Origin of the sequence: Pseudomonas sp., from assembly GCF_046581935.1 — a bacterium.
Classification (GTDB): domain Bacteria; phylum Pseudomonadota; class Gammaproteobacteria; order Pseudomonadales; family Pseudomonadaceae; genus Aquipseudomonas.
On record NZ_JAYGFK010000021.1, the window covers coordinates 57,672 to 169,292 of the forward strand.

The following is a 111,621-nucleotide window of genomic DNA, read 5'->3' on the forward strand; positions in this document are numbered from 1 at the left end:
GCTGCGTTGGTATTGCTTGCGGGTGTGCTGTTGGCGCAATTGGTCAGCGGCTTGGTGCGCGGCGCAGCAGAAGGTGTTGGACTGGATTACGCCAACGGCCTGGGGCGCATTGCCCAAGGTTTGGTAATCATTATTAGTATTTCGGTGGCTATCGGTCAGCTGGAGGTCAAGACCGACCTGCTGAATAACGTGATTGCCATTGTGCTGATTTCTGTCGGTTTGGCTGTCGCGTTGGCGCTAGGCCTGGGTAGTCGGGAAATTGCCAGTCAGATTCTGGCTGGTATTTATGTGCGCGAGTTGTATCAAGTTGGGCAACAAGTCCAGGTTGGTGCGGTCGAAGGGCAGATCGAGGAGATCGGTACGGTCAAAACCACGCTGCTGACGGAAGCTGGCGAGCTGGTTTCAGTGGCCAACCGTACCTTGCTTGAGCAGCAGGTAAGCAGCCGCTAAGGCCAATCCCTGTTATTGTATGCGGCCAATCGCAGCCCGGTTTAAGGGCTGCGCTGGCTTTTGTCCTGACTGTCGGCCCGACTCGTTTTGAATAAAGCCCATTCTGCGTCTCTCCGCTACGACCCGCGCGAACTCTCGGATGAAGAGTTGGTGGCGCGTGCGCATGACGAGTTATTCCACATAACCCGTGCTTACGAAGAGTTAATGCGTCGTTATCAGCGCACGTTGTTCAACGTTTGTGCGCGTTACTTGGGTAACGAGCGTGATGCTGATGATGTCTGTCAGGAGGTCATGCTCAAGGTCTTATATGGCCTTAAGAACTTTGAGGGTAAATCGAAGTTCAAAACTTGGCTCTATAGCATTACTTATAACGAGTGTATTACTCAGTATCGAAAAGAGCGGCGTAAGCGTCGCCTTATTGACGCGTTGAGCTTGGACCCGCTTGAGGAGGCTTCCGAGGAAAAGGCCCCGAAACCTGAAGATAAGGGGGGGCTCGATCGCTGGTTGGTCCATGTCAACCCCATCGATCGGGAAATCTTGGTGCTACGTTTTGTCGCAGAGCTAGAGTTTCAAGAGATTGCCGACATCATGCATATGGGCTTGAGTGCCACGAAAATGCGTTACAAACGGGCGCTTGACCGCCTGCGCGATAAATTTGCTGATAATAGTGAAACTTACTTGGAATAAAGCCGTCATAGATAACGGTTAATTCTGGTAGAATTGCCGGCTGAGTTGTCTTGTGTCTGTCAGACAACTTACTGACCACCAAGATAGGGATTCTCGTAATGAAATTGAAAAACACTTTAGGCGCTGTTATTGGCTCGTTGTTGGCCGCATCCTCCCTGAGCGTTCTGGCTCAGGGCCAAGGCGCTGTAGAAGTGGAGGGTTTTGCCAAGAAGGAAAACTTCGACAGCGCCCGTGACTTTAAAAACAACGGCAACCTGTTCGGCGGTAGCATTGGCTACTACCTGACTGATGACGTTGAGCTGCGTCTGGGCTACGACGAAGTACATAACGCTCGTGGTGAAGATGGCCGCAACATCAAGGGCTCCAATACTGCTCTGGATGCGCTGTACCACTTCAATAACGCTGGTGACGCTCTGCGTCCTTACGTTTCTGCAGGTGTTTCCGATCAGAGCATTGGTCAGTCCGGTCGTGGCGGTCGTAACGGCTCAACCTTCGCCAACATCGGTGGTGGTGCTAAGTACTACTTCACTGACAACTTCTACGCCCGTGCTGGCGTTGAAGCTCAATACAACATCGACCAAGGCGACACCGAGTGGGCGCCAAGCGTCGGTATCGGTATGAACTTTGGTGGTGGCAGCAAGCCTGCTCCAGTCGTGGCTGCTGTAGAGCCAATGCCTGAGCCTGTAGCTGCAGCTGAAGAGCCGCTGGAGTTGGTTCGTGTTGAGCTGGATGTTAAGTTCGATTTCGACAAGTCCAGTGTTAAAGAAGAAAGCTACGGCGATATCAAGAACCTGGCTGACTTCATGAAGCAGTACCCGCAGACCACTACTGTGGTTGAGGGTCACACTGACTCCAAAGGCAGCGACGCCTACAACCAGAAACTGTCCGAAAGCCGTGCTAACGCCGTTCGTAATGTTCTGGTCAATCAGTATGGTGTAGACGCTAACCGCGTTAACGCGGCTGGTTACGGTGAGACTCGTCCGGTTGCTGATAACGCTACCGATGCTGGTCGCGCTGTTAACCGTCGCGTAGAAGCTGAAGTAGAAGCTCAGATCAAGCAATAAGCGATCTGGTTGCATAAAAAAACCCGGCTTCGGCCGGGTTTTTCTTTGTCTGCTACATGTGGGCTTGGCGCTTTTTGCTTGTTTATTGGTGTTCGGTTTTTAGGTATGGAGATGTTCGGCTGCGTGCAAGGTGTTTTCTAGCAAGCAGGCGCGTGTCATTGGGCCGACGCCGCCCGGGACTGGGGTAATCCAGCTGGCGCGGGGTAGGGCGGTTTCATATACCACGTCGCCGATTAGTTTGCCGTCGTTCTGGCGGTTAATGCCGACGTCGATGACTATTGCGCCCGGCTTGATCCATTCGCCTTGTACTAGACCTGGCTTGCCGGCGGCGACTACGACAATGTCGGCTTGCCCGACATGTGTAGGTAGATCTTTGGTGAATCTGTGGGTGACGGTAACCGTGCATCCGGCTAGCAGCAGTTCCATTGCCATTGGGCGGCCGACAATGTTCGACGCTCCAACAACGACGGCGTGCATTCCGTATAGGTCGACGCCGGTGCTTTGAAGGAGGGTCATGATGCCTTTGGGGGTGCAGGGGCGCAGTAAAGGCATGCGTTGGGCCAGGCGGCCGATATTGTACGGATGGAAGCCGTCAACGTCTTTGTCTGGGCGGATGCGCTCCAGTAATAAGGATGCGTCAAGGTGTTCGGGTAGTGGTAGTTGCACGAGGATGCCGTCTATGCTCGGGTCGCCATTGAGGCGATCAATCAATGCGGTGAGATCATCTTGACTGGTGGTGGCTGGCAAATCGTAGGCTTGGGATAGGAAGCCGACCTCTTCGCAATCTTTACGTTTATGTGAAACATAGACTTGGGACGCAGGGTCACTGCCGACGAGGATTACCGCAAGTCCGGGTGCGCGAAGGCCTTGCTGGTGTCTCTCTGCGACACGTTTGGCGATTTGCTGGCGCAGGCTGGCGGCAATTGCTTTGCCATCGATCAGTTGTGCGGTCATTGCGCTTGGTTAACCATAAAGAAGGGGTGGAAAAAGGATGTCTATTCTCGCATGGCCGTGCACTGGGGCAAAGGCGGCTGCCGGGCTTTTCGCGTAACTCCTTTAAATAGCTGAATTTTTTTGACTTTTCCTGTTGACGGCCTGTAGCTACCTCTATAACATTCGCCCCGCTTGTCGAGTACAGCCAGTCGCTGGGTAAGACGGCAAAGGCAGAAGCTGAAAAGTTTTTACCGAAGCCGAAGCTTTAAAGTCTGCATTTGCAGATGGATAGGCGCCCGTAGCTCAGCTGGATAGAGCATCCGCCTTCTAAGCGGATGGTCGCAGGTTCGAGTCCTGCCGGGCGTGCCATTTGGCGGTCTTGGCTCAAGTAAAGTGCAATATGGTGGGCGTAGCTCAGTTGGTAGAGCACAGGATTGTGACTCCTGTTGTCGTGGGTTCGATCCCCATCGTCCACCCCATATTTCAAGAAGGCGCCAGGTCAAGTCCTGGCGTTTTTTGTAAAGCTTTACCATGCGGATGTGGTGGAATTGGTAGACACACTGGATTTAGGTTCCAGCGCCGAAAGGTGTGAGAGTTCGAGTCTCTCCGTCCGCACCATCTTTTAGATCTCCCTCCCGTTTGCCGCCTGTATCTAGGGTGACTTCTGCAAATTGACCCTCTAGAATGCATGCCCTTGATTAGGGCCCGGTAAACGGCCGGTTTATGTGTGCAACGAGGATTATCCATGCAAGTTTCTGTTGAAAATACTTCTGCTCTCGAGCGTCGCATGACCGTTGGCGTTTCTGTTGAACGCATCGAGACTGAAGTCAACAAGCGTCTGCAGCAGACTGCCCGTCGCGCCAAGGTTCCTGGCTTCCGTCCCGGCAAAGTGCCAATGAGCGTGATCCGCCAGCGTTATGAAGACTCTGCGCGGCAAGAAGCGCTGGGCGATCTGATCCAATCCACTTTCTACGAAGCTGTTGTTGAGCAGAAGCTCAATCCAGCTGGTGCACCGGCGGTTGAGCCGAAGCCCTTCGAGAAGGGTAAGGATCTAGAGTACGTTGCAACCTTCGAAGTCTTCCCTGAGTTCACCGTTGCTGGCTTCGACGACATCGCGATCGAGCGCCTGCAGGCTGACGTAGCGGACGCTGATGTCGACAACATGCTGGAAATCCTGCGCAAGCAGAACACCCGTTTCGAAGTTGCCGATCGCGCTGCCGAGAATGGCGATCAGTTGAACATCGACTTCGTTGGCAAGATCGATGGCGAAGCCTTTGCGGGCGGTTCAGCTAAGGGTACTCAGCTGGTTCTCGGCTCTGGCCGCATGATCCCAGGCTTTGAAGATGCACTGGTTGGTGCCAAAGCTGGCGAAGAGCGCCTAATCACCCCGACTTTCCCTGCTGATTACCAGAATTTGGATCTGGCAGGCAAAACAGCCGAGTTCACCGTCACGATCAATAGCATTGCGGCACCTCAGCTGCCTGAGCTGAATGATGACTTCTTCGCTCTGTTTGGCGTGAAAGAAGGTGGTCTGGAAGGTTTCCGCGCTGAAGTGCGCAAGAACATGGAGCGCGAGCTGCGCCAAGCCATCAAATCCAAGGTTAAAAACCAGGTAATGGACGGTTTGCTAGCGGCCAACCCGATCGAAGTGCCGAAGGCTCTGATCGGCAACGAGGTGGATCGTCTGCGCGTGCAGGCCGTTCAGCAGTTCGGTGGCAATCTCAAGCCGGATCAGCTGCCAGCTGAGCTGTTCGAAGAGCAAGCCAAACGCCGCGTCGTGCTGGGTCTGGTTGTCGCTGAAGTGGTTAAGCAGTGCGAGCTGAAGCCAGATGATGCTCGTGTGCGTGAAATGATTCAGGAAATGGCTTCGGCTTATCAAGAACCAGAGCAGGTTGTGGCTTGGTACTACAAAAACGACCAGCAAATGAACGAAGTGCGTTCGGTTGTGCTGGAAGAGCAAGTTGTAGATACTGTTTTGCAGAAGGCCAACGTGACCGATAAATCGGTCTCTTACGAAGAAGCTGTCAAGCCGGTAGAAGCACCACAAGCCGCTTGATTGCTTTACCTCGTTCGAACACGCCATAAGCCAGCCGTCGTGCTGGCTTATGCGTATTTGTGATATGACTATTTAGGGAGCGAGTGCGCACATGTCCCGCAATCCTTTTATGCAGCAAATGTCTGATATTCAAGCCGCTGGCGGCCTAGTCCCCATGGTTGTCGAGCAGTCGGCTCGTGGAGAGCGCGCCTACGACATCTATTCGCGCCTACTCAAAGAGCGAGTGATCTTTCTTGTCGGTCCTGTAGAGGACTACATGGCCAACCTGATCTGTGCGCAACTGCTGTTCCTTGAAGCGGAAAATCCGGACAAGGACATCCATCTTTACATTAATTCCCCAGGCGGTTCGGTGACTGCGGGTATGTCGATCTACGACACCATGCAGTTCATCAAACCCAACGTGTCCACCACCTGTATTGGTCAGGCATGCAGCATGGGCGCATTCCTGCTGACCGCTGGTGCCGAGGGCAAGCGTTACTGTCTGCCTAACTCGCGCGTGATGATTCACCAGCCATTGGGTGGTTTCCAGGGCCAGGCATCGGATATCGAAATCCACGCCAAGGAAATCCTCTTTATTCGCGAGCGCCTCAACACGCTGATGGCCAAGCACAGCGGGCACACCTTGGAAGAAATCGAGCGTGATACCAATCGTGATAACTTCATGAGCGCCGAAGCCGCTCGTGAGTACGGGTTGATCGACGCAGTGATTGAAAAGCGCCCCGCTTAATATAAGCAGCTCAAAATAGGGTGGGTCGGTGTATCTGGCCACCTGCGGGCTTGAAAAAGCCCGCATAAGCCTTCATCTTGTGTTGCAAGCCTATCGGATTTGGATCGAACGAATGACTGACACCCGCAACGGCGAGGACAACGGCAAGTTGCTTTATTGCTCCTTCTGCGGCAAAAGCCAGCATGAAGTGCGCAAATTAATTGCCGGCCCCTCGGTCTTCATCTGCGACGAGTGCGTAGACCTGTGCAACGACATCATCCGCGAGGAGGTGCAGGAAGCTCAGGCCGAGAGTAGTGCGCATAAACTGCCTGCACCCAAGGAAATCAGCGGCATCCTTGATCAGTATGTTATTGGTCAGGAGCGCGCGAAGAAAATCTTGGCTGTAGCGGTCTATAACCACTATAAGCGTCTCAATCAGCGCGACAAGAAAGATGACATTGAGTTAGGTAAAAGCAATATCTTGCTCATAGGTCCGACGGGGTCGGGGAAAACCCTGTTGGCTGAAACCCTGGCGCGCTTGCTCAACGTACCTTTCACTATCGCTGACGCCACCACCCTGACCGAGGCTGGTTATGTGGGGGAGGACGTCGAGAATATCATTCAAAAACTGTTGCAGAAGTGCGACTACGATGTAGATAAAGCTCAGATGGGCATTGTCTACATCGATGAAATCGACAAGATTTCGCGCAAGTCTGACAACCCATCCATCACCCGTGATGTCTCTGGTGAAGGTGTGCAGCAAGCATTGCTAAAACTGATTGAGGGGACTGTTGCTTCGGTTCCACCGCAAGGTGGTCGAAAACATCCTCAGCAGGAGTTTTTGCAGGTTGATACACGTAACATTCTGTTTATCTGTGGTGGCGCCTTCTCCGGTCTAGAGAAGGTTATTCAGGGGCGCTCGACCAAGGGCGGCATCGGTTTCAGTGCCGAGGTTCGCAGCAAGGAAGAAGGCAAAAAAGTCGGAGAGTCATTGCGCGCTGTTGAGCCTGATGATCTGGTCAAATTTGGTCTGATCCCTGAGTTTGTTGGTCGTTTGCCGGTTATCGCTACTTTGGATGAGTTGGACGAGGCTGCTCTCGTGCAGATTCTGACTGAGCCCAAGAATGCGCTGACTAAGCAGTATGGCAAGCTGTTCGAAATGGAAGGGGTTGAGCTGGAGTTTCGTCCGGATGCGCTGAAGTCTGTTGCACGTAAAGCGCTGGAGCGTAAAACCGGTGCGCGTGGGCTGCGTTCGATTCTTGAGGGTGTCTTGCTTGATACCATGTATGAGATCCCTTCTCAGTCGGATGTCAGCAAGGTTGTTATCGATGAAAGCGTGATCGAGGGCACCTCTAAACCGCTGCTTATTTATGAGAATAGTGAGCTGCCAGCCAAGGCTGCGCCTGACGCGTAAGCGCGTTGTAACATGTTGAAAGCAAGGGGCCTGCGGGCCCCTTTTGTTTTACTACTGCAATGCTTGTTTTTTATTTGGGCTGCCCCCATCTTAACGGTAAGGGTCATCCCATCTGTTTACGGCCGTATGGTCGCTGTAGAGCCGAAATCATGAAGACAACCATCGAATTGCCTCTCCTGCCGTTGCGCGATGTTGTGGTCTATCCGCACATGGTCATCCCGTTGTTCGTCGGGCGTGAAAAATCCATTGAGGCCCTTGAGGCCGCGATGACCGGTGAGAAGCAGATTCTTTTGCTGGCTCAGAAGAATCCTGCTGACGATGATCCGGGTGAGCGGGATCTATATCGTGTCGGTACTGTGGCCACGGTGCTGCAATTGCTGAAGTTGCCGGATGGCACTGTCAAAGTGCTGGTTGAGGGCGAGCAGCGTGGTCAAGTCGAAAGCTTTATCGCGATAGACGGTCATTGCCGTGCCGAAGTACAGCTGATCGATGAGGTAGATGCCGCGGAGCGTGAGTCTGAAGTCTTCACTCGCAGTCTGCTCAGTCAGTTTGAGCAATACGTACAACTTGGTAAGAAGGTGCCAGCAGAGGTATTGGCATCGCTAAACGGTATCGATGAACCGAACCGCTTAGTCGACACCATGGCCGCGCACATGGTGTTGAAGATCGAACAAAAGCAGGAAATTCTGGAAATTACTGATCTGGCTGCGCGTGTTGAGCATGTGCTCGCGCTGCTCGATGCAGAAATCGACTTGTTACAGGTCGAGAAGCGCATTCGTGGTCGGGTCAAGAAACAAATGGAGCGCAGTCAGCGTGAGTACTATCTGAATGAGCAGATGAAGGCCATTCAGAAAGAACTTGGTGACAGCGAAGAGGGTCATAACGAGCTCGATGAGCTGAAAAAGCGCATCGAAAATGCCGGGTTGACGGCAGAGGCGCACACCAAAGCTAACGCTGAGTTGAATAAGCTTAAGCAGATGTCGCCGATGTCGGCTGAAGCCACTGTAGTGCGCTCTTACATCGACTGGTTGGTCAACGTGCCGTGGAAAGCGCAGAGCAAGGTTCGCCTAGATCTGGCAAGGGCTGAAAGTATTCTTGATGCTGATCACTACGGCCTGGACGAGGTTAAGGAGCGCATTCTTGAATACCTCGCTGTGCAAAAACGTGTGAAAAAGATTAAAGGCCCGGTGCTCTGCTTGGTCGGTCCGCCTGGTGTGGGTAAAACCTCGCTTGCCGAGTCGATTGCCAGCGCGACTAACCGCAAGTTTGTGCGTATGGCACTCGGTGGGGTGCGTGACGAAGCCGAGATTCGTGGTCATCGACGTACCTATATCGGCTCTATGCCAGGCCGGCTGATCCAGAAAATGACCAAGGTTGGCGTGCGCAATCCGCTGTTCTTGCTCGATGAAATCGACAAGATGGGCCAGGACATGCGTGGTGATCCTGCATCGGCGCTATTGGAGGTGCTAGACCCAGAGCAGAATCACAACTTCAACGATCACTACCTGGAGGTCGATTATGACCTGTCTGATGTGATGTTCCTGTGCACGGCCAACTCGATGAACATTCCGGGGCCGTTGCTGGATCGTATGGAGGTGATTCGCCTGCCGGGTTACACCGAGGCGGAGAAAATTAATATCGCGATCAAATACCTGGCGCCAAAGCAGGTTCAGGCTAATGGTCTGAAGAAGTCCGAGTTGGTTTTTGAGGATGCTGCGATTCGCGACATAATTCGCTACTACACCCGCGAAGCGGGTGTGCGTGGATTGGAGCGGCAAATTGCCAAGGTCTGCCGCAAAGTGGTCAAGGAGCACTCCACCGAGAAGCGCTTCCAAGTCACAGTTACGGCTGATTCGCTCGAACATTTCCTGGGCGTGCGCAAGCATCGCTACGGTTTAGCTGAGCAGCAGGATCAAATCGGCCAGGTTACCGGGCTTGCCTGGACCCAGGTGGGTGGTGAGCTGTTGACCATCGAAGCGGTTGTGGTACCCGGTAAGGGCCAACTGATCAAAACCGGTTCTCTCGGTGATGTGATGCTGGAGTCGATCACGGCGGCGCAGACGGTTGTGCGTAGTCGGGCTAAGAGTCTAGGCGTGCCTGTGGACTTCTATGAGAAGCAGGATATCCATATCCATATGCCGGAGGGGGCGACGCCGAAAGACGGCCCTAGCGCAGGCGTTGGCATGTGTACGGCGTTGGTTTCAGCCCTGACACAGATTCCTGTGCGGGCGGATGTGGCAATGACCGGTGAAATCACCCTGCGGGGGCAGGTATTGGCTATCGGTGGTTTGAAGGAAAAACTGCTGGCTGCTCATCGTGGTGGCATCAAGACCGTGATCATTCCGGAGGAGAATGTGCGTGATCTGAAAGAGATTCCGGAGAATATTAAGCAAGACCTGCAGATTAAACCGGTTAAATGGATTGACGAGGTCCTGCAAATTGCGCTGCAATACGCCCCGGAGCCCTTGCCTGATGCGGCTCCCATGGTTGCAAAGGATGAAAAGCGCGAGACTGATTCCAAGGAGCGAATTAGCACGCATTAGCAGGAGGGCTTTCTTGACACATTTTTAGAGCCCTTGTTATAAAGCGGCTCTTATCGTGTCGGCAGGCTCTTCAGCACCAGCTTCGCTTACATTTAAAAGCAAGAAATAAACTCAACAGAAATTAAGGGGACTTAAGAGTGAACAAGTCGGAACTGATCGATGCCATCGCTGCATCTGCTGATATCCCAAAAGCTGTTGCTGGCCGCGCGCTGGACGCAGTAATTGAATCCGTTACTGGCGCTCTGAAGGCTGGTGATTCTGTAGTACTGGTTGGTTTTGGTACCTTTGCTGTTAAAGAGCGTGCTGCTCGTACTGGCCGTAACCCACAGACTGGCAATCCGATCAGCATTGCTGCTGCTAAGATCCCAGGCTTCAAGGCTGGTAAAGCTCTGAAAGACGCTGTCAACTAAGCCTATTTCGGTTTTGCCAACAGGCCGGCTGAACAGCTGACCTGAGGCGAGCGGGATGTTTAGCTAGCTTGGCTGGCTGAACACGACGAATCAGCTGCTTGAGTTCGATCCGCTTCGCTAGTTACGAGAAGGCGCATCCACTGATGCGCCTTTCTTCTATCCGGATTTTACCCACGCTGCGCGGCTGCTTTTTTTGTACAGCCGTTCTGGGGGAAGCATGCTGCAGAACATCAGGGACAATTCACAAGGTTGGATTGCCAAAACCATTATCGGCATCATCGTCGCGCTGTTGGCGTTGACTGGCGTCGATGCCATTTTTACCAGCACCAGTAACAGCCAGAATGCGGCTGAAGTGAATGGCGAGAAGATCACTTCAGTCGAGCTCAACCAGGCTGTAGAAATGCAGCGTCGGCAGTTGCTGCAGCAATTAGGGCGTGATTTCGACGCATCCCTACTGGATGAAAAACTGCTGCGTGAGGCTGCCCTGAATGGTCTTATTGAGCGCACCTTACTGCTCAATAGCGCAAAAAACGCCAAGTTCGCCTTTTCTTCGCAGGCTCTTGATCAGGTGATCCTAAAAACGCCAGAGTTCCTGGTTGACGGTCAGTTTAGCGCTGAGCGTTTCGATCAGGTTATCCGTCAGTTGGGCTACAGCCGTTTGCAGTTCCGCCAGATGCTTGAGCAGGAAATGCTGATCGGTCAGTTGCGTGCGGGTCTGGCTAACAGTGGTTTTGTTACCGATGCTCAGGTGCAGGCATTTGCTGCACTGGAAAAGCAGACACGTGACTTCGCCTCTCTGACTCTCAAAGCAGATTTGGGGGCGGTTAACCTCAGTGATGACGACATCAAGGCCTACTACAACGCCCAGGCTAGTGAGTTCATGAGTCCTGAGCAGGTTGTGCTGGAATATGTCGAACTGAAGAAAGATGCTTTTTTCGATCAAGTCGAAGTCAGTGACGAGGAGTTGCAGAGCGCCTATCAGAATGAGATTGCCAATCTTGCTGAGCAGCGCCGTGCTGCGCACATTTTGATCGAAGTTAACGATAAGCAAAACGACGAGCAGGCCAAGGCTAAGTTGCTTGAAGTGCAAAAGCGTCTGCAGCAGGGCGAAGATTTTGCGGCTTTGGCCAAAGAATTTTCCGATGACTCCGGTTCGGCCAGTGAAGGCGGTGACTTAGGCTTTGCCGGTCCTGGTGTTTACGACCCGGCTTTTGAACAAGCCCTGAATGGGTTGAGCGAAAATGCAGTATCGGCGCCTGTTCGCAGCGAATTTGGTTGGCATTTGATCAAGTTGCTGGGTGTTCAGGCTCCTGAGGTCCCGAGCTTTGCCAGCCTGAAAGAGAAGCTGCAGAACGATCTCAAGGCGCGTCAGGTCGAGCAGCGTTTTGTTGAGGTGTCTAAAGATCTTGAAAGTGCCTCATTCGAAGCCTCTGACCTCAGCCAGCCAGCGCAGGAGCTGGGTTTGCAGGTGAAGACCACTGAACCGTTTGGTCGCCAAGGCGGCGCTGAGGGCGTGACTGCCAACCGTCAGGTGATTCAAGCTGCATTCAGCGATGAAGTGCTGGAAGACGGCGCTAATAGCAGTGTGATCGAGCTTGATCCGAATACTGCGGTAGTGGTGCGTGTTAAAGAGCACAACAAGCCCGAGCAACTGCCACTTGAGCAGGTCGCTGATAGCATTCGTGCTCAGTTGACCAAGGTTCGTGCAACCGAAGCCGTCAAGGCCAAGGCTGAAGAGCAGCTGGCCGCTTTACGTGACGGCCAAACGCCAATCGCACAAGCGGATGCCAAGCAAGGCTGGAGCGTTGTTGAAGCGGCTACTCGTAGCCAGGAAGGCATTGATCCTGTGGTATTACAGACTCTGTTCCGTATGCCCAAGCCCGAGGCTGCAGATAAGCCAAGCTTTGCTGGCGTCAGTTTGAGTAACGGTGACTTTGTGATCATCCGCCTCAACGGTGTGAGCCAACCAGAGCAGGAGCTGTCGGATGAGGATAAGGCCATGTACAGCCGCTTCCTGGCTTCTCGTGAGGGTCAGCAGGATTTCGCTGCGTTCCGTAAGCACTTGCAAGAGAAGGCTGATATCGAGCGTTTCTGATCGATAGCGCTGAATGAAATGGCAGGGAGCCATGTTAATCGTCGCGCAGCGACGGCCTTAGGGTAAATGCCAAGGATGGCAACGCATAAAAAAGGCCGCTTAGTTAAGCGGCCTTTTTCTTGTTGCGATTTAACGGCTTACTCTTCCATAGCACCCATGGCGGTGGTGTTGAAGCCGCCATCGACGTACATGATCTCGCCGCTGACGCCAGAAGCCAGGTCTGAGCAGAGGAAGGCACCAGCGTTGCCAACTTCGTCGATGGTCACGTTGCGGCGCAGTGGGGTCTGCTTCTCATTGGCAGCGAGCATCTTGCGGAAGCTCTTGATGCCAGAGGCTGCCAGGGTGCGAATCGGGCCAGCGGAGATCGCATTCACACGTGTGCCTTCTGGGCCCAGGCTACCAGCAAGATAGCGTACACCGGCTTCCAGGCTGGCTTTAGCCATGCCCATGACGTTGTAGTTAGGCATGGTGCGCTCGGCGCCCAGGTAAGAGAGGGTGAGTAGGCTGCCATTGCGGCCTTTCATCATCTCGCGACCGGCTTTGGCCAGAGCAACAAAGCTGTAGGCACTGATGTCGTGAGCGATACGGAAGCCTTCACGGGTGGTGACGTCGGTGAAGTCGCCATCCAGTTGGTCGCCAGGGGCGAAACCCACAGAGTGAACGATGCAATCCAGGCCATCCCACTTTTTGCTCAGGGCTTCGAATACCGAGGCGATTTCTTCATCGTTGGCCACGTCGCAAGGGAAGCACAGGTCAGCGCTTGAGCCCCAATCAGCAGCAAAGCCTTCAACGCGGCCTTTGAGCTTTTCGTTCTGGTAGGTGAAGGCCAGTTCGGCGCCTTCACGGTGCATGGCTGCCGCGATGCCGGAGGCGATGGACAGTTTGCTGGCGACGCCAACGATCAGTACGCGCTTGCCGCTTAGAAAACCCATGGGTGTTGTTCCTCTTCCTGTCTACAAGGATTGGCAGGCAGTTGAAAGCTACCTGCGTTGCCATCACTGCGTTAAAAACAGGCGGAAAATGCTTAATTACAGCACGTAAACGCTGTGTTCCGCCTGTTTTTGCTTTGCGCTGGCGGCCTCGCCAGCGCTTCCAATAGTTCGGTTAATCAGCTGGGACCATAAAGGCCGCTTCCAGCAACTGCTGTGTATAGATGTCCTGTGGCGCGGCAAAGACACGTGCCGCCGGGCCTTGCTCCACCACTTTGCCCTGTTTTACCACCATAACCTGATGGCTCAGGGCTCTGACCACCGCCAGATCGTGGCTGATGAATAGGTAAGTCAGATTGTATTTGGCCTGCAGCGAGCGTAGCAGCTCAACCACTTGACGTTGCACCGTACGGTCGAGGGCCGAGGTTGGCTCATCGAGCAGAATCAGTGCGGGTTTCAGCACCAGGGCGCGAGCAATGGCAATACGTTGGCGCTGGCCGCCGGAAAACTCGTGGGGATAGCGATGCCGGGTCTCCGGATCGAGTCCAACCTCAACCAGAGCGTCGATGATGGCCTGTTCTTGCTCGGCGGCATTGCCCATTTTATGAATCTGCAGGCCCTCACCAATAATCTGACTGACTGACATACGCGGGCTGAGGCTGCCAAAGGGGTCCTGGAAGACCACCTGCATTTGCCGGCGTAATGGCCGCACTTCTTCTTGCGACAGGTTATCGATCGTCTGGCCTTGGAAGCGGATGCCACCCTCACTGCCAAGCAGGCGAAGAATTGCCAGGCCGAGGGTAGATTTGCCCGAGCCACTTTCCCCGACTATGCCGAGGGTGTGGCCCTGCGGCACGCTGAAGTTGATGCCGTCCACCGCTTTAACATGATCGACCGTACGCCGCAGCAGGCCCTTTTTGATTGGAAACCAGACGCGCAGGTTGTCGATTTCCAGCATGGGTTTGCCGGCTGGTTGATCGACCGGCCCACCGCTAGGTTCGGCACCCAGCAATTCACGGGTGTAGGGGTGTTGTGGGGCGTTAAACAAGGCTTCGCAGTCGGCTTGCTCAACGATATGCCCGTGCTGCATCACGCAAACGCGGTGGGCAATGCGCCGCACCAGGTTGAGGTCGTGGCTGATCAGCAGAATCGCCATGCCTAGGCGTGCTTGCAGGTCCTTGAGCAGCTCAAGGATTTTTAGCTGTACGGTAACGTCCAGTGCGGTAGTGGGCTCATCGGCAATCAGCAGCTCCGGCTCATTGGCCAGAGCCATGGCGATCACCACGCGTTGGCGTTGGCCGCCTGACAGCTCATGCGGGTAGGCCTTCAGGCGCTTATGCGGTTCAGGAATGCCAACCAGCTCTAGTAGTTCCAGGGTGCGTGCAGTGGCTGCTTTGCCACGCAGGCCCTTGTGCAGGGCCAGTACTTCGTTGATCTGCTTTTCGATGCTGTGCAGCGGGTTAAGCGAGGTCATGGGCTCCTGGAAGACCATGGCGATGCGGTTACCGCGTATGCCACGCAGTTTCTTCTCGTTGAGCTTGAGCAGGTCTTGGCCAGCGTAGTGAATACTGCCGCTGGGGTGCTGGGCCAGCGGGTAGGGCAGCAGGCGCAGGATCGAGTGGGCGGTAACCGATTTGCCCGAGCCGCTTTCGCCGACCATGGCCAGGGTTTCGCCGCGTTTGATGTCGAAGCTGGCGCCTTCCACCACGCGTTGTTTACGGCTGCCGGTGACAAATTCGACGGCCAGGTCGCGGACTTCGATGAGAGTGTTGGAGTCGGTCATGTCATTTCCTCGGATCGAAGGCATCGCGTGCGGCTTCGCCGATAAACACCAGCAAGCTCAGCATCAGGGCAAGAACGGTAAAGGCGCTAATACCTAGCCAGGGTGCTTGCAGGTTGGATTTGCCTTGTGCCACCAGTTCGCCCAGCGACGGCGCGCCAGGCGGCAGGCCGAAGCCGAGGAAGTCCAGTGCGGTGAGGGTACCAATCGCGCCGGTGAGGATGAACGGCATAAAGGTCATGGTGGAAATCATCGCGTTGGGCAGGATGTGGCGGAACATGATCGAAGCGTTCTGCATACCCAGAGCGCGGGCCGCACGCACGTACTCCAGATTGCGCCCACGGAGGAACTCGGCACGCACCACATCCACCAGGCTCATCCAGGAGAACAGCAGCATGATGCCCAGTAGCCACCAGAAGTTCGGCTGGACGAAGCTGGCCAGGATGATCAGCAGATACAGCACTGGCAGGCCTGACCAGATTTCCAGAAAACGCTGACCAACCAAGTCAACCCAGCCGCCATAGAAGCCTTGTAGCGCGCCGGCAAATACGCCGATGACCGAGCTGGCGAGAGTCAGGATCAGGGCAAACAACACGGAGATACGGAAGCCGTAGATCACCCGCGCCAGTACATCGCGGCCTTGATCATCGGTGCCGAGCAGATTCTCCGTCGAGGGCGGAGCCGGGGCAGGTACTTGCAGGTCGTAGTTGATGCTGGAGTAGCTGTAGCGGATTGGTGGCCAGATCATCCAGCCGTCCTTCTCCTTGATCAGCTCTTGGATGTACGGGCTCTTGTAGTTGGCTTGCAGCGGGAACTCGCCGCCGAAAGTGGTTTCTGGGTAGCGCTTGAATACCGGGAAATACAACTCGCTGTCGTAGCTCACCACCAAGGGTTTGTCATTGGCGATCAGCTCGGCTCCCAAGGTGACGAAGAACAGTACGAGAAATATCCACAGCGACCACCAGCCGCGTTTGTGGGCCTTAAATAGCTGGAAGCGTCGTTGATTGATCGGGGACAGTTTCATCTCAACCCTCCCGGCTTTCGAAGTCGATACGCGGGTCGACTAGGGTGTAGGTAATGTCGCCGATCAATTTCACCACCAAGCCGAGCAACGTGAAGATAAACAAGGTGCCGAACACCACCGGGTAGTCGCGGTTGATCGCAGCCTCGAAGCTCATCAGGCCGAGGCCGTCGAGGGAGAAGATCACCTCAATCAGTAAGGACCCGGTAAAGAAGATGCCGATAAACGCCGCCGGGAAGCCGGCGATGATGATCAGCATGGCGTTGCGGAATACATGGCCATACAGCACACGGGTATTGCTCAGGCCCTTGGCCCTGGCGGTAACCACGTACTGCTTGTTGATTTCATCGAGAAAGCTGTTCTTGGTCAGCAGCGTCAGGGTGGCGAAGTTACCGATCACGAGGGCGGTGACGGGCAGCGCCAGGTGCCAAAAGTAGTCGAGCAGCTTGCCGGTAAAGCTCAGTTCGTCGAAGTTGTTCGAGGTCAGCCCGCGCAGCGGGAACCAGTCCCAGTAGCTGCCGCCGGCAAACAATACGATCAGCAGAATCGCAAAGAGGAAGGCCGGAATAGCGTAACCAACGATGATCATCGAACTGGTCCAAACGTCAAAGGCGCTGCCATGACGGGTGGCCTTGGCGATACCCAGTGGAATAGACACTAGGTACATGATCAGCGTGCTCCACAAGCCTAGGGAAATCGACACGGGCATCTTCTCGATGACTAGGTCGATAACCTCGGCATCGCGGAAGAAGCTGGAGCCAAAGTCTAGTTTTGCGTAGCTCTTGAGCATTAGCCAGAAGCGCTCCGGAGCGGACTTGTCGAAGCCGTACATGCGTTCGATCTCAGCTACTAGCTCCGGGTCTAGGCCCTGGGCACCACGGTAATTGGAGCCGGCTACCGAGACTTCGGCACCGCCGCCGGCAATCCGACTGGTGGCCCCATCAAAGCCTTCCAGCTTGGCAATCATCTGTTCGACCGGGCCGCCGGGAGCTGCCTGGATGATGATGAAATTGATCAGCAGAATGCCGAATAGTGTGGGGATGATCAGCAGCAGCCGACGAAAGATATACGCCAGCATCTTATTGCTCCGGGGTTGTTACAGCCGACGCGGCGGCTGCTTCTGGTGATGTCTTGCGGGCCCACCAAGTGTGCAGGCCTATGTCGTATTTCGGGGTGACTTTGGGGTGCTCAAAACGGTTCCAGTAGGCAATTCGCCAGGTCTTGATATGCCAGTTTGGCACCACGTATTGGCCCCACAACAGTACGCGGTCGAGGGCGCGAGTGTGAGCAATCAGGCTTTGGCGTGAGTCGGCATTGATCAGGCCATCGACCAGGCTGTCTATTGCCGGGTCTTTCAAACCAATAAAGTTACGGCTGCCGGGGTTGTCGGCGCTGCTGGAGTGCCAGTATTCGCGCTGCTCGTTACCAGGGGAGTTAGATTGACCAAAACCGCCGACAATCATGTCGTAATCGCGGGAGCGTAGGCGGTTGATGTATTGGGATACGTCAACACGGCGGATCACTAGTTCAATCCCTAAATCGGCCAAGTTGCGTTTGTACGGCAATAGAACGCGTTCAAATTCGGTTTGCGCCAAGAGAAATTCGAAACTCACCGGTTTGCCGGTGTTGTCGAGCATCTTATCGCCATCGACGCGCCAGCCAGCCTCCTGCAACAGTTGGTAGGCGCGGCGTTGCTGTTCACGAATGATGCCGCTGCCATCGGTAACCGGGGGCTGATACTCATCGGTAAAGACTTGTGGCGGGATCTGCGCACGTAACGGCTCAAGCAGTTTCAGTTCGTCAGCAGAGGGCAGGCCGACGGAGGCCAGTTCGGAATTGTCAAAGTAGCTGCGTGTGCGCGTATAGGCACCATTGAATAGCTGGCGGTTGGCCCATTCGAAGTCAAACAAGAGGCCCAGTGCTTCGCGCACGCGGCGATCATTGAACAGTGGACGCCGAGTGTTGAAGACAAAGCCCTGCATGCCGGTGGGGTTGTGGTTGGCGATTTCTTCTTTGATTAGTTGGCCGTTTGCTACGGCTTCGGTGTTGTAGGCGGTGGCCCAGTTCTTTGCGCTCATCTCCAGCCAGAAATCAAATTGGCCAGCTTTGAGCGCTTCCAGGGCGACGGTATTGTCGCGGTAGTAGTCGGTCTGCAGGGTGTCGAAATTGTAGAAGCCACGGTTGACTGGCAGGTCCTTACCCCACCAATCCTTGACTCGCTCGTAGCGGATTGAGCGGCCTGCCTGTACGTCGGCCACTTTGTACGGGCCACTGCCAAGCGGTATGTCCAGATTGCCTTTGCTGAAATCGCGCTCGGCCCACCAGTGCTTTGGCAGCACGGGGAGTTGGCCGACGATCAGTGGTAGCTCTCGGTTACCGGCCTGCTTGAAGACAAAGCGCACGCGTGTAGGGCTTTCGACCTCTACTTTTTCAACGTCCGCGTAATAGCCGCGGTACATCGGTGCGCCTTTGCTCATCAGGGTGTCGAAGGTGAACTTGACGTCCTCGGCGGTTACCGGTTGGCCGTCATGGAAGCGTGCTTCTGGGCGTAGATAAAAACGCACCCAGGAGTTGTCGGGGGCTTTTTCGATTTTTTCAGCGAGTAGGCCGTACTCGGTAAAGGGTTCATCCATGCCGTGGCGAGTCAGAGTGTCGTAGATGATGCTTATGTCGTCGGCAGGAACACCCTTGTTGATAAAGGGATTGAGGCTGTCAAAACCGCCAAAACCTGCCTGACGCAAGGTGCCGCCTTTGGGTGCGTCTGGGTTGACGTAGTCGAAGTGTTTGAAGTTGGCCGGATACTTAGGTGGCTCGTCATACAGCGTCTGTGCATGTTTGGGGCTGGCCAGGGCCAAGCTCGCAACACCCAGCAAAGCAATGCTGCTGAAGCGGATTAACAAGGCGCGCACTGCATGGGTCATTTAGCTTTCTCCATGGATTTCAGCCACCAGGTCCGTAGGCCCAGGGTGTAGGGCGGCGTGGTGACGAAGGCAAATCGGTTGCGGTAAGCCAGGCGGTGGTAATCGATATACCAGTTTGGAATGCTGTAGTGCTGCCATAAGAGCACCCGGTCAAGGGCGCGGGTGGCGGTAACTTGCTCATCACGCGTTTGTGCAGACAGCAGTTTTTCAATCATGGCATCGACTACCGGGTCGTTGACCCCGGCGTAGTTTCTGCCGCCTTTGACTGTGGCTTGTGATGAGTGGAAGTACAGCGACTGCTCCAAGCCTGGGGTAAGGGTTTGCGGCAGGGTGAGCGAAATCATGTCGAAGTCGTATTGGTCGAGGCGCTGTTTGTACTGGGCGCGGTCAACGGTACGCAGTGTGGCTTGAATGCCGATGCTGGCGAGGTTCTCGGTAAAGGGCTGGAGAATGCGCTCAAGGTTTGGGTTAACCAGCAATAGCTCGAAACTCAGTGGCTTGCCCTGGCTGTTGAGCAGGCGCTGGCCGGATGGCTTCCAGCCGGCCTCGGCCAGTAGGCCGAGTGCCCTACGCAAGGTGGCCCGAGGGATGCCGCGGCCATCGGTCTGCGGCACGCTGAACGGCTCAGTGAATAACTGTGCCGGGAGCTGCTTGCGGTAAGGCGACAGCAGCAGCCACTCGGCGCCTTCAGGCTTGCCGGTGGCCGAGAACTCGCTGTTGGGGTAATAACTTTTGGCCCGAGTGTATGAACTGTTGAACAGGGCGCGGTTAGTCCATTCAAAGTCGAACATCAGGCCTATGGCCTCACGCACTTTACGATCGGCGAAGACCTCGTGCCGAGTATTCATGAACAGCGCTTGGGTCTGGGTGGGGATTTTGTGTGGGATTTCCGCTTTGATGACTTCGCCACGCGTCATGGCCGGGAAGCGGTAGCTATTTGCCCAATTCTTCGCCTGTTGTTCGATATAAATATCGAATTCGCCGGCTTTGAACGCTTCGAAGGCCACATTGCTGTCGCGGTAGAACTCCACTTCAACGCGGTTGAAGTTGTACTTGCCGCGGTTGACCGGCAGTGTGGCGCCCCACCAGTCTTTGACCCGCTCGAATCTTAAGCTGCGACCAGGGCTGACCTGGGTGATGCGATAAGGCCCGCTGCCCAATGGCGGTTCATAGGTAGTGGCCTTGAAGTCGCGGTCTTTCCAATAGTGCTGCGGCAGCACCGGTAATTCACCTAGGCGCAGGATTAGCAGGGAATTGCCGCCGCGCTTGAGGACAAAGCGGATGCTGTGACGATTGAGAATATCGACCCGTTGCACTTCCTGCAGATTTGCTCGGTATTGCGGATGACCTTCCTTGAGCAGTAGGCGGTAAGAAAAGGCCACGTCGTAGGCCGTGATCGGCTTACCGTCATGAAAGCGCGCTTCGGGCCGCAGGTTGAATACCACCCAGCTGCGATCATCACTGTATTCAACCGACTCAGCGATCAGCCCGTAACTCGACGCAGGTTCATCGCCGGATGGGTCGTAGGCTCCGGTGCCGACCATCAATGGGGCATTTAGCTCATTGACGCCGTACTGCAAAAAGTTAGCCGTAGTGATCGGGCTGCTGCCCTTGAGGGTGTAAGGGTTGAGCGTGTCGAAGGTGCCTGCTGCCATCATGCGCAGCGTGCCGCCCTTCGGGGCTTCCGGGTTAACCCAGGCGAAATGAGTGAAGCTGGCAGGGTACTTCAGCTCGCCAAACTGGGCGTAGCCGTGGCTTTTATATAGCGTTGCCCAGGCACTTGAACTGATGGCTAGGTAGAGGAACAGCGAGAGGAGGGGACGTATCAAGTGAAATATCCGATCCGTGACGTCGTTTGGCTGCTGGTCAGGCACATTAACAGCTTGTATCGACTGGAAAAAGGGTAGGCTCGCCGGCAAGCTATAGTGGCGCTCTGACTACACTGAAACTATCCACCACGAGGTAATCATTTTGGTAACAGCTTGCCATGGTTTGCAGTCATGGATTGATCGCTTCAACCAAGCCGAATTACCTGCCCTGGCCACAGTTGTCCAGGACTTACATCGTTTAACCCTCGGCCATACATCGTCGGTACAGCAACTGGCCGATGTGCTGCTGCGTGATGCAGCGCTGACCACCAAGGTCCTACGCATCGGCAATAGCGTGCATTACAACCCTTCCCAGGAATCCATCCGCACCATCTCCCGTGCGATTGTGTTGATCGGCTTCGATAACGTGCGCCAGATTGGCTTATCGGTCAGCCTGATCGACGGCTTGCTAGCACGTAGCTCCCGCGAGCAATTAGCCGAGTTGTTGGCGCGCTCGTTTCACGCCGCCGTGCAAGCGCGCAATATCGCTGGCTACGTTTTAACGAGGGGTGATGAGGAGGTATTTATTGCGGCACTGCTGCATAACGTCGGGGAGCTGGCGTTTTGGGGCTGTGCCGGGGATTCGGCTGATGAGCTGGCCAGTGCTTTAGCGCAGCCGGGAGTGGATGCCGATGAAGTGGTGATGGATTTGCTCGGGACTAGTTTCCGGCAAATGAGCCAGGCGCTGGTGAAGAGCTGGAACTTGGGGGATACGGTCAACCTGGCTCTGCAATCCGGCAGTCAGAATGATCCGGCGGTAAAGGCTGTTACCTTGGGCGTAAAGATCAGTCAGGCGGCACTCGATGGTTGGCATACTCCTGTAATGGAGCAATTGGTAGGGCAGCTCGCCAGCTTTATCGGGGTTACCCCGCAGGAAGCCATGCAGCAGGTGCTCGATAGTGCTGAAGAAACGGTAAAAATGGCCGCCATCTTCGGTGCCAGTCAGCTGTGTAAATTGATCCCCAATACCGACCCCGAACAAATCCGCTTGCAACAAGAGCAGCGCAAAGCACGGTTGTTACAACCCAACTTATTGATTCTGCAGCAATCCTTGCAGGATCTAGGCTTGCTGGTGTCGCGTCGTGGTGATCTCGGGTTGGTGCTCGATACCCTGTTTAAGGGATTGCATCAGGGGGCAGGGCTTGAGCGCGTCATGCTGGTGGTATTGGCTGACGGGCAGAGTTGCTTCCGCTCAAAACGGGTGATTGGCGATGGTACGGAAGGCTGGGCGAAGGACTTTATCCTGCCGGTGGAGCAAACGGAGCAGCCGCATATTTTTAGCTATGCGTTGCGCAACAAAGAGGCGCTGTGGATGGGCGTGCCGGCCAGCTACAACCTTAATGAGCTGGTTACTCAGCCAATTCGCCAGCGTCTGGGGCAGGGCATGTTCTTTATCGCGCCACTGCTGGCTGGTACGCGCGAGATTGGTTTGCTGTATGCCGACAGTCGGGTATCCGGGCGCGCGTTAAAGCATGAGCAGTTTGTTGCCTTTCAGCGCTTTACGCAGTTGACCGGGCGTTGCCTGGAGGCGATGAGCAAGAAAGCCTGATCAGTTAGCGCTGTATAGCGTCAGTGTCTGGCCGGGCTTGAGGGCTTTGCCAATCTTTGGGTTCCAGGTTTGCAGGCTTTTCATCGGCACCTTGAAGCGCTTGGCAATCAGGTAAAGTGAGTCGCCCTGACGCACTCTGTAGTAGGTCGCGCTTTGCTGCGCGGTTTTGCCGCTGCCGGGCTTGCCTGTGCGCACTGTTAGTACTTGGCCAATCTGCAGGCTGTTGTCCGAGAGTTTGTTCCAGCTGCGCATGTCTTTAACCGAGACATCGTGATTCTTGGCAATTTGCCAGAGACTATCGCCATTTTTTACCCGATATGACTTGACCGGCTGGCTCTGAGCTACCGAGCGCTGAAATACGGGCTCACGTTCCTGTCCGCCCGGTTGGGCTGGAATGCTGAGTATTTGGCCGATGCTTAGGCGATTGCTGGAAAGTCTGTTGATGTCCTTGAGCGTCGCAACGGTCAATTGGTGGCGACTGGCAATGCCGTGCAGGCTGTCGCCTGAGCGCACGCGGTATTGCTGCCAGTCGACCAAGTCCTGAGGTTTCATCAGGGCTAAGTTGGCGGTCAATAATTCGGCCTTCTCGGTAGGCACCAGTAAGCGCTGAGGGCCGTCGAGGGTAATGCCTTTTTTGAACGCGGGGTTGAGCAGGTACAACTCGTCTTCATCCAAGTCTGCCATGGCGGCTACGCGTGCCAGATCCATGCGCTGCTTGAACTCGATTTGTTCGAAGTAAGGCTCGTTGGGGATCGCGTTGAGGCTGACGCCATAGGCCTGTGGCGTCATGACTACCTGCGACAGGGCCAGCAACTTGGGTACGTAATTCTGGGTTTCGGTCGGTAGCGAGAGGTTCCAGTAATCGGTAGGTAGGCCAAGCTTTTGGTTGCGTTCAATGGCGCGACTGACCCGACCTTCGCCCGCGTTGTACGCAGCCAGGGCGAGCAGCCAGTCGCCGTTGAACATTTCTTTAAGGCGCAATAGGTAGCTGATCGCTGCATCGGTCGAGGCCATCACGTCGCGGCGGCCGTCGTACCAATTGGTTTGGCGTAGGTTGAAATTACGTCCGGTGGACGGAATGAACTGCCACAGCCCTACGGCATTGGCTGGCGAATAAGCGAGCGGGTTGTAAGAACTTTCGATCATTGGCAACAGCGCCAGCTCCATTGGCATGTCGTGCTGTTCCAGGCGTTCGACGATGAAGTGAATATAAGGGCTGCTGCGCTCGCCGGCTTTTTCGACAAAAGAGGGGTTGCTGACAAACCACAGGCGCTGCTGTTCGATGCGCGGGTTGAGGGTGATGGTTTCCTGCAACTTATAGCCGTTGCGCAGTCGCTCCCAGATGTCTTTCGGCTCTTCGGCGGCGGCTGCGACGTGGCCATTGAGCCACTCGGGCTCCTGCTCAAGGCCAACGGCTAGGTCGGTATCGCGTCCGCTGTCGGGGCGGTACTGGCTAGTGCCCTGGCAGCCGGCCAAAGTTACGCACATGATCACCAAAAGCGTTTTAGCGCTTTGAGCCAATGCCTTTAAATTCAAGGTCTTGCGTGGTGATAAATGCATTGGCGGCGGTGTACTTCCCGGCGAAAAGGTCGGGCGATTCTAGAAACCAGCATGCCTCTGGTCAAGTTTTAACCAGTCTTTTGTGTGGTTGTCGTGGTTTAGAAATGGTCCTTCCAGCTGCGCAGGGCCGCAAAGACTTGCGCTGGTGAGCGCTGCGCAGGGCCCTCGCGCTCGGCGATACACGCGCTGACTGATGGCTGTTCGCTGCGTAGAAATGGATTGGTTGCCTGCTCCAGGCCAATTGATGAAGGCAGGCTGATTTGCCCGGCTTCACGCCATTGTCCAACTTGCTCCAGGCGTTGCTGAATACTTGTATTAGCCGGCTCAACAGCTGCTGCGAAACGAAGGTTGCTCAGGGTGTATTCGTGGGTGCAGAACACTTGGGTCTGTTCCGGCAGAACAGCGAGGCGGCTGAGTGAGGCGTGCATCTGCTCAGCGGTGCCTTCGAATAAACGGCCACAACCTCCGGCAAACAATGTGTCGCCGCAGAATAGCCAGTGCTGCTCAGGCTGGTAGTAGGCGATATGCCCGAGAGTATGTCCGGGTACTTCATATACAACGAAGCGATGGCCGAGGACCTCAATCTGCTCGCCCTCGTGAAGGGCTGAGTCCCGCCCCGGGATGTTCTCGTTGGCCGGCCCCGACACGCGTGCGCCAGTACTCGCCTTTAATTGTTCAATGCCGCCAACGTGATCAAAGTGGTGATGGGTGATCAGGATGTCACTCAAGCGCCAGTCGGGGTTTGCCGCTAGCCAAGCCTGTACAGGCGCTGCATCGCCGGGGTCGACAACCGCGCAGCGGCGTTGCTCAAGGTCTTGTAACAGCCATATATAGTTGTCGGAGAAGGCCGGTAGGGCGTCTATTTTTATCATCAGTCGCTCGCAAAGCAGGGTGCGTGGGTGCATGTTAGGCTGCTAGAGCATTGCCTGGCTACGCAGGGACTTTTTATGACAGATCATCCGTTTGCCCATGCTGATAGTGAATGGCTTGACCTGATAGGGGCTGCGCGCACTTGGCTGGGTGGTCCGCTCGGACAATTATTGTTAGGGCAGGAACAGCCGCTGCTAGAGGAGGAGCTGGCGCGCTTCTTTGGCGGATACCTGGTGCATTACGGTCCCGCAGCGGACGCGCCGCCGGATGCCCAGCAAATTCAGCGCAGTGTGCGCCTGGGCGCTCCGTTCAAGGGTGTGGAAATCGTTTGCGAGGAGCAGTCCTGGCCATTGACCGAGCATGCCGCTGACGTTGTGGTGTTGCAGCATGGTCTGGATTTCAGTTTGTCGCCCCATGGTTTGTTACGTGAGGCCGCGCGCAGTGTGCGGCCGGGCGGTCACCTGCTGATCGTGGGTATCAATCCGCTCAGCAGTTGGGGCGCGCGTCATCTGTTTGCTCGTGATGCGCTGCGTCAGGCGCGCTGTATTGCGCCTAATCGGGTGTGTGACTGGTTGGGGCTGCTGGGCTTCGCGCTGGAGAAACGCCGCTTCGGGTGCTATCGTCCGCCGCTTTCTGCGCCAGCCTGGCAGGCGCGACTAGCACCTTTGGAGCGACTGGGCGCTGCTTGGCAGCTACCAGGTGGCGGTTTTTATGTGCTGGTGGCGCGCAAGCTGGTGGTGGGGCTGCGGCCATTGCGCCAGCCCAGTAGGCAGCCGGTGGGCAAACTGCTGCCAATGCCCGTAGCCAAAGTCAGCAGGCGCGAAACGCCACAGAAATAGCATCGGCCGATAAATTGAGCGAGAGATTGCAGATACATGAGTGAACAGGTCGAGATCTACACCGACGGTGCCTGCAAGGGCAATCCTGGCGTAGGTGGTTGGGGCGCGTTGATGATCTTCAAAGGCGTGGAGAAAGAGTTGTGGGGCGGAGAGGCCGATACAACCAATAACCGCATGGAAATGACTGCCGCTATCCGCGCCCTGGCAGAGTTAAAACGCGCGTGCGATGTACGCCTGGTTACCGACTCGCAGTATGTGATGCAGGGCATTCAGGACTGGATGCCAAACTGGAAGAAGCGTGGCTGGAAAACCGCCGCCAAGCAGCCAGTGAAGAATGCCGACCTTTGGCAGCAGCTCGATGAGCAGGTCAATCGGCATAACGTCACCTGGCAGTGGGTGCGGGGCCACACCGGCCATCCGGGCAACGAGCGCGCGGACCAACTGGCCAATCGCGGTGTTGATGAAGTGAGAGGGCTGAAGCATGCGTAGTGTGGTGCTGGATACTGAGACTACGGGTATGCCGGTGGCTGACGGCCATCGGATCATCGAAATCGGTTGTGTTGAGCTGATTGGTCGGCGCCTGACGGGCCGGCATTTTCATGTTTACCTGCAGCCGGATCGTGAGATCGACGAAGGCGCAATCGCCGTCCACGGTATTACCGATGAGTACCTGAAGGATAAGCCGCGTTTCAAGGATGTTGCTGATGAGTTCTTCGAGTTCATCAAGGGCGCGCAGCTGATCATCCACAACGCAGCGTTCGATATCGGCTTTATTGCCAACGAATTTGCCCTGTTAAAGCAAAATGATCGGGCAGAAGTCAGCGACTACTGCTCGGTCCTCGACACCCTGATGATGGCTCGCGAGCGCCATCCAGGGCAGCGCAACAGCCTCGATGCGCTGTGCAAGCGTTATGGCGTCGACAACTCCGGTCGTGATCTGCACGGCGCGTTGCTCGATGCTGAGATTCTCGCTGACGTCTACCTGACCATGACCGGTGGGCAGACCAACCTGTCCCTGGCCGGCGACGGTTCCGAAGGCGATAGCAATGGTCGCCAGCAACCGAGCGCAATTCGCCGCTTGCCCGCCGATCGCACGCCTACGCGAGTGATCCGTGCCAGCAATGAGGAGCTGGATGCTCATCTGGTGCGCTTGGCCATTATCGAGAAGTCCGCCGGCGCGCCACCACTTTGGGTCCAGCTAGAGCAGCCCAAAGCCGACGCGTGATAACGGCTTGGCTGTTGCCGCTTGCCTGCGGGCGGCAACAGCCATCCATGAATTATCCACTCGCGACCTTTTCGTACAGCGTCACGCAGAGGGGGTTACGCCCAGCAGGGCGAGCCTCTACCCTGAGGCGATAGGCAGGCTCGGGCTTGCCACTCTTCAGGGGCGTCACAATGTATAAAGACCTCAAGTTTCCCGTTCTGATCGTGCACCGCGATATCAAGGCCGATACCGTGGCGGGTGATAGGGTGCGTGCCATCGCACAAGAGCTGGAGCAGGACGGTTTTAGCATTCTGTCGACGGCCAGTTCCGCCGAGGGGCGTATTGTCGCCTCCACTCATCACGGCCTAGCTTGCATTCTGGTTGCCGCCGAGGGGGCTGGGGAGGACAAGACCCTGCTGCAGGATATGCTCGAGTTGATCCGTATTGCCCGCCGTCGTGCGCCGCAATTGCCGATCTTTGCTATCGGCGAGCAGGTAACCATCGAGAATGCACCGGCTGAGGCCATGATCGACCTCAATCAACTGCGTGGCATCCTCTACCTATTTGAAGACACCGTGCCGTTCCTTGCTCGCCAGGTTGCGCGTGCCGCGCGCAATTATCTGGATTGCCTGCTGCCGCCGTTCTTCAAGGCACTGGTGCAACACACCGCGCAGTCCAACTACTCTTGGCACACTCCGGGTCATGGCGGCGGTGTCGCTTACCGTAAAAGCCCGGTGGGTCAGGCGTTTCACCAGTTTTTCGGTGAGAACACCCTGCGTTCAGACCTTTCGGTATCGGTGCCGGAACTGGGCTCGTTGCTCGATCACACTGGCCCGCTGGCCGAGGCGGAAGCCCGTGCGGCGCGTAACTTTGGTGCCGATCACACGTATTTCGTGATCAACGGTACTTCAACTGCGAACAAGATCGTCTGGCACAGCATGGTCGGTCGTGATGACCTGGTGTTGGTGGATCGCAACTGCCACAAGTCGATCCTGCATTCGATCATCATGACCGGAGCGATCCCGCTCTACCTGTGCCCGGAACGCAACGAGTTGGGGATTATCGGGCCTATTCCGCTGAGCGAATTCAGCCGTGAGTCGATCCAGGCGAAGATCGATGCTAGTCCTCTGGCGCGCGGTCGTGTGCCGAGCAGCAGCGGGGCGATGGTCAAACTGGTGGTGGTGACCAACTCGACCTACGACGGCCTGTGCTACAACGCCGAATTGATCAAGCAAACCCTGGGCAACAGCGTCGAGGTGCTGCACTTCGACGAGGCCTGGTACGCCTATGCGGCATTCCATGAGTTCTATGCCGGGCGTTATGGCATGGGCACTGCGCGCACCGAAGCCGCGCCGTTGGTATTTACCACGCACTCTACGCACAAGCTGCTGGCGGCATTCAGCCAGGCTTCGATGATTCACGTGCAGGATGGCGGCGTGCGCCAACTGGACCGGGATCGTTTCAACGAAGCGTTCATGATGCACATCTCCACTTCGCCTCAGTACGGCATCATTGCCTCCCTCGATGTGGCTTCGGCGATGATGGAGGGTCCTGCCGGGCGCTCGCTGATTCAGGAAACCTTTGATGAAGCGCTGAGCTTCCGTCGTGCGCTGGCTAACCTGCGGCAGAATCTCGGCGCTGATGATTGGTGGTTCAGTATCTGGCAGCCGGCTAAGGCCGAAGGTGCCGATGATGTGGTGACCGCTGATTGGCTGCTACAACCGCAAGCTGATTGGCATGGCTTTGGTGATGTCGCCGAAGATTACGTACTGCTTGATCCGATTAAGGTGACCCTGGTGACGCCAGGGCTGACCGCCGATGGCAAGCTTGACGAGCGCGGTATTCCGGCGGCGGTGGTCAGCAAGTTCCTCTGGGAGCGCGGATTGGTGGTGGAGAAAACCGGGCTTTACTCCTTCTTGGTGCTGTTCTCCATGGGCATTACCAAGGGCAAGTGGAGCACGCTGCTCACTGAACTACTGGAGTTCAAGCGCAGCTATGACGCTAACCTGCCGTTGAGCGATGTATTGCCCTCGATTGCTCAGGCAGGCAAAGCGTTTTACCAAGGCATGGGGCTGCGTGATCTGTGCGACGCTTTGCATGCCTGCTACCGCGAAAACGCCACGGCTAAAGCCCTCAAACGTATGTACACGGTCTTGCCTGAAGTGGCGATTAAACCTGCTGATGCTTACAACCAACTGGTCCGTGGCGAGGTAGAGGCCGTGCCGATTGAGCAATTGGAAGGCCGTATCGCCGCGGTGATGCTGGTGCCTTACCCGCCAGGTATTCCGTTGATCATGCCCGGCGAGCGGTTTACCGCGCAGACGCGTTCGATCATCGATTACCTGGCTTTTGCTCGTGCTTTTGATCGCAGCTTTCCGGGGTTTGATGCTGATGTACACGGCCTGCAGCGCGAGGATGGTCTCTACACGGTTGACTGTCTCAAGCTCTGATGCTCGATATAGACGGCTATTAGGGGTTACCTCAGTAGATCAAGCGCTTATCGCGGATAGATAAAAGTTGAGCTTAACTTTGATGGCGTGTTGTGCGTCACAGTGGCCAGCATCGACATTTGTCGGTTGGTTGTTATAGTTGCTCGATTTTTAGCATAAGAAAATCTACATCTGCGCTTGCGCCCTTGCCTGAGGATGGCTGCCGTGTCCGACTACAAAGCCTTTAATGTCGCGTTGGCAGATAAGATCGCCCATGTGGTGATCAATCGCCCGGAAAAAGTTAATGCGATGAACGCGGACTTTTGGCGCGAGATCATTGATATCTTCCGCTGGATCGACAACACCGATGAAGTGCGGGCGGTGGTGATCTCGGGTGCGGGCAAGCATTTTTCTTCAGGCATCGATTTGATGATGCTGGCGTCAGTCGGTAGCCAGCTAGGCCCAGATGTCGGCCGTAATGCCGAAAAACTGCGACGCAAGATTCTCGAGCTACAAGCCTCTTTCAACGCCGTGGACAACTGCCGCAAGCCGGTACTGGCGGCCATTCAGGGCTATTGCCTGGGCGGTGCTATTGATTTGATCTCGGCTTGCGATATGCGTTATTCGACAGTCGATGCACAATTCTCAATCAAGGAAATCGACATCGGCATGGCCGCCGACGTTGGCACTCTGCAGCGTCTGCCGCGCATCATCGGTGACGGCATGATGCGCGAGTTGGCTTTTACTGGCCGCGCCATTGATGGTGAGGAGGCGCGCAGCATTGGCTTGGTCAACCGCACCTATGCTGATGCCGATGCCTTGCTCGATGGGGTAATGGTCATTGCGCGTGAGATCGTCAGCAAATCTCCGGTAGCCATCCGTGGCACCAAGGAAATGATCCGTTATATGCGTGATCATCGTGTCGACGATGGCTTGGAGTACATCGCCACCTGGAACGCCGCCATGCTGCAATCTGCGGATTTGCGTGTGGCCATGGCCGCACACATGAGCAAGCAAAAGCCGGAGTTTGCCGACTGATGCAGTCCTTCCACTTGTTTTCACCACCCATGCGGGAGGCGCAATAGCTCATGGTTTCTGGAGCCACGTCGCTTAATCTGGTGCGCGATGAACTGTTCACTACCATGGAAGAGGCGGAGTCGAGCCTTGAACAGTTTATTGCTGAGCGCAATAACGGCAGCTTGCTACAGCAGGCAGTAGAAAGCCTGCATCAGGTGCGCGGCACGCTGAATCTGATCGAGCTGGCTGGTGCTGAGTTACTGGCACAGGAAGTGCTGGATCAAGCCACCGATATTCCTGCAGGTGCTGGCGAAGAGCGTGATGTGCAGCTTTCTGCCCTAAGCAATGCCTTGCATGTGCTACGTCGTTACTTGGAAAGCGTTGAAGCCCATCGTCAGGAAATGCCGGAGTTACTGCTGCCGGCGATCAACGACTTACGTCAGGCAGGCGGCCAGCCTGCGTTACCAGAAAGTTTCTTTTTTAGCGTGCGTCTTGACCATGCACGCCCTCGCTCGGCGCCTGCTGCGATTGATGGTGCCGTGCGGGAAAGTGAATCCCGCCGCTTACGCCATATGTATCAGGTCGGTCTGCTGGGCTTTATTCGAGAGCAGAACCCGCAAGCCAGCCTCAAGTTGATGGGGCGTGCGCTGGCGCGCCTTGACGGTTTGTTTGCCAATGAACCGCGCGGTCGGCTGTGCTGGGTTGGCGCAGCGGCGGCTGAGGCGCAGGTGGATGGTCAGTTGCTGGCGCGCAAGTCGCGTAAGCAGCTGTTCTCGCGGATTGATCGCGAGATCAAGCAGATGCTCGCCAACGGTCAATACGAAGCGCCGCGCAACTTGCTTAAGGAATTGCTCTATCTGGTTGCGCTGGCTGACACTCGCGGACCACTGGCGACGGCCTTGAGTGAGGTGTTCGGCTTGATGCCGCTGCCGTTTACCGATCATCTGCTGGAAGAGGAATACCAGCGTTTGGCCGGGCCAGGGCAGGCGGTTATGCGCTCACTGAGTTCGGCAATTCGTGAAGAACTGAACAGCGTGAAGGACATGCTTGACCTGATCGAGCGTGGCACCCTGCAGAGCGATAGTCTCAATAGCCTGCATGCCGTGCTTGGCAAACTCAGTAAAACCCTCGGCATGGTGGGCCTGAGCTCGGCTGGCAACTCGCTGGCTGCCCAGCTGCAAACGGTTTCCAGTTGGAGTGAAGAAAGCGCTCCGCAGCCTCAGGAATTGCACAAACTGGCGGATGCGGTGCTGTACGTTGAAGGCATGGTAGCTAGCTTGGAACGTGGTGAAAGGCGCGAGGCCCGATCTGCGCCGGTGTCGCCAGGTAATGAGGCTGAGTCCTTTGCTCTGCACCAGCTCAACGAGGCACGTATTGTCGTGGTGGATGAGGCCCAGGCTGGTCTGGCGCTGGCCAAGCGGGCAATTACCGCCTATCTGGAGTCTGCAGGTGATCGCATGCACCTCTCCAATGTGCCGTTCAGCTTGCAGGCTGTGCGCGGCGGATTGTGGTTCCTTGATCAGGAGCGCGCGGCGTTGTTGGTCGGCGCTTGTGCCGATTACATCCAGCAGCAGATGTTCGACGCTCCCCAGATGCCGTCTGAGCAGATGCTGGAAACTCTCGCCGATGCCCTGAGTAGCCTTGAGTACTACCTGGAAGCGGGCGCAGTAATGCGACCGGAAACTAAACCCAGCGTACTTGATCTCGCTGCAGAGAGCGTGCGGGCGTTGGGCATGCCGCTGGAGGTTTGAACATGCAGCGTTGGCAACCGCTCGTACTCGATACTCAGCAGCCTGGCGGCTGGGTTGTCGCACACTGCAAGCAGCACTTTCTGGCGGACAGCAACGGTGTGCTGTTTCCCCGTGAATGGTTGAAGAAGCAGGATCTGCTTATCGTCGCAGAACATGGCTTAGGTCATTTTGACGGTGATGCGGTTTACCTGCTGGAGTTGGCGCAGCCGTTCGATATGCCAGGATGCAGTTGGCAGAGTCTGCGTCAGTTCATGCTGCAAGGCGACGCTGACACCTTCAATATGCTTAGCAATGCCGCGCAGATCGGTACCTGGGCCAGTCAACATCGGTTCTGCGGTAGTTGCGGTGGGGCGATGCAGCATGTCGCCGGTGAGCGAGCGATGCATTGTTTGCGCTGCGAGCTGCAGCACTATCCACGTCTATCGCCGAGCATGATTGTGTTGGTTACGCGCGGCGATGAGATTCTCTTGGCGCGCTCGCCGCGTTTCGTCTCCGGGGTGTACAGCACCTTGGCTGGTTTTGTCGAAGTGGGTGAGTCGCTTGAGCATTGCGTGGCGCGCGAAGTGCGCGAAGAGGTCGGGGTTGAGATTAAGAACCTGCAGTATTTGGGCAGCCAAGGTTGGCCATTTCCGCACTCGTTAATGCTGGGCTTTCATGCGCAATACGCGTCGGGCGATATCGTCATGCAGGTCGACGAAATTGAAGATGCCCAGTGGTTCAGCGTGCATGATTTGCCACCCTTGCCGGCTGCACGCTCGATTGCTCGTTACCTGATTGATGTCTACGTCGCGCGCCGCCTAGGTCAGCCCGAACCAGTGCTGCCAGGCTAGGCGTACAGTCAAGGCTAGAACCACCAGGATGAATACCGGGCGGATAAATTTCGAGCCACCCTTGATCGCGGTGCGTGCGCCGAGAAACGCGCCGATCATCAGTGCCAATCCCATGCACAGGCCTAGCAACCAGGCCACTTGCCCGCTGAAAATAAACACGCTGAGAGCGCAAGCGTTGCTGACGAAGTTCATGCTGCGCGCCACGCCGCTGGCCTTAACCAGATCCAGCGGATAGAGCAGCAGGCTGCTGACCGTCCAGAAGGCTCCGGTGCCAGGGCCTGCGACGCCATCATAGAAGCCTAAACTCAAGCTTTGTGGCCACTGCCTGCCCTTGGCGATTGGGGCGTCGACGAGCAGAGGTGCTGCTGGGGTTTTACCAAGCAGTAGGTAGAGACCGCAGGCAAATACCACAGCAGGAAGCAGCTGGTTCAACCATTCCGACGGTAGCCATTGCGCCATGGCCGCGCCGAGTAGGGCACCTACTGCTGTGCCGATCAGGGCATTGCGCCATTGGCTGGGATCAAACAGTTTGCGCCGATAAAAGGTGTAACTGGCGGCAGCCGAACCGAATGTCGAACTGAGTTTATTGGTGCCTAGCGCTAGATGGGGTGGCAGGCCGGCGGTGAGCAGTGCGGGGATGGTCAGCAAGCCGCCGCCGCCGGCAATGGCATCGATAAAACCAGCAATGAAGGCAACTAGAGCCAGAATCGCCAGGGTTGATAGTTCGATGCCAATTTCAAACGGGAAAGCCATGAAAATTTCCGGGAGAAGGTTAAGCGTTGCTGAACGCGGCTCTGATGGGCGATCGCCACGATTGGCTGTCCATAAAAACACGCGCTGCGTCTAATTGTGCGGTACTCCGGCTGTTCGTAAGCCAGGTAGCTGCGCATAATGCCGGCAATTCACTGCATAAGGAATGCAAGGCGATGCAATATGGCGGATTGGCATGGGCAACAGCATTGCTGGCATTACTGACGGCTTTTGTTGCGGCGCGCATCCTGTTCAATCGGCAGTGGTTTCTCGGTTGGTTGCGCGGTACCTGTGGGCTGGCATTTCTCGCCTTGGCGACGCTGGTTGGAGTGGTGGCATATGACCTGCACAGCTACACACCGATCACTGTAGGTAAGCCACTGGCTACCTTGAGCTTCAAGGCTGACGGTCCGCTCTATCGTGTGACTGTGCTTGAGGGGGGGCGAGAGCGTACGCTGACCATGGAAGGTGATCTCTGGCAACTGGATGCGCGCTTTCTGCAATGGAAGGGGTTAGCCGAGTTGATTGGCCTGCAATCAGGTTATCGCCTGGAAAAACTGTCAGGGCGCTTCCTCTCCATCGAACAGCAGAGCCTGGCTCAGCACACCCGTGTCGAGTTGGCGAGCAGCCCTTATGGCATTGATTTGTGGCGCTGGCTTCGGCTCGGGCAGCATGACTTGTTCATCTTCGACCCGCTGGCTCGTCGCGTGAATTACCTACCGCTTGCTGATGAGGCGGTCTACAGCATTAGCTTAACGTCAGCAGGCTTGCTGGCCGAACCGATGAACCAGGCGGCCAAGCAGGCACTGAAAGATTGGCAATAAATCAGCACTTAGAAAAAAGGCCACCTAAGTAGGTGGCCTTTTTTGTACTGCAAACACGCTCTCGGTTACTTCTCCGACCAGCGCTTGAGTACCAATGTCGCATTGGTGCCGCCGAAACCGAAGCTATTGCTCATCACGGTGTCGAGCTTGGCGTTTTCAACTGTGGTGCGCTGGATCGGCATGTCTGCGACTTCCGGGTCCAGTTCGTCGATGTTTGCTGAACCAGCAATGAAGTTGCCTTCCATCATCAACAAGCAGTAGATCGCTTCTTGTACGCCTGCAGCACCCAAGGAGTGACCAGACAGGCTCTTGGTGGAGCTGATGGCTGGTGCCTTGCTGCCGAATACTTCACGTACACCACGCATTTCTGCAACATCGCCAACCGGTGTCGAGGTGCCGTGGGTGTTCAGGTAATCGATCGGTGTATCAACGGTGGCTAGTGCTTGTTGCATGCAGCGCACTGCACCTTCACCGCTTGGGGCGACCATGTCGTAACCGTCACTGGTAGCGCCATAGCCGACGATTTCGGCATAAATCTTGGCACCACGCGCGAGGGCGTGCTCCAGTTCTTCAACCACTACCATGCCGCCGCCGCCGGCGATAACGAAACCGTCACGCTTGGCGTCGTATGCGCGGGAGGCTTTCTCTGGGGTTTCGTTGTACTGGGTGGAGAGGGCGCCCATCGCGTCGAACAAGCAGCTCTGGCTCCAGTGCTCTTCCTCACCGCCACCGGCAAAGACGATATCTTGTTTGCCCAGCTGGATCTGTTCCATCGCCTGGCCAATGCAATGTGCGCTGGTGGCGCAGGCCGAGGAAATGGAGAAGTTCACGCCTTTGATCTGGAACGGCGTGGCCAGGCAAGCCGATACAGTGCTCCCCATGGTGCGGGTTACGCGGTACGGGCCAATGCGCTTGACGCCTTTCTCACGAAGCGTGTCGATGGCTTCCATCTGGTTCAGCGTGGACGCGCCGCCGGAGCCTGCAATCAGGCCAGTGCGCGGATTGGAAACCTGCTCATGCGTCAGGCCGGAGTCGACGATTGCTTTCTCCATCGACAAGTAGGCAAAAGCTGCTGCGTCGCCCATGAAGCGGAAGATCTTACGATCAATCAGCTCTTCCAGGTTTAGATCAATCGAGCCGGAGACCTGGCTGCGCAGGCCATGCTCGGCATAGGCTGGATTGAAACGGATGCCAGCCTTGCTATTACGCAGGCTGGCAGAGACGGTTTCTTTGTCATTGCCCAGGCAAGAAACAATGCCCAGACCAGTAATCACGACGCGACGCATACAGAAAGTCCTTTAGAAACTGTCGGTAGAAGTAAACAGGCCAACACGCAGGCCTTCGGCGCTATAAATCTCACGGCCATCAACGCTGACGGTGCCATCAGCAATAGCCAGGACCAGGGAGCGGGCGATGGTGCGTTTGATCTGAATGTTGTAGGTGACTTTCTTGGCGGTCGGTAGGACCTGGCCGAAGAACTTAACGTCACCAGAGCCCAGGGCGCGGCCTCGGCCAGGGTTGCCCTGCCAGCCGAGGTGAAAACCCACCAACTGCCACATAGCATCAAGGCCCAGGCAGCCAGGCATTACTGGGTCGCCTTCGAAATGGCAGGCGAAGAACCACAGGTCTGGAGTGATATCGAGCTCGGCGACTATTTCGCCCTTGCCGTACTTGCCGCCGGTTTCGCTGATGTGCGTGATGCGATCGATCATCAGCATGTTCGGCGCGGGCAGTTGCGCATTACCTGGGCCGAATAGTTCGCCGCGACCGCAAGCGAGCAGTTCTTCCCGGGTGAAGGCGTTTTGTTTGGTCATGCGAGCTCCTCAATATGTCCCATGCGCCAAGGCTGGGCGAATCGTCCTGGCTGGCGGCGCAGCTTCTGCGCCTGCCAACAGCCTAGTCATAGACTGTTGCGTTGTGGTGAAAGTCACAGCCTTGTGAGTACAGTTGTACTCCGCTCTTGCTGGCCTGTCATAGCGCCCATACGAATAGCCTGCAGCAGTTCACGCGTCTTGACTACCCGTAGAAGGTTTAGGGGCTAGCCAGCGTTGCAATATGCGCTGCAAATCGGCCCGTTTGAAGGGCTTAGCTAAATAGTCATTCATGCCTGCTTCCAGGCAAGCTTCGCGGTCGCCCTGCAGGGCGTTGGCGGTTAAGGCAATGATCGGTAGATCGGCGTAATTCGGCAGTTGGCGGATCTGCCGGGTGGCCTCGTAGCCATCCATGATCGGTAGGCGGCAGTCCATCAGAATAGCGGCGTAAGGTTGCTGAGTAACCTGATGCACGGCTTGCGCTCCGTCGCCGACCAGGCTGACCCGATAGCCCAGGCTACGCAGCATGGCTTCAATTACCGTTTGGTTGACCGGATTATCTTCGACCAGCAAAACTAGCTGGCCATCGCCGTTATCGGTTGGTGTCAGGGAGTTGCTAGCAAACTCTGGGGGTTGCTGGGAAAACGGTAGTGGTATTCCCAGAGTGAAAATTGATCCCTGTCCCTCTTGGCTGACTGCGCGCAGAGTGCCGCCCATGCGCTCAGCCAGAGTGCGCGCGATGGGAAGACCTAGCCCGGTACCGCCGTAACGTCTTGAAATAGAAGTGTCGGCCTGTTGGAAAGCATCGAACATGTGCTCTAGGCGTTCCTGTGAAATGCCAATACCGCTGTCGTGCACCGCACAACTAAACCACAGCACTTGATTGTCCAGTGCTTGCCAGGTGCTGTGTACGCGGATGCTGCCGTTTTCGGTAAACTTCAGGGCGTTGCCGATCAGGTTGACCAGAATTTGTCGGATACGTGTCGGGTCGCCTTGTACCTGCAACTGCTCCAGGCCGTCCTGGGTCTCCAGTTCGAGTTGCAGGCCACGTTGCTGGGCGCTGTGCTGGAATACCTGCAGCGAACTTTGCAGCAAATCCAGAAGGTTGAACGGAATGCGTTCCAGCTCCAGTGCACCGCGCTCGATACGCGAGAAGTCGAGAATATCGTTGATCACCTTGAGCAAGTGCTCGGTGGATTCGGCGGCCAACGCGGCATATTCCGCCTGTTCAGGCGTCATCTCTGTCGTTTCCAGTAACTGCAACATGCCCAGTACACCGTTCATCGGTGTACGCAGTTCGTGGCTCATCATGGCAAGGAAGTCCGACTTGGCACGGTTGGCCAGCTCAGACTGTTCTCTGGCTTGAATTAGCAGTTTCATGGCCCGCTGCTGCTCGTCACTGGCGCTGGCCAGGCCTTTGGCCAAGTTGTTGATGTGCCGCGCCAAGGCTTGCAGCTCACCGTCGCCGACTTCGGGCAGCGTGGTCCGGTAATTCCCGGCCTGAATAGCGCTAACCGCCTGGCCCATGGCGCTCAGCGGTTGGGACAGATGGCTGGCCAGGCGGCGAGCGACAAAAAAGGTCAGGCCTAGCGCGAATAGGGCGAGCAGGGCCGCTTTGAAGAGGATTTCCTGCTGGCGAGTATTAAAGGCATCGTTGGACATGCCGACTACGACATAACCCAGGTACTCACCTGCTTTGGGCATTTCTATCGGGAGGGGCAGGGTAATGTTAGGGCGCTGGATCGGTGCCTGAAATACCTCAACTTGGCTGCTGGCATGGCTGTTTCCGGGTGTTTGCTCGACATAGACGAGTATCTTGCCGGCATGGTCGCGTACTTCCAGAAAGCGCACATGCGGGGTTTCCAGTGTGGCCTGTAACAGCGCGTCGAGGACCCCGAGATTACCGGAAATCACCCCGTAGGTACTGGCTGGCGCTAGCTGATTGGCGATCAGTTGGCCGTAGTGGTTGAGTTCTTGACGCAGATCCTGCAAACGCGCAAAGGTGAAAAAGCCGGTAAGCAGTAGGGTCAGCAACAGGGCAGGGCCGACACTGATCAACTGGGTGCGGGTATGGATATTCCAGCCACGGCGCAGGATCATCGGTGCGCACCGCCACAGCGTGTGGGCTGAGCTGTTTGCCTGAGGCAGTAACGCATCAGGTTAGCTGGGTGAGGCATGGCTTTGGGGCTGTCGATCACAGCACAACCTTGTTTGCATAAGAAAACCAGCATGTTAACCGAGCTGCCGGGCTTTGCCATCGCCAGTAAGCCTGCTAAAACTGGCTGCGCGGTGGTAGCGCCGTATAATGCGAGCGATTCGCCACTTTCAATGGTTTACCACGGATGCTTTATGACTGATCAGCACCCTATTGCTGTGCTTGGCGGCGGTAGCTTCGGCACTGCGATTGCCAATTTGCTGGCCGAGAATGGCCAGCGTGTCCTGCACTGGATGCGCGACCCGGAGCAGGCTCAGGCTATTCGGCTGACACGTGAGAACCCGCGTTATCTGAAAGGCATCAAGATCCACCTAGGTGTTGAGCCTATTACTGACTTGGCCGCGACCTTAAACGCCTGTCAGCTGATTTTCGTCGCACTGCCCTCCAGTGCGCTGCGCCAAGTCTTGCAACCGGTAGCACAGCAGCTCAGTGGCAAATTGCTGGTGAGCACGACCAAGGGCATTGAGGCGAAAAGCTTTCTGTTAATGAGCCAGATTCTTGAGGACATTGCTCCACAGGCGCGCATCGGTGTGTTATCTGGGCCTAACCTGGCGCGTGAAGTGGCCGAGCATGCCTTGACCGCTTCGGTGGTCGCCAGTGAGGACGAAGACCTCTGCGAGCAGGTGCAGGCCGCATTGCATGGCCGTACCTTCCGCGTTTATGCCAGCGGCGACCGTTTTGGTGTCGAACTGGGCGGGGCGCTGAAAAATGTGTACGCCATCATCGCCGGCATGGCTGCGGCGATGGGCATGGGCGAAAACACCAAGAGCATGCTGATTACCCGTGCTCTCGCGGAAATGACCCGATTTGCTGTGAAGCTGGGTGCCAACCCCATGACGTTTCTCGGCCTTGCCGGGGTTGGTGACCTCATCGTCACCTGCTCATCCGCGAAAAGCCGTAACTACCAGGTTGGTTTTGCCTTGGGTGAAGGCTTGGGTTTAGAGGCTGCAGTTGAGCGCTTAGGTGAGGTGGCCGAAGGGGTCAACACGATTAAAGTGTTAAAAGCTAAAGCTGAAGAGCTAGAGGTCTACATGCCGCTGGTGGCGGGCTTGCATGCGATCGTCTTTGAGGGGCGTACGCTGGATCAGGTGATAGGTCTCCTGATGAATGCAGAGCCAAAGACGGACGTCGACTTTATCCCGACTACGGGTTTCTGAGTTTGCCTTTAAGACCTGCAAGGAGATCAACATGAGTGATGGTAAGCAAACGCTTGAGCGTGAATCGATTCTGCTGCGCATTCTCTGGATGGTGATTTTCACCATTGTTTGGCAGTTGGCGGAAATACTCCTAGGTGCAGTAGTACTGCTGCAACTGGGTTATCGCTTGTTTTACGGTGAACCGAATGCGGGGTTGCTGAGTTTTGGCGATAGCCTGAGCCAGTTTTTGGCGCAGATCGGTCGGTTTGGCACCTTCAATACAGATGAAAAACCCTGGCCGTTCGCTGACTGGCCAACGCCACAAGCCCCACAGGGCGAAACCCCGCATAGCATTCCGCCGGCCGCTCATCCGGTGCGTGACGAAGAGCCTAAATTGTGACGTGTCGAGTTGAGGCAGCAAGGTGGTGAAACTGTGGCTGTTGCGTCATGGCGAAGCTGAACCGAACGCGCGCAGCGACGCTCAGCGCAACCTGACTGAACATGGCCGGCGGCAAGTCCGCGAAGCCGCTGCGCACCTGCAAGGGCAAGCGTTGCAAACAGTGTTGGTCAGCCCCTATGTGCGTGCCCAGCAAACCGCTGACCTGCTTTGTAAGGAACTGGCGTTTAGCGGTAGCCGCGTAACCGTATCTTGGCTGACACCGGAAAGTGATCTGCGCCATACGCTGCGCGAGTTGGCGGCCTACTCGGTTGATGACCTGCTGCTGGTGACCCATCAGCCGCTAGTGGGAAACTTGGCGGGCCTGTTACTGTATGGTCATCGGCAACAGCCACTGCCAATGAATACCGCCAGCCTGGCGCTACTGGAGGGGGATGACCTACTTGCCGGCCTGATGGAGTTGTCGGTGTATGAGCATCCAACACGTTTTTAATTGCTTTATCAGGCTCTCTACACCGTCGTGATGTAGCTGCTGCGCATGGGCTACGCGCGCCTTACCGGCAGCGTAAGACCGTGCGCAGCGATGGTGAGGCAATGCTAGAGGTAGAGCGGTGTGGAGTCACTTGGCCAGCTGCTTACGAATTCTCTTCAGCTCTTGCCGGCGTGCGGCGCTGACTTCTGGGTAGCTCAGTTGCATCCCTTCCAGTGCGTTGAGCACGATTTGCGAGACGATTGGCTAAACAGCTTGGCCATGCCTGACAAGTTGGCGGTGGGCTGCTGCCAGCACATGAGCGACGTCGAAGCCGAAATGCGCTTGCACCGCCTGCCCGGAGCCGATAGGCCGAAGCTGCGCATGACGATTATCTCGCCGTGGCGACCGACATAGCGCTCCCAATCCAACGCCGCTTCAGGCAGCACCTGCTCGTGGTAGAGCTCTTTTTGCAGCTCGAACAGCTCCCACAACGGCATGTAGACCACGCGCACCTTAAGGTCTCCTGCGTCAGTTGCTCATAGGCGACGATACACAAAGCCACTTCGCTGTCGCCGGCTATTAGCAACAGATCGAGGTGACCATCGCCGGCGAAGCTGTCGAGGCGGAAACGACAGGATGCGCGGTTTGTTCAATTCAGGGCCTTTATACGCCGCGACTATGGCTTCTCTTTAAAAGGAGTTGGTCGATGAAACGATGGTGGTTGTGGGTATATGCACCGGTATTCCTGCTCGGGTTCGTGAGCGTGGCGGCTTGGTGGGTGGGGTATCGTCAGGGATCGGCGTTGTGGTTGTTGCTTGGACTGGTGCTAGCGATTGCCATGTCGTTCGTAATGGAGCAGCTTTGGCCGTACGACGAGGCGTTCAATCAAGGTCAGGACGATGCTGGACGCGATGGTGTGCATGTCCTGGTCAATGAAACGCTTAATTTGCTGGCAATTGGCGTTATTCCGCTGCTCGCAGCCTGGGTGCCATGGCAACTGTGGCCGCAACAGTGGGGGGTTGGCTGGCAGCTATTGCTGGCTATTGTTGCTGCGGACCTCGGTATTACCTTGGTGCACTATGCCAGTCATCGTTGGTCATGGTTATGGCGGCTACATGCGGTGCATCACAGTGTGACCCGCATGTATGGTTTGAACGGATTGATGAAGCATCCTCTGCATCAGACCTTGGAGGCGATGGGCGGTGTGCTGCCGCTGTTGCTATTGGGCATGCCGTATCCAGTGGCTGCAGTGCTGGCATTCGCCATCGCGATCCAACTATTGCTACAGCACTCCAACGTCGATATGCGGTTGGGCTGGCTGGGTAAACTGATGGCATGGGCACCGCGGCATCGTTTCCACCATATGCGCTACGGCCAGGCAGGTGACGTCAACTTCGGGCTGTTTCTAACTGTCTGGGATCATCTGCTTGGTACGGCGTTCGATGCACCGAGTTACCGCATGCGGGTGCAGGACCTGGGCATTGGCAGTCAGCCGGACTATCCGGTGGATTACGTGGGGCAATTGCTAGCGCCATTCTGTGACTTGCCGCATGGCGAGGCTCCGCCATTGCCGCCAGGGCTGCGTCAACCTTCGACGTAGTGCTGCAGTTGCAGCCCGGACAGATGTTCGGCACGCACGCCAAACATGCGCCGCAGGCTGCGCGAGAAGTGCGCCAAGTCGGCGAAGCCAGCGCTGTGTGCGCTGGCCGTTAGCGTATGGCCATCGATGACCAGAACCAAGGCTTCACGCAGTCGACGCCATAACACCAAACCGCGCAGTGAGACCGACAGATCCTGCCTGAAGCGGCGGTGCATTTGGCTTTCGGAAAAGTGTGCAGCACCGGCGATACCCGCCGCTGTTATGCGCTCTGGTAGACGTGCATCCAGTTCGGCGAGTGCGGCCTGTAGGCGGCGGTCGAGTGGCGCGCTGGCGATCAAATGGTACAGGCTTGATGGCAGGGCCTGTGGGTCGATTGGCAGATCAGGCAACCGAGTCTGCAACTGCTGCACGCTTATGTGGCTGGGCTCCAGCCACAAGGTGCAGCCTTGGTCGGGAGCAGCCAATACCGCATGCTGCTGGAATGACGGCAGTAGTAGTCGTGGGCCACGCTGGATGCCTGACTCGACTTCAATCACCCAGTCGCCTTCGCTGGCTAACAGAACCTGGTGAGCATAATGGGCATGCACTGTGGTGGCAGCGGCATGACCCTGCAGCAACGCAAAGTGTGCCCCCAGCACCAGTGTGCCGTTCCACTTGTCCGAGTTGTACACGGTTCCTCCTGCGGTCTTGCGTTTAGTTGCTAGCTGGCTTGAGGCTGTACGCGTGAGCAAAACCAGCGGTTGACGACGAATTTAATATCGAGGTCACGCTGGCTGTAATGCCGCAGCGCTTCGTAGGCCATCACCGGGCCAAGGTCGGAACCGCCGATGCCGATGTTGATCACGTGGCGGATCGGCTTGCCGCTATGGCCACGCCACGTGCCGCTGCGCACCTGCTCGCTGAAGCTGGCCATCCGCGCCAGCACTGCCTGCACCTGGGCGATGACCTCGACGCCCTCCAGCCACAGGTGTTCGCTAGCCGGTGCGCGCAGGGCGGTATGCAGCACAGCGCGCTGTTCGCTGGTGTTGATCAGCTCACCGCGGAACATCGCCGCGCGGCGCTCCAGCAGGCCGCAGTCGCGGGCTAGCGCCGTTAGTAACGTCAAGGTCTGCTGGTTGATGCGGTTCTTCGAGTAGTCAAGGTAGAGCCCGGCGGCGCTGACCGTGCAGCGCGTACCGCGTTCGGGGTCGGCAGCGAACAGCTCGCGCAGGTGCGTGTTGCCTATTTGCGCATGGTGGCTGAGCAACGCTTGCCAGGCAGGCCGCGTGCTGCAAACGCTGGTCGCGCTCATGGGTGAGCGAGTGCCAGTGTGCGCGTGATGTCGCCCAGCCAGAGGCCCTGGTCGAGTTGCTGAAGGGGTTGCGCAGCATTCATGCGGACACCTTTTTATCCACTTTTTGAGTGGGTTGCAGCATCACCAGCGCCTGCCAAAGGCAGGCGCTTGATCGTCGAGACTGTCAACCAAAGAGCTGGCGTTTCGCGTTATGGGTTTAGCTCAACTAGCGCGTCATACGCCGGCGCTGCCTTTACCGCCTCACGGCTTAGGTCAACGGTCACGGTACGGTCTGGCCAGTGCACGCCGCTGATTTGTTCCGGGGTGATCAGCACTTGATGGCCGATCCACCAGTTGCTGGTATTGACCACGAGGTAGCGGATGGCCCAGCTCTGGTCATCAATCAGAAAACCGTCAACATGGCCCACTTCACCATCGCTGGCACGGATGTGGTAACCGATGACGGCCTTGCAGCTGCGCAGATGCGGGTCGTCGTCGTGATGACTTGCCTGCTCCGCTCTGGCGTTTTGTTCGATGTTCTCGTCTCGTGCGGCGTTACCACCTGGGAGCTCGGCGTAGCCAGGGTACAGACCCATTGGCAGCATGCCATTGCCCCACATGCCGATGCCGTCCCAGTACGTGGGGTAGCCGTAATAACCCAGGTAGAGCATTTCGTGCTGGCGCGACACGGGTTTGTCGGTGTCGATGATGGGGCTGTGTTCAACTTGCTCTTGGGTAATCGCGACCTGCAGTTTGTGCGCGGACCAATCAAGGCGTTCGATGGCGATGGGCGAGATCAACACTTTACGGCCTGACAGCCAGGTTCCGGTGTCGACGATGAAGTAGCGAATGGCCCAGGCGTGATCGTCGAAGTAGAGGTCTTTCACCTGGCCAATATCACCGTCGGTCGCGCCGATAGCGCATTTCTCGATGTCTTTCTGGCTGTGCAGCATGGCGAGTCGTCCTTGCGGGATGGCGTCCACCGTGCATCAACAGGATGCCGTGGGCCGTGGATGGAAGCAGCGGTGGGCGACGTGCAGCCACCGGCAATGAGCAAACAATGTGCTGGCCGGCAGGCGCTGACGTCTGTTCGTTGCCGCACACACTGCGATTGCCCAGGCCGGCACGACAGCACCGAGCGGCTGACAACTGTGCGCTGAATGCCGCCAACTTGAGCCTGTTGTGGTGCACTAGGTGCGGTCTTAGATGTGCGTTGGCGAACAGACATGGGCGTTACTTGAGTCCAGTGTTAGCCGATGACTAATGAACGCTATAACGACCCGCTGCAACGCCTGGACGCCTATTGGCGCGCTGCCAACTACCTATCGGTAGGGCAGATTTTCCTGTGGGACAACCCGCTGCTCAAACGTGCGCTGACCCTGGCCGACGTCAAACCCATGCTGCTTGGGCACTGGGGTACGACGCCGGGGCAGAACTTTATCTACGCGCACTTGAACCGCGTGATCAAGGCCCATGATCTGGACATGATCTACGTCTCAGGCCCCGGCCATGGTGGCCCGGCGGTGGTCGGCAACACCTACCTTGAGGGCACTTACAGCGAGGTCTATCCCGACATCAGCCGTGACGAAGCCGGGCTGAAGAAGCTGTTTCGGCAGTTCTCGTTCCCCGGCGGCATTCCCAGCCATGCCTCGCCCGAATGCCCAGGTTCGATCCACGAAGGCGGTGAGCTGGGTTATTCGCTCAGCCATTCATTCGGCGCGGTGTTTGATAACCCCGAGCTGATCGTCGCTTGCGTCATCGGCGATGGCGAGGCAGAGACCGGGCCGCTGGCCACCGCCTGGCATTCCAACAAGTTTTTGGACCCGGCCACCGACGGCGCGGTGCTGCCGATCCTGCACCTTAACGGCTACAAAATCGCCAACCCGACAGTGCTGGCGCGCATCAGCCACGAGGAGCTGGAGCCGTTTCTGCACGGCTGCGGCTGGACGCCGATCTTCGTTGAAGGCCACGAACCTGAGGCTATGCATGTATTGATGGCGGCTGCGCTGGAGCGGGCGGTGCAGGCGATCAAGGGCTTTCAGCGCCAGGCGCGTGAGCATGGCCAAAGCGAACGCCCGCGCTGGCCGATGATCGTGCTCAATTCGCCCAAAGGCTGGACCGGGCCGAAGGAGGTGGACGGGCAACCCTGCGAAGGTAACTTTCGCTCGCACCAGGTGCCCCTGCATCCCGCCGAGCATCCGGGCCACTTGCAACTGCTGGAGGACTGGCTGCGCAGCTATCGACCTGAAGAGCTGTTTGATGACAACGGCGCACTGCGCGCCGAGTTGGCGGCGCTGGCACCAAGCGGGCAGCGGCGTATGGGGGCTAACCCGCACGCCAACGGCGGCTTGTTACTGCAAGACTTGCGCATGCCCGACTACCGTGAGTACGCCACGCAGGTGCCTGTACCGGGCACGCCGGGGATCGGTGACACGCGGGTGCTCGGGCCTTTCCTGCGCGATGTGGCCCTGCTCAACGAGCCTGAGCGCAACTTCCGTATCTTTGGCCCAGACGAGACCGTTTCCAACGGCCTGGCGGCGGTGTTTGAAGTAACCAACCGCCAGTGGCAAGCCGCCACCGCACCCGGCGACCAGTGGCTGGCTGCGCAGGGCCGAGTGCTGGAAATGCTTAGCGAGCACCAGTGCGAGGGCTGGCTGGAGGGTTATTTGCTCACGGGTCGCCACGGCCTGTTCAATTGCTATGAAGCGTTCATCCACATCGTCGACTCGATGTTCAACCAGCATGCCAAATGGCTGAAGGTCAGCGCCGAGCTGCCCTGGCGACCGAAGATTGCTTCGCTGAACTACCTGCTGGCCTCGCATGTTTGGCGTCAGGACCACAACGGCTTCACCCATCAAGACCCTGGCTTTATCGACCATGTGGTCAATAAGAAAGCCTCGGTTGTGCGCGTTTACCTGCCGCCTGACGCCAATTGCCTGCTGTCGGTGATGGATCACTGCTTGCGCAGCCGGCATTACGTCAACGTGGTGGTGGCCGGTAAGCATCCGGCCCCGCAATGGCTGACGATGGAAGCTGCCGTGGCCCATTGCGCCGCCGGCATCGGCAGTTGGAGCTGGGCCGGCAATGTGCAGGCTGACGAAGAGCCTGATCTGGTGATGGCCTGCTGCGGCGACGTGCCGACACTGGAGGCCATGGCTGCCGTTGCAATCCTGCGCGAAGAGCTGCCGGCGCTGCGCATCCGCGTGGTCAACGTCGTCGACCTGATGCGGCTGCAGCCACCCAGCGAGCACCCGCATGGCCTGGCGGATGCCGACTTCGACGCGCTGTTCAGCCGTGACAAACCAGTGATCTTTGCCTTTCACGCCTACCCCTGGCTGATTCACCGGCTGACCTACCGGCGCACAAACCACGGCAACTTCCATGTGCGTGGTTACAAGGAGGAGGGCACGATCACCACACCCTTCGACATGACCGTGCTAAATGAGCTGGACCGCTTTCATCTGGTGATGGACAGCATCGACCGCCTGCCACAAACCGGCGCGGCAGGCGTTGCTTTGCAGGCAAAGCTCGCGGCCAAGCTGGTTGAACACAGCCGTTACATCCGTGAACACGGCCAAGACATGCCGGAAATTCGCAACTGGCGCTGGAAAACCGGAGATAGCCATGTCGCAACTTGAACAGCTGGAGCTGCAAGCCCACCGTGAACAACTGGACGCTGATGTGCAGCAGTTGGTGGATAAGTACCTGGCCATCGCCGAATGGGATGTACCGGAGATCAACGAGCCACTGGCCGTCGCGCTGATCATCACGGCTATCCGCCAGGCGCTGGATCGCGTTGAACAAGCGTCGCCTACGGCTGCGCCAATATGAATCCCCTGATTGCCACTGCCCAGGCGCTAATGGCGCCGGGCAAGGGCTTACTGGCGATGGATGAAAGCATCGGCACCTGCAATCGACGTTTTGCCGAGTTGGCGATTGCCCCGACCGAGGAGGCCCGGCGGCGCTACCGGCAACTGCTGGTGACGGCACCGGGGCTGGCCGAGTTTGTCAGCGGTGCGATCCTGTTCGACGAAACCTTGCAACAGAACAGCGACGACGGCAGGTCGTTTATCGAAGTGCTGAGTACGGCAGGCATCCTCGTCGGGATCAAGCTGGACCGCGGCGCCAAGGCGCTCGCGGGGCATCCTGACGAACGGGTTACTGAAGGGCTGGACGGCTTGCGCGAACGTCTGCAGCGCTATGCCGCGCAGGGCGTCCGCTTCGCCAAATGGCGAGCAGTGCTGAGCATCGACAGCGGCTTGCCCAGCCGTGCCTGCATTCAGGTCAATGCACACGCCTTGGCCCGCTATGCCGCGTTATGTCAGGAAGCTGGGCTGGTGCCCATCGTCGAGCCCGAAGTGCTGATGGCGGGTGGGCATGCGTTGGCGCGCTGCAGCGAGGTCACGGCCGAGGTGCTGCACCAGGTCTTCGAGCAGCTTCACCAGCAAGGCGTTGTGCTGGAGAGCATGATTCTCAAGCCGAATATGCTGCTGTCCGGCGAGGATTGCGCCACGCCTGTGTCTCTCGACGAGGTGGCCGAGGCCACGCTGAGTTGCTTGCGGCGTAGCGTACCGGCCGCCGTGGCGGGTATCGCGTTTCTGTCTGGTGGTCAGCCAGCAGAGCTGGCAACGGCGCGGCTGAATGCCATGCACCTGCACAAGAGTGCGCTGGTAGCACCCGCAGCGGCCTTGCCCTGGCCGCTGACTTTCTCGTTCGGGCGCGCGCTGCAACAGCCTGCTTTAGCGGCGTGGGCGGGTGATGATGGCAACCGCGTTATCGCCCAAACCGCGTTGTTGCACCGCGCGCGCTGCAATGCCGCTGCGCTGCGCGGTACATATCGCCCCGCGCTGGAAACTGCAGGCGCTTTGGCATGAATGTCTGCTTGATTCGCCACGGTGAAACCGCCTGGTCACTGACGGGTCAGCACACCGGCGTGACCGACCTCGCGCTGACCGCCCACGGCGAAGATCAAGCACGTGCACTGGCTCCGCGCTTGCAAGCGTTGGCCTTCTCGCAGGTGTTGGTCAGCCCACGCCTGCGCGCACAACAGACCTGCTCACTCGCCGGCAGTTATGGCGGGAGCGTGATCGAACTCGACCTGGCGGAATGGGATTACGGTGACTACGAAGGCCGGCTTACCATGGATATTCGCCGAGATAATCCGGGCTGGGACATTTGGCGCGACGGCTGCCCCGGTGGTGAATCGCCAAGTGTGGTCAGTGCGCGAGCCGACCGACTTATCGCCCGTCTGTGCAGGATGCAAGGCACGGTAGCGCTGTTCTCCCACGGCCAATTCAGCGCCGCACTGGCCGCTCGCTGGATCGGCCTGGACCTTGTCGAAGGCCAGCACTTTGCCCTGAACCCGGCCTCGCTGAGCCAGCTCGGTATCGACGCCACGCATGGCGACAGGCGCATGATTGAGCTGTGGAACCAGAACTGACAGGGTGATCAACCCCGCCTGATGACGCTGTCAGGGTTTTCGTGTGTCGCTAATCCTGGTTATCGGGCTGCCTTATGGCGCGCCGCAGCAGCGGCACATCCATCGGTCTGAGATTCCCTCATCCATGGCTTAAAAGTCCCTTAGTAGTGGTGGCAATGGCTGAAGTCTGCCGCTAGAATTGCGCACTTTTTGATCAGAGGCGCAGCAAGCGCCCAGCATCCGTCCGTACACGCCTGAGGCTCACACCATGTCCACTCCCGCCACGCCGAAAGTCGGCTTTGTATCACTCGGTTGCCCCAAGGCGCTGGTGGACTCCGAACGCATCCTGACTCAGTTGCGTATGGAAGGTTATGAAGTCGTGCCGACCTATCAGGATGCTGATGTGGTGGTGGTCAATACCTGTGGTTTTATCGACAGCGCCAAGGCTGAATCGCTGGAAGTGATCGGTGAAGCGATCAAGGAAAACGGCAAGGTGATCGTCACCGGCTGCATGGGTGTGGAGGAGGGCAGCATCCGCGACGTGCACCCCAGCGTACTTTCGGTTACCGGCCCGCAGCAGTACGAGCAGGTGGTCAACGCTGTGCATGCCGTCGTGCCGCCGCGTCAGGACCATAACCCGCTGATCGACCTGGTGCCGCCGCAGGGCATCAAGCTCACCCCGCGCCACTATGCCTACCTGAAGATTTCTGAAGGCTGCAACCACAGCTGCAGCTTCTGCATTATCCCGTCGATGCGCGGCAAACTGGTCAGCCGCCCGGTGGGTGAAGTGCTCAGCGAAGCCGAGCGTTTGGTCAAGGCAGGCGTCAAAGAGCTACTGGTGATCAGCCAGGACACCAGCGCCTACGGCGTCGATGTGAAGTACAAGACCGACTTCTGGAACGGTCAGCCGGTGAAAACCCGCATGACCGAAATGTGCGAGGCTTTGTCGAGCATGGGCGTGTGGGTGCGCCTGCACTATGTGTATCCCTATCCGCACGTTGACGAACTGATCCCGCTGATGGCTGCCGGGAAAATTCTGCCGTACTTGGATATTCCCTTCCAGCACGCCAGCCCGAAAGTGCTCAAGGCGATGAAACGCCCGGCCTTTGAAGACAAGACCCTGGCGCGGATCAAGAGCTGGCGGGAAATCTGCCCGGAACTGACCATTCGCTCGACCTTTATTGTCGGCTTCCCCGGTGAGACCGAAGAAGACTTCCAATACCTGCTCGACTGGCTGACCGAAGCCCAGCTCGACCGCGTTGGCTGCTTCCAGTACTCGCCAGTAGAAGGTGCGTCGGCCAACCTGCTGGAAAACCCAGTGCCGGATGACATCAAGCAGGATCGCTGGGACCGTTTTATGGCTCATCAGCAAGCGATCAGCACCGCGCGCCTGCAACTGAAAGTCGGCAAGGAAATGGACGTACTGATCGATGAGGTCGACGACCAGGGCGCCGTCGCGCGCTGCTACGCCGACGCACCGGAAATCGACGGCAGCGTGTTTATCGCCAGCACCGAGGTCAAGCCAGGCGACAAGGTGCGCGTGCGCATAGTCGATGCCGATGAATACGACATGTGGGCAGAGCTGATCTGAACCCTGCAGTAGCCACTAAAAAGCCTCGCACATGCGGGGCTTCTTAATGCTTGGGTACTCGTTTACTTGCTCAGTGTCGTGCTCAAGGCTAGGTCGGGCGGGCAAAAATCCTTTATTTCCTACCATTTATGTCCGCGTCTTTAGTGTTGTCGCAGTACGCTGCTGAAATGGCTGTAGGTATTTTTTGAGCAATTAAATTGTATAAAATTTAATTGCTCACTATCTTGTGTTCACTTTCACTCACAAGGATCACCAGCATGAGCAACGCACTCTTCGAGATTCCCGTCACCACCATCAAGGGCGAGCAGAAGACCCTGGCCGATTTCGGTGGTAAGGCTGTGCTGGTGGTCAATACCGCCAGTAAGTGTGGCTTCACTCCGCAGTACAAAGGGTTGGAAAACGTTTGGCAGCAATACAAGGATCAAGGCTTGGTTGTGCTGGGCTTCCCGTGCAATCAGTTCGGCAAGCAGGAGCCAGGTGATGAAGGGGCGATTTCCGAGTTCTGCGAGCTGAACTTCGGTGTGAGCTTCCCGCTGTTCAAGAAGGTCGATGTGAATGGCAGTGATGCCCACCCGCTGTTCGTAAAACTGAAAAAGAGCGCGCCAGGCCTGCTCGGCAGCCAGGGCATCAAGTGGAATTTCACCAAATTTCTCCTGAATGCTGATGGCACGGTGATCAAGCGTTTCGCTCCGACCACCAAGCCTGAAGACCTGACCGCTGAGATCGAAGCGCTGCTGCAATGACCCAGGCTAGTTTGTACGCGGATGAAGAGCTGCAGCTGGATAACCAGCTGTGCTTCAAGCTCTACGCTGCTTCACGGGCGGTCATTCGAGCCTACAAGCCAATGCTCGACCAGCTTGGCCTGACTTACCCGCAGTATCTGGCCATGCTGGTGCTGTGGGAGTGGCGGCAGCAGCCACCAACATTGCCAACGGTTAAAGCGTTGGGCGAGCGTTTGCTGCTGGATTCCGGCACGCTGACGCCGCTGCTCAAACGCCTGGAGTTGCAAGGCTTGTTGCAGCGCAAACGTTCGACCAGTGATGAGCGTGAAGTGCACTTGGCCTTGACGCCTGCCGGCTGTGCTTTGCGTGAGCAGGTATTACCGCTGAAAAGCCAACTGCTGTGTGAGAGCGGCATTGACCTTGACGCGCTCTCGGCGTTGCGTGGCCAGGTGGGGTCATTGTTGGATCAATTTATGCCGCTTAACCACTGATCGAGCAGGGCGGCTAATTCGTCCTTGCGAAAGGGCTTGGCCAGGTAGTCATTCATTCCCGCGACCCGGCAGCGCTCACGTTCATCTGCCATGGCGTTGGCGGTTAGCGCGATGATGGGCAACCCGGCGAATTCGGCTTTTTGGCGAATTCGCCGGGTGGTTTCATAGCCATCCATGACCGGCATGTTGCAGTCCATCAGGATCAGGTCGACCGCCTCGGTCTCTAGTAGGCTAAGGGCTTCTGCGCCGTGATTAGCCAATAGCACCGCGTAGCCGAGCTTTCCCAGCATGCCTTTGGCCACCAACTGATTGACCGGATTATCTTCTACCAGCAATACGCTAGCTTTGCTGCAGCGTTGCGGTTCGCTGTGCTGTGAGGTGATATGGGCCTCAGCCTGATCGAGGATGCGCCGTAACGCCTGCAGTAGCGTTTGCCGTGACAGCGGCCTGGCGAGTTGTTCAATGGGGGCGAGGTTTTCCACCTGCTTGCTGCTGAGGAAGTTGTCGTAGGCGCTGACGAGCAGAATGGGCAGGCGAGATAGCTCGCGTAGTTCACTGAGGCGTTGTGGGTAATCGCTGATCAGCAAGTCGGCATCAAGATCGGTCAGCGGCTTATCGACATCCAGTGGCTGATAGTCTAACCCCCAGCTTGGCAACAGACTTGCCAGCTGTGCGCTGAGCCCTGAACTGGCTGGGCTGAGGCTGAGAACACGGCCACGTAATTGCGGCAGTTGCGCGGTACTGGTTGTGCTGGGCAGTGGCAGGTCGACGTAGAAGGTGCTACCAAAACCTTCACGCGTTTCCAGGCTGAGCTGGCCGTGCATCGCCTCGCAGAGCCTGCGAGTCAGGGCCAGGCCGAGGCCGGTGCCGCCAAACTGCCGGGTAATGCCGACGCCGGCCTGGGCGAAGGGCTGGAATATGCGCATTTGCGCGTCCTCGGCAATGCCGATGCCAGTGTCGCGCACGATGATTTTGATGCCGCCAGGTTGCGCGTTGACGCCGATGTCGATACGCCCGAAGCGGGTAAATTTCAACGCATTGGACAGTAGGTTGCTGACGATTTGTCTGACTCGGGTTGGGTCGCCCAGCAGTTGCGGGGGGAGCATCGGGTCGATCAAGCAGGTCAGCTCGACGCCAGGCACGGCGTTCTGCGAGAGCAGGCTGGCGGTTTCTTCAACCAGGCTGCCGAGGTCAAAAGGAATGTTCTCCAGCTCAAGTTGGCCGGCTTCGAATTTTGACAGATCGAGGATGTCATTGAGCAGCTTGACCAGTACCTTGCCGGAGTCGTGGGCAATCGACAGCTGCTGGTGTTGTTGGCTGTTCAGCGGTCCGTCTAGGGACAGTTCGAGCATGCCGAGCAGGCCGTTGAGTGGCGTACGGATCTCGTGGCTCATGTTGGCGAGAAAGGCTGATCGCGCTTGGGCCATGTCCAGCGCTGTTTGCTTGGCTTGTTCCAGCGCGTTGTTGGTGTCGAGCAGGCGGCTATTGGCTGCTTCTAACTGCTCGGTGCGTGCCGAGATCATGTCTTCCAGTTCGGCGAGGTAGCGTGTCAGGCGATCTTCGGCTTGCTGGCGCTGGGTAATTTCGCTGGCGATGCTGGTCAGCTGGCGGTTGGTAACATCGACCAGTACGCCGATTTCGTCGTGTTCATGGCCTGGCGGGTAGGGCAGCTTGCTGTTGTTGGCGCTACGCAGGTCACGCTCGCTGAGGGCGCGAATAAAGCCCGTTAACGGCTTGGTTAGCATGAAGTAGAACAGCACCAGCAGGATCAGCGACAGCAGCAGGCTGCGGGTGAAGCCGGTGAGTAGGGTCAGCAGCGAGCGTCGCAGAAAGTGGCTGCCAAATGCGTAGGTGTCCACTTCAAGGCTGAGTTTGCCAAGCTCCTCCGTGGGCGCGTGGCTGACGAATAGCGTTGTCTCAAAGTGACGGCGTGAACCGAAGATGAAGTCGCTGATTGGACGGAAGCGGCTTTCCATGGCGGGCCGGCTAACCCTGGCCAGGGTTAGCAAGTTGTTGTCGATGATCTGTGCGCTGATCACAGCAGGTGAGCGCAGCAAGCCCAGCGCGAGCTCTTGCGCCAGTTCGGCATCGATGTTGTAGGCGATTCGCGCCGCCGGGTTATGGCTGATTTGCATCAGCGCATTGATCTCGCGGTTGATGGAGGCATCTTCGCTGGCATAATCGATGCCCACTTGAATCAAGCTAAGTGCCGTGCCGAGAATAAAGGCTACTAACACGGTCAGACCTGCCTGTTTGAATGACAGGCGTTGGGTTAGCGCTATATCCATATGGGCCGGTACTTCTCGTGTTGAATCGCCAACCAAGCATAGCCCAACTGTTTTGCGGCACGGCAGTGGCTGAGCTATCTGAAAACTCTGGAGTGTGTCGTGGATTCGCGTTTAGCTGATTTTTTATTACGCGCCGAAGCTGTGCTGGCGCGGTTGGAGCCGTTGTTACCTGTTCTGCGGCCGCAGATCGACTGGCAGCAGAGCCTGGCGGCGCGCTGGCAGCATGATGGGCGCAGCGGCTTTTTGACGCCGGTCAAGGTCAGCCTGGATATGCGCTTGAGTGATCTGATCGGAGTGGATCGCCAGTGTGCTCAGCTGGCACGCAATACCCAGCAGTTCATCCAAGGGTTACCTGCCAACCACGCCTTGCTGTGGGGCTCGCGTGGTACCGGGAAATCATCGTTGGTACGCGCGCTGCTGGCGGAGCATGCCGCTGCCGGGCTGCGGTTGATCGAGATTGAACGTGACCATCTGGCTGATCTACCGCGGGTGGTTGAGCTGCTGAGTGGTTTGTCGCAGCGTTTTGTACTGTTCTGTGACGACCTCTCGTTCGAAGCCGGTGAGGGGGATTATCGCGTGCTGAAAACCGTACTTGATGGTTCTTTGGAGCGTGCGCCGGACAATGTGCTGCTTTACGCGACGTCCAATCGTCGCCATCTGGTGCCCGAAAAACAGAGCGACAACGAGAACTGGCAGCATGTGGATGGTGAACTGCACCCCAATGAAGCAGTGGAAGACAAGATTGCGCTGTCTGATCGCTTCGGTCTGTGGTTGTCGTTTTACCCGTTTACCCAAGAGCACTTTCTCGATGTTGTGCGGCACTGGGTGCAGGTGCACGCTGAGAAGGCTGGCCTGGTCTGGGAGTGGGATGAAACGCTGGAAAAGGCAGCGATCCGCTGGGCCTTGGGGCGCGGCAATCGCAATGGTCGTTGCGCCTACCAGTTCGCCCGTGACTGGGTGGGGCTACAGCTACTGAGCAAAGCTGATGATTGATCTACAACAAAGCGGGACGGGGCTCGACGGCTACCCGTTGTTAGTGGCGCAGCTACGGGCGCTGCTATCGGGCGAGCGCGACTTTATTGCCAATGCGGCGCAATTTTCTGCGTTTGTGTTTCAAGAGCTGAGTGATCTGAATTGGGCGGGGTTTTACTTGGCGCGTGGTGCGGAGCTGGTGCTCGGGCCTTTTCAGGGCAAAGTGGCTTGTGTGCGGATTGCCTTCGGTCGCGGTGTATGTGGCGCTGCTGCTGCCACTGGGCAAACCCAACGAATCGAAAATGTGCATGAGTTTACCGGGCATATCGCCTGTGACAGTGAGTCTAATAGCGAGCTGGTGGTGCCGCTATTCAAAGATGGCTGTTTGCTTGGCGTGTTTGATCTCGATAGCCCGTCACTGGGACGCTTTAGCGCGGCGGATCAAGCCGGTATCGAGCAATTGGTCGCTGTGTTTGTTGAACTTACCGATTGCTGAGTTGGCATATACACCAGAGCCCGGATCAAGCCGGGCTCTTTGCTATCCGGGGTATGTCTGCTCAGGTTGTTGCGGCCATCTTGGCGAGTATCTTCTGCTCGCCCGGTAGTACACCTTGCACGGAGGCGCGTGCTTTGATTCGCGCGTAGTGTGCGCTTAGGTTGGGCCAGCGCTGGGTGTCGAGGGTTTCATTGCCGTGTTGCATATTGATCAGTTGGCAGGCGAGGGCGAGGTCGGCCAGCGTCAAGCTGTCACCTACTAGGTATTCGGCCGTCCCAAGGGTCTTTTCCAAGTAGTCGAAGTGCACGGGTAGTTTCTCGTGCAGAGCCTTTTGTACGGTGGCTTCGTCGCAGCTCTGACCCATACTGGGTTTTAGTGCGCGGTTACGAAACACGCTGAAGGTGCACAGCGGTGCCAGTTCATAGTCGGCATATTTCTCTAGCCAGCGTACTTGTGCGCGCTGTTCGGCGTTTTGCCCCAGCAGGCTGGCGAGTTCCGAGTGTTTTTCGTCCAGGTATTGGCAGATGGTGCTCGAGTCGGCGAGGCTGAAATCGCCATCCTTTATGGCCGGGATGCGTCCCAGTGGGCTAATGTCGCGATACCAGGCCGGTTGGCCGAATGGCAGGATGACTTCCAGTTGGTAGTCCAGACCCTTTTCCGCTAAAAACAGACGAACTTTGCGAACGAAGGGGGACAGTGGGGCACCGTAAACAATCAGGCTCATATTGTTCTTCTCATCTCGGTGGTTCGAACGTCGTACGATTTATTGGATCAGTCGTAGATGTTTTTCTTCTTCCACTCATCATCGCCACTCAGTGACTCAAGGCCGGCATCAAGTTCGCTGGGCTCATTGCTGGTGGGCTTGCTGATTTCCAGCACCAGGTCGTTGGCGCGGGCGAGCTGCTCTTCGAATTTTTTCAGAGCATTTTTGTAAGCGCTAGGGTCAGGTTGTTTACGTAGGTACTGTACGCCGCGCTCGAAGGCCAGGCGCGCCTGCCCCGGTTGATTTTGTTGCAGTGCTTGTTGTCCCAAATTGGCAAAAAACTCGATATGCACCTGTGTCAGCATGTGGCGTACTTGGTTAAGCCAGTGTTTGGCTTCGTTGGTTTTGATAATGCCGTCTTTGGCGCAACGAGTGATTTGGCTGTGCAGGCTTTCCAGCTGGAAGCGCACTTCTTTGGCCTTTTCCTCATTAAGAACCACTTGGGGCGGATTGTTGATGGCAATTGCGTCACCTTGGGTGAGTAGCAGGCGCAATTCTTCAGTGCGTGCCTTGAGGGCGTTATTGCCTCTGTCTAAAGGCAGTATGCGTTCACTGAAGTGCAGCTGTAGGCGGTTGAGCAGTTGCTTGAGGGGCGGTGTCATAAGTTGGCCGGGAAGTGTTTCAGCGAGCGTCTCGCAGCGCCTCAGCCGGTCACTGAGCTCGGCCTTGACTCGAGACTTCTCCAGTTTGTTCTTCTCGACCATATTGTTGATGTAGGCAATGGCAATCAAGATGAAGATGCCAGAGACAATCAATATGGTAATCACGAGTGGGGACATGGCGTAGCCTTTCGTTCAGCGATTTTTCGTCCGAGTGTAGTGCGTTAGCCTAGAGGCTGATAGAGCAACAGCGCATTAGCGGGTGAAGTCGTTGATTTATAAAATTTTTTACGTAGAGGTTGACGAGCCATCAAAGGCTCCATAGAATGCGCGCCACTTCATAGCGCAATGCTAAACAGCAAAGCGTTGAGAAGCCGGATAGAAGTTGTAATCCGGGCAGCGTCCCCTTCGTCTAGTGGCCTAGGACACCGCCCTTTCACGGCGGTAACAGGGGTTCGAGTCCCCTAGGGGACGCCATTTTTTTACCAAGTTGTATTGCGGGAATAGCTCAGTTGGTAGAGCACGACCTTGCCAAGGTCGGGGTCGCGAGTTCGAGTCTCGTTTCCCGCTCCAAATAACCGAAAACGCCGCTCATTGAGCGGCGTTTTTGTTTCTGTTGTTTTTGATGCATGTAAAAAGCCCGCCGGTAATGCCGTGCGGGCTTTTTTGTTTAGTGCGTACCACCTTGAGTGGGCATGGTCAGCAGGTGTTTTTCCTGATTCCAGTCGAACGGTTCGTCGTTCTCTTCGGCGTAGAAGCGGCGTTCTTCGAGGTTTTGGTACATCTCAATTTCTTCATCCGGCATAAAGTGCAGGCAATCGCCGCCGAAGAACCACAGCAAGTCGCGTGGCACCAGGTGGGCGATTTGCGGGTAACGCTGGAAGATCTGGCTGATCAGGTCCTGGCCCAAGTAAAGGCTGCCCTCTGGATCGCTCGGCAGGTCGCTAAGCAATTCATCGTAACGCTCCAGGTACATGGCGTGGCTGTCATCGAGAATCTGCTCGGCTTCACCCAGGGCGACCAGGATGGTGCGCAAGTGCTGCAGCAGGGCGAGGTGATGGTCGATGTGTTGGTTGGCCATGGGGCAATCCTGTAGGTAAAACGGGCGGCGCAGTATAAAGCTGCCGCCGCCCGCTGTCCTGTTTGCCTAGCGCTTGTTGTCGATCTGGCAAGCCAGGCTATGACGAAGCTCTAACGCACCTTGCCGGGGCTTAGGGTCAGCTCCTCCTTGGCGAAGTCGTCGACATCAATCACCACGCGCCGCGCTGCTTCTGCTTGCTGCAGGCTGTTGGCCTCTTCAGCGCTGAGTACACCAGCAGCCAGTGCGCTATCAATCAGGCTTTGCCCAGGCTGTTGCTGCACCTGGCCGGCTTTAACCGCCTTATGCAGTTTTTTCTGCACGCTCTGGGTGTCCTGTAGCAGGTTCATCGCATATTGCAGGGCACCTACCGGGTCCTGCTCGGCTTGTGGGCGGTAGCAGCCTTCGAGCAACTCCTCCAGTGCTGGGTCGCCGCTGTTGCGGCCTGTAATGGCTGCAACTTGGGCGTCCAGTTCATCGCTTGGGCCTTTGTGACGACGACCCAGTGGCAATACCAGCAGGCGTAGCGCGCAGCCGAGGAGTTTGCTGGGGAAGTTGCTGAGCAGTTCTTCCAGTGCTTGTTCGGCCTTGCTCAGGCTTTCTTCCATGGCCCAGCACAGCATGGGCTGGGAGTGCTCAGGATAGCCAAGGTCGTGGTAACGCTTGAGTGCAGCAGACGCTAGATACAGGTGGCTGAGTACATCACCCAAGCGTGCAGACAGGCGCTCGCGGCGTTTTAATTCGCCACCCAAAATCATCATGCTGGTATCGGCGAGCAGGGCAAAAGAGGCGGCGAGTCGATTGAGCGCGCGGAAGTAAGGACGGCTGATGCTATCGCCGGGCACTTGACTGAAAACGCCCAAGCCAAGACTAAGCAACAGACTGCTGGCGGCGTTGCTCACGGCAAAACCGATATGTTGCAGCAGCAATCCATCAAACTCCTGCAAGGCCTGATCCTGGTCCTCATGGTTGGCCAGGGCCATTTCCTTGAGTACATAGGGATGGCAACGAATCGCGCCCTGACCAAAGATCATCAGGTTGCGCGAAAGGATATTGGCGCCTTCCACGGTGATAAAGATTGGTGCGCCTTGCCAGGAGCGCGCCAGGTAGTTATTCGGGCCCATGATGATGCCCTTGCCACCGTGCACGTCCATGGCGTGGCTGATGCATTCGCGGCCGCGTTCGGTCAGGTGGTATTTGAGAATGGCCGAAAGGACTGAGGGCTTCTCGCCCAGATCCACCGCGTTGGCTGTGAGGATGCGTGCGCTGTCCATCAACCAGGCGTTACCGCCGATACGCGCTAGAGCTTCCTGAATGCCTTCAAAAGCGGACAGCGGGACGTTGAACTGCTCGCGGATCTGGCTGTACTGGCCGGTGGTCAGACTGGTGAACTTGGCCGCCCCGGTGCCGACTGCAGGTAGCGAGATAGAACGGCCGACGGACAGGCAATTCATCAGCATCATCCAGCCCTTGCCGAGCATCTCCTGGCCACCGATCAGGTAATCCAGCGGGATAAATACATCCTTGCCGGCGTTCGGGCCATTCATAAAGGCGGCGCCGAGGGGCAGGTGACGGCGGCCGATTTCTACGCCAGCTGTTTCTGTGGGCACCAGTGCCAGGGTTATGCCCAGGTCTTCCTCTTCACCCAGCAGATGCTCGGGGTCGTAGGCTTTGAAGGCCAGGCCGAGCAGGGTCGCGACCGGGCCTAGGGTGATATAGCGTTTTTCCCAGTTCAGGCGCAGGCCGATGACTTCCTCGCCCTGCCACTGACCTTTGCAGATGATCCCGGTGTCTGGCATCGCGCCGGCGTCGGAGCCCGCCAGTGGACCGGTCAGGGCAAAGCAAGGAATATCTTCGCCGTTGGCCAGGCGTGGCAGGTAGTGATTACGCTGTTCGTCGGTGCCGTAGTGCAGCAGCAGCTCAGCCGGGCCGAGTGAATTGGGCACCATCACGGTGGATGCCAGGTCGCCGGAGCGGGTGGCCAGCTTCATCGCCACCTGGGAGTGGGCGTAAGCGGAGAAGCCTTTGCCGCCATACTCCTTAGGGATAATCAGGGCAAAAAAGCCGTGTTTTTTAATATGCTCCCAGGCTTCGGCAGGCAGGTCCATCTGTTGGCCGATTTGCCAGTCACTGACCATGGCGCAGAGTTCTTCGGTCGGCCCATCGATAAAGGCCTGTTCTTCCTCGGTGAGTTTTGCCTTGGGGTAGGCGAGCAGGGTGTCCCAGTCTGGCCGACCACTAAACAGTTCGCCATCCCACCACACCGTGCCGGCTTCGATAGCGTCGCGTTCGGTGGCTGACATTGGCGGCAACGTTTGCTTGAACCACTTGAACAGTGGTGCGCTGAGCACGCTGCGGCGTTGCTGCGGCAGCAGCAGGGGGAGGGCGACGGCGAGCAACAACAGCCAGAACACACCCATCAACCAGGCTGGGGCGTGACTGAAGATGCCCATCACAAGCAGAAAGCCTGCCGCTATACCTAGCGCAGGTAATGGCGCGCAGCGGCGGTGGGCGAGAAAGGCCGTGCCAAACAGCAAGGCGAGTAACCAGAGAGCGAGCATGCAGAGTCCTCCATGATGACGATGTGTTTGACGCACCATCATGAGCGTAGTCGCCATGAATGGCGACAAGAGCGGTGAGCTTGGCCGAATCGTCGTGACAATGGCCGGACTCGCGTCGCTAGACTGGTTTCTCAATCATTGGCTTTCAATCATGAGAAATCCTGATGCGTGAATACCTCGAACCCGGCCGCTTCATCGATAGTGACCACCCAGCGCTGGTGGAGTTCGCAGAAAAGTTCCGCGGGGGCAGTCGCGACCCGCGTGAGCAGGCCGTCAGTCTGTATAACGCCGTGCGTGATGAAATTCGCTACAACCCCTATATGTTCAGCCGTGAGCCTGAAACGCTGAAGGCCAGCCATGCACTACAAGCGGGGGAAAGTTACTGCGTCCCTAAGGCCAATGTGCTCGCCGCCTGTGCCCGGCATTGCGGCATCCCGGCGCGGATTGGCCTGGCTGATGTGCGCAACCATCTGGCCACGCCGCGTTTGTTGCAGGTGCTGCGCAGCGATGTCTTCGCTATGCATGGTTACACCGAGTTGTTTCTCGCTGACCGTTGGGTCAAGGCCACGCCGGCGTTCAACCTGGCCTTATGCCAAGTATTCCAAGTCGAGCCACTGGAGTTTGATGGCCAGACTGACAGCGTATTCCACCCATTCAACCAGCAGAAAGCGGCATAAAGAATACGGAGTTTTGTGGAGAATCGCCGCGCCCGGTCTACTCTGATTCGTGAACCCGCAACCAAGGAAGGAATGCAGCATGCTGATACTCACCAGAAGGGAAGCGCAGTCCCTACGATTCACAATCAAACCTGAATACGCACACCAGATTGATGACCTCATTAAAGAGGGCATCAGCGTGACGGTTATAGAGATAACCAAGAAAGGCCAAGCACGGATTGGCATTCAAGCCCCAGACTGCGTACTAGTGCTGAGGGATGAAATTGAAGACCGTTCTAAATTCGCTGACTGCCTTTAAGGAAGACTCTTGACTAGATTGTTGATCTTGCTAGCAGCGGTGCTGGTGTTGAGTGGCTGTGGGCCAAGTCTGGAAGAAATACAAAATAACGCTAAGGCGTCCATGCAGGATTACTTCGACACTGACGCCAATATGAGAGGCTACAAAATCAAAGTAGGTGCTTTGCAGGCGATCAAAGAGAACGGCAACACTTATAGAGGTATTGCCCGTGTTCAAGTAGGCGGGGAGGAGTACCCAGTTAGCGTATCCATCGTGGCGGATGGGGAAAATCTGATGTGGAGCGCGGAACGTGGTGCGTTCATGTTCCTGATGAGGCACCAGAAAGAGCCTGCACCTAATTATGGGGCTGAGCTTCGGTGGGTTGTTCAGGTGGCCAGCCTATCTGATGCATCGGTGGCGGATGGACTGGTTGAGTCCCTGACCAAGACAGGATTCAAGACTTACAAACGGCAATCGAAAGAAGGTATGAGCAGAGTGTTTGTCGGGCCTGTCAGTGACAGAACCGAGGCGGATAGGCTGCGTGTTCAGCTCAATAGTCAGCACAAGCTCAATGGCTTTGTGGCCAGATACCAAGAGCCGGAGTAACTCCCCCGCTGGAGCAAACAGGGCGCTTGTTAAAAGGCGTCAGGGATATAGCTGTCACCCTGTTAGGCAGCAAGGGGACGGCAATTGGACAGCACTCGGCTAGACCTCTCTCGGGGTCAGTGTTAACGGCACTTTAGGTGGCTGGATGTATCTGCACTACAGCCTGTCGGGTGTGTTTGCGGGCTGCGCTGTGCTGGCTCTTTTTTGGCTGGTCTTTGCTGTTACTATGCGTGAACCGCCGTATGTCACCAAGCCGAAAGGCTAAGACTTATTCGATGGTGGCGGCGGTTTTACAGCGCCAAAAACACTGTTTAGATACACAGCAAAAAGAGCTTGAATCTTGCAAGGAATGCAGGGAGAATTTCAATTGGCAGCATTTTCCGTGCCAATAGAAAAGCCCTGGCCCTTGCGAGCCAGAGCTTTATTCGGAGCTGACTATAAAGACGGGCCTAGGAAACTCAACCTTTAAAGACAGCGAAACCCCAGACCAGAGGCATGAGGTTTAAGCGAACTGAAGTATAGGTTTATACCCTAGAGTAATACAACACCGTGCAACATCTTGGTGATGATCGGTGTGAGCTGGCCTTATGCCATGGTCATTCCAGAAGGAATGCATCATGAGTACACGCACTATCCGACGCCAACGGCGTCATTCCCCGCAACGGGATAAAGTCGTACACGTTAACCGTTATCGGCGCTGGCGCTTTGAGCGGTGGGAAATCGTCTGCGAGCACTACCGTAGTCTGCCAAGGCAGCTAGCCTTCGACTTCTACGTTTAACGCTACAAAGGGGCATGGATGCCCCACCTTTCCTAAATCCCCATCCTGACTGACTCCCAATTTTCCGGGCTGCTGGCTGCTGGAAATATCTGGCGTGGCTGGTTGGAAAATATCTGATAGCCCCGGATGCTTCTGGCGTTTACCCAGCGGGTTGGCTCCTTTGCTTAGACCGGGCAAGACCAAGAAACCCACCCCCTCTAGAGTGATAGAAATATCGTCACGCCTTCTGGTTGGGGCTGCTTGCAGGGGGCTGACATCGCTCATGGATGGTCAGGATGGTGCTTTGTAGTGGGCTACAGCGTGTTCTAAGGGGCGCTAGAACATAGAGAATGCAGCGGCGGGTAAGCAAAAAGCCCCAGCTTAAGGGGCCTTCGGATCGGGCGGGCTCACTTTATTTTGCGGGGCTTTCCCTGCTCTTCCATCAGTTCAGCAAACTGAGTCCATGTGAGGCTGTGTTTGTTGACATGGTTCCCTGACGGCACCCATTCAATATTGCCCTTGCTAATGAGGATGGTGCCAAGCTTGCCGCCATCCTTCTTCACTTCTATTTCTACATCCTGGCGCTGTACCAGCTTGGATTGAAGATTGATTTTTACTTCGTGAGCCATGGCGCTTTCCCTTGCGGACTTTATGTCACTCGATCCTACCTACCGTGATGGCATTTAGGAAGTACGCCAAGGGGTGACATCAGGAGCTTGAGGGGACAGATTCTCTTTTAACCCGGTACACCGTTGCGACACCTACACCACAAAGCTTGGCCACTTGATCCATGGTTAAGGTCGGGTTACCTAGATGCTTCTGAATCTCATCCCACTTCTTATGGTTCTTGGTTTTGCCGCCGACCTTCTCGCCACGAGCCTTCTTCTTATCTAAGCCCTGCTTGATGCGTTCTACGCGCTTCTCTTGGTCAAGACGTGCCATGGTGGCCATCAGGTCAATAAGCATGCTGTTGATCACCCGCATGATCTGGCCTGTGATCCCCTTGTCGTCAATAAGTTGGTGTGAGGTGGGAAGGTCAGCCACTACTAGCTTCAACCCCTTAGATTCGATAATCGCCTTGAGCTTTGCCCAGTCATCTTGGGAAAGGCGAGACAAGCGGTCTACAGATTCCACTAGCAGTACATCACCAACCTGAGCGGCATCGAGCAAGGCATTAAGGGCTGGACGATCTAGTTTTGTACCGCTGATGTTCTCAGTGAACGTGCCTATAACAGAAAGGTTGTGATCCCTAGCAAAGTGCTGGAGGGATACCAGGGCGCGCTCTGCATCCTGATCCTTGGTTGATGCTCTCAGATACAAGTGGGCGATTTGCATAATGTCAGATCCTATCGTTAATCATTATTTTCTATAGATCAATGATAATCTATCATTTAGCCTTTTTCGAATGTTCAATGATAGGAGGCGACGGGCGGTTATCTCACTACTAATTAAGTAGAGCTAAACGATAGACATAAAACCTAGTGGCATTGCACTAGATAGGGTGGCGAGATATGAATTCAGGCTTGCGGCTGGCCAGTGCCTTGCTACGGTAGTCATTGAGGCGGCAATCTGCCTGCACGACACAAACCGAGGGGGTGGGTATGGAAATGACTAAGTGGCAATACCAACTGACTACCGGGGACGATCAATCTACTGTGCTCGGTGAAGGAACAATAGAAGCCCCCAAAGACAGGGAGCTAAAGAGCGCTGCTGAATGGGTTGATGTGCTGGCTGACCTATCAAAGCAATCAGGGCTTGGCATTCAGTTGGACGGGCAGTGGTATCACTACGCAGACAGCAATTTCAGCCCCCTAGAAGATGATGGGGCTATCACCAAGGGGCAAATACGGTATGGGCTGGGGCCACATATGGGCAATCGTGTGAATGTCGGTATTGTCGCCGTATAAAAGCCTAGCAGTAATGGCTGCGTTAAAGCCTGTACTGACTATAAGTCTTTTTATATTGGTCTAGCGCTGCTCTGGACTGATGGCCTTCCCCAATCGAGGGGTTAGACAGTAGTAAGGTTATAAGTGGCGGGAAGCTTTCCAGTCTACAAGACCTGTAGAGAGTTCCCGGTAATACATCCGTTTTGAAAATAAGCTCAAAGGCTTAATTTGGGTGTTCGATTATCTCCAGCTCTTCGGGAGCGTAGGTGTTCTGAATGTGGCTAAACACCTTCGTCGGGCCTTCTGAGCTAGCACGGAACCACAACCATACCCAATTCATTGCTGCTGCTCCTGTTGTTGAATCTGTCGAGCTGAGACAGAGCCTTCAAGCCTCACAAGTCTAATGTTTGTGTCCTGGCTCAATCGTGCGAGCTGAGTGTCTAAGCGTTCGTTAAGGTGGTTGATTCTGAGGTGGGCTGTAGTGTCAATAACGGTTGGTTGGCTGTAGAGCGTAACTGATAGGTAAACCAGTGCTAGGGTTATCAATACCAAACAGCTATTGTTAAAAACTTCAATCATTCTATTTTATGTCCTTTGATTTTTGTTTGTTGTCCACTATTCAAGCGCGGAAATGCAATATGTTAAGCAAAATATGTGTGTCGATGCATATAACATGCAGGGTGCAACTGAGAAAGTAGTGAAAGCCCTGTATCACAACAGGGCTATTCTCGGGTTTATTGTTAGTTGTATTTAGCTTTCAAGATAGACATAACGCCAGAAAAAGCTTCAGATGGTTGAGCATTTTTCTTACTTTCAAGGGCTGCAATCTCAGCCCTTAGGGTTGCTGCTTTGGCTTTGGCTTCTTGAATTTGTTTATCCTTCAAAACTATTTCCGCCTTAAGATCAGCGACGACAGCAGCGGTCTTCTGTACTACATCCACAACACTGGTTAGGCGTTCGCTTGGCTTGGCTGCCATAATACGATCATTTAGATAACTCACTATTTAGCACCTTCCTTTAGCTGATTGGCGATAAACTCCGCTGCGGTAGCTGCTGCCTTATCACGGATGGTTTGTAAGCGTTCGTCTTCTTTCTTCTGAATCTTCGCCAACTCTTGATTTACTAATTGCTCAGTAAGCAAGTTTTGCTGTTCTAGGTTCCACGCTTCCAGAGAAGCAAGATAATCAACTTTGGCCTGATCCTTAGCTTGCTGAATGATTTGATCTAACTCATCCTTAGGGCGGTAATAAGTGATGCTGTAGTGACCGTGGGTCATTGCTGGCTCATCATGAGGAAAAATGGCAATCCCTTTAACAGCTTGTTCACCGACATAAGCTAGGAAGGCTTCCATATTATTAAAGAACTGTCTCTCGGCTGCGGCTTGATGCACCCAACGCCCTGCGCCAAACTTTGAATAGACGTAGAAGCCATTCATAACCTTGTCGATTGCTTGAGCTTCAAGCTGTTCAAGCTCTGTTTGAGAGAACTGTTTAGCCATTTTTACGAATTGTTTAGTATCAGTCATTATTGTGTATCCTCTGTTTTTTAGTATTGATTGGGAATGTGCGGGATGCACAAAGCCCGGTGCATCATTCGTTATTGAATGAATTCTTTTGGTTTATGTTGTGTTTGTTGTCTGGAAGACTAGTGGCAGTAGGCTTGGAGTGAGTTAAATTACATATTACACACTAGCTATCTGATGGATTCTTTTAGAAGCCAACGAAGATGGGAGGCTGGTAGTTTGTTCTCTTATGCGATGGTATGCAGGGAGAAACAAAGCCATCATCTTGATAGTAGTCGTCGGGATAATCGTAAAACTCAGAACTATTAACATCCTGTTGCCATTGGTCAAAGAAGGAATGTTCTCTAGAAGCTTCCTGCATCCGGTGAGTGGTGACGCCATCCAATAGGCCCACTACCTGCAAAGCATCCTTAACTTTCTGTGCGTTCTGCTTAAACTCTTCTACAGCTTCTGTGATGTAGGTGAAGTCACTGTATCCAGCTGTAAGACCACTACCTTTCACGTCTAAGCTGATTACTTCCAAATAGCTGCGTAGGGTGTGAGTAATCAACTCTCTGTCTACCGGAGCGCCCTGGAGTGTTGCGAAGGCTGTAAAGCCTACGAAGTCCCTTAGCTTGCCTGAATCCTTACCGTCTCTAAGCCGTAATGGGGTGAAGGTGAAGGCGTTGTAGCAATCCGTGGCAGCTACTGAACACAAGCCGCTCTGTAGCTTCTGAGAGGCAAGCCACTGGGCAACAATGCGGCAGGCATCAGCTACAAATTGGTAATCATCACTATTTTCTGATTGGTACGAAGCAAACCGCTCAAGCTCTTCTATGTACACCACTACGCTGCGCTTGGCCGTTAGCTTGATGCTGTAAGCTATCGTGTCGTTTAAGTCTGCCTCTAGCTGCATAAGGGCTTGAGTGCCCATCTTGCGAAGGTCTACCAAGGCTGTAGTGTTGTTCTCAAGCTTGGAGATTCTTTCAGCTATGACAAACCTGTTGGCCTTCTTGATTGGGTGGGCCTTGGCATAATCGATGAGCTTAGAGCCTAAATACTTCTGAATCTTGGCAAACACTTTCTTATCTGACTCATCCTTACCTACTGCCCATCTAGGTTGTAGGCTAAGACGGCTGATGCTCAAACCAGCACCCTTGTAGCATTTATCACCGTGCTTTAGGTTTGGGAGGCTGCTACCGATGAAAAGATTCTGATGGTGTAGCAAACCTATAGAGTTAGCACCTGATACCGGAGCTATGTGGCACAAGTGAAACTTAGACACTTTCTTGTCTGCATCCCATCCGTAGCATTTGTATCTTCTGTTATAAACTTCAAAGAGCTTTTCTAAGTCTACGTTCTCTAGAATCTGAACTGTCCCGGCTCTGCGGCATTCTCTGGCAATCCATAGCCAGTTGTCAGAATATGGGATTTTTTCTATCCGTTTGGCTGCTGTCTTACTGTTGCGAGCTTTAGAGCGGCAGGATGGTGTGCAATAGTGAGTCTTACTATAGCGGGGGGTAGTGTAGCTGGTGCTGCATACTGAACAGGTGTAGGTGCGTTCAAGCTTCTGTTTTGTTTTTGTCTCGGTGTTGGGCATAAATTATTGCCTCCTCGTTATGGTGGGTGCTGATGTAACTTATTAGGATGTTGAGTAGGTGAGTGGGGTTGTTTACCCCTGTCTCTTCAAGCAGTGATAAGAACTGTTGCTCTGCTTTTCCTGTAATTCCTAAACGCATTATTGATACTCCTTGAATGGTGAAAGCCTTGATAGATATGGGCTGGAGTGAGTTAAATGTACGTTGTTTAGTACTAGATATTGACTGAGTTTATTTTGCTAAACTCAAGCTTCAGTTCCTGCTCTACCAGCCACGAATCGAAAAGTGAATCAAGCAACCGAGACAATGTTGTTTTGTTCTCTACATCCGTACCCAGTAAATCGTTATAGCGAGCCATATTGTCATTGCTGAGAAATAGTCTTATGTTCCGATGCTGGCGAATTTCGCCATTTGCTAGTACGTCACTCATTCTCTGATTTCTCTTTAAGGATCATTTTATTCAACAGCTCACTCGGGGTTGATCCGGTCTTGATTGATTCACGTTGTAGCCAATAGAGACATTCCAAATCTATCAATAATGTCTCCTTGGTATACGCTCGGCTGTCTATATGTATGGTATTTCGCATTATTTATTCCTTTCTTAAAAGTAGGATAGGCTTTGCCATATTCCGGGTATTGAAGCCACGGGAGACTAAGGCTGTAGAGCACCAAAACAAGCAGGACATAGGGTAGCCAGGGTTGCAGGATTTGATGCTCTGTAAGCCACTGAATACGTTAAGTACGGTAAGTTGTCTTAACTGGCTTGGCGTCGCCACTACGCCCTCGTGTTACTTGGTCACAGACGTATGAGCTTGCAGCCATAAGATGCCCAATGTCTAACAAGGTGGGGTTTGAGGCTGTGTAGAAATAATAATATTCCTGTGCCTTATCATTCAGTTTGAAGAATGAATATTCAGTGCTTTTCTTTGGTGGGTATGTGGAAGAGATGACGCCCACACAAAGATTAGATTGTTTATGTACAACGATGAATTGAGTCATTTTTATAAATCCTCTTTATTGGTAGAGGCTTTCTAATTCTTATCAGTCAGGCACAGATAATCCTCATTCTGGAATGCTTATCTTTGGCGGTGGTTTGATTTGGAATGTGAAAGCTGGGGGGGTTACTGGTTGTTGATGATGCTGTCGTGCAACTGATGAAGATCAGTAATATCTAATTTTCCCAAAATCTGAATAATCTTCTTCTTCAATCTGAATTTTCTAACTCTTAGAGTTGATGGTGCTGGTGAATCAGTGTGTCTCATCTTCTTGTAGTTCCTGTGGCTGGTTGATCGGGTGTATGGGGTTTGGGTGACGGCCTTCTTTCAGTTCGCTTTCAATAAATGTAAAGAAAGCAGCTGGCCCTTCACCGGGCATTAGTTGCTGACGTTTGCGGTGTAGTGGCATATGGCATTTACCATGTAGTTTTGTGTGTGAACGCATTGTGTCGATCATCTGGCCACACCATGCGCAGGGCCGCTGAATAACGATAGGCATATAGCCTCCTTGTTAAGTTGTTAGATGTTAGAGTTTCTGAAGATTGGCAAAAGAAAACCGCAGCACCAAACAATTAGGAATTTGAGAAACTAACTGTAGGATGCTGCGGATAACAAACTATCTATGTGGCTGATGCGCTCTCTTAAACAGCACCAACGCGAAAACCGACTATTGTCGGGAATGAGGCCATAGATGGTTTAGTTTATACTGATGACGAGTCAGCGGTTTACAACAGAGGTTGTTAGAGACTAACGGGGTATTTCAGAGGTTGAAACGTTTTATTCTTTCTCTTTCACTTATTAGACGCTCGTTATTGTCTAAAAGTCACATTAAGAGAAAATATATTTTTCTTAGGAAGTGCAAGGTTGGCCAACTCCCCGCCCGTCGTGCATAACTTAACTTCCTACCTAAAGTATACTCTATTTTTCAAAAAAGTCAATCAATATTTAAGCAACAAAGTCAAGGAGAAATGCTAAATTTATATGTAAAGCTTTGTAAGCCTTATATATAAAGGGCTGTAGCCTATATGACCGCTGGTCGGGAAGTCTTGGAAGGTAACAGTGTTTTTAGTATTCAGGCTAATTACACAAAGAAAGGATGTTAGTGATTAGCACCTATCCACAAAAAATAACACGGTAGTGGTAGTCGTGGGGGCGTTTACTACCTGGACTTAGGTGGGGTTGCAGCTAGCTGGTGAAAATAGTTCTATTCGTCGTCATTGCGTACCTGCACAGACCTTTGAATCATCGCCAGCAACTCACTGTCAGCAGGGGGTGTTGTGGAGGTGTCACCGCGCACACTGGCCACTAAATCAAAATGATCCTGTCGCAGCATGGGAAGGGTGGCCTTCTCGCCCAGATACTCAAGTACATATCTAGTGCTTATGGTTCGGTCTGGATGTCGTTCAACACCTTTGTACAGCCACGGATAGCGTTCGCCTGATACCAGCAGCAAGCCATCTGCATAGCAGGTGATGGTAAAGCCTGCATTCTGTAGAAGGGCGTTCAATTTCATAGGGTCATCATCCAATAACCCGGCTTCCAGCTGAATGGCGTCATGCTGTGACACTAGATTCTTATCATCTGAGGCTAGTAGTAGGGCGCGTTCGCTTTCCAGGGATTGGCGGCGTTGCTGCTGATGGTTGAGGTTGGCTTGTACCTCGGGGACTAATCCAGTCTGCGCGATGGCGTCAGCGAGGTTGGTGATTGCCTTTGCTACCGCCACAAGCTCTCCGTCTATCTCTATCAATCGTTTCTGGCTGACTGTGAGCTGCTGACTTTTCAGGGCTTCTTGCACGAAGGGGAGTGAGCAAGTTATGCGGATGTGTTCAAGCACCTGCTTGGGGATGCTGCGGGCGTTGTCGCAGTCTGCTTTGACTCTAGAGCGTGTGGCGCAGCCGTACACAGCAGCAGAATGCTTTGGTCTGCGTATTCCGAAGTTCTTTCCGCAATGCCCGCACTTCACCAAACCTGTCAGCAAGAATTTGGTAGGGGCTGCCACCGTCCTGCTGTTGTCCGCAAGCTTCTGCTGTACCCGATAGAAAAGGTCAGGGGTGATGACGGGAGGGTAGACGTTTGGAATGTCACCCCAAAAGCCAATAGCCTGCTTGTTATTCAGCCATCGTTTAATAGTGGCGGGATTTACTGTGGCTAGAGCTTTGGGAGTTTCTTCGCTTTCGCGTAGGCGGTTGATGATGCGGCGTTCACCTATGCCTGCTGCGTAGTCTTCAAAGATTCGTTTGATGTGTGGCTGAATCTCGGGGATCAACTCACCATCACTGGTAAGCCATACGGGGGTACGGCGTTTGATTTTCTCGCCTGCTTTGGCTTTCTGTCGTCTGCCTTCGTAGCTGGCTTTGATGCGTCGGGACAGGCTCTCGCTGTAGTTGTTGGCTTGTTGAATCTTGGCCAGCAGCAGAAAGAGGTGGTGTCCGTTTACACTGTCGCGGGTGTACTCCGTACCATCGTCTAGGGTGATGATAATCACACCAGAAAGAAGTATTTCAGAGAGCAAGGGGAACATCTGCATCGGCTCAAGCCTACCGGCCCTGTCGATGGCTTCCACAAGGATTGCATCACCCTTTTGAATCATTCCGGCGCTGACTGCTTCTTTCAACCTTCCGAAAGCATTCTCCAAGTGCGCGCCGCTCCAACCGGATTTTCCTAGGTCTTCAAAGCTCAGTGATGACAGGGAATAGTCGGGGTTGGATTGCAGCCAGCGTGCTTGTAATTCTTTCTGCCTACGAAAGCTGTCGCCATGGGATTGCTGGGCGCTACTGAATCTTACATATGAGAAAGCTTGTGGCATGGCTGCGACCTGATGCTAAAAATCTAGTGTTAGCATTGTAGCTTACAGTCAGCAGGGGGCGCGTTATATGGAGTACCTGCGTGACCATGGCCAATTTGTTGATGTGCCAGAACAGTTGTTTTTTGAGCATCTGGCAGTTTGTTATCCGCACCTGTTTGCTGAGCAAACCCACTCCATCAGTGGCGATTTCGCCGCTGAGGCTGCTGCAAAATAGGCAGGCGTTACGCGATGTATCGATAGGGCTGATGGGCACCATCGGAAACTGCCAGGTTTACTCTGCGGCTGGCGCTGGTAGGCTGCTGCCCAACCTCAGGCTATTCAGCTCCCCGTAAAAGGTCTGGGGCCGAGACCGGCCAGGCGCTAGACTTGGCCACTTCGTGCTGTGTGAAACAGCCCTCGCGAATTTCTTTTATTCAATCAGGTGTGCGCATTTTTATGAGTACTGCTCTGTCCATTCGCCAGTTGACCAAGACTTATGGCAACGGCTTTCAGGCGCTGCACGGCATCGACCTGGATGTCGCAGAAGGCGACTTCTTCGCCTTGCTTGGCCCTAACGGTGCCGGCAAATCCACCACTATCGGCATCCTTTCGACCTTGGTGACCAAAAGCAGCGGCACAGTCAATGTGTTTGGTCATGACCTTGACCTGCAGCCCTCGGCGCTCAAGCGCTGTCTGGGTGTGGTGCCGCAAGAGTTCAACTTTAACCAGTTCGAGAAAGCCTTCGATATCGTGGTGACCCAAGCAGGTTATTACGGCATTCCCGCGAAAATCGCCAAGGAGCGTGCTGAGCAATACCTTAATCAGCTCGGCCTATGGGGCAAACACAACGTGCCGTCGCGTGAATTGTCTGGCGGTATGAAACGCCGCTTGATGATTGCCCGCGCGCTGGTGCATCAGCCGCGGTTGTTGATCCTCGATGAGCCGACTGCTGGGGTTGATATCGAACTGCGCCGCTCGATGTGGAGCTTTTTGACCGAGCTAAACCAGCAGGGCATCACCATCATTCTCACCACTCACTACCTGGAAGAGGCCGAACAGTTGTGCCGCAACATCGGCATCATCGACCACGGCCGGATTGTTGAGAACACCAGCATGAAGGAACTGCTGAAGAAGCTGCATGTGGAAACCTTCCTGCTTGATTTAAAGGACTCCCTGCTGATTGCGCCGCAACTGATCGGCTATCCGTGCCAGGTGCTCGACGCGCACACCTTGGAGGTTCAGGTGGACAAGGCTCAGGGCGTTACTGAGTTGTTCCGTCAGTTGGCTCTGCAGAATATTGAGGTGCTTAGTTTGCGTAATAAGACCAATCGCCTGGAGGAGCTGTTTGTTTCTCTGGTGGAGAAAAACTTGGCGAAGGTGGCGGTATGAGTACGGGGTATTTGAATTCCGAGTTCGCCGCCAACATGGTGGCGCTGCGCACTATCGTGTACCGCGAGGTTCGTCGGTTTACCCGTATTTGGCCGCAAACCCTGCTGCCGCCAGCGATCACCATGGTTCTGTACTTTGTGATCTTCGGCAATCTGATTGGTAGTCAGGTTGGCGACATGGGTGGCTTCACCTACATGCAGTACATCGTGCCAGGGCTGATCATGATGTCGGTGATCACCAACTCTTACGGCAACGTGGTATCGAGCTTCTTTGGTAGCAAGTTCCAACGCTCCATTGAGGAGTTGATGGTGTCGCCGGTGTCGCCGCACATCATCCTCATCGGTTATGTGGTCGGCGGTGTGCTGCGCGGCTTGGCGGTGGGGTTTATCGTCACCATGCTGTCGATGTTCTTCACTCATTTGCAGGTGCACCATCTAGGTATAACGGTGCTGGTGGTGTTGCTGACGGCAACGATTTTTTCCATGGGTGGTTTTATCAACGCGGTGTTCGCGCGCAATTTCGATGATATTTCGATCATTCCGACCTTTGTGCTGACGCCGCTGACCTACCTGGGCGGGGTGTTTTACTCGATTAGCCTGCTGCCGCCATTCTGGCAAACGGTGTCATTGGCTAACCCGGTGCTGCATATGGTTAACGCTTTCCGCTACGGCATTCTTGGTGTATCGGATATCCGTATCGGCGTAGCCATCGGCTTTATGCTGGTCGCCACTGCGGTGCTGTATGGCGTGTGCATCCATCTGCTGGTCAGCGGCCGTGGTATGCGTCAGTAGCCTGCATGCAGCTCTAATATTGGGAAACAGTTTTAGCGGCTGATCTGTGTGGTGCGGCCGTTAGACTCAGTCCCTTAATGGATTAGGGGCCGTCTATGTTTAACCGCACACCCGCTCTGCTCGGTATGGTTGTTCTGGGGTGTGCGCTTGCCAGTGCGCAGGCTCAAGCGAATGAGGGGCCGCTGGTTGAAGTGGTCAAGGTCGAGCGAAACCTGGTGCGTGATGAGCTGGTGACCTTTGGTTCGCTGCGCCCTGACGAGTCGGTGATGATCCGCCCGGAAATTGCGGGACGCGTGGCGCAGCTGCACTTTCGCGAAGGCCAGCGTATTGAAGTCGGCACGTTGCTGGTAAGCCTGGATGATTCAATAGCACGTGCTGAGTTTGCCCAGGCGCGGGCCAACCTGAACCTGGCGGAGAAAAACTTCGCGCGCGCACAGATGCTGTTCAAACGCGGAGCTAGTAATGCTCAGGCGCTGGACGAAGCCAGCGCTCAGCAGCAGGCTTCACGGGCCAGTTTGGCACTGTCGCAGGCGCGTTTAGACAAAACCCGCATCCTCGCTCCGTACGAAGGTATGCTGGGTTTGCGTCATGTCAGCCCCGGCGATTACCTGAGCGAAGGGCAGGACATCATCAATCTGGAAGTGCTTGATCCACTCAAGGTGGATTTTCGCATTCCGCAGAAAGCCGTCAGCCAGATCCACCTCAAGCAAGTCATTGAGATCAGCCTGGACGCCTATCCGGGCGAGCGCTTTAGCGGCGAAATATTCGCCATCAATCCACGTCTTGACGAAGCTGGGCGCAGTCAGGCGATTCGTGCGCGCATCAGCAACCGTGATGGCCGTCTAAGCCCGGGGCAGTTTGTCCGTGTTTCGGTGATTCTGGCCGAGCGGCCGAACGCGTTGGTGATTCCCGAAGAAGCCGTCATGCCGGTGGGCGAGCGGTTGTTGGTCAACCTGGTGGTGGCAGGCAAGGTCGAGCTGCGCGAGGTCAAACTGGGCAAGCGCCTGGATGGCAAGGTTGAAGTGGTAGAAGGCCTGCAAGGCGATGAAACCTTGATCAGTGCCGGCTGGCAGAAGGTCCGTGCCGGTGCGTTGGTGCGCACCAAGGTGGCGGAACCCGCGCTATGACCCTGTCGGATATCTGCATCCGCCGGCCGGTGTTCGCCACCGTACTGTCGCTGATTGTGCTGCTGCTCGGGCTGATGGCCTATGACCGCCTGGCCGTGCGCGAATACCCGAATATCGATGTGCCAATTGTCACGGTCAACGTCAGCTATCCGGGGGCCAGTCCGGAGATCATGGAGTCCCAGGTTGCGCAGCCGATTGAGGATGTATTGTCTGGAATTGACGGGCTGGATTTCGTCAGCTCCATCAGTCGCTCGGAAAACACCCAGATCACTGCGCAGTTTCGCCTGGGCAGCAACTCTGATGAAGCTGCCAACGATGTGCGCGACCGCCTCGGCCGCGTACGCGGTTTGCTGCCGGATGAAATCGCCGAGCCCATTGTGCAGAAGGTCGAAGCCGACGCCCAACCGGTGATCTGGCTGGCCTTCTACAGTGAGCGTTACAGCTCAATGGAAATCACCGATGTACTGGATAGGGTGATCAAGGATCGCCTGCAAACCATTCCCGGAGTTTCTGAGGTGCAGATTCGTGGTGGGCGCAGCCTTGCCATGCGCATCTGGCTGGATCCGGAAAAACTCGCCGCGCACAACCTCACCGTGCAGAACGTGGAAGACGCCCTGCGCCGGCAGAACGTGGAAATCCCGGCCGGGCGCATTGAGTCGCAACAGCGCGAGTTCACTGTGCTGTCGGAAACCGACATGAACACCCCGGAGCAGTTCAACCAGTTGATTCTCGATGATTCAAACGGTTATCTGCTGCGTCTGGCGGATGTTGGCTATGCTGAAATCGGCGCGCAGGATGAGCGCAGCATCGTGCGCTTTAACGGTAAATCTGCCGTCGCCATGGGCATGATCAAGCAGGCCACCGCCAACCCGTTGGACATCTCCGATGGCCTGGCAGCGGCCTTGCCGGATGTGCGCGCGTTACTCCCTGAAGGCATGCAGATGGCGGTGGCCAACGACAACTCGCTGTTTATTCGCGAGTCGATCGACAACGTGTTTATCACTATCTGGGAAGCGGTCGGGCTGGTTGTCCTGATCATCTTTATCTTCCTGCGTTCGCTGCGCGCCACCCTCATTCCGCTGGTGACCATTCCGGTGTCGTTGATCGGCGCGTTTGCCCTGATGTCGCTGATGGGTTTCACCATCAACACCTTGACGCTGCTGGCCATGGTGCTGGCCATCGGCCTGGTGGTGGACGATGCCATCGTCATGCTGGAGAACATCCACCGGCATATCGAGGAGGGCATGCAACCGCTGCAGGCGGCGCTCAAGGGCAGCAAGGAGATCGCCTTTGCGGTCATTGCCATGACCCTGACCCTTGCAGCGGTGTTTGCGCCCATCGGCTTTATGCAGGGCACCACCGGCAAGTTGTTTACCGAGTTCGCCTGGACCCTGGCGGGTGCGGTGCTGGTCTCGGGCTTTGTTGCCCTGACCTTGACGCCGATGATGTGCGCGCTATTGCTCAAACCGCATCAGGCCGGCGAGCGGCATAACCGCCTGTACAACCTGATCGAGAACTTTCTCAATGGTCTGACTTACAGCTACAAACACCTGCTGGCCAAGGCGCTGAGCGCTTGGGTGCTGGTGGTCGGTGTGCTGCTGTTGACCGTTGTGGCCTGCGTGCTGCTGTTCTCCGGGTTGAAGTCCGAGCTGGCGCCGACCGAGGACACCGGCACCGTCATCGGTGTATTCAACGGTCCGGACGGTGCCAGCATCGGCTACACCGGGCGCTATGCTCGCGAGATAGAAGCGGCCTATGCCAGCATCCCCGAGACCAACCGCTACATGGTTATTGCTGGCTTCCCGACCGTGGCTCAAGGCATTTCCTTTATGAAGCTGGAAGATTGGGCCGACCGTTCGCGCAGTCAGTTCGAAATTCGCAACGAGCTGCTGCCCAAACTGCAGAATATCGCCGGTTTCCGGGCATTCCCGGTCAATCGGCCGCCACTGGGGCAGAGCGCGCGTAACCAGCCGGTGAATTTCGTGATTCGCTCGTCCATGGAGTACAGCGAGCTACAGGGCTATGTCGATGAGCTGCTCAGGGTGTTGCGTGATTATCCGGGACTGGAAAGCCTGGACAGCGATCTGAAACTCAATGCGCCGCAGCTCAAGGTGGCAGTCAACCGCGAGCAGGCAGTGGCGGTGGGGACCGATGTGGCCACTATTGGTCGCAGCCTGGAAAGTTTGTTTGGCAGCCGCCAGGTCACCCGCTTTAAACAAAATGGCGAACAGTACGACGTGCTGGTGCAGTTGCAGGGTGTGGATCGCAGCAACCCGCAGGATCTTAACCGCGTCTATGTGCGTGGCCGTGATGACAGCATGGTGCAGTTGTCCAACCTGATCGAGGTGCGTGAAACCGTGGCGCCGCGCGAGCTAAATCACTTCAACCAGCTACGTGCGGTGACGGTGAGTGCCAACATCGGTAGCGGCTACACCCTCGGTGAGGCTCTGGTGCACCTGGAGCGAACTGCGCGCACGGTATTCCCTGCCGAGACCCAGTACGACTACACCGGCACCTCGCGGGACTTCAAGGAGTCCAGCGCTGGTATTGCGCTGATTTTTGCCCTGGCCTTGGCGTTTATCTTCTTGGTGCTGGCGGCGCAGTTTGAGAGTTTCAGCGACCCGTTGATCATTCTGTTCAGTGTGCCGTTGTCGATGGCTGGGGCTTTGCTGGCGCTGACGCTGTTCGGCGGCACCTTGAATATCTACTCGCAGATTGGCCTGGTGACGCTGATTGGCCTGATCACCAAACACGGCATCCTGATCGTCGAATTCGCCAACGTGCTGTTACGTCAGGGGCATGAACTGCGTGGTGCGGTGATTGAGGCGTCGGTACAGCGTCTACGACCGATCCTGATGACCACCGGGGCGATGGTGCTGGGTTCGCTGCCATTGGCGGTTGCCACGGGTGCGGGGGCGGAAAGTCGTCAGCAGATCGGCATGGTGATTGTTGGCGGCCTGTTGGTTGGCACCTTTTTCACCCTGTTTGTGATCCCGACCCTGTATATGCTGCTGCGCCGCTGGCAGCCGATCAAGCCGCAGAGCGAGGACGTGGCGGCATAGCCCGGATGTAATCCGGGAGCGCTGTGGCCGGCGATGGATTGCCCCGGATTGCATCCGGGCTACAGACGTTGGGTGGGGCGGGCCGCGCAGGTTGAGCGAAGCTTAACCCATGCTGCCATGATGGGTTACGCCGCCCGGTTTAATGTAGTCTTGCCGGGCCACTCTCTTGGCGGTTAACCCATCCTACGGAGGCGGGTTAATCGACTTTCAGCACCAACTTGCCGAAGTTCTCACCGCTGAACAGCTTGAGCAGGGTTTCCGGAAAAGTCTGCAGGCCGCTGACGATATCTTCCTTGGACTTCAGCTTGCCGCTGGCCAGCCAGCCGCCCATTTCCGCAGCTGCTTCGGCAAAGCGTGGGGCGTAGGTCATTACCACCATGCCTTCCATGCGCGCGCTGTTGACTAGCAGGTTGAGGTAGTTGGCCGGGCCTTTGACCGCTTGTTTGTTGTTGTACTGGCTGATCGCCCCGCAAATGATTACCCGCGCCTTGAAGGCCAGGCGGGTGAGCACTGCATCGAGAATATCGCCGCCGACATTGTCGAAATACACGTTCACGCCTTTTGGGCATTCGCGCTTGAGACCGGTGACTACATCTTCATTTTTGTAATCAACGGCGCCGTCAAAACCGAGCTCGTCAATCAGGAATTTGCACTTATCTGCGCCGCCAGCGATGCCAACTACGCGGCAACCTTTGAGCTTGGCGATCTGCCCGGCAATGCTGCCAACTGCGCCAGCTGCGCCGGAAATCACCACGGTCTCACCGGCTTGCGGCGCGCCAACATCGAGCAGAGCAAAGTAGGCGGTCATGCCGGTCATGCCCAGGGCGGACAGGTACAGCGGCAGCGGTGCGCGCTTGGGGTCGACCTTGTAGAAGCCTTTGGGCTCACCAAGGAAATAATCCTGCACGCCAAGCGCGCCGTTTACATGGTCACCCACGGCGAAGTCCGGGTGCTGCGAAGCCACCACTTCACCTACGCCGAGGGCGCGCATCACTTCACCAATGCCAACCGGCGCGATATAGGACTTGGCATCGTTCATCCAGCCGCGCATGGCCGGGTCCAGCGACAGGTAGGCGTTCTTCACCAGGATCTGGCCTGGGCCGGGTTCGCCGACGCTGGTTTCTACATAGCTGAAAGTCTCGCGGCTGGGCAGGCCAACTGGGCGTTGGGCAAGCAGGAACTGGCGATTAAGTGGGGCAGTCATGGCAGGTACTCATTAAACGGGAAGACTGTTGATAGCTTGTGTAGGCGCGATGGGCAAGGTTTGCCGATGGAACGAATGGCTGTTGATCCATTTGGCTTATATCTGCATCTAGCATTAATCATTATTTTGGATATAGGCATCACCGCTATTTTGATAGTGCTGCCGCATCCTCAGTGCGCTGGCTAGACTTCAGGCTGTTTTCAATCCTTGTGAGGGTACGCAGATGAGCTTTAGCTTTTCCGGCCGGGTTGCTCTGGTTACCGGTGGTGCTGCTGGTATTGGCCGTGCCACGGCACTCGCATTCGCCAACGCAGGCCTACAGGTGGTGGTATCCGATGTCGATGTAGCTGGCGGCGAGGCGACTGTCGTGCTGATTCGTGAGGCGGGTGGCGATGCGCAGTTCGTGCGTTGTGATGTAACCCGCGACGCCGAGGTCAAGCTGCTGATGGAGCGCACGTTGGAGGCTTATGGCCGCCTGGACTATGCCTTTAACAATGCTGGTATTGAGATTGAGAAGGGCAAGCTGGCTGACGGCAGTGAAAGCGAGTTCGACGCCATCATGGGCGTTAATGTCAAAGGAGTGTGGCTGTGCATGAAGCACCAGATTCCGCTGCTGCTGGCTCAGGGCGGTGGTGCCATCGTTAACACTGCCTCGGTCGCTGGCCTTGGTGCTGCGCCGAAGATGAGCATTTACGCGGCCTCCAAGCATGCGGTGATCGGTCTGACCAAATCTGCTGCGGTCGAGTATGCGAAGAAAAAGGTACGGGTTAACGCCGTTTGCCCAGCGGTAATCGACACCGACATGTTCCGCCGCGCTTATGAGGCTGATCCGCGTAAGGCTGAGTTCGCCGCTGCCATGCACCCGGTTGGGCGCATTGGTAAGGTCGAGGAGATCGCCACCGCTGTGCTTTACCTGTGCTGCGATAACGCGGCGTTTACCACTGGCCAGGCACTGGCGGTCGATGGTGGCGCTACGGCGATTTGATCCAGCAGGCGGTTGGATTACTGCGCAAACAGAAAAAAGCCGGTCAGTTGACCGGCTTTGTTATTCAAGCGGCAAAAATCTTAGTGCAACGGCAGCTCAACCCCTTCAAACAACTCTTCCAGTTCGGTTTTGCTGTGGCATTGCACGGCTTTGGCCATCACGTCGCGGGTCAGGTGCGGAGCGAACTTCTCGATAAAGTCGCACATAAAGCCGCGTAAGAAGGTGCCACGGCGGAAGCCTATCTTGGTCACGCTGGCTTCGAACAGCTCGCCGGCATCCAGCACCACCAGGTCAGGGTCGAGTTTGGCATCTACGGCCATCTTAGCCACGATGCCGACACCCAGACCCAGGCGTACATAGGTTTTGATCACGTCGGCGTCAGCGGCAGTAAACACTACTTTCGGCGTCAAGCCGCGATGGCTGAAGGCTTCATCCAGCTTGGAGCGGCCGGTAAAGCCGAATACGTAGGTGACGATGGCGTATTCGGCCAAGGCTTCGAGGGTCAGCTTCGGCAGTTTGGTTAACGGGTGGCCCTGAGGCACGACGACGCAGCGGTTCCAGCGGTAGCAGGGCATCATGATCAGGTCGTTGAACAGCTCCAGACCCTCGGTGGCGATGGCGAAATCGACGGTGCCATCGGCAGCCATTTCGGCGATCTGCATCGGCGTACCCTGGTGCATGTGCAGAGATACGTCCGGGTACTGTTTGATAAACGCGCTGATCACCGGCGGCAGGGCATAACGTGCCTGGGTGTGGGTGGTGGCAATCGACAGCGTACCTTTCTTCTCGTTGGAGAATTCCTGGGCGATCTGCTTGATACTTTCGACCTTGCGCAGGATCTCGCCAGCGGTATTGATAATGCGCTCGCCGGCTGGGGTGATGCGGGTCAGGTGCTTGCCGCTGCGGGCGAATACTTCCACGCCCAATTCGTCTTCAAGTAGGCGGATTTGCTTGCTGATGCCAGGCTGCGAGGTGTAGAGGCTTTGTGCTGTGGCAGAGACGTTAAGGTCGTGATGCGCCACTTCCCAGATGTAGCGCAATTGCTGAAGCTTCATAAAAATCCCTCAAAGCAGAAAGACAGCCGTTCAAGTTACCGGCGTTTTATATAACCATAATGATGTTTTTAGCGTTAAATATAGACGAAATAGTTAAATAGACGGCGTTTATTCAAAGCTCTGCATGGCTACGGTGTTGCAGCATCGGTACGAGGTACACCGGCACTTCGGATAACTGCACCAGGCGTGATGCGGTCCGCCCCAAGGGAATATCCATATCGGTGCCGTGGCTGTGGCTACCTAGGACCATTAAATCTACGCCAAGTTGCTGCGCTTCAGCGAGAATCACCAGCGGTGGATCGCCCTGTATCACACGCACCGCCCTGATCAGTTCCATGTCATGCAGCGTTTCACCCAGTTCATCGCGAAAACCTTCGAGAACCCGTTGTTCGATACTACCCATCACTGTGCTCAGTCCATTGATGCGTAGCTCCTTAAGTTGCACTTCATCCAGATAGGTCTGCAGTACCGATTCGGCAAACAGACCCATGGGTTCTACGGCATGTATCACATACAGGCTGGCATTGAAGGAGCGGGTCAGGGCCAAGGCATGCTGCAGGACATAGGGCGCGTATAAACCAAGGTCTGTGGCATAGAGAATCGAGCGGATCATTCGGCCTCCTTGACTGCCTAACTGGCAGGCCTGATCTGAGCTTAGCAGTGCTATCAGTAAGTCCAGTAAAGTGCCGCTTTTGAGGACGAATGGTTATATACGCAGAAGGTTTCTGCAGGGCGTTGACGCCCCGCAGTTGATCCATGGATTACGGTTGCGGTTCGTTGCTGATGCCGTGTGGCACATGCCCGGTGGCGACCACTTCGCGCGCTTTTTCGCAGTGTCCGGCTTGATCGTCGAAGAATACGTCGGCACCGAAGGTTTCCAGGATGGCGGCTTTTTCCAGGCCGCCGAGAAAGTAGGATTCATCCAGGCGGATGTTCCACTCGCGCAACGTGCGAATGACTCGCTCATGGGCCGGCGCTGAGCGGGCGGTAACCAAGGCCGTGCGAATGGGGCATTGTTCTTCGGGAAACTCCTGCTGCAGTAGATGCAGAGCAGCGAGGAACGGCTTGAACGGACCACCCCCCAATAGCTCGCGGGCAGAGTGCTGCTCGTGGCTTTGAAACGCCTCCAAGCCGCCTTGCTGATAGACCCGTTCTGACTCATCGGAAAACAGCACCGCATCGCCGTCGAAGGCAATACGCAACTCGTTGCTTGCCGCCCGCCGCGCGCCGCCGGAAAGAATGGTGGCCGCGCCAAACCCTGCACGTAGCGCGCTGCGTACATCCTCAGCATGGGTGGAGAGAAACAAGTGGCAGCCGAATGCGGCCAGATAAGGGTCTGGGCTGCGCCCGCCGACAAAGGCCGCGCGGGAAATGCCCAGTCCGTAGTGCTGGATTGAGTTAAACGCCCGTAAGCCGGTGTCCGCACTGTTGCGTGACACCAGAATTACTTCGACCCGCTGTTGCTTGAGGGCGCTGTTGAGGCCCAGGAGTTTTTCCACCAGCGGGAAGGCATCGCCGGGGGCGAGTATCTCGTCCTCATGTTCGATCTGGTATTGGCGATAGGCCTCGACACCTTGGCTTTCATAAATCTGATGGCTATCGCGCAGGTCGAACAGTGCCCGCGAGGAAATTGCCAACACCAGTTTGTCGCCTAATCCCTTGCTCATGGCTGCTCCGTTTTACTGTTGGCGCTGCTCGAGAAAGCGCAGGGTTTGATAGAGCATCTCGGTGCGCGGCATGGCACAGCCTGCTTTGGCTGCGGCGGCCAACGGTGCGGCATAGATGGCGTGCAGCTCGAGTGGGCGTTGCAGGGCAAAGTCGTGGTACATGCTGGGCAGGTAGTTCGGCATGCGGTCAGTGGCCGCTAGCAGTTTGCCGGCGAACCCGGCGGGTAGCTGATAGCCGCAAGCGCTGGCGGCATCGACTACTTCCTGCATGATTGCTTGGATTAGGGCGCGGCTGTCGGCGGTATTCATAAGCGCGGTGGTGGCGCTGTCGAGCAGCACCGCCAGGCCGTTGTAAGGCACGTTCCACACCAGTTTTTGCCAGCGTGCCTGGTTTAGCTCGGCCATCGCCGTGGAGTCCAGGCCTGCTGCCTGGAACAGCGCGGTGCCTTGTTCGAGGATTTGTTGACGGCTCTCAGCATCGGCCGCAGGGCCGGAGTGATAACCCAGATTGACGTTGCCCAGCGCCTGGTGCTCGACCACGCCCGGTGCGCTGCGGTGGGCGCAGATATAGCAAAGGCCACCCAGCAGATGCAGCGAGTCTGGCAGCAGCGGGCGCAGTTCGTCTTCCACAGCCAAGCCATTCTGCATCAGCACCACCTTGGCGCCCGGCGCGGCGGCCTGGGCGATCAGCGGGGCGAGTTCGGCGTTGCTGGTGGTCTTGGCACCAATCAGCAGCCAGTCGCATGGCGGCATATCGGCAACAGATTGGTAGGCCTGCACCGATGGCAGGTGCAGGTTGCCGTGCACGGCGCTATTAACCTGCAAACCTTGGCTGGCCACTGCGGCAAATTCACTGCGCAGGAGAAAGTGCACATCGAAGCCGGCGCGGGCCAGCATCAAACCATAAAAGCCGCCAATTGCGCCGGAGCCGATAATGCCAATACGCGGTGCTGCATTCATTAGGGTAAATCCTCTGCGGGGCGCGACAGGGCAGTGTCTAGCGCCTGAATAAGTTCGGCGGTCTGCAGCTTACTCTGCAGCGCGCCATAAAAATGACCATCTCTCACCACGAACAACGCGGGTAGATGAAATACCTCATAACGCGTCACTAAACCGCCATTGTCTGCCGCGTCGACCCAGGCCAGGCGCTGTATCGGCAGGCTCAAACTAGGCAGCTCACGGCGCGCCCAACGGCAACTGGCACAGCCTGTGCTGGTAAAGACCAGCAGTGATGTGCCGGGTAGGTCGAGCAGATGGTGGTCTGCATCAAAATCGGTGAGTTCCAGCTCGATCACTATACTGCCTAATGTGGTATCAAATTGATGGCACCGAGGTCGTTACAGATGCGTCACTTTTTACGTCATCCCAGTGATATGCCGGTTGAGTTGGTGCTGCGCAAACAGGCGTTCGTACCCAGACAGCGGCTTAACAATATCAGTCTCGGCGGTGTGGCTTGCAACTCCAGCCGCGCTTTTCGCCGTGGCACAGCCATTGAGTTGCGTATCCCATTGTTCGGCGAGCATGCGCGCTATCCCGGTTTGGTGGCCTGGTGCCGTAAACAAGATGACAAATACCTGGTGGGTATCGCCTTTGTCGATGAAGACACGCTGTTTCGTGCGCGCATGGTCGAGCAGGTCTGTCAGATTGAGCATTATCGCCACCAACGTGAGCAAGCGCTGGGCTGTAGCTTATCTATAGAAACGGTGGCGCAAGAGTGGATTAGCCAGCATGCCGCCGCGTTTTCCCGGGCCAGTTTAAGTGAGTGAGTCCCCGACTGGTGCGGCTTAAGCCGCAAAGCCCATTGTCGAATCAGGCCTTTACGCGCTAAGGTTCCGCTTCCCCGCTGTGCTCATATTGCTGTGCTCCGCCACACGGGGATCGCTGGCGGCCGGCACCCGTGACCTGATGACCCTGACTGATGACTAGCACGATGGCTGATTTACCGATTGATGACCTCAACGTTGCCTCCAACGAAACCCTGATAACCCCAGAGCAGCTCAAGCGTGAAATTCCGCTGACTGAAGCCGCATCGCGCACGGTTGCCAGTGGTCGTGAGGTGATTCGCAATATTCTCGATGGCAAGGATCATCGCCTGTTTGTGGTGGTTGGGCCGTGCTCGATCCACGATATCAAGGCGGCCCACGAGTATGCAGGGCGCCTCAAAGCGCTAGCGGCTGAACTGTCGGACAGCATGTATCTGGTCATGCGGGTGTATTTTGAGAAGCCGCGTACCACCGTGGGTTGGAAAGGGCTGATCAACGATCCGTTCATGGACGACTCGTTCAAGATCCAGGATGGCCTGCACATCGGCCGCACATTGTTGCGTGATCTGGCTGAAATGGGCCTGCCAACCGCTACCGAAGCGCTTGACCCGATCTCGCCGCAATACTTGCAGGATTTGATCAGCTGGTCGGCCATTGGCGCACGTACCACCGAATCGCAGACTCACCGCGAGATGGCCTCTGGTCTGTCCTCGGCTGTGGGCTTCAAAAACGGTACCGATGGCGGCCTGACTGTGGCGATCAACGCCCTGCAGTCAGTTTCCAGCCCGCACCGTTTCCTCGGCATCAACCAGGAAGGTGGCGTATCCATCGTCACCACCAAGGGCAATGCCTATGGCCACGTGGTACTGCGTGGCGGTAATGGCAAGCCAAATTATGATTCGGTCAGCGTTGCCGTTTGTGAGCAGGAGCTGACCAAGGCCGGTATCCGTCCGAACATCATGGTCGATTGCAGCCACGCCAACTCCAATAAAGACCCGGCCCTGCAACCGCTGGTGATGGACAACGTGGCTAACCAGATTCTCGAAGGCAACCAGTCTATCGTCGGCCTGATGGTGGAAAGCCACCTAGGCTGGGGCGCGCAGTCGATTCCTAAGGACTTGAGCCAGCTCAAGTACGGCGTGTCGATCACCGATGCCTGCATCGATTGGGAAAGCACCGAGAAAACCCTGCGCGGCATGCACGCCAAACTCAAGGATGTGCTGCCTAAGCGTCAGCGCGGCTGATTCTGCAGCGGTAACAAAAACGGGCTTATGCGTGATGTATAAGCCCGTTTTTTATGCGCGTTGATTCAGGCGCTGTAGTGGATGAGCAGAGCCCGAGTCAATTGGCCGCCACACATATTCGCTGCGCCGCAGCGTACTTCAACGGCTCAATGCACGCAGTACATGCACGAGCTTTTTGACGGCTATTTCCAATTCGATGGGTGAGTGGGCGGCGAACCCCATAAGGAAACCGGCCGGCGCATTGTCGGCGGCATGCAATGCCGTTAGCCCCAATAGGTCTATACCGGCTCTACGTGCTGTGTCCACCGCTTCTTGCTCGGGGATGTCCTGAATAAACACGCAAGGCATCTGCATTCCCCCAGATGGCACCCGTGGCTCTACAAATTCGGCCAGATGCAGGCGCACAAGCCGCGCCAATACGTTGCAGCGCTCGGCGTAGACGGCGCGCATGGTGCGTATATGTGCACCGAAGTGTCCGCCGTCGATGAACCTAGCCAGCGTGAGTTGTGGTATCGGCGCGCTATGCCCGTCGAGTAGGGTGCGGGCTATGGTCATGGGCGCTACGAGCGGTGCAGGCAAGACCATGTAGCCAATCCGTAGGCCAGGAAACAATGACTTGGTGAACGTGCCGATGTAGATCGTTCGCTCATGTGGATCGAGTCCTTGCACGCAGGCTTTAGGTTTACCGGCATAGTGAAACTCGCTGTCGTAGTCATCCTCAATGATCCAGGCTTGTTGCTGCCTTGCCCACTCAATGACCGCTAGACGTCGATCCAGTGCCAATGTGACTCCCGTGGGGAATTGGTGTGAGGGTGTCAGGAATACGGCTTTTGCCGACTCGCCAGGTGTGTTTGTGGCCTCAATCAGTTTGTCCACGCGCATACCGTCTTCATCCAGCGGTATGGGGACGCATGCCAGTCCCGCCGCATCAAATGCCTTGCGCGCGCCGTGATACACCGGGTCTTCGATGAAGATACGCTCGCCTGCATCAAGTAGTACGGTGGCGCACAGGGTCAGTGCCTGCTGAGAGCTGGTTAGTACCAGAACCCGCTCAGGCGTGGCGCGTGCGCCTCGTTCGAGATTGATGTAGTCGGCGATCGCGCGGCGCAGCGACTCCATGCCTTGTGGGGGGCTGTGTAGCAAGGCCTGAGCTCCGTACTCCTTCAATACTTGTCGTTCCAGGCGCTCCCAAAGCGCGAGTGGAAAGCTGCGTGTCTCCGGTACGCCGGGTGCAAATGGGCGTGGCGCGAAGAAGTCACGCACGCCGCCACCTTGGTAAATGGCATTTCCGCGTCGGCTGAACTGCAGCGTTTGCTTCTGCGCGTTGGTGCGTTGCTGCAACCCGCGTCTTGGCAAGCTTTTGGCCCGTTGCGAGACAAAGCTGCCGCTGCCAACGCGCCGCTCGATGAAGCCTTCGGCATGCAATTGGCTATAGGCCGATTCGACGGTGTCACGCGAGACCCCCAGCGATTTAGCCAATGCCCGTGATGCCGGCAATGGTCTGCCCATATTCAATGAACCATCCAAAATTAACTGGCGAATGCCGCGCTGAATTCGCGCATACAGCGGCAGGGCGCTGTGCAGAGGGTCGCCGATCCAGGCTTTAACGGACTCAAGTTGCGCATGCTTGAACAATTGGTCTGTATCTCTTGGTAAAAATGGCAGGGAATGCCGGGCCATTTTAGCGCTATAAAGTTGTTTAGCAATCCGCTCAGCACGCACTGTTTTAGGAGTCAGGCAAAGGCCATGTCACACATTCGTTGCTCTTCACCTGTTGCTTGGCGTGATCTCATTCATCCCGTTGTGGCCGGTCTAATTTCGGTCATCATTAATTATGGCGGCACGTTTATTCTGGTTTTTCAGGCGGCCAAAGTGGCTGGTCTTGGGCCTGAACTGACCGCGTCGTGGGTTTGGTCGATTTCGATTGGCGTGGGTGTGAGCGGGATCATTCTCAGTTGGATTACCCGCGAGCCGATAATCACTGCATGGTCGACACCGGCTGCCGCATTTCTGGTCACGGCATTAGCGAGCACGCCTTATGCGCAGGCCGTTGGGGCTTACATGATCTCAGCAGCCGCCTTCGTGCTGCTCGGGCTGTCGGGTTGTTTTGAGCGGGTCATCCGTTTAATCCCGCCAGGTGTGGCAGCGGGGTTGTTGGCGGGGATTCTGCTGCAGTTCGGTATTGGAGCCTTTGCCGGCATGAGTGTCGATCCGTTGCTGGCCGGGCTGTTGATCGTTGCGTATGTGTTGTTCAAGCGTTTCACCGCCCGCTACGCAGTGGTGGGCATTCTTGTTCTGGGGTTGGTTTTTTTACTGGTTCAGGAACGTGTCGATTTGTCAGGGTTGACCTTAACGCTTGCCGCCCCGGTGTTCAGCGGCCCTGAATTTTCGCTGAATGCGCTACTGAGTGTGGCGTTGCCGCTGTTTCTGATCACGCTGACTGGGCAGTACATGCCGGGGATGCTGGTCCTGCGTAATGACGGTTTTAAAACCAGTGCCAATCCCATTGTGGCGGTCACGGGTCTGGGGTCGTTGCTGATGGCACCCTTCGGTTCACATGCTTTCAATATTGCTGCGATTACTGCCGCAATCTGTACAGGCCGAGAGGCGCATGAGGACCCTAGCAAACGCTGGATTGCGGGTGTTGCTGCAGGCGTGTGTTACATCGTGGTGGGGGTTTTCGGGGTCACGCTGGCCGCTGTCTTTATGGCGTTGCCGGCTACGTTTATAGCCACGCTAGCGGGTTTGGCGCTGTTGGGCACCATTGGCGCGAGCTTAGCCAGCGCCATGGCCGATAGCAAAACGCGTGAGGCATCGTTGATCACGTTCCTGGCGTCAGCCTCCAACATCACGTTGTTGGGTATCGGTGGCGCGTTCTGGGGGCTGCTAATCGGGCTGGTGGCCTATGTGCTACTCAACGCCCGGTTAACGCAGCAAGCGCCTGTATCCGCCAGTGGGCCAGCCTCTATCAATAATGGAGGTCACTGATGTCTGGGGTTTGCGTAACGCTCACGCCTCACGACCAGCATGCTGGTTACCCTCAGGCATTGTCGGTTGAGGAGCTAGGCCAAAACCTGGCGCAGGTGCGCGCTCGTATTGATGCTGCTTGCCGCCGCTCTGGGCGTGATCCGGCCAGCGTGCGCTTGCTGCCGGTAAGTAAAACCAAGCCTGAGTCCAGCCTGCGCATGGCCTATGCGGCTGGTTGCCGGATGCTGGGTGAGAACAAGGTGCAAGAGGCGCAACGTAAATCTGCGGCCATGGAAGATTTAGCCGGGCTGCGTTGGTCGGTTATTGGCCACTTACAAACCAATAAAGCCAAGTTCGTGGCGCGCTTCGCCAGTGAGTTTCAGGCACTGGATAGCTTGCGCCTTGCCGAGGCGCTTAATCGTCACCTGTTGGCCGAAGGGCGCTCACTGGACGTCTTTGTACAGGTCAATACCTCCGGCGAAGCCAGCAAATATGGGCTCGCGCCAGAAGCCGTAGCCGCATTCATTCAATCGCTGCCGGCATTCCCAGCGTTGCGCGTGCGGGGCTTGATGACGCTTGCCGTGTTCTCCAGTGAGGCCGCGCGCGTACGCCAATGTTTTATCCGGCTGCGCGGCCTGCGTGACCAGTTGGCCCAGAGCTGTCCGGTGGGCATTGGACTGGATGAACTGTCGATGGGGATGTCCGGTGACTTCGAGATTGCCATTGAGGAAGGGGCCACCGTGGTACGGGTTGGGCAGGCAATTTTTGGCGCGCGGTCGATGCCGGATAGCCACTACTGGCCAGGTGAGCACAGTGCGCTGGAGCTTGCTACATAAGCGTTGCTGCTTCTCCTTTCATAGACACGTGAAGCCCATCCATTAGCGCAGCGGCCTAGCGTGGGTTTGGCCGCGTAGAGACCGCCATGACACCCCCGAGCAAACCTGAGGAACTCTTTAAATGCAGCAAATTACTTCTCACTTGATGAGAGCGTATGCCCGTCAGCCGATTTCATTCGAGCGGGGCTGCGGTGCGCGGTTATGGGACCGGCAAGGCGTGGAATACCTGGATGCCATCGCGGGTGTTGCGGTTACTAGCCTGGGCCATGCCCACCCCGAAATAACCCGCGTTATCAGCGAACAGGCGGGGATGTTATTGCACACCTCGAATGTTTTTCGGATCGATTGGCAAGAGCAACTTGGCCAGCGCTTGTGCACGTTGGCCGGCATGCAGCAGGCTTTTTTCTGCAATTCAGGGGCTGAAGCCAACGAGGCGGCGATAAAGCTCGCGCGCTTGCACGGCCATCGCAAACAGGTGACCCGACCGAAGATTGTGGTGATGGAAAGTGGCTTTCACGGTCGTACTATCGCGACCCTTTCGGCGACTGGAAACCCGGCCAAGCAGCAAGGCTTCGAGCCCTTGTTATCTGGCTTTCTACGCGTGCCCTACAACGATATCGAGGCGCTGCGCCGGCTGGCTGCACAAGAGCCCGAGATTGTTGCGGTACTGCTTGAGCCAGTACAGGGTGAGGGTGGCATTCGCGTAGCCAGCGCTGATTACTTGAGGGCGTTGCGTGCATTGTGCGACGCGCATGGCTGGTTGCTGATGCTCGACGAAATACAGGCTGGCCTGGGCCGTACCGGCGCGTGGTTCGGGCATCAGCATGCGGCTATCACGCCAGATGTAATAACCCTGGCAAAAGCTTTAGGCAACGGCGTTCCCATCGGTGCCTGCTTGGCTCGCGGTGCTGCCGTTGATCTGTTCTCTCCGGGGCAACACGGCTCGACCTTCGGTGGTAATCCATTGGCGTGCCGTGTGGCCTGTACGGTGCTCGACATCATGCAACGTGAGCGCTTGCCTGAGCGTGCCGCGCAGCTTGGCGCGCGTCTGCTTCGAGGGTTGCAGGACGCATTGGGCGAACAGCCAGGCGTTATCGCCATTCGTGGTCAGGGCTTGATGGTGGGCATTGAGCTAGACAGCAATTGTAAGGACTTGGTTGGCCGGGCACTGAGCGAACAACGTCTGCTGATCACCGTCACGCGCGACACCATCATCCGGCTGTTGCCACCGCTGATCTGCGATGAAGCGCAGATTGACGACATCGTAGCTCGCCTTGCGTGCCTGTTGGCAGCACACAAGGCTGCAGCGCGATGACGCACAAACGCATGCCTGGCTAATCAGGCCAGGCAACTTTCACCAGTAGACGATCACATGGCCAGCAATTGGGCTGGGCGGCATCCGAACGGGAGCCAACCCGTCCTTAAGCATTCTCGATCTTAGGAAAACCATCATGTATGACACTTGTATAGCGCTTAGTGATTTTGATCCCGAACTGGCTCAAGCCCTGCAAAAAGAAGAACGGCGGCAAGAGGATCATGTCGAGCTGATCGCCTCTGAAAACTATGCCAGTCCCTTGGTGATGAAGATTCAGAACTCGGTGTTTACCAACAAATATGCCGAAGGCTATCCCGGTAAGCGTTACTACAGTGGCTGCGAGAATGTCGACGTGGCAGAGCGTTTGGCGCTAGAGCGGGTCAAGAGCCTGTTCGACTGCGACTACGCCAACGTCCAACCGCATGCTGGTGCACAAGCCAATGCGGCGGTATTTCTGGCGCTGAGCAACCCTGGCGATACGGTGATGGGCATGAATCTGGCCCAGGGCGGCCACCTCACTCATGGCAACCCCGCCAATTTTTCCGGACGCCATTACAAGATCGTGCCCTATGGTCTGGACCCCGCGACTGGATTGATTGATTACGATGAAATGGAACGCATCGCCTTAACTACTCGGCCAAAGATACTCATCGGCGGCTTCTCGGCGTATTCACGCTACAAGGATTGGGCCCGTATGCGTGTTATTGCCGACAAGGTGGGGGCTTTTTTCTGGGTGGACATGGCGCACGTTGCAGGCCTAGTGGCCGCTGGCGAGTACCCTGATCCGCTGCCTCATGCCCACGTGGTGACGAGCACCACGCATAAGACGCTGCGTGGGCCGCGCGGTGGCATCATTCTGGCCAAGGGGCAGAGCCAGGAGTTTTACCAAAAGCTCAACTCGGCGGTGTTTCCTGGCATTCAAGGTGGCCCGCTGATGCACGTCATCGCGGCGAAGGCAGTGGCCTTCAAAGAAGCCCTTAGGCCTGAGTTCAAGGTTTACCAGAAACAGGTGGTGAACAATGCCCGGGCGATGGCTGGCGTACTGCAGCAACGCGGTTACAGCATCGTATCTGGTGGCACCGACAATCATTTGATGTTGATTGATCTATCGACGAAGGCTTATACCGGCAAGGACGCAGACATTGCGCTGAGCGATGCTTTTATCACCACAAACAAGAACTCGGTGCCGAATGACCCGCGTTCGCCGTTTGTGACTTCAGGGGTGCGTATTGGTACGCCGGCCATCACCACACGGGGGTTCGCTGTTGCCGAGTGCACGCAACTAGCCGGCTGGTTGTGCGACGTATTGGATGCCTTGGAGGCGGGTGATGATGAGCGGATTGCGACGCGCAACAGGGTGCGCGAGCAGGTGGTCGAGCTGTGTCGCCGTTATCCCGTGTATCAATAACAGCGCGTTTGGTATTAGGCGGTCGCGCTAGCGCGACCGCCGCTTCTTCAGTCCTGCTTGCCCCAGTTGAGAATCACCAAGGTCAGCAGCCCCGCAACAATTCCCCAGAACGCCGAACCCACCGAGAACAGGGTCATGCCGGAGGCAGTCACCAAGAAGGTGATCAGCGCCGCTTCACGCTCTTTTGGCTCACTCATGGCTTGGGTCAGGCCGCCGATGATTGAGGCGAAGAGGGCGAGTGCGGCGATGGACAGGATCAGTGCTTTTGGCAATGCGCTGAACAGCGCTGCCAATGTAGCGCCGAAGATCCCGGCAATCCCGTAGAACACCCCGCACCAGATAGCCGCGGTGTAGCGTTTTTTCGGGTCTTCATGGGCTTCTGGGCCGGCACAGATCGCCGCGCTAATGGCCGCCATATGAATGCCGTGGCTGCCGAACGGAGCCAGCAGCATCGAGGTTAGCCCGGTTGTGGTCAGTAATGGGCTGGCCGGCACGTCATAACCATTGGCGCGCAGTACCGCCATGCCAGGCAAGTTCTGCGAGGCCATGGCGACGATAAACAGCGGAATGCCGATGCTGATGGCCGCCGCTAGGGAGAAGCTTGGGGTGGTCCATTCCGGTACCGCAAGTTGCAGCTCGAAGTGCTCAAAATTCAGCAGGCCGAAGATCCCCGCCAGGACGCTGCCGACAATCAGCGCCGCTAGCACCGCATAACGCGGCAGCAGGCGTTTGCCCAGCAAGTAAGCCAACAGCATGGCGACCACCAGCAGCGGTTGCTGCTCAGCGGCTACGCAGATTTCCAGGCCGATTTTAAACAGCACACCGGCCAGCAAGGCCGCCGCCAGGGAGCCGGGAATACGCCGCATGATGCGGTCGAAGGTGCCAGTCAGGCCGATCAGCACAATCAAGCCGGAGGCCAGGATGTAGGCACCAATGGCTTCGCTATATGGCACACCCGGCAGGCTGGTAATCAGCAACGCCGCGCCCGGCGTGGACCAGGCGATCATGATTGGCGCGCGGTAGCGTAGCGACAGGCCGATGCAGCAAATCGCCATGCCAATCGACAGCGACCAGATCCACGAGGAAATTTGCCCAGCGCTCAGACCGGCAGCCTGACCGGCCTGAAACATCAGCACTAGCGAGCTGGTGTAGCCGGTGAGCATGGCAATAAAACCGGCGACTACCGCCGAGGTGGATGTGTCGGCCAGCGGCCGTAGACGGGTTTGCGGCAGGTCGTGCATCAGAACAGTCCAGTGTCAGCGAAGATGGGATACAGCGAGGCCACGAGCAACAGGGCCATGCCGATATTGAATACACGCAAGGCGCGGGCGTTGTTCAGCCAGTTGCGCAGCATACTGCCGGCGATTGTCCACAGGCCAACGCTGGGGCAATTGACCAAGGCAAACAGCGCTGCAATCAGCAGCACATTGACCACGAAGTTGTCCTGCGGGGTGTAGGTGGTGATCGCACCGATGGCCATGATCCAGGCTTTCGGGTTAACCCACTGAAAGGCCGCTGCCTGCAGGAAGCTGAACGGTTTGCCCGTCGCTTTGGCCTGATGGTCCGGCGCGCCCGCGTTGGCAATCTTCCAAGCCAGGTACAGCAAGTAGGCCGCGCCCAGGTAACGCAGCACGCTGTAAAGCAGCGGCACCTGTTCAAATAATTGGCCAAGGCCGAGACCGACGGATGCCACCAGCAGCATAAAGCCCAGGCTGATGCCGAACATGTGCGGCAGGCTGCGGCGTAGGCCGAAGTTAACTCCGCTGGCAAGCAGCATCATATTGTTGGGGCCGGGTGTCACCGAGGTGACAAAGGCAAAGGCGATAAACGCGAGCAGCAGTTCGGTGGTCATGGCGCAGCACTCAGGGGCAGTGCTTCGCAGCCTAGAGGCAGGCGGGCAGGGCGTCGCGGTACAGCAATGTGGGCAATGATCGGTACAGTTATGCCGGGCTGTCAGTGTGGCAGTACAGTTATTGCCGGCAACGCAGAGTATGCCTTTAACTGTCGTTTGCGCTGCTATGCAAGGCCTGATTGACCTGCAGCCAGCCATTCACGGCGGTTTCCCCGGCCTCAGTGAACGCCCGTTGCAGCAACTTGGCCTGTTCACGGCGCAATGCCTGTTCCAGTTTGCCACCTTCGGTAGTCAGGCCGAGCAGGCGTTTGCGCTTGTCATCCTCGGCAGTAAGGCTTTCCACTAAGTGCATTTCCTGGAGCTGGCGCAACGGTATATTCAGCGCCTGCTTGCTGACGCCCAGGTAGCCGAGCAGCTCTTTCATGCTCTGGCCTGGGTACTTGGCGATGAAGAACAGGATGCGATGGTGTACCCGCGACAAACCACGACGCGCGAGCATTTCATCGGCTTTGGCGGTGAAGGCCTGATAACCGAAAAAGAAGGCTTCCATGGCGACTTGCTGCGTGGCGGTGTTCTTGATGTTGGTCATTAAGGTCAAGCCTATTGACGTATATAGGATGGTCGGCGTAATTTCAGTTGGTCCGATTTTCGGTCAATCAGTTTGACCTATTTTGATTTGCCTTTGCTACCGGTGATATCCATGGCCTTCTCCGAACGTGTTGCCCGCCTTAAAAGCTCCCTCATCCGTGAAATCCTTGCTGCAGCGCAGCGCCCAGAGGTGATGTCGTTTGCCGGCGGGTTACCTGCCGAGCCGATGTTGCCAAAAGTCGAGTGGGCCGAGATGCCGGTGAGCATGGGCCAATACGGCACGAGTGAAGGCGAGCCAGCATTGCGCGAAGCGATTGCTGCCGAAGCGCGCGCCCTCGGCGTACCTTGCGATGCCGACCAGGTATTGATCGTCAGCGGTTCGCAGCAAACCCTGGATTTGGCCAGCAAACTGTTTATCGACCCGGGCACCGAAGTGCTGCTTGAAGCGCCAACCTACCTGGCTGCGCTGCAGGCGTTCCAATTGTTTGGCGCTGATTGCATTGCCGTGCCGCAGGAGGCCGATGGCCCGCAGATCGATGCACTGCGTCAGCGCTTGGAGAATCACAAGCCGGCCTTTGCTTATCTGATCCCGACTTTTCAGAACCCCTCGGCCGTGCGCTACAGCGAAGCTAAGCGCGATGCCGTAGCCGCCTTGCTCGACGAGTTCGGCGTCACCCTGATCGAAGACGAACCCTACCGCGAGCTGGTGTTTGACCAAGGCAGCGCCACGCCGATTGTCAGCCGCTTGCAGAAAGCCAGCTGGATCTACACCGGCACCGTATCGAAAACCCTGCTGCCGGGCCTGCGCGTTGGCTACCTGATCGCCACCCCGGATCTGTACCCCTACTTGCTGCGCCTGAAGCAGTCGGCCGACCTGCACACCAACCGCATCGGCCAATGGCAAGCCTTGCAGTGGTTGGGCACTGAGCAGTACCGCAGCCACCTGGCTGAATTGCGCGACTTCTACCGTATTCGCCGCGATGCCATGCAAGCCGTGCTCGAAGAGCACTTCAGCGACCTGGCCGACTGGCAAGTGCCGCAAGGCGGGCTGTTCTTCTGGCTGACCCTGAAAAAGCCGCTGGACACTCGTACGTTGTTGGCTCCGGCATTGGCGCAGAATGTGGCCTTTATGCCGGGTGAGCCGTTCTTTATCGACCCAGACGCCAACCCAGGTCACTTGCGACTCAACTTCAGCCATGTTGCGCCGGAGCGCTTGAGCGAAGGCCTGAAACGTCTGGCCGAGGTTATCCGTCAGGCGCAAGCGAGTTAGTTGAGCAAACTCAGTCGAGGAGGGTGATATGTACAAGGTTTACGGCGATTACCGTTCGGGCAACTGCTACAAGGTCAAACTGATGCTGCACCTGTTGGATCAGCCCTATGAGTGGATACCCATCGATATCCTCAAGAGCGAGACCCACAGCGAAGCGTTTTTGGCCAAGAACCCCAATGGCAAGATCCCGGTGCTGGAGCTGGAAGACGGCACCTGCTTGTGGGAGTCCAATGCCATCCTCAACTTCCTCGCCGATGGCAGCTCGTTTCTGCCGACCGAGCCGCGCCTGCGTACCCAGGTGCTGCAGTGGCAGTTCTTCGAGCAGTACAGCCATGAACCGTATGTCGCGGTGGCGCGGTTTATCCAGCTGTATCAGGGCCTGCCTGAAGCCCGCCGCAGCGAGTACGAGGAATGCCATGCACGCGGCTACAAAGCGTTGAAAGTGATGGAGCTGCAGCTACAACGCACCTCTTATCTGGTCGGTGAGGCGTTGTCGATTGCCGATATCGCGCTCTATGCTTACACCCATGTGGCTGATGAAGGCGGCTTTGACCTCACGCCATATCCGGCTATCCGCACTTGGCTGTCGCGGGTTGCCAGCCATCCGGGTTATGTCGGCATGCTTGACTGATTCGGCGCTCTGGCGCTTGTCGAAGCGCTCATGACAGAGGCGCAAGCCTTTACCCTGCGCCTCTGTCAGTTGCCCCATCGCTATAAAAAGCACTTATCATTCAACGATCTATCTACATGACTGGGTCGCGGATGCCATCTGCTGTTCAGCGCTACAAACGGCGTATTGCTGCCGCCTTGGCGCGCTACTTTCCTCATACCACCGCTTACTTGCGCACCGAGCGCGAAGCGACGGCTGCGCTGAAAAAGCCGACCGCGCGCGCCAAAAAGCCAGCAGCAGGGAAGGCCAAACCGGCGAGCAGCAAACAGCCGGCTAAACCACGTCGAGCCGCCAGCAAAACCAGCGTTCAAGGGATATACGGGCCAGCCATGCTCGCGGTCGATGCCGCCAGCAGCCAGAACATGCGCGAGCAGGTATCGCGGGCCGTGAGCGCCGGTTTGCTCAGCGCGCCATCGGATGAGCAGTGGGCGATGATCCTTAGTCATCATCCACTGACGCGCATTTTTGCCGGGGCTGGCTCGGGAAAATCCACCACGCTGGTGCTGCGCGTGGTGTTTATGTTCTGCCACCTGGGCATCAAGCCTGAGCAGCTCACGGTAATTTCCTTCACCAATGTGTCCTGTGCCGAACTGCGTGCGCAGTTGCTCAAGGTGCTTGGCTTCTTCAACTACCCATTCGATACCGCCCAGGCGCGTCAGTGTGTGCGGACTTTTCACTCGGCAATGGGCGCTGTGGCCAAAAGCCTGCTCGATAACCCGCGTTGGTTCGAGCAAATGGATGACCCGCAAGCGGCCGGTCGTGAGCTGGACAATCCGCTAACCGCCAGTCGCCTGCGCCCAGGCCAGCAACGCTTGCTCAAACAGGCCTATCAGCAGTGCTATGCCGAGCAAGAGCTGTTCCGCCAGAAGGTGCACAGCCTGCTGCAATTGCCGCTGCCTGCGGTCGAGGGCAAGCGCGTGGGCAAAGCCCCGCTGGATGCCTACAAATTGCCCGGTGAGTTCAGCGCCGCACCGCTGTATGAGGCGTTTTACGCCCAGGCGGGCTTTGCCGAGAGCATCGGCATTGTGCTCAGCACCCTGCAGCCGCAGACCTTGATCGGGCCGGCGGATGTGCGCGAGTTCGGCGAAGCTTTGCTGTTGTTCTGGCCGTACTTCGAGCGCTGTTTACAGGCGCAGGGGCTACTGACCTTCAATGCTGCGTTCCAGCAATTGACCGCGCGCTTTAATGCCGGCGGGCAGGGTATCCCCGCGCAACTGCTGGCACCGTTCAGCCATCTGCTGATTGACGAATTTCAGGATATCTCGCCGCAGATCGTCCAGTGGCTGCAGGCTGTGCAGCGCGCGCAAACGCAGCAGGGCAGTGTGGTTAGCCTGATGGCGATTGGTGATGACTGGCAGTCGATCTACGGCTGGCGCGGCAGCTCGCCGGAGCTGTTTATCGACTTTGATCGGCACTTCCCCGGTAAAGGCCGGGCCAAGCACAGCCAGGTGCTCACGCTGGCTAACAACTACCGCTCAATCGAGCCGATTATCCGCGACGCCGAAGCGCTGCTCGGCGGCGTGACGCATAAGCAAGCCAAAGCCAGCCAAGCGATCAAAGCCACACAGCCAGGCGACCACGGCGTACGCCTTATCCAGCGTTTTGACAGCAAGGCGCGCTTACCCGAGTTGATCAAACAGATTCAGCAGCAATGCGCGCATGCCGCCGATCGCAATAGCCAAGAGCGCAACGCGGTGCTGCTACTCAGCCGCCGTAACGAGCCGCTAAAGGCCATCACCGCACATCTGGACAAGAAGCTACCGGTCAAGGCCTATACCATTCACCGCGCCAAGGGTTTACAGGCCGAGGTGGCCATCATCCTCGACGACTGCATGCCGCCCGCACCGCACCCGCTGCGCAATGCGCTGTACGCCTATTCGGGCTTCTTCACCAACAGTTACGACCTAGCCATGCAGGACGAAAGCCTGCGCCTGGCCTATGTGGCCGTCACCCGTGGCGTTAGCCGGGTTTTCTGGTACTGCCAGAAAACCCAAGGCGCGACGCAGCTGTTGGCTGGGCGGGGGTGATACCGGTCTGAAGCGGATATTGCCTTATGCCCGACTAACCGCAGCGCAACGTTCTAGGCTGTTGGAACCGTCCCGCCATCAATTACAAATTCGCTGCCGGTGATGGATGCAGCGCAAGGCGAAGCCAGGAAGGCGATAAGGTTGGCAACCTCTAACGGTGTCGAGGGACGACCTAGCGGGATGCCACCCAGCGAATCCATGATTATCCGCTTGCCGCCTTCGTAGTCGGTGCCTGCCTCTTGCGCCAGCCGCTCGGCCAGGGCTACCGACGCTTCGGTTTCAATCCAGCCTGGCGAAACCCGAACAACGCGCACACCTTGTGGAGAGACCTCTTTCGACAGGCTTTTGCTGTAGGTCGAGAGTGCAGCCTTGGCCGCCGCATAAGCTGTAGTGGCTTCTGGTAAGGGCAGCCGGTTTTGAATAGAGGTCACATGGATGATCACACCGCTTTTGCGTTCCAGCATTGCCGGTAGCAAGGCGCGATCCAAGCGTACAGCCGGCAGCAGGTTTAGATCGAGTTCACGTTGCCACTGCTCGTCGTCCAGCGCTGCGAATCCGCCGCCGGGTGCTGATGAGCCGCCCAGAACGTGGACGATGATGTCCACGTCGCCCAGGCGTTGTTTAGACGCGGCCGCCAATGCTTCGCAACCCTCCAGGGTCGAGAGATCAGCCTGCACGAACAGTTCATCCGACATATCGCTGCACACTTGCCGAGCCGAGGTAAGCACCTTCGCGCCTTCTGCGAGAAACAACTCGACTGCAGCCCGCCCAACACCTTTGGTGCCGCCCGTGATCAGGACTCGCTTACCGCTAAGGCCAAGGTTCATGGCGTAATCTCCAGCGAGTGGATCAGGCCGTCCTGCAGAAGAAACAGCTGATTCAGCTTCACTGGGCTGCGGGGGAAGTTGCCAGTCACCCGTGTTATTACGCTCAGTTTGCCCTGCGCCTGCGAGGCTTCCAGTGGCTCTACGCGGTAAGTGAATGTTTGCCGCGCTTCGGTTTGCCAGGCTTTGATGGCCTCGATCCCCTGATGCGTGCGGTTTTCGTCGATCACCGTGGCATTCGCAGAGAAGCAAGCAGCAAGGCGTGATACATCGCCGTTATTGCTGATCTCGAAGTAGGTTTCTACAGCCTCAGGCAGTTGCAGGTTCATGCCCTGATCTCCTTTCACAGTTAGTTTGGGTTCACGGCTGTGATCTTGCCGTTCAGTTGATAGTTTGCTCAACTGGGACAGAAGTTAATGACCTATCCATAAAATCAGGACAATCCAATGGCAGATCCGCGTCTTGGCCTCAATGAGTTGGAGGCGGTAATGGCCGTGGCACGTCGTGCATCATTTCGGCAGGCGGCCATCGACCTTGGTATTTCAACCACAGCGTTGAGCAACACCATTGCCAAACTGGAGGCGAGTCTTGAAACGCGGCTGTTCAATCGCACCACCCGCAGCGTGTCGCTGACCGAGGCGGGCACAACCTACCTAGAGCACGTGGGACCAGCCCTGCAAGACGTACGCGCGGCTCTGGAAACGGTACGCGGCCACAATGCCGAGCCTTCTGGGGTCTTGCGCATCAATGCGTTCGCCAGTGCCGCCCGTTCAGCGCTTCTGCCACTGGTGCTGGAGTTTTTACGGCGTTATCCCAAGGTGCACATTGATCTGGTCACGGAAGGTCGCCTGGTTGACATTGTCGCTGATGGTTTTGATCTTGGTGTGCGGTCTGCCAATCTCGTCCCCAGCGACATGATCGTGATGCCACTTGGCCAGTCGCAACGTTATGCGGTGGTCGGTACGCCAGCGTACTTCGCCACATACGGTCGGCCCCGCACGCCAGCGGATCTACACCATCACCAATGCCTGCGTATCCGCCTGCCGAATGGTGCGATATACCCTTGGCACTTTGAGCGTGCGGGAGAAGCCATCCGGTTGGATGTGGACGGGCCACTCACGCTTGATGAGTCCAGTGTCGCCAAAGTGGTCGTACAGGAAGGCGTAGGGCTCGGGTTTTTCATGGAGCAGGACGTGCTGGGTGAAATTGAAACCGGGCAGTTCGAGCGGGTGCTGGAAGACTGGACGCCTCCCCGGGACAACCTGTGCCTGTACTACCCTAATCGTCGCAACTCCTGCGCAGCGCTCAAGGCGTTCACTGCTCTGGCACGCTCCAATTTGCCCGGCAAAGACGAATAGGGGGCGTGCGCCTGGATATCCACATTGTCCGTTGTGGCGTGGTTTCAGGAGATCAATTCCAGGGTTAGTCTTTTCAGGGTGGCCGCCGCACAGGTGGAGCAGCCCAACTTGCGAAAATTGCTTTCCATGTGGGTGCCTGCGTTACTCGGGCTGATGTCCAGCCGCCGCGCTACTGCGCAATGTGCTGTACGCCTATTCGGGCTACAGCTACGACCAAACCATGCAGGACGAAAGCCTGCGCCTGGCCTACGTGGCCGTTACCCATGGTGTTAGCCGGTGTTCTGGTACTGCCAGAACACCCACGGCGCGGCGCAGGTGTTGGCTGGGCGGTGGTGATATGGGCCAAAAGCTGCCGCTGAGAAACGCGTTGTAGGATGGCGTTGAGCGTAGCGATACCCATCATCGCGGAATAGACACAATAGACATGCAGGGCAATATCAGCGACATGCTTTGTTTCAAGGGGCGCAACTGGATAATGCGTATATCAGGCTTCCAAGGTCGCTAGTCTTATCGACGACATGATGGGTATCGCTGCGCTCAACCCATCCTACGTGCTGGAGCAAATGATGGCGGTCCGCTTCTAGCCCAGACGGGTCAATCACGGCGGGTTGATATCGGCTACTTGCCGCTTTTAAAAAAGCCTAATCATCATCTTGCGTCCCTACCAGTGATTAGACGAATCGGTGCCGCGCTCGAGTGATTTTAATTCTCGGTCTGTTCCGCGGCGGTATCGGCCGATTTTTCCTGTACATGATCTTTCGTCTTTGCCTGTTTGCGTCGTACTTGTCCGCGGTGCCGCTTAGCCTGCTGCTTCGCATGCAGCGCCTGAGCCGCTGTAACCGAGCCAACTGCCTGGCCACTCAAGTCCAAACGCGGCGCGTTCTCCGTCATGCTTAACCAGTACCGACTTCCTCTGCACCAAGTAGCCATGCCTTGCTTAAGCTGTTCGCTGGATATTCCGAGCAGCTCTAGGTGTTGCTCGGCATCCTTTAAAATGCCCTCTTTAAGCGGAACCTTCGGGGCCGGAGTGACCGGGAAGGCCAGTGGAAAGTGCTTCTGTAGTAGCCAGATCGCTTCCACTGCAGGATCTTGCTCGCGTGGCTTCGTCTTCAAAGAAGGCTTGCGTATACGCTGCTTCGGACTGTCAGTCTTTACCTGTTCTTTTTCGGCTCGTAGGCGGTCGCGTAGCTCAGCTAATTGTTCAAAACCCATCGTTCAGTTCGCAGACTCATGGTTGATTCGTGGTGCAAGATTACCCCATACAGTCTCTTGGCACAGCTATGGCCGTTAGCCGCCTGTTACGAAACCCCGCATCAGTCCACGCATCTTTCCCTTTACCGGAGCTCTCAAATATCCCTAAACAAGTCATGTGCGTTAAGCAGGCTGTAGGCAATTTCTGGGCGTTTTTCCAGGCCGCGGCGGATGGCGGTGGGGATGGACTGTCGGGTTTTGCGGCATAGGCCGGGTAGTTCGTCGATTTGAATGGCAATGCCGCGCATGCTGCGCACTTCATTAAAGCCCGGGGCGACGTTGACGCGTATGCCCAGTTGTTCATAGATGCGTTGCTGCATCTTTTCCAAATCGGCCAGGCTCTCAAGGTTTTCCAGGCGGTCGAGCAGGCGTTTTTCTTCCGGGCGGGTGAGCAGCAGGATACGGGCGTCGCTGCTGGGGTTTTCCAGCAGTTGCTCGCGGCCGCAGTCGCAGGCGCCGGGAGGGCAGGGTTGGCGCAGCGGTGGTGTGCTGGTCATGGGCCGATCATAGCCAGCTGTGTGGGCGTTTGCCCATATGAGGCATAGACAAATAATGCATTGGGTGGATAATCCGCTTCATCGACCGTGCTGAAGACAACCTCGCACCATGCGTAAAACCCTGCGTACTGCCCTGATCTGGATGCTAATGCTCGCCCTCCCGGCGCAGAGCATGGCGGCCATCAGCATGCAGTTATGTGCGGTTACGCAGCAGAGTGGCGGTGCTGGCCAGGTTGCACAGCAAATGGTCGCGCATCATCCGGGCGCTATGCAGATGGCCCATGCTGCTGATGCAGTTGCCATGAGCGGGCATCACACCAGCGAGCAATCCAGCAATGCTGCGCCTGCCGCCGATAACAGTCTGTGCAGCCTCTGCGCGTTTTGTGTCGGTGCGGTGGCGTTGAGCGCCGTTGTCGTCACCAGTACTCCGCTGCATGCGGCTGAGCCGTCCTTGGCTCGTCTGCAGCAGTTTGTCGGCTTTATTGCCGAAACCCCCGATAGACCCCCACGCCTGTTTCTCGCCTAAGCCAAACCGCGCGTTGATCTGCCCGCTGTAGCGACTGCTGTGGCCCGCCCGACGCGTATTGAGCTATTCGTCGGTGTTCGCCTGTTCTGCGCAGGCGCGCCGTTGCACGCGAGAGTATTTGATGATGCGTTTTCCCTTAGTTCGCCGGCCGGTGTTTACCTGCCTGGCGTTGCTGATGCTGCCTCTGCGCAGCTGGGCCGAGCTGCCCGACCCGCTCAATAGCGAGGCCGCCACTGCGGCTTTGCACTATCAATCGCCGCTCAAGGCTTATCAGGGTTTTAGTGAGCCGCCGCTGAGTGACTGGCCTGAGGCTAATGCGCTGGTTGGTCGTATTGGCGGCTGGCGTACCTATGCGCAGGAGCCTTGGGAGCAACCCGCCGACAACACGGCCATGCCATCTGCTGAGCCAGCGGCGACTAACCCGCATAGCCAGCATGGAGGAATGTCTCATGAGTGATTTTTCACGGGTTGTGCGGGCTGGGTTGTGCGCCGTTGTTGTGCTGCTCGGTGGTTGCGCCAGCTTTACCCCGGATGGCGGCTTCACGGCAGTCGAGCAGGCAGGCCAGCAACTGGACAAGCAGGTGACGTGGGTGAAAACCCCCGAGCAACGCAGCCAGGTTGACGAACGGGTGAGTGAGTTACTTGCTCAGCCGCTTAGTGTCGATGCGGCGGTGCAGGTTGCCCTGTTGAATAACCGTGGCCTGCAGGCGAGTTTCGATGCGCTGGGGATCAGCGAAGCGGAGCGCGTTCAGGCAGGGCGTATCCCTAATCCTGGCTTCTCCTTCGGGCGCTTGGAAAAAGGCAGCGAGGTGGAGTACGAGCGTGGGCTGCATATCAATCTGGCACGTTTGATTGCTATGCCGCTGACCTCGGGTATGGAAGCCAAGCGCTTCGAACAGATGCAGCGCCAGACCAGCCTGGCGCTGTTCGAGTTGGCCACGCAAACGCGCAAGGCCTGGTACCGCGCGGTGGCTGCGCAGGAAAGCCTGGGCTTTATGCAGCAGGTGATGGACTCCGCCGAGGCGGGTGCCGAACTGGCGCGGCGCTTGGCGGCCGTGGGCAATTACAGCCTGCTGCAGCAGGCGCAGGAGCAAAGCTTTTATGCCGATGCCGGGCTTAACCTGATTCGTGCTGAGCAGGCGCGGCTACAGACGCGTGAGCAGTTAACCCGCTTGCTCGGTTTGTGGGGCGAGCAGCTCGACTTCCGCTTACCTGAACGCTTGCCGGAATTGCCGAGAACAGCCGAGCAATTACCCGATGTTGAGCGCCTGGCCATGAGTCAGCGCTTGGATATTCAGGCCGTGCGTCTGGATGCTGAGCGCCTGGCCAGCAACTTGGGGCTGAGCAAGACCACACGCTTTATCAATGTGCTGGAGCTGGGTGTGGTGAATAACCGCTCCAATCAGGAGCCAACTCAGCGCGGCTACGAGATTAGCGTTGAGTTGCCGTTGTTCGACTGGAGTGGGGCCAAGGTGGCCAAGGCCGAGGCGCAGTACCGGCAGATGCTCAACCGCGCTGCCGAGACGGCGATCAATGCGCGCTCGCAGGTACGTGAAGCTTACCTGGGTTATCAAACGGCGCATGACCTGGCTCGGCATTACCGCGACGAGGTGCTACCGCTGCGTGCGCGCATCGCTGAGGAAAACGTCCTGCATTACAACGGCATGTTTATCAGCACCTTCGAGCTACTGGCCGATGCGCGTAAGCAGATCCTCGCGGTCGATGGTTACCTGCAGGCGCAGCGCGACTTTTGGATCGCCAAGGCCGATTTGCACATGGCCATGCAAGGTGCGCCTAGCTTGCCATCAACTGTGACGGCCACAGCCGTTGCCGACGAGCCCGCTGGGCACTGATCAAGGAATTATTCCCATGGTTTCACGACGTGATTTTTTCCTCGGTGCCAGTGCCATTACGGCCGCTGTCGCCACTTCTGCAGTCAGCCGGGTCTCTCTGGCTGGCATTCCTGAGGCTGTGTCGCAAAGCAGTGCCGACACCATGCCGCCTCTGCAACCGCAAAATGGTCGTCCATATAACCCGGTGGTCACCCTCAATGGCTGGACGCTGCCCTGGCGCATGAACAACGGCGTTAAGGAGTTCCACCTAGTCGCCGAGCCAGTGGTGCGCGAGTTAGCGCCCGGCTACAAGGCCCATTTATGGGGTTACAACGGCCAATCGCCGGGGCCGACCATTGAGGTGGTGGAGGGCGACCGAGTGCGTATCTTCGTCACCAATAAGTTGCCCGAACACACCAGCATCCACTGGCATGGCCAGCGCCTGCCCAATGGCATGGACGGCGTATCAGGTTTGACCCAGCCAGCGATTCCGGTAGGCAAAACCTTCGTTTACGAGTTCGAGGCCCGCCGCCCTGGCACCTTTATGTACCACCCGCATGCCGACGAAATGACCCAAATGGCCATGGGCATGATGGGTTTTTGGGTCACCCACCCGAAGGGGCATCACCCGCTGATCAGCGAAGTGGATCGTGATTTTTGCTTTCTGCTCAATGCCTATGACATTGAGCCGGGCGCCTACACGCCGAAGATCATGACCATGCTCAACTTCAACCTGTGGACCTTCAACAGCCGCATCTTCCCCGGCATTGATCCGCTGGTGGTGCGGCAGAACGACAAGGTGCGCCTGCGGGTCGGCAACCTGACCATGACCAACCACCCGATTCATTTGCATGGTCACGAGTTCGAGGTGACCGGCACCGATGGTGGGCCTACACCTGTGGGGTCGCGTTGGCCTGAGGTCACCACTGACATCGCGGTGGGGCAGATGCGCCAAGTCGAGTTCCTCGCTAATGAGGAGGGCGACTGGGCGTTCCACTGCCACAAGAGCCACCACACCATGAATGCCATGGGTCATGACGTGCCGACACTGATCGGTGTGGACCCGCGTGAAATGACGCGCAAGATCGCCAAAATTATCCCCGACTACATGGTGATGGGTGAGCGCGGCATGGCCGATATGGCGGAAATGCAGATGCCGCTACCGGCCAATACCGCGCCGATGATGACCGGTGACGGTCCCTTCGGCTCGGTGGAAATGGGCGGCATGTTCACCATGCTCAAGGTGCGCAAGGACCAGCCTGCTGGCGATTACCGCGACCCTGGCTGGTTCAAACACCCGGCTGGCAGCGTGGCTTATGAGTGGACCGGTGAGGTGGCCAAACCAACACGCTCAAACGCTGCAGGTGGGCAGTCGATGCCGCTTAAACAGCCGATCACTGAGCCGGTTGAAGTACAGGTGCGTAAGCCCGGCGATCATGCCGGACATTAAGGCGCAAGCGCTTTGGGGGAGGGCTTCAGTTGCCTGCTGCGCCTTAGCTGGAGCCGCCCCAGTCAAATTATTAACTAAGAGGAAGTCGACAAATGAAGCAGATAAAACGTTTGCCCTTAGCGCTGGCCCTGATTGGCTTGCTGGCGAGTGGCGCTGCACTGGCTCACAGCGAACAGCATGATATGCAGCACGACATGATGGTGGTTAAAGAGCAAAAGCCCTGGGGCATTGCCGGCGATCGTGAACAGGTCACGCGCACCATCGAGATTGGCATGAGTGATCAGATGCGTTTTAGCCCTGATCAGTTGCAGATCAAACAAGGCGAAACCATCCGCTTTGTGCACCGTAACGAGGGCAAGCTAATGCACGAGTTTGTGCTCGGCACTCAGGCCGATCTGGATGCTCACGCCGCGATGATGGCCAAATTTCCCGGTATGCAGCACGACGAGCCCTATATGGCCCACGTTGGGCCGGGCCAGGGCGGGGAGATCATCTGGAACTTCAACCGTGCCGGCGAGTTTGATTTCGCCTGCCTGATTGCCGGTCATTACCAGGCCGGCATGGTCGGCAAAATTCGCGTGTTGGCAGAATAAACCCTTAGAGAGGATTGAACATGAAAAATCTACTCAGTGTTATCGCCCTTACCAGCCTGCTGGCCGGCCCTGTAATGGCCAGCGAGCAAGCGAGTGGCGCCTGCCGCCAGCAGTGCGACGGCCACCAGTCAGGGTGAAGTACGCAAGATCGATACGGCCAACCAAAAGGTAACGTTGCGCCACGGCCCGCTGGCTAACTTGGGCATGCCGCCGATGACCATGGTGTTCAAGGTACAAGATGCGGCCCAGCTTGAAGGGCTCAAGGTGGGCGACAAGGTGAGTTTTGTTGCGCAGCAGCAGGGCAGCCAGTTCGTTGCAAGAGAGTTGCAGGCTGTGCAGCCTTAGCGGGTTAATTGGGGCCGTTTGCGGCCCCGATTGCTTGATCAGGCGGCGAAGCGTTCGTTGAGGTAGGCGATGATTGTCTTCGACTCATACATCCAGGTGCTCTGGCCGTTTTCCTCGATGCGCAGGCACGGCACTTTGATTTTGCCGCCTTGCTGTTCCAAGTCGCTGCGCGCCTGGGCGTCGTTCTTTGCGTCGCGTAGGGCCACTGGCACATTGAGTTTGTGCAGGGTGCGGCGGGTTTTTACGCAGAACGGGCAGGCCTGGAATTGATACAACGCCAGGTTGGTGGCGCTTTGTTCAACCGCCGCTTGAGCCTCTGGCGTGCGTTTGAGCTTGGCCGGACGGCTGATCCAGTCGAGGAAGATGATCAACTGGCCGAGGCCGATGCGCAGTGCCTTGATAATCATGCTGGGGCAAACCTTGGGTCGATAAATAGGGGCGCGCAGCTTACCCGAGTTTGCGCGACTGGCGTAGGCGCTGGCCTGGGTCTGCGCCCAACGGCATACTCTGCGCTCGATTGCCCAACCCCTGCCGAGCCTGCGATGAAACCCGAAGACCTGCTGTTGCTGGTAACCCGCGAAATGCCCTTTGGTAAGTACAAAGGCCGTTTGCTTGCCGACTTGCCGGGTAACTACCTCAATTGGTTTGCCCGTGAAGGCTTCCCTAAAAACGAGACCGGTCGCTTGCTGGCGCTGATGCAAGAGATCGATCACAACGGGTTGTCGGGGCTGCTCGACCCGCTACGGACCAAGCCGCGAGCGCCGTTAAAGGGGCGCTAGGCCGTTGCAATACAGCCCAAGCTCCCGGTTTAATCCGCCAAGCAAAAATGCAGGATGGCTTCGGCAACGGGCTGTGGTGCCTCGCGCTGTGGAAAGTGACCAATGCCATCCAGCACGTGCCGCTCATAGCGCTCGGTGAAGAAGGCGTCGCGGCCTTTGGAGCTGTCAGGGTGGTTGCAGGTGTCCGCGCCACCATGCAGCACCAGTGTCGGCACGTTGAGTACAGGCGCGGGGTTTAGGCGTTTTTCGTCCTCGGCATAAGCCGGATCGCCTTCGGCAAATCCCCAGCGGTGGCGGTATGAGTGCAGCACGATGTCGGCCCAATCATCGCCTTGGAATGCTTGCGCGGCCTGCACAAAATCAGCATCGAGGTACCAGCCGCTCGGTGCCCAGGTGTCCCACATTTGCCGGCTGAATGCTTCGCGATCTTCCCGCACAGCGCGTTCGCCGAGCGGCGTGGCCATAAACCAGTGATACCAGTAGTTGCGCGCCTGTTGCAGTGGCAGCGGTTGGTTGGGGTTATTGGTGGCGTAGCCCACCGAAAGTATCACCAGGTGCGACGCCGCGCCCTCGCGCAGGCCGCAAGCGTTGGCCGCTGCGCGGGCGCCCCAGTCGTGGCCAATGAGCACAGGCTGATGCAGCTTCAACACATCCATGAATTCAAGAAGGTCACGCCCCAGTGCGGCCAGTTGGCCACTGCGCGGTGTGCTTGGATGACGAAAGCGGGTAGGGGCAAACCCCCGCAGCGCCGGAGCAAGGACGCGGTAGCCGGCATTCACCAGGATGGTTGCCACAGCATTCCAGCATTCAGGGCTGTCCGGCCAGCCGTGTAGCAGGACGGCCGTTCGCTGGCCCTGCGGATTCCATTCAAGGTAGGCGATGTCGAGTTGCTCGGTCGTGGCGTACTGATAGGTGCTCATGGCGTTGTCTCCGGTCACTGGGTAGGGCTCCAGCCTACCTAGATGAATCTACTGTATTGGTGAATAATCTTGCGCAATTGATGACATTTTGCGTTGAGTGAATAAATGAAACCCCAGCCGCTTGTTGATGGCACGCCGCTCGATACCGTTTTACTGCGCACATTCCTTGAAGTCGTCGACAGCGGTAGCTTCACCACGGCCGCTGAGCGCTTGGCGCTGACACCTTCTGCGGTGAGTGGCCACATCAAACGCTTGGAGCACATTGCCGAGGCCAGCTTGCTGACGCGTACGACGCGTCGCCTGGAGCTAACACAGGCTGGCAACACCTTGTATGCCTATGGTCGGAGCATTTTGGACTTGGACCGTGAGGCCCGCGCGAAGCTGCGCGGAGCGCCGTTGCGTGGGCAGTTGCGGGTGGGGGCTTCAGAGGATTTCGCCAGCGCCTGGTTGCCCCAGGTTCTGCAGCGTTTTCGCCAGTGGCATCCCGAGGCGACGATTGAGCTGAAGGTCGGCATTACCGCCGAGCTTTTGCGCCAGCAGGAGCGCGGCCGGCTGGATCTGGTGTTTGGCAAGCAATGCAGCCGGGTTGAAGGCCTCGGTGAGTTGTTATGGGAAGAGCCGCTGGTTTGGGTTTTTGCTGCTGGTCAGGCATTGGCTATCGACCAGCCGCTGCCGTTGGCTGTTTTCCCCGAACCGTGTATTTACCGGGAAGCAGCGATCACCGCGCTGGGCAAAACTGACCGGGCATGGCGTGTGGTGTTCGAGAGCAGCAGCATGGCTGGTTGCATCTCGGCAGCGCGCGCCGGGTTTGCTGCCACGGTTATTGCCGGCAGCCAGCGCGGGGAGGGCTTACGTGTGCTGGGTAGCGAGGACGGTTTTCCCGAATTGCCTGTCGCGCGCTTTTACGCCTTCAGCCGCACGGAGAACCCAGCTTGCACCGCGCTGATTGATGCCGCGCGCCGTGCGGGTCAGCAAGGCCGATTCAGCCCGCGCGGCCTACTCGCGTCAGCCACCTAGAGTAGAAATCTGCAGCGCGTTTTCCGCCCCAGGAGTTGATGGGTATCGCGTTGCCCAACCTATCCTACGGTTTATTGTTTGGCTCTGGTTTTGGCCATATGGCGCAAATACTCAAGTAACTCGGCCAAGGCTTTATCGTTCAGCACCTCAACCGAGAATCCCGGCATTTTGCCCTGTGGCCAGCGCCGCAAGCTCTGTGGGTCACGGATATAGCGGGTTAGAAAATCGCCACTGAAATATTCCGTCGGGCTGTGCGGAATATTCAGGTCTGGGCCGAATTGCGCATCGCCGGCGCCATTCAAACGATGGCAGGCCATGCAGTTCTTCTGGTACTGAGCAAAACCGGCTTGCACTGCCGGGCTGGCGTCGGCGGCAGGAAGTAATTGCGGGAAGCGCTGCGCCACGGGGGCGAGTTTGCGGATGCTGGCCAGTTGAAAGGGCCATTGTTCCGGGCCGATCTGGCTGGCAGCCGGGTTTTGCCACACCAGGTAGAACGGCCCAGCACTGGGCTTGCCGTTACCCAGGGGCGGCCAGGGTTGCGCCGGGTCTTCAATGGCCAGCCAGGCTTGGCTGCCGGTTTGGCTCAGCGCCGGGGCTGCGGACAATTCGGCGGCAAAGCCGTCGCTGGCAACCAATTGCAGGTGATCACCTGGCTGCACCCCTGCAAGCAGCGCCGCCAGCGGTACGGCGCGGTACTGCATGCTGCGCTTGTAGCTGACGTCGCTACTAATCTCGATTGTTTGCGCCTGCGGATGGGCGAGTAGTTGCGCGCTGCTCCACTGGCGGCTGGTGTCGCCCAGTTCAAGCTTTAGCTCGGCAGTGTGCAGAGCGGTGAAGGGCAGCAGCGCCAGCAGGCCTATCAATAAATTATGCATGATCAATCTTGCGACTCCAGGGCGAATTTCAGTTCGTCATAGCCGCCAGCGTTGATCAGGTTGCTGTAGCCCATGGCCCGCAAGCTCTCCTCGGCGATGCTGGAGCGCCGGCCACTGCGGCAATAGAGGACGATGGGTGTGCTCTTATCCGGGGCAATGGCGCTGATGCGGCTGGCGATTTGCTCAAAGTCGATCTGCTCGGCACCGGGCAGGGCGCCGGCGGCAAATTCTTCTGCTGTGCGTACATCGATAAGCACTGCATCGGGTGATTGCAGGGCGGTAACGGCGGCGTTGAGTTCAGCTTCGCCGGCCATAAGCGGCAGACTGATCAGTAAACCAAGTGTGGTAATTAGACGGCGCATGGCAGGCTCCTTGGGGATTGAAATCACCCTAGCACAGCCGCTGACCTGCACGCTGCAATGGCTGCCATCCTGCCACTACCAGCGTCCATTAGCTGGGCTGGTAGCGGCAGGATGGCAAGGACTGCCGGCGTTTCATGTGGGGTGATGACCCATAAGCAGGCGGCGAGGTTAGCCGACCAAACGAGTCAGATTAGGCAGAATCAGGAGCACTGCAGTGGTAAATACGATCATGGCTGCCTGGCGCATCTTTATTGGATTGAACATGGCGATTGGCCTTGTTGTTTTTTGCGGCGGACGCTCACTGT

Annotated in this window: 105 protein-coding genes, 5 tRNA genes and 4 pseudogenes (1 of these 114 cut by a window edge); 67 read left to right on the plus strand and 47 right to left on the minus strand. The window is 56.6% G+C overall.

The window, feature by feature from the left end; genetic code table 11:
- The 3 genes from VCA57_RS18865 to VCA57_RS18875 form a co-directional block, all read left to right on the plus strand.
- Window positions 1–450: the 3' portion of a mechanosensitive ion channel family protein gene (locus tag VCA57_RS18865; protein WP_411186607.1), read on the plus strand. The gene continues 366 nt to the left of window position 1, outside the view; 450 of the gene's 816 nt are visible here — the last part of the coding sequence; its start codon lies beyond the left edge, outside the window; it ends in the stop codon at window positions 448–450.
- An 87-nt stretch (window positions 451–537) separates the two neighbouring features.
- Window positions 538–1,137: an RNA polymerase sigma factor SigX gene (sigX, locus tag VCA57_RS18870; RefSeq protein ID WP_411186608.1), complete on the plus strand. Its 600-nt coding sequence runs from the start codon at window positions 538–540 to the stop codon at window positions 1,135–1,137.
- 98 nt (window positions 1,138–1,235) lie between these two features.
- Window positions 1,236–2,201: an OmpA family protein gene (locus tag VCA57_RS18875; RefSeq protein WP_411186609.1), complete on the plus strand. Its 966-nt coding sequence runs from the start codon at window positions 1,236–1,238 to the stop codon at window positions 2,199–2,201.
- Between the two features lie 99 nt (window positions 2,202–2,300).
- On the opposite strand, the gene folD is transcribed toward VCA57_RS18875, so the two are convergent.
- Window positions 2,301–3,155, minus strand: coding sequence for a bifunctional methylenetetrahydrofolate dehydrogenase/methenyltetrahydrofolate cyclohydrolase FolD (gene folD / locus VCA57_RS18880; RefSeq protein ID WP_411186610.1), 855 nt, complete (start codon window positions 3,153–3,155; stop codon window positions 2,301–2,303).
- Between the two features lie 271 nt (window positions 3,156–3,426).
- On the opposite strand from folD, the gene VCA57_RS18885 reads away from it, so the two are divergent.
- The 9 genes from VCA57_RS18885 (at window position 3,427) to VCA57_RS18925 (ending at window position 12,358) form a co-directional block, all read left to right on the plus strand.
- Window positions 3,427–3,503: transfer RNA gene (locus VCA57_RS18885), tRNA-Arg, on the plus strand.
- Window positions 3,504–3,537: 34 nt separating this feature from the next.
- Window positions 3,538–3,613, plus strand: a tRNA-His gene (locus tag VCA57_RS18890).
- 54 nt (window positions 3,614–3,667) lie between these two features.
- Window positions 3,668–3,752: transfer RNA gene (locus VCA57_RS18895), tRNA-Leu, on the plus strand.
- Window positions 3,753–3,879: 127 nt separating this feature from the next.
- Complete coding sequence (tig, locus tag VCA57_RS18900; RefSeq protein ID WP_411186611.1) at window positions 3,880–5,190, plus strand: trigger factor; 1,311 nt, start codon at window positions 3,880–3,882, stop codon at window positions 5,188–5,190.
- A gap of 91 nt (window positions 5,191–5,281) precedes the next feature.
- Complete coding sequence (clpP, locus tag VCA57_RS18905) at window positions 5,282–5,917, plus strand: ATP-dependent Clp endopeptidase proteolytic subunit ClpP (RefSeq protein WP_411186612.1); 636 nt, start codon at window positions 5,282–5,284, stop codon at window positions 5,915–5,917.
- A gap of 112 nt (window positions 5,918–6,029) precedes the next feature.
- Window positions 6,030–7,310, plus strand: coding sequence for an ATP-dependent Clp protease ATP-binding subunit ClpX (clpX, locus tag VCA57_RS18910; RefSeq protein ID WP_411186749.1), 1,281 nt, complete (start codon window positions 6,030–6,032; stop codon window positions 7,308–7,310).
- A gap of 149 nt (window positions 7,311–7,459) precedes the next feature.
- Entirely contained in the window at window positions 7,460–9,853 is a 2,394-nt protein-coding gene (gene lon, locus VCA57_RS18915) for an endopeptidase La (RefSeq protein WP_411186613.1), read from the plus strand.
- 137 nt (window positions 9,854–9,990) lie between these two features.
- On the plus strand, window positions 9,991–10,263 hold the full coding sequence (gene hupB, locus VCA57_RS18920) for a nucleoid-associated protein HU-beta (protein WP_010490206.1): 273 nt from the start codon (window positions 9,991–9,993) through the stop codon (window positions 10,261–10,263).
- A gap of 217 nt (window positions 10,264–10,480) precedes the next feature.
- A complete protein-coding gene (locus tag VCA57_RS18925) occupies window positions 10,481–12,358 on the plus strand; it encodes a SurA N-terminal domain-containing protein (RefSeq protein ID WP_411186614.1) in 1,878 nt (625 codons plus the stop codon).
- Between the two features lie 137 nt (window positions 12,359–12,495).
- Here the strand turns inward: VCA57_RS18925 and fabI are convergent, their stop codons facing one another.
- The 6 genes from fabI to VCA57_RS18955 all read right to left on the minus strand — a co-directional run bounded on the left by fabI (window position 12,496) and on the right by VCA57_RS18955 (window position 20,835).
- Window positions 12,496–13,290 carry an enoyl-ACP reductase FabI gene (gene fabI, locus VCA57_RS18930; protein WP_411186615.1) on the minus strand — a complete coding sequence of 265 codons (795 nt, stop codon included), beginning with the start codon at window positions 13,288–13,290 and terminating at the stop codon, window positions 12,496–12,498.
- A gap of 172 nt (window positions 13,291–13,462) precedes the next feature.
- Window positions 13,463–15,070, minus strand: a complete 1,608-nt coding sequence (locus VCA57_RS18935) for an ABC transporter ATP-binding protein (RefSeq protein ID WP_411186616.1) — start codon at window positions 15,068–15,070, stop codon at window positions 13,463–13,465.
- 1 nt (window position 15,071) lies between these two features.
- Entirely contained in the window at window positions 15,072–16,091 is a 1,020-nt protein-coding gene (locus tag VCA57_RS18940; protein ID WP_411186617.1) for an ABC transporter permease, read from the minus strand.
- Between the two features lies 1 nt (window position 16,092).
- Window positions 16,093–17,166: a microcin C ABC transporter permease YejB gene (locus VCA57_RS18945; protein WP_411186618.1), complete on the minus strand. Its 1,074-nt coding sequence runs from the start codon at window positions 17,164–17,166 to the stop codon at window positions 16,093–16,095.
- Window position 17,167: 1 nt separating this feature from the next.
- Window positions 17,168–19,009 carry an extracellular solute-binding protein gene (locus VCA57_RS18950; protein WP_411186619.1) on the minus strand — a complete coding sequence of 614 codons (1,842 nt, stop codon included), beginning with the start codon at window positions 19,007–19,009 and terminating at the stop codon, window positions 17,168–17,170.
- Window positions 19,006–20,835, minus strand: a complete 1,830-nt coding sequence (locus VCA57_RS18955) for an extracellular solute-binding protein (protein WP_411186751.1) — start codon at window positions 20,833–20,835, stop codon at window positions 19,006–19,008. The genes VCA57_RS18950 and VCA57_RS18955 overlap by 4 nt, the downstream gene beginning before the upstream one ends.
- A gap of 145 nt (window positions 20,836–20,980) precedes the next feature.
- On the opposite strand from VCA57_RS18955, the gene VCA57_RS18960 reads away from it, so the two are divergent.
- Entirely contained in the window at window positions 20,981–22,426 is a 1,446-nt protein-coding gene (locus VCA57_RS18960) for an HDOD domain-containing protein (protein WP_411186620.1), read from the plus strand.
- Here the strand turns inward: VCA57_RS18960 and VCA57_RS18965 are convergent, their stop codons facing one another.
- Together VCA57_RS18965 and gloB are read right to left on the minus strand one after the other, a co-directional pair.
- Window positions 22,427–23,986, minus strand: coding sequence for a LysM peptidoglycan-binding domain-containing protein (locus tag VCA57_RS18965; RefSeq protein ID WP_411186621.1), 1,560 nt, complete (start codon window positions 23,984–23,986; stop codon window positions 22,427–22,429). It abuts the gene before it with no gap.
- A 98-nt stretch (window positions 23,987–24,084) separates the two neighbouring features.
- Window positions 24,085–24,858, minus strand: coding sequence for a hydroxyacylglutathione hydrolase (gene gloB, locus VCA57_RS18970; protein ID WP_411186753.1), 774 nt, complete (start codon window positions 24,856–24,858; stop codon window positions 24,085–24,087).
- A gap of 75 nt (window positions 24,859–24,933) precedes the next feature.
- On the opposite strand from gloB, the gene VCA57_RS18975 reads away from it, so the two are divergent.
- The 7 genes from VCA57_RS18975 (at window position 24,934) to nudC (ending at window position 32,926) form a co-directional block, all read left to right on the plus strand.
- Window positions 24,934–25,695: a class I SAM-dependent methyltransferase gene (locus tag VCA57_RS18975; protein ID WP_411186622.1), complete on the plus strand. Its 762-nt coding sequence runs from the start codon at window positions 24,934–24,936 to the stop codon at window positions 25,693–25,695.
- A 36-nt stretch (window positions 25,696–25,731) separates the two neighbouring features.
- Window positions 25,732–26,184, plus strand: a complete 453-nt coding sequence (gene rnhA, locus VCA57_RS18980) for a ribonuclease HI (RefSeq protein ID WP_411186623.1) — start codon at window positions 25,732–25,734, stop codon at window positions 26,182–26,184.
- On the plus strand, window positions 26,177–26,920 hold the full coding sequence (dnaQ, locus tag VCA57_RS18985; RefSeq protein WP_411186624.1) for a DNA polymerase III subunit epsilon: 744 nt from the start codon (window positions 26,177–26,179) through the stop codon (window positions 26,918–26,920). The genes rnhA and dnaQ overlap by 8 nt, the downstream gene beginning before the upstream one ends.
- Window positions 26,921–27,090: 170 nt before the next feature.
- On the plus strand, window positions 27,091–29,349 hold the full coding sequence (locus tag VCA57_RS18990; RefSeq protein WP_411186625.1) for an Orn/Lys/Arg decarboxylase N-terminal domain-containing protein: 2,259 nt from the start codon (window positions 27,091–27,093) through the stop codon (window positions 29,347–29,349).
- Between the two features lie 204 nt (window positions 29,350–29,553).
- On the plus strand, window positions 29,554–30,366 hold the full coding sequence (locus VCA57_RS18995; RefSeq protein WP_411186626.1) for a crotonase/enoyl-CoA hydratase family protein: 813 nt from the start codon (window positions 29,554–29,556) through the stop codon (window positions 30,364–30,366).
- A 50-nt stretch (window positions 30,367–30,416) separates the two neighbouring features.
- A complete protein-coding gene (locus VCA57_RS19000) occupies window positions 30,417–32,096 on the plus strand; it encodes a ferrous iron transporter B (protein ID WP_411186627.1) in 1,680 nt (559 codons plus the stop codon).
- A 2-nt stretch (window positions 32,097–32,098) separates the two neighbouring features.
- Window positions 32,099–32,926 carry an NAD(+) diphosphatase gene (nudC, locus tag VCA57_RS19005; RefSeq protein WP_411186628.1) on the plus strand — a complete coding sequence of 276 codons (828 nt, stop codon included), beginning with the start codon at window positions 32,099–32,101 and terminating at the stop codon, window positions 32,924–32,926.
- Here nudC and VCA57_RS19010 read toward each other — a convergent pair.
- Window positions 32,894–33,679: a TSUP family transporter gene (locus tag VCA57_RS19010; protein ID WP_411186629.1), complete on the minus strand. Its 786-nt coding sequence runs from the start codon at window positions 33,677–33,679 to the stop codon at window positions 32,894–32,896. The genes nudC and VCA57_RS19010 overlap by 33 nt on opposite strands.
- Window positions 33,680–33,852: 173 nt before the next feature.
- Between VCA57_RS19010 and VCA57_RS19015 the strand changes: the two genes are divergently transcribed.
- Window positions 33,853–34,500, plus strand: coding sequence for a hypothetical protein (locus VCA57_RS19015; protein WP_411186630.1), 648 nt, complete (start codon window positions 33,853–33,855; stop codon window positions 34,498–34,500).
- 65 nt (window positions 34,501–34,565) lie between these two features.
- Here VCA57_RS19015 and fabB read toward each other — a convergent pair whose 3' ends face one another.
- The 3 genes from fabB to VCA57_RS19030 form a co-directional block, all read right to left on the minus strand.
- On the minus strand, window positions 34,566–35,786 hold the full coding sequence (gene fabB / locus VCA57_RS19020; RefSeq protein ID WP_411186631.1) for a beta-ketoacyl-ACP synthase I: 1,221 nt from the start codon (window positions 35,784–35,786) through the stop codon (window positions 34,566–34,568).
- Window positions 35,787–35,798: 12 nt separating this feature from the next.
- Window positions 35,799–36,314, minus strand: a complete 516-nt coding sequence (gene fabA / locus VCA57_RS19025) for a 3-hydroxyacyl-[acyl-carrier-protein] dehydratase FabA (protein WP_411186632.1) — start codon at window positions 36,312–36,314, stop codon at window positions 35,799–35,801.
- A 189-nt stretch (window positions 36,315–36,503) separates the two neighbouring features.
- A complete protein-coding gene (locus VCA57_RS19030) occupies window positions 36,504–38,411 on the minus strand; it encodes a response regulator (RefSeq protein ID WP_411186633.1) in 1,908 nt (635 codons plus the stop codon).
- Between the two features lie 249 nt (window positions 38,412–38,660).
- Here VCA57_RS19030 and VCA57_RS19035 point away from each other — a divergent pair, with 249 nt between their 5' ends.
- Genes VCA57_RS19035 through sixA form a run of 3 tightly spaced genes read left to right on the plus strand, consistent with a single transcriptional unit; the run spans window position 38,661 to window position 40,552 of the window.
- The gene (locus VCA57_RS19035) at window positions 38,661–39,683 is read left to right on the plus strand and encodes an NAD(P)H-dependent glycerol-3-phosphate dehydrogenase (protein ID WP_411186634.1); all 1,023 of its coding nucleotides are present in this window, start codon (window positions 38,661–38,663) and stop codon (window positions 39,681–39,683) included.
- A 31-nt stretch (window positions 39,684–39,714) separates the two neighbouring features.
- Window positions 39,715–40,062 (plus strand): DUF4389 domain-containing protein, encoded by a 348-nt coding sequence (locus VCA57_RS19040; protein WP_411186635.1) that lies wholly within the window; start codon window positions 39,715–39,717, stop codon window positions 40,060–40,062.
- Between the two features lie 25 nt (window positions 40,063–40,087).
- The gene (gene sixA, locus VCA57_RS19045) at window positions 40,088–40,552 is read left to right on the plus strand and encodes a phosphohistidine phosphatase SixA (protein ID WP_411186636.1); all 465 of its coding nucleotides are present in this window, start codon (window positions 40,088–40,090) and stop codon (window positions 40,550–40,552) included.
- A 194-nt stretch (window positions 40,553–40,746) separates the two neighbouring features.
- Here the strand turns inward: sixA and VCA57_RS19050 are convergent, their stop codons facing one another.
- Window positions 40,747–41,043, minus strand: a complete 297-nt coding sequence (locus tag VCA57_RS19050) for a transketolase-like TK C-terminal-containing protein (RefSeq protein WP_411186637.1) — start codon at window positions 41,041–41,043, stop codon at window positions 40,747–40,749.
- 194 nt (window positions 41,044–41,237) lie between these two features.
- On the opposite strand from VCA57_RS19050, the gene VCA57_RS19055 reads away from it, so the two are divergent.
- The gene (locus tag VCA57_RS19055; RefSeq protein ID WP_411186638.1) at window positions 41,238–42,131 is read left to right on the plus strand and encodes a sterol desaturase family protein; all 894 of its coding nucleotides are present in this window, start codon (window positions 41,238–41,240) and stop codon (window positions 42,129–42,131) included.
- Here the strand turns inward: VCA57_RS19055 and VCA57_RS19060 are convergent.
- The 3 genes from VCA57_RS19060 to VCA57_RS19070 form a co-directional block, all read right to left on the minus strand.
- Window positions 42,116–42,802 carry a helix-turn-helix domain-containing protein gene (locus tag VCA57_RS19060; protein WP_411186639.1) on the minus strand — a complete coding sequence of 229 codons (687 nt, stop codon included), beginning with the start codon at window positions 42,800–42,802 and terminating at the stop codon, window positions 42,116–42,118. The genes VCA57_RS19055 and VCA57_RS19060 overlap by 16 nt on opposite strands.
- A 29-nt stretch (window positions 42,803–42,831) precedes the next feature.
- Window positions 42,832–43,422 (minus strand): hypothetical protein, encoded by a 591-nt coding sequence (locus tag VCA57_RS19065; protein WP_411186640.1) that lies wholly within the window; start codon window positions 43,420–43,422, stop codon window positions 42,832–42,834.
- Window positions 43,423–43,613: 191 nt separating this feature from the next.
- Entirely contained in the window at window positions 43,614–44,357 is a 744-nt protein-coding gene (locus VCA57_RS19070; protein WP_411186641.1) for a PRC-barrel domain-containing protein, read from the minus strand.
- A 303-nt stretch (window positions 44,358–44,660) separates the two neighbouring features.
- On the opposite strand from VCA57_RS19070, the gene VCA57_RS19075 reads away from it, so the two are divergent.
- The 7 genes from VCA57_RS19075 to VCA57_RS19105 all read left to right on the plus strand — a co-directional run bounded on the left by VCA57_RS19075 (window position 44,661) and on the right by VCA57_RS19105 (window position 51,627).
- Window positions 44,661–47,042 carry a phosphoketolase gene (locus VCA57_RS19075; RefSeq protein ID WP_411186642.1) on the plus strand — a complete coding sequence of 794 codons (2,382 nt, stop codon included), beginning with the start codon at window positions 44,661–44,663 and terminating at the stop codon, window positions 47,040–47,042.
- Window positions 47,029–47,235 (plus strand): hypothetical protein, encoded by a 207-nt coding sequence (locus VCA57_RS19080; protein ID WP_411186643.1) that lies wholly within the window; start codon window positions 47,029–47,031, stop codon window positions 47,233–47,235. Before VCA57_RS19075 ends, VCA57_RS19080 begins: the two co-directional genes overlap by 14 nt.
- Window positions 47,232–48,278 (plus strand): class I fructose-bisphosphate aldolase, encoded by a 1,047-nt coding sequence (locus VCA57_RS19085; RefSeq protein ID WP_411186644.1) that lies wholly within the window; start codon window positions 47,232–47,234, stop codon window positions 48,276–48,278. Before VCA57_RS19080 ends, VCA57_RS19085 begins: the two co-directional genes overlap by 4 nt.
- Entirely contained in the window at window positions 48,275–48,844 is a 570-nt protein-coding gene (locus VCA57_RS19090) for a histidine phosphatase family protein (RefSeq protein ID WP_411186645.1), read from the plus strand. Before VCA57_RS19085 ends, VCA57_RS19090 begins: the two co-directional genes overlap by 4 nt.
- A 247-nt stretch (window positions 48,845–49,091) precedes the next feature.
- The gene (gene rimO, locus VCA57_RS19095; RefSeq protein WP_411186646.1) at window positions 49,092–50,414 is read left to right on the plus strand and encodes a 30S ribosomal protein S12 methylthiotransferase RimO; all 1,323 of its coding nucleotides are present in this window, start codon (window positions 49,092–49,094) and stop codon (window positions 50,412–50,414) included.
- Window positions 50,415–50,671: 257 nt separating this feature from the next.
- Window positions 50,672–51,157 carry a glutathione peroxidase gene (locus tag VCA57_RS19100; protein WP_411186647.1) on the plus strand — a complete coding sequence of 162 codons (486 nt, stop codon included), beginning with the start codon at window positions 50,672–50,674 and terminating at the stop codon, window positions 51,155–51,157.
- Window positions 51,154–51,627, plus strand: coding sequence for a MarR family winged helix-turn-helix transcriptional regulator (locus VCA57_RS19105; protein ID WP_411186648.1), 474 nt, complete (start codon window positions 51,154–51,156; stop codon window positions 51,625–51,627). The genes VCA57_RS19100 and VCA57_RS19105 overlap by 4 nt, the downstream gene beginning before the upstream one ends.
- Here VCA57_RS19105 and VCA57_RS19110 read toward each other — a convergent pair.
- Window positions 51,603–53,915 (minus strand): response regulator, encoded by a 2,313-nt coding sequence (locus VCA57_RS19110; RefSeq protein WP_411186649.1) that lies wholly within the window; start codon window positions 53,913–53,915, stop codon window positions 51,603–51,605. The two genes, VCA57_RS19105 and VCA57_RS19110, sit on opposite strands and share 25 nt — an antisense overlap.
- 99 nt (window positions 53,916–54,014) lie before the next feature.
- On the opposite strand from VCA57_RS19110, the gene VCA57_RS19115 reads away from it, so the two are divergent.
- Both VCA57_RS19115 and VCA57_RS19120 read left to right on the plus strand, forming a co-directional pair.
- The gene (locus tag VCA57_RS19115; protein WP_411186650.1) at window positions 54,015–54,908 is read left to right on the plus strand and encodes an ATP-binding protein; all 894 of its coding nucleotides are present in this window, start codon (window positions 54,015–54,017) and stop codon (window positions 54,906–54,908) included.
- Window positions 54,901–55,383, plus strand: a complete 483-nt coding sequence (locus VCA57_RS19120; protein ID WP_411186651.1) for a GAF domain-containing protein — start codon at window positions 54,901–54,903, stop codon at window positions 55,381–55,383. The genes VCA57_RS19115 and VCA57_RS19120 overlap by 8 nt, the downstream gene beginning before the upstream one ends.
- Window positions 55,384–55,444: 61 nt before the next feature.
- Here the strand turns inward: VCA57_RS19120 and VCA57_RS19125 are convergent, their stop codons facing one another.
- Both VCA57_RS19125 and VCA57_RS19130 read right to left on the minus strand, forming a co-directional pair.
- On the minus strand, window positions 55,445–56,107 hold the full coding sequence (locus tag VCA57_RS19125) for a glutathione S-transferase family protein (protein WP_411186652.1): 663 nt from the start codon (window positions 56,105–56,107) through the stop codon (window positions 55,445–55,447).
- A gap of 47 nt (window positions 56,108–56,154) precedes the next feature.
- Window positions 56,155–56,925, minus strand: a complete 771-nt coding sequence (locus VCA57_RS19130; protein WP_411186653.1) for a hypothetical protein — start codon at window positions 56,923–56,925, stop codon at window positions 56,155–56,157.
- 221 nt (window positions 56,926–57,146) lie between these two features.
- Between VCA57_RS19130 and VCA57_RS19135 the strand changes: the two genes are divergently transcribed.
- Window positions 57,147–57,222, plus strand: a tRNA-Glu gene (locus tag VCA57_RS19135).
- 20 nt (window positions 57,223–57,242) lie between these two features.
- Window positions 57,243–57,318, plus strand: a tRNA-Gly gene (locus tag VCA57_RS19140).
- Between the two features lie 97 nt (window positions 57,319–57,415).
- Here the strand turns inward: VCA57_RS19140 and VCA57_RS19145 are convergent.
- Both VCA57_RS19145 and VCA57_RS19150 read right to left on the minus strand, forming a co-directional pair.
- Window positions 57,416–57,826: a PA2817 family protein gene (locus VCA57_RS19145; RefSeq protein WP_411186654.1), complete on the minus strand. Its 411-nt coding sequence runs from the start codon at window positions 57,824–57,826 to the stop codon at window positions 57,416–57,418.
- A 110-nt stretch (window positions 57,827–57,936) separates the two neighbouring features.
- Window positions 57,937–60,384 carry an acyl-CoA dehydrogenase gene (locus VCA57_RS19150; protein ID WP_411186655.1) on the minus strand — a complete coding sequence of 816 codons (2,448 nt, stop codon included), beginning with the start codon at window positions 60,382–60,384 and terminating at the stop codon, window positions 57,937–57,939.
- Between the two features lie 164 nt (window positions 60,385–60,548).
- Between VCA57_RS19150 and VCA57_RS19155 the strand changes: the two are divergent.
- From VCA57_RS19155 to VCA57_RS19175, 5 genes and pseudogenes are all read left to right on the plus strand, one after another.
- A pseudogene (locus VCA57_RS19155) lies at window positions 60,549–61,049 on the plus strand (transglutaminase-like domain-containing protein); the annotation flags it as partial.
- A gap of 91 nt (window positions 61,050–61,140) precedes the next feature.
- Window positions 61,141–61,359, plus strand: a complete 219-nt coding sequence (locus tag VCA57_RS19160) for a carbon storage regulator (RefSeq protein ID WP_411186656.1) — start codon at window positions 61,141–61,143, stop codon at window positions 61,357–61,359.
- Window positions 61,360–61,368: 9 nt separating this feature from the next.
- Window positions 61,369–61,944, plus strand: a complete 576-nt coding sequence (locus VCA57_RS19165; protein ID WP_411186657.1) for an SPOR domain-containing protein — start codon at window positions 61,369–61,371, stop codon at window positions 61,942–61,944.
- A gap of 53 nt (window positions 61,945–61,997) precedes the next feature.
- A pseudogene (locus VCA57_RS19170) lies at window positions 61,998–62,194 on the plus strand (MFS transporter); the annotation flags it as partial.
- Between the two features lie 367 nt (window positions 62,195–62,561).
- Window positions 62,562–62,723: a hypothetical protein gene (locus VCA57_RS19175; protein ID WP_411186658.1), complete on the plus strand. Its 162-nt coding sequence runs from the start codon at window positions 62,562–62,564 to the stop codon at window positions 62,721–62,723.
- A gap of 386 nt (window positions 62,724–63,109) precedes the next feature.
- Here VCA57_RS19175 and VCA57_RS19180 read toward each other — a convergent pair whose 3' ends face one another.
- Window positions 63,110–63,331 (minus strand): hypothetical protein, encoded by a 222-nt coding sequence (locus VCA57_RS19180; RefSeq protein WP_411186659.1) that lies wholly within the window; start codon window positions 63,329–63,331, stop codon window positions 63,110–63,112.
- A gap of 79 nt (window positions 63,332–63,410) precedes the next feature.
- Window positions 63,411–64,037, minus strand: coding sequence for a recombinase family protein (locus VCA57_RS19185; RefSeq protein WP_411186660.1), 627 nt, complete (start codon window positions 64,035–64,037; stop codon window positions 63,411–63,413).
- A gap of 266 nt (window positions 64,038–64,303) precedes the next feature.
- On the opposite strand from VCA57_RS19185, the gene VCA57_RS19190 reads away from it, so the two are divergent.
- Window positions 64,304–64,609, plus strand: a complete 306-nt coding sequence (locus VCA57_RS19190; protein WP_411186661.1) for a hypothetical protein — start codon at window positions 64,304–64,306, stop codon at window positions 64,607–64,609.
- Window positions 64,610–65,328: 719 nt separating this feature from the next.
- Here the strand turns inward: VCA57_RS19190 and VCA57_RS19195 are convergent.
- From VCA57_RS19195 to VCA57_RS19215, 5 genes are all read right to left on the minus strand, one after another.
- On the minus strand, window positions 65,329–65,589 hold the full coding sequence (locus VCA57_RS19195) for a hypothetical protein (protein ID WP_411186662.1): 261 nt from the start codon (window positions 65,587–65,589) through the stop codon (window positions 65,329–65,331).
- The gene (locus tag VCA57_RS19200; RefSeq protein WP_411186663.1) at window positions 65,589–66,113 is read right to left on the minus strand and encodes a hypothetical protein; all 525 of its coding nucleotides are present in this window, start codon (window positions 66,111–66,113) and stop codon (window positions 65,589–65,591) included. The genes VCA57_RS19195 and VCA57_RS19200 overlap by 1 nt, the downstream gene beginning before the upstream one ends.
- Before the next feature lie 184 nt (window positions 66,114–66,297).
- Window positions 66,298–67,689, minus strand: a complete 1,392-nt coding sequence (locus VCA57_RS19205) for a hypothetical protein (protein WP_411186664.1) — start codon at window positions 67,687–67,689, stop codon at window positions 66,298–66,300.
- Between the two features lie 1,246 nt (window positions 67,690–68,935).
- Window positions 68,936–69,181, minus strand: coding sequence for a hypothetical protein (locus tag VCA57_RS19210; protein ID WP_411186665.1), 246 nt, complete (start codon window positions 69,179–69,181; stop codon window positions 68,936–68,938).
- Window positions 69,182–69,886: 705 nt separating this feature from the next.
- Window positions 69,887–71,488 carry a recombinase family protein gene (locus VCA57_RS19215; RefSeq protein ID WP_411186666.1) on the minus strand — a complete coding sequence of 534 codons (1,602 nt, stop codon included), beginning with the start codon at window positions 71,486–71,488 and terminating at the stop codon, window positions 69,887–69,889.
- A 43-nt stretch (window positions 71,489–71,531) separates the two neighbouring features.
- Here VCA57_RS19215 and VCA57_RS19220 point away from each other — a divergent pair.
- From VCA57_RS19220 to VCA57_RS19240, 5 genes and pseudogenes are all read left to right on the plus strand, one after another.
- Window positions 71,532–71,702, plus strand: a pseudogene (locus tag VCA57_RS19220) (cysteine protease); the annotation flags it as partial.
- A 221-nt stretch (window positions 71,703–71,923) separates the two neighbouring features.
- Entirely contained in the window at window positions 71,924–72,856 is a 933-nt protein-coding gene (locus VCA57_RS19225) for an ABC transporter ATP-binding protein (RefSeq protein ID WP_411186667.1), read from the plus strand.
- A gap of 11 nt (window positions 72,857–72,867) precedes the next feature.
- Window positions 72,868–73,647: an ABC transporter permease gene (locus VCA57_RS19230; protein ID WP_411186755.1), complete on the plus strand. Its 780-nt coding sequence runs from the start codon at window positions 72,868–72,870 to the stop codon at window positions 73,645–73,647.
- Between the two features lie 95 nt (window positions 73,648–73,742).
- The gene (locus VCA57_RS19235) at window positions 73,743–74,774 is read left to right on the plus strand and encodes an efflux RND transporter periplasmic adaptor subunit (protein ID WP_411186668.1); all 1,032 of its coding nucleotides are present in this window, start codon (window positions 73,743–73,745) and stop codon (window positions 74,772–74,774) included.
- On the plus strand, window positions 74,771–77,836 hold the full coding sequence (locus VCA57_RS19240; protein ID WP_411186669.1) for an efflux RND transporter permease subunit: 3,066 nt from the start codon (window positions 74,771–74,773) through the stop codon (window positions 77,834–77,836). The genes VCA57_RS19235 and VCA57_RS19240 overlap by 4 nt, the downstream gene beginning before the upstream one ends.
- 196 nt (window positions 77,837–78,032) lie before the next feature.
- Here the strand turns inward: VCA57_RS19240 and VCA57_RS19245 are convergent, their stop codons facing one another.
- The gene (locus VCA57_RS19245) at window positions 78,033–79,040 is read right to left on the minus strand and encodes an NADP-dependent oxidoreductase (RefSeq protein ID WP_411186670.1); all 1,008 of its coding nucleotides are present in this window, start codon (window positions 79,038–79,040) and stop codon (window positions 78,033–78,035) included.
- Between the two features lie 223 nt (window positions 79,041–79,263).
- Between VCA57_RS19245 and VCA57_RS19250 the strand changes: the two genes are divergently transcribed.
- Entirely contained in the window at window positions 79,264–80,025 is a 762-nt protein-coding gene (locus VCA57_RS19250) for an SDR family oxidoreductase (protein ID WP_411186671.1), read from the plus strand.
- An 80-nt stretch (window positions 80,026–80,105) separates the two neighbouring features.
- On the opposite strand, the gene cysB is transcribed toward VCA57_RS19250, so the two are convergent.
- The 5 genes from cysB to VCA57_RS19275 all read right to left on the minus strand — a co-directional run bounded on the left by cysB (window position 80,106) and on the right by VCA57_RS19275 (window position 84,033).
- On the minus strand, window positions 80,106–81,080 hold the full coding sequence (gene cysB, locus VCA57_RS19255; RefSeq protein ID WP_411186672.1) for an HTH-type transcriptional regulator CysB: 975 nt from the start codon (window positions 81,078–81,080) through the stop codon (window positions 80,106–80,108).
- Window positions 81,081–81,192: 112 nt separating this feature from the next.
- Window positions 81,193–81,693, minus strand: coding sequence for a universal stress protein (locus VCA57_RS19260; RefSeq protein ID WP_411186673.1), 501 nt, complete (start codon window positions 81,691–81,693; stop codon window positions 81,193–81,195).
- A 148-nt stretch (window positions 81,694–81,841) separates the two neighbouring features.
- Window positions 81,842–82,747, minus strand: a complete 906-nt coding sequence (locus tag VCA57_RS19265; RefSeq protein WP_411186674.1) for a 5'-nucleotidase — start codon at window positions 82,745–82,747, stop codon at window positions 81,842–81,844.
- 12 nt (window positions 82,748–82,759) lie between these two features.
- Window positions 82,760–83,707: a putative 2-dehydropantoate 2-reductase gene (locus tag VCA57_RS19270; protein WP_411186675.1), complete on the minus strand. Its 948-nt coding sequence runs from the start codon at window positions 83,705–83,707 to the stop codon at window positions 82,760–82,762.
- Window positions 83,707–84,033 carry a thioredoxin domain-containing protein gene (locus VCA57_RS19275; RefSeq protein ID WP_411186757.1) on the minus strand — a complete coding sequence of 109 codons (327 nt, stop codon included), beginning with the start codon at window positions 84,031–84,033 and terminating at the stop codon, window positions 83,707–83,709. Before VCA57_RS19275 ends, VCA57_RS19270 begins: the two co-directional genes overlap by 1 nt.
- Window positions 84,034–84,090: 57 nt before the next feature.
- Here VCA57_RS19275 and VCA57_RS19280 point away from each other — a divergent pair, with 57 nt between their 5' ends.
- Together VCA57_RS19280 and VCA57_RS19285 are read left to right on the plus strand one after the other, a co-directional pair.
- Window positions 84,091–84,513 (plus strand): PilZ domain-containing protein, encoded by a 423-nt coding sequence (locus tag VCA57_RS19280; protein ID WP_411186676.1) that lies wholly within the window; start codon window positions 84,091–84,093, stop codon window positions 84,511–84,513.
- A gap of 164 nt (window positions 84,514–84,677) precedes the next feature.
- Window positions 84,678–85,754, plus strand: coding sequence for a 3-deoxy-7-phosphoheptulonate synthase (locus tag VCA57_RS19285; RefSeq protein ID WP_411186759.1), 1,077 nt, complete (start codon window positions 84,678–84,680; stop codon window positions 85,752–85,754).
- Window positions 85,755–85,892: 138 nt separating this feature from the next.
- On the opposite strand, the gene VCA57_RS19290 is transcribed toward VCA57_RS19285, so the two are convergent.
- Window positions 85,893–87,389 (minus strand): PLP-dependent aminotransferase family protein, encoded by a 1,497-nt coding sequence (locus tag VCA57_RS19290; RefSeq protein ID WP_411186677.1) that lies wholly within the window; start codon window positions 87,387–87,389, stop codon window positions 85,893–85,895.
- Window positions 87,390–87,500: 111 nt separating this feature from the next.
- Here VCA57_RS19290 and VCA57_RS19295 point away from each other — a divergent pair, with 111 nt between their 5' ends.
- The 4 genes from VCA57_RS19295 to glyA all read left to right on the plus strand — a co-directional run bounded on the left by VCA57_RS19295 (window position 87,501) and on the right by glyA (window position 92,280).
- Window positions 87,501–88,742, plus strand: coding sequence for a benzoate/H(+) symporter BenE family transporter (locus VCA57_RS19295; protein ID WP_411186761.1), 1,242 nt, complete (start codon window positions 87,501–87,503; stop codon window positions 88,740–88,742).
- Window positions 88,742–89,557 carry a YggS family pyridoxal phosphate-dependent enzyme gene (locus tag VCA57_RS19300; RefSeq protein WP_411186678.1) on the plus strand — a complete coding sequence of 272 codons (816 nt, stop codon included), beginning with the start codon at window positions 88,742–88,744 and terminating at the stop codon, window positions 89,555–89,557. The genes VCA57_RS19295 and VCA57_RS19300 overlap by 1 nt, the downstream gene beginning before the upstream one ends.
- 121 nt (window positions 89,558–89,678) lie before the next feature.
- Window positions 89,679–90,872: an aspartate aminotransferase family protein gene (locus VCA57_RS19305; protein WP_411186679.1), complete on the plus strand. Its 1,194-nt coding sequence runs from the start codon at window positions 89,679–89,681 to the stop codon at window positions 90,870–90,872.
- 136 nt (window positions 90,873–91,008) lie between these two features.
- Window positions 91,009–92,280 carry a serine hydroxymethyltransferase gene (gene glyA, locus VCA57_RS19310; RefSeq protein ID WP_411186680.1) on the plus strand — a complete coding sequence of 424 codons (1,272 nt, stop codon included), beginning with the start codon at window positions 91,009–91,011 and terminating at the stop codon, window positions 92,278–92,280.
- 47 nt (window positions 92,281–92,327) lie between these two features.
- Here glyA and VCA57_RS19315 read toward each other — a convergent pair whose 3' ends face one another.
- The 3 genes from VCA57_RS19315 to VCA57_RS19325 form a co-directional block, all read right to left on the minus strand.
- Window positions 92,328–93,521, minus strand: coding sequence for a benzoate/H(+) symporter BenE family transporter (locus VCA57_RS19315; protein WP_411186681.1), 1,194 nt, complete (start codon window positions 93,519–93,521; stop codon window positions 92,328–92,330).
- Entirely contained in the window at window positions 93,521–94,132 is a 612-nt protein-coding gene (locus VCA57_RS19320; RefSeq protein ID WP_411186682.1) for a LysE family translocator, read from the minus strand. Before VCA57_RS19320 ends, VCA57_RS19315 begins: the two co-directional genes overlap by 1 nt.
- 145 nt (window positions 94,133–94,277) lie before the next feature.
- Complete coding sequence (locus VCA57_RS19325; protein ID WP_411186683.1) at window positions 94,278–94,721, minus strand: MarR family winged helix-turn-helix transcriptional regulator; 444 nt, start codon at window positions 94,719–94,721, stop codon at window positions 94,278–94,280.
- 111 nt (window positions 94,722–94,832) lie between these two features.
- On the opposite strand from VCA57_RS19325, the gene VCA57_RS19330 reads away from it, so the two are divergent.
- From VCA57_RS19330 to VCA57_RS19340, 3 genes are all read left to right on the plus strand, one after another.
- On the plus strand, window positions 94,833–95,990 hold the full coding sequence (locus VCA57_RS19330) for a PLP-dependent aminotransferase family protein (RefSeq protein WP_411186684.1): 1,158 nt from the start codon (window positions 94,833–94,835) through the stop codon (window positions 95,988–95,990).
- A gap of 28 nt (window positions 95,991–96,018) precedes the next feature.
- Entirely contained in the window at window positions 96,019–96,621 is a 603-nt protein-coding gene (locus tag VCA57_RS19335; RefSeq protein ID WP_411186685.1) for a glutathione S-transferase family protein, read from the plus strand.
- A gap of 131 nt (window positions 96,622–96,752) precedes the next feature.
- Window positions 96,753–98,687 carry a UvrD-helicase domain-containing protein gene (locus VCA57_RS19340; RefSeq protein WP_411186686.1) on the plus strand — a complete coding sequence of 645 codons (1,935 nt, stop codon included), beginning with the start codon at window positions 96,753–96,755 and terminating at the stop codon, window positions 98,685–98,687.
- A gap of 53 nt (window positions 98,688–98,740) precedes the next feature.
- Here VCA57_RS19340 and VCA57_RS19345 read toward each other — a convergent pair whose 3' ends face one another.
- Both VCA57_RS19345 and VCA57_RS19350 read right to left on the minus strand, forming a co-directional pair.
- The gene (locus tag VCA57_RS19345) at window positions 98,741–99,514 is read right to left on the minus strand and encodes an SDR family oxidoreductase (protein WP_411186687.1); all 774 of its coding nucleotides are present in this window, start codon (window positions 99,512–99,514) and stop codon (window positions 98,741–98,743) included.
- Window positions 99,511–99,840: a nuclear transport factor 2 family protein gene (locus tag VCA57_RS19350; protein ID WP_411186688.1), complete on the minus strand. Its 330-nt coding sequence runs from the start codon at window positions 99,838–99,840 to the stop codon at window positions 99,511–99,513. The genes VCA57_RS19345 and VCA57_RS19350 overlap by 4 nt, the downstream gene beginning before the upstream one ends.
- Before the next feature lie 117 nt (window positions 99,841–99,957).
- Between VCA57_RS19350 and VCA57_RS19355 the strand changes: the two genes are divergently transcribed.
- Both VCA57_RS19355 and VCA57_RS19360 read left to right on the plus strand, forming a co-directional pair.
- Complete coding sequence (locus VCA57_RS19355) at window positions 99,958–100,869, plus strand: LysR substrate-binding domain-containing protein (RefSeq protein WP_411186689.1); 912 nt, start codon at window positions 99,958–99,960, stop codon at window positions 100,867–100,869.
- A 172-nt stretch (window positions 100,870–101,041) separates the two neighbouring features.
- Window positions 101,042–101,205 (plus strand): annotated as a pseudogene (locus tag VCA57_RS19360) (DNA helicase UvrD); the annotation flags it as partial.
- Window positions 101,206–101,571: 366 nt separating this feature from the next.
- Here VCA57_RS19360 and VCA57_RS19365 read toward each other — a convergent pair.
- Together VCA57_RS19365 and VCA57_RS19370 are read right to left on the minus strand one after the other, a co-directional pair.
- Window positions 101,572–102,081, minus strand: coding sequence for a ProQ/FinO family protein (locus tag VCA57_RS19365; protein ID WP_411186690.1), 510 nt, complete (start codon window positions 102,079–102,081; stop codon window positions 101,572–101,574).
- Window positions 102,082–102,215: 134 nt separating this feature from the next.
- A complete protein-coding gene (locus VCA57_RS19370; protein ID WP_411186691.1) occupies window positions 102,216–102,617 on the minus strand; it encodes a hypothetical protein in 402 nt (133 codons plus the stop codon).
- A gap of 109 nt (window positions 102,618–102,726) precedes the next feature.
- Between VCA57_RS19370 and VCA57_RS19375 the strand changes: the two genes are divergently transcribed.
- From VCA57_RS19375 to VCA57_RS19400, 6 genes are all read left to right on the plus strand, one after another.
- A complete protein-coding gene (locus VCA57_RS19375; protein WP_411186692.1) occupies window positions 102,727–103,143 on the plus strand; it encodes a hypothetical protein in 417 nt (138 codons plus the stop codon).
- A gap of 121 nt (window positions 103,144–103,264) precedes the next feature.
- Window positions 103,265–103,600, plus strand: a complete 336-nt coding sequence (locus VCA57_RS19380) for a hypothetical protein (protein WP_411186693.1) — start codon at window positions 103,265–103,267, stop codon at window positions 103,598–103,600.
- Complete coding sequence (locus VCA57_RS19385) at window positions 103,593–104,996, plus strand: TolC family protein (RefSeq protein WP_411186694.1); 1,404 nt, start codon at window positions 103,593–103,595, stop codon at window positions 104,994–104,996. Before VCA57_RS19380 ends, VCA57_RS19385 begins: the two co-directional genes overlap by 8 nt.
- 16 nt (window positions 104,997–105,012) lie before the next feature.
- On the plus strand, window positions 105,013–106,425 hold the full coding sequence (locus VCA57_RS19390) for a multicopper oxidase family protein (protein WP_411186695.1): 1,413 nt from the start codon (window positions 105,013–105,015) through the stop codon (window positions 106,423–106,425).
- A gap of 92 nt (window positions 106,426–106,517) precedes the next feature.
- Window positions 106,518–107,018 (plus strand): plastocyanin/azurin family copper-binding protein, encoded by a 501-nt coding sequence (locus VCA57_RS19395; protein WP_411186696.1) that lies wholly within the window; start codon window positions 106,518–106,520, stop codon window positions 107,016–107,018.
- A gap of 93 nt (window positions 107,019–107,111) precedes the next feature.
- The gene (locus VCA57_RS19400) at window positions 107,112–107,363 is read left to right on the plus strand and encodes a copper-binding protein (protein ID WP_411186697.1); all 252 of its coding nucleotides are present in this window, start codon (window positions 107,112–107,114) and stop codon (window positions 107,361–107,363) included.
- A 38-nt stretch (window positions 107,364–107,401) separates the two neighbouring features.
- Here the strand turns inward: VCA57_RS19400 and VCA57_RS19405 are convergent, their stop codons facing one another.
- Window positions 107,402–107,770 carry a glutaredoxin family protein gene (locus VCA57_RS19405; RefSeq protein ID WP_411186698.1) on the minus strand — a complete coding sequence of 123 codons (369 nt, stop codon included), beginning with the start codon at window positions 107,768–107,770 and terminating at the stop codon, window positions 107,402–107,404.
- A gap of 135 nt (window positions 107,771–107,905) precedes the next feature.
- On the opposite strand from VCA57_RS19405, the gene VCA57_RS19410 reads away from it, so the two are divergent.
- Window positions 107,906–108,142, plus strand: a complete 237-nt coding sequence (locus VCA57_RS19410) for a DUF3820 family protein (protein WP_411186699.1) — start codon at window positions 107,906–107,908, stop codon at window positions 108,140–108,142.
- 29 nt (window positions 108,143–108,171) lie between these two features.
- On the opposite strand, the gene VCA57_RS19415 is transcribed toward VCA57_RS19410, so the two are convergent.
- Window positions 108,172–109,062, minus strand: a complete 891-nt coding sequence (locus VCA57_RS19415) for an alpha/beta fold hydrolase (protein WP_411186700.1) — start codon at window positions 109,060–109,062, stop codon at window positions 108,172–108,174.
- A 105-nt stretch (window positions 109,063–109,167) separates the two neighbouring features.
- Here VCA57_RS19415 and VCA57_RS19420 point away from each other — a divergent pair, with 105 nt between their 5' ends.
- Window positions 109,168–110,079, plus strand: a complete 912-nt coding sequence (locus VCA57_RS19420; RefSeq protein WP_411186701.1) for a LysR substrate-binding domain-containing protein — start codon at window positions 109,168–109,170, stop codon at window positions 110,077–110,079.
- A gap of 71 nt (window positions 110,080–110,150) precedes the next feature.
- Here the strand turns inward: VCA57_RS19420 and VCA57_RS19425 are convergent, their stop codons facing one another.
- Entirely contained in the window at window positions 110,151–110,954 is an 804-nt protein-coding gene (locus VCA57_RS19425) for a c-type cytochrome (RefSeq protein ID WP_411186702.1), read from the minus strand.
- Window positions 110,955–110,956: 2 nt separating this feature from the next.
- Window positions 110,957–111,316: a rhodanese-like domain-containing protein gene (locus tag VCA57_RS19430; protein ID WP_411186703.1), complete on the minus strand. Its 360-nt coding sequence runs from the start codon at window positions 111,314–111,316 to the stop codon at window positions 110,957–110,959.
- Window positions 111,317–111,621: the final 305 nt, after the last annotated feature.

What these genes read in the sequence shown, in the direction of transcription:
- VCA57_RS18875 (WP_411186609.1), top strand. Translation starts at nt 1,236, where the DNA reads ATGAAATTGAAAAACACTTTAGGCGCTGTTATTGGCTCGTTGTTGGCC.
- VCA57_RS19075 (WP_411186642.1), top strand. Translation starts at nt 44,661, where the DNA reads ATGACTAATGAACGCTATAACGACCCGCTGCAACGCCTGGACGCCTAT.
- fabB (WP_411186631.1), bottom strand. Translation starts at nt 35,786, where the DNA reads ATGCGTCGCGTCGTGATTACTGGTCTGGGCATTGTTTCTTGCCTGGGC.
- clpX (WP_411186749.1), top strand. Translation starts at nt 6,030, where the DNA reads ATGACTGACACCCGCAACGGCGAGGACAACGGCAAGTTGCTTTATTGC.
- VCA57_RS19380 (WP_411186693.1), top strand. Translation starts at nt 103,265, where the DNA reads ATGATGCGTTTTCCCTTAGTTCGCCGGCCGGTGTTTACCTGCCTGGCG.
- VCA57_RS18950 (WP_411186619.1), bottom strand. Translation starts at nt 19,009, where the DNA reads ATGACCCATGCAGTGCGCGCCTTGTTAATCCGCTTCAGCAGCATTGCT.
- VCA57_RS19010 (WP_411186629.1), bottom strand. Translation starts at nt 33,679, where the DNA reads ATGGCTTTCCCGTTTGAAATTGGCATCGAACTATCAACCCTGGCGATT.
- VCA57_RS19000 (WP_411186627.1), top strand. Translation starts at nt 30,417, where the DNA reads ATGGTTTCTGGAGCCACGTCGCTTAATCTGGTGCGCGATGAACTGTTC.
- lon (WP_411186613.1), top strand. Translation starts at nt 7,460, where the DNA reads ATGAAGACAACCATCGAATTGCCTCTCCTGCCGTTGCGCGATGTTGTG.
- fabI (WP_411186615.1), bottom strand. Translation starts at nt 13,290, where the DNA reads ATGGGTTTTCTAAGCGGCAAGCGCGTACTGATCGTTGGCGTCGCCAGC.
- VCA57_RS19080 (WP_411186643.1), top strand. Translation starts at nt 47,029, where the DNA reads ATGTCGCAACTTGAACAGCTGGAGCTGCAAGCCCACCGTGAACAACTG.
- VCA57_RS19280 (WP_411186676.1), top strand. Translation starts at nt 84,091, where the DNA reads ATGCGTCACTTTTTACGTCATCCCAGTGATATGCCGGTTGAGTTGGTG.
- VCA57_RS19355 (WP_411186689.1), top strand. Translation starts at nt 99,958, where the DNA reads ATGGCAGATCCGCGTCTTGGCCTCAATGAGTTGGAGGCGGTAATGGCC.
- VCA57_RS19040 (WP_411186635.1), top strand. Translation starts at nt 39,715, where the DNA reads ATGAGTGATGGTAAGCAAACGCTTGAGCGTGAATCGATTCTGCTGCGC.
- fabA (WP_411186632.1), bottom strand. Translation starts at nt 36,314, where the DNA reads ATGACCAAACAAAACGCCTTCACCCGGGAAGAACTGCTCGCTTGCGGT.
- VCA57_RS19305 (WP_411186679.1), top strand. Translation starts at nt 89,679, where the DNA reads ATGCAGCAAATTACTTCTCACTTGATGAGAGCGTATGCCCGTCAGCCG.
- rnhA (WP_411186623.1), top strand. Translation starts at nt 25,732, where the DNA reads ATGAGTGAACAGGTCGAGATCTACACCGACGGTGCCTGCAAGGGCAAT.
- VCA57_RS19335 (WP_411186685.1), top strand. Translation starts at nt 96,019, where the DNA reads ATGTACAAGGTTTACGGCGATTACCGTTCGGGCAACTGCTACAAGGTC.
- VCA57_RS19415 (WP_411186700.1), bottom strand. Translation starts at nt 109,062, where the DNA reads ATGAGCACCTATCAGTACGCCACGACCGAGCAACTCGACATCGCCTAC.
- VCA57_RS19065 (WP_411186640.1), bottom strand. Translation starts at nt 43,422, where the DNA reads ATGAGCGCGACCAGCGTTTGCAGCACGCGGCCTGCCTGGCAAGCGTTG.
- VCA57_RS19265 (WP_411186674.1), bottom strand. Translation starts at nt 82,747, where the DNA reads ATGAGCAAGGGATTAGGCGACAAACTGGTGTTGGCAATTTCCTCGCGG.
- VCA57_RS19350 (WP_411186688.1), bottom strand. Translation starts at nt 99,840, where the DNA reads ATGAACCTGCAACTGCCTGAGGCTGTAGAAACCTACTTCGAGATCAGC.
- VCA57_RS19235 (WP_411186668.1), top strand. Translation starts at nt 73,743, where the DNA reads ATGTTTAACCGCACACCCGCTCTGCTCGGTATGGTTGTTCTGGGGTGT.
- VCA57_RS19105 (WP_411186648.1), top strand. Translation starts at nt 51,154, where the DNA reads ATGACCCAGGCTAGTTTGTACGCGGATGAAGAGCTGCAGCTGGATAAC.
- VCA57_RS19270 (WP_411186675.1), bottom strand. Translation starts at nt 83,707, where the DNA reads ATGAATGCAGCACCGCGTATTGGCATTATCGGCTCCGGCGCAATTGGC.
- glyA (WP_411186680.1), top strand. Translation starts at nt 91,009, where the DNA reads ATGTATGACACTTGTATAGCGCTTAGTGATTTTGATCCCGAACTGGCT.
- VCA57_RS19320 (WP_411186682.1), bottom strand. Translation starts at nt 94,132, where the DNA reads ATGACCACCGAACTGCTGCTCGCGTTTATCGCCTTTGCCTTTGTCACC.
- VCA57_RS19130 (WP_411186653.1), bottom strand. Translation starts at nt 56,925, where the DNA reads ATGTCCCCACTCGTGATTACCATATTGATTGTCTCTGGCATCTTCATC.
- VCA57_RS18965 (WP_411186621.1), bottom strand. Translation starts at nt 23,986, where the DNA reads ATGCATTTATCACCACGCAAGACCTTGAATTTAAAGGCATTGGCTCAA.
- VCA57_RS19100 (WP_411186647.1), top strand. Translation starts at nt 50,672, where the DNA reads ATGAGCAACGCACTCTTCGAGATTCCCGTCACCACCATCAAGGGCGAG.
- VCA57_RS19410 (WP_411186699.1), top strand. Translation starts at nt 107,906, where the DNA reads ATGAAACCCGAAGACCTGCTGTTGCTGGTAACCCGCGAAATGCCCTTT.
- VCA57_RS19215 (WP_411186666.1), bottom strand. Translation starts at nt 71,488, where the DNA reads ATGCCACAAGCTTTCTCATATGTAAGATTCAGTAGCGCCCAGCAATCC.
- VCA57_RS18935 (WP_411186616.1), bottom strand. Translation starts at nt 15,070, where the DNA reads ATGACCGACTCCAACACTCTCATCGAAGTCCGCGACCTGGCCGTCGAA.
- VCA57_RS19090 (WP_411186645.1), top strand. Translation starts at nt 48,275, where the DNA reads ATGAATGTCTGCTTGATTCGCCACGGTGAAACCGCCTGGTCACTGACG.
- VCA57_RS19420 (WP_411186701.1), top strand. Translation starts at nt 109,168, where the DNA reads ATGAAACCCCAGCCGCTTGTTGATGGCACGCCGCTCGATACCGTTTTA.
- VCA57_RS19260 (WP_411186673.1), bottom strand. Translation starts at nt 81,693, where the DNA reads ATGATCCGCTCGATTCTCTATGCCACAGACCTTGGTTTATACGCGCCC.
- VCA57_RS18940 (WP_411186617.1), bottom strand. Translation starts at nt 16,091, where the DNA reads ATGAAACTGTCCCCGATCAATCAACGACGCTTCCAGCTATTTAAGGCC.
- VCA57_RS19150 (WP_411186655.1), bottom strand. Translation starts at nt 60,384, where the DNA reads ATGCTCGCTCTCTGGTTACTCGCCTTGCTGTTTGGCACGGCCTTTCTC.
- VCA57_RS19015 (WP_411186630.1), top strand. Translation starts at nt 33,853, where the DNA reads ATGCAATATGGCGGATTGGCATGGGCAACAGCATTGCTGGCATTACTG.
- VCA57_RS19030 (WP_411186633.1), bottom strand. Translation starts at nt 38,411, where the DNA reads ATGATCCTGCGCCGTGGCTGGAATATCCATACCCGCACCCAGTTGATC.
- VCA57_RS19110 (WP_411186649.1), bottom strand. Translation starts at nt 53,915, where the DNA reads ATGGATATAGCGCTAACCCAACGCCTGTCATTCAAACAGGCAGGTCTG.
- VCA57_RS19345 (WP_411186687.1), bottom strand. Translation starts at nt 99,514, where the DNA reads ATGAACCTTGGCCTTAGCGGTAAGCGAGTCCTGATCACGGGCGGCACC.
- VCA57_RS19430 (WP_411186703.1), bottom strand. Translation starts at nt 111,316, where the DNA reads ATGCGCCGTCTAATTACCACACTTGGTTTACTGATCAGTCTGCCGCTT.
- VCA57_RS19240 (WP_411186669.1), top strand. Translation starts at nt 74,771, where the DNA reads ATGACCCTGTCGGATATCTGCATCCGCCGGCCGGTGTTCGCCACCGTA.
- VCA57_RS19250 (WP_411186671.1), top strand. Translation starts at nt 79,264, where the DNA reads ATGAGCTTTAGCTTTTCCGGCCGGGTTGCTCTGGTTACCGGTGGTGCT.
- VCA57_RS19385 (WP_411186694.1), top strand. Translation starts at nt 103,593, where the DNA reads ATGAGTGATTTTTCACGGGTTGTGCGGGCTGGGTTGTGCGCCGTTGTT.
- VCA57_RS19375 (WP_411186692.1), top strand. Translation starts at nt 102,727, where the DNA reads ATGCGTAAAACCCTGCGTACTGCCCTGATCTGGATGCTAATGCTCGCC.
- VCA57_RS19145 (WP_411186654.1), bottom strand. Translation starts at nt 57,826, where the DNA reads ATGGCCAACCAACACATCGACCATCACCTCGCCCTGCTGCAGCACTTG.
- VCA57_RS19395 (WP_411186696.1), top strand. Translation starts at nt 106,518, where the DNA reads ATGAAGCAGATAAAACGTTTGCCCTTAGCGCTGGCCCTGATTGGCTTG.
- VCA57_RS19315 (WP_411186681.1), bottom strand. Translation starts at nt 93,521, where the DNA reads ATGCACGACCTGCCGCAAACCCGTCTACGGCCGCTGGCCGACACATCC.
- VCA57_RS19285 (WP_411186759.1), top strand. Translation starts at nt 84,678, where the DNA reads ATGGCTGATTTACCGATTGATGACCTCAACGTTGCCTCCAACGAAACC.
- VCA57_RS19200 (WP_411186663.1), bottom strand. Translation starts at nt 66,113, where the DNA reads ATGACTGATACTAAACAATTCGTAAAAATGGCTAAACAGTTCTCTCAA.
- VCA57_RS19365 (WP_411186690.1), bottom strand. Translation starts at nt 102,081, where the DNA reads ATGGGTTTTGAACAATTAGCTGAGCTACGCGACCGCCTACGAGCCGAA.
- gloB (WP_411186753.1), bottom strand. Translation starts at nt 24,858, where the DNA reads ATGATAAAAATAGACGCCCTACCGGCCTTCTCCGACAACTATATATGG.
- dnaQ (WP_411186624.1), top strand. Translation starts at nt 26,177, where the DNA reads ATGCGTAGTGTGGTGCTGGATACTGAGACTACGGGTATGCCGGTGGCT.
- VCA57_RS19185 (WP_411186660.1), bottom strand. Translation starts at nt 64,037, where the DNA reads ATGCAAATCGCCCACTTGTATCTGAGAGCATCAACCAAGGATCAGGAT.
- VCA57_RS18975 (WP_411186622.1), top strand. Translation starts at nt 24,934, where the DNA reads ATGACAGATCATCCGTTTGCCCATGCTGATAGTGAATGGCTTGACCTG.
- VCA57_RS19295 (WP_411186761.1), top strand. Translation starts at nt 87,501, where the DNA reads ATGTCACACATTCGTTGCTCTTCACCTGTTGCTTGGCGTGATCTCATT.
- VCA57_RS18945 (WP_411186618.1), bottom strand. Translation starts at nt 17,166, where the DNA reads ATGCTGGCGTATATCTTTCGTCGGCTGCTGCTGATCATCCCCACACTA.
- VCA57_RS19210 (WP_411186665.1), bottom strand. Translation starts at nt 69,181, where the DNA reads ATGCCTATCGTTATTCAGCGGCCCTGCGCATGGTGTGGCCAGATGATC.
- clpP (WP_411186612.1), top strand. Translation starts at nt 5,282, where the DNA reads ATGTCCCGCAATCCTTTTATGCAGCAAATGTCTGATATTCAAGCCGCT.
- VCA57_RS19055 (WP_411186638.1), top strand. Translation starts at nt 41,238, where the DNA reads ATGAAACGATGGTGGTTGTGGGTATATGCACCGGTATTCCTGCTCGGG.
- VCA57_RS18990 (WP_411186625.1), top strand. Translation starts at nt 27,091, where the DNA reads ATGTATAAAGACCTCAAGTTTCCCGTTCTGATCGTGCACCGCGATATC.
- VCA57_RS19300 (WP_411186678.1), top strand. Translation starts at nt 88,742, where the DNA reads ATGTCTGGGGTTTGCGTAACGCTCACGCCTCACGACCAGCATGCTGGT.
- VCA57_RS19245 (WP_411186670.1), bottom strand. Translation starts at nt 79,040, where the DNA reads ATGACTGCCCCACTTAATCGCCAGTTCCTGCTTGCCCAACGCCCAGTT.
- VCA57_RS19085 (WP_411186644.1), top strand. Translation starts at nt 47,232, where the DNA reads ATGAATCCCCTGATTGCCACTGCCCAGGCGCTAATGGCGCCGGGCAAG.
- tig (WP_411186611.1), top strand. Translation starts at nt 3,880, where the DNA reads ATGCAAGTTTCTGTTGAAAATACTTCTGCTCTCGAGCGTCGCATGACC.
- rimO (WP_411186646.1), top strand. Translation starts at nt 49,092, where the DNA reads ATGTCCACTCCCGCCACGCCGAAAGTCGGCTTTGTATCACTCGGTTGC.
- VCA57_RS19330 (WP_411186684.1), top strand. Translation starts at nt 94,833, where the DNA reads ATGGCCTTCTCCGAACGTGTTGCCCGCCTTAAAAGCTCCCTCATCCGT.
- VCA57_RS19390 (WP_411186695.1), top strand. Translation starts at nt 105,013, where the DNA reads ATGGTTTCACGACGTGATTTTTTCCTCGGTGCCAGTGCCATTACGGCC.
- VCA57_RS19125 (WP_411186652.1), bottom strand. Translation starts at nt 56,107, where the DNA reads ATGAGCCTGATTGTTTACGGTGCCCCACTGTCCCCCTTCGTTCGCAAA.
- VCA57_RS19180 (WP_411186659.1), bottom strand. Translation starts at nt 63,331, where the DNA reads ATGGCTCACGAAGTAAAAATCAATCTTCAATCCAAGCTGGTACAGCGC.
- VCA57_RS19225 (WP_411186667.1), top strand. Translation starts at nt 71,924, where the DNA reads ATGAGTACTGCTCTGTCCATTCGCCAGTTGACCAAGACTTATGGCAAC.
- VCA57_RS19160 (WP_411186656.1), top strand. Translation starts at nt 61,141, where the DNA reads ATGCTGATACTCACCAGAAGGGAAGCGCAGTCCCTACGATTCACAATC.
- VCA57_RS19340 (WP_411186686.1), top strand. Translation starts at nt 96,753, where the DNA reads ATGCCATCTGCTGTTCAGCGCTACAAACGGCGTATTGCTGCCGCCTTG.
- VCA57_RS19120 (WP_411186651.1), top strand. Translation starts at nt 54,901, where the DNA reads ATGATTGATCTACAACAAAGCGGGACGGGGCTCGACGGCTACCCGTTG.
- nudC (WP_411186628.1), top strand. Translation starts at nt 32,099, where the DNA reads ATGCAGCGTTGGCAACCGCTCGTACTCGATACTCAGCAGCCTGGCGGC.
- VCA57_RS19325 (WP_411186683.1), bottom strand. Translation starts at nt 94,721, where the DNA reads ATGACCAACATCAAGAACACCGCCACGCAGCAAGTCGCCATGGAAGCC.
- VCA57_RS19175 (WP_411186658.1), top strand. Translation starts at nt 62,562, where the DNA reads ATGAGTACACGCACTATCCGACGCCAACGGCGTCATTCCCCGCAACGG.
- VCA57_RS19035 (WP_411186634.1), top strand. Translation starts at nt 38,661, where the DNA reads ATGACTGATCAGCACCCTATTGCTGTGCTTGGCGGCGGTAGCTTCGGC.
- VCA57_RS19205 (WP_411186664.1), bottom strand. Translation starts at nt 67,689, where the DNA reads ATGCCCAACACCGAGACAAAAACAAAACAGAAGCTTGAACGCACCTAC.
- cysB (WP_411186672.1), bottom strand. Translation starts at nt 81,080, where the DNA reads ATGAAGCTTCAGCAATTGCGCTACATCTGGGAAGTGGCGCATCACGAC.
- VCA57_RS19405 (WP_411186698.1), bottom strand. Translation starts at nt 107,770, where the DNA reads ATGATTATCAAGGCACTGCGCATCGGCCTCGGCCAGTTGATCATCTTC.
- VCA57_RS19425 (WP_411186702.1), bottom strand. Translation starts at nt 110,954, where the DNA reads ATGCATAATTTATTGATAGGCCTGCTGGCGCTGCTGCCCTTCACCGCT.
- VCA57_RS18925 (WP_411186614.1), top strand. Translation starts at nt 10,481, where the DNA reads ATGCTGCAGAACATCAGGGACAATTCACAAGGTTGGATTGCCAAAACC.
- VCA57_RS19370 (WP_411186691.1), bottom strand. Translation starts at nt 102,617, where the DNA reads ATGACCAGCACACCACCGCTGCGCCAACCCTGCCCTCCCGGCGCCTGC.
- folD (WP_411186610.1), bottom strand. Translation starts at nt 3,155, where the DNA reads ATGACCGCACAACTGATCGATGGCAAAGCAATTGCCGCCAGCCTGCGC.
- VCA57_RS19190 (WP_411186661.1), top strand. Translation starts at nt 64,304, where the DNA reads ATGGAAATGACTAAGTGGCAATACCAACTGACTACCGGGGACGATCAA.
- VCA57_RS19070 (WP_411186641.1), bottom strand. Translation starts at nt 44,357, where the DNA reads ATGCTGCACAGCCAGAAAGACATCGAGAAATGCGCTATCGGCGCGACC.